The 87,210-nt window shown below is 72.1% G+C and carries 79 protein-coding genes (1 of these 79 cut by a window edge); 34 read left to right on the top strand and 45 right to left on the bottom strand.

Annotated elements, in window-relative coordinates:
• The 3 genes in view from AAC134_RS03275 to AAC134_RS03285 are tightly spaced (at most 12 nt apart) and all read right to left on the bottom strand, a layout consistent with a single transcriptional unit that may run on beyond the window.
• Positions 1–144, bottom strand: the 5' end (the start) of a protein-coding gene (locus tag AAC134_RS03275; protein ID WP_339947614.1) for a MaoC family dehydratase. The gene continues 327 nt to the left of window position 1, outside the view; 144 of the gene's 471 nt are visible here — the first part of the coding sequence; the start codon lies at positions 142–144; its stop codon lies beyond the left edge, outside the window.
• Between the two features lie 12 nt (positions 145–156).
• A complete protein-coding gene (locus AAC134_RS03280; protein WP_339947615.1) occupies positions 157–489 on the bottom strand; it encodes a hypothetical protein in 333 nt (110 codons plus the stop codon).
• Positions 486–1,868, bottom strand: a complete 1,383-nt coding sequence (locus AAC134_RS03285) for an acyclic terpene utilization AtuA family protein (protein WP_339947616.1) — start codon at positions 1,866–1,868, stop codon at positions 486–488. Before AAC134_RS03285 ends, AAC134_RS03280 begins: the two co-directional genes overlap by 4 nt.
• A 365-nt stretch (positions 1,869–2,233) precedes the next feature.
• Between AAC134_RS03285 and AAC134_RS03290 the strand changes: the two genes are divergently transcribed.
• The 5 genes from AAC134_RS03290 (at position 2,234) to AAC134_RS03310 (ending at position 6,620) form a co-directional block, all read left to right on the top strand.
• The gene (locus AAC134_RS03290; protein WP_339947617.1) at positions 2,234–3,415 is read left to right on the top strand and encodes an acyl-CoA dehydrogenase family protein; all 1,182 of its coding nucleotides are present in this window, start codon (positions 2,234–2,236) and stop codon (positions 3,413–3,415) included.
• Positions 3,415–4,530, top strand: a complete 1,116-nt coding sequence (locus AAC134_RS03295) for an acyl-CoA dehydrogenase (RefSeq protein WP_339947618.1) — start codon at positions 3,415–3,417, stop codon at positions 4,528–4,530. The genes AAC134_RS03290 and AAC134_RS03295 overlap by 1 nt, the downstream gene beginning before the upstream one ends.
• Positions 4,531–4,805: 275 nt before the next feature.
• The gene (locus AAC134_RS03300; protein ID WP_339947619.1) at positions 4,806–5,018 is read left to right on the top strand and encodes a hypothetical protein; all 213 of its coding nucleotides are present in this window, start codon (positions 4,806–4,808) and stop codon (positions 5,016–5,018) included.
• 143 nt (positions 5,019–5,161) lie between these two features.
• Complete coding sequence (locus AAC134_RS03305) at positions 5,162–6,097, top strand: PAS domain-containing protein (RefSeq protein WP_339947620.1); 936 nt, start codon at positions 5,162–5,164, stop codon at positions 6,095–6,097.
• A gap of 28 nt (positions 6,098–6,125) precedes the next feature.
• Positions 6,126–6,620 carry a hypothetical protein gene (locus tag AAC134_RS03310; RefSeq protein ID WP_339947621.1) on the top strand — a complete coding sequence of 165 codons (495 nt, stop codon included), beginning with the start codon at positions 6,126–6,128 and terminating at the stop codon, positions 6,618–6,620.
• Positions 6,621–6,636: 16 nt separating this feature from the next.
• Here AAC134_RS03310 and AAC134_RS03315 read toward each other — a convergent pair whose 3' ends face one another.
• The 9 genes from AAC134_RS03315 to AAC134_RS03355 form a co-directional block, all read right to left on the bottom strand.
• A complete protein-coding gene (locus AAC134_RS03315) occupies positions 6,637–7,080 on the bottom strand; it encodes a DUF3830 family protein (RefSeq protein WP_339947622.1) in 444 nt (147 codons plus the stop codon).
• Positions 7,081–7,119: 39 nt separating this feature from the next.
• Entirely contained in the window at positions 7,120–8,346 is a 1,227-nt protein-coding gene (locus tag AAC134_RS03320) for an amidohydrolase family protein (RefSeq protein ID WP_339947623.1), read from the bottom strand.
• Positions 8,347–8,362: 16 nt separating this feature from the next.
• The gene (locus AAC134_RS03325; protein ID WP_339947624.1) at positions 8,363–8,968 is read right to left on the bottom strand and encodes a hypothetical protein; all 606 of its coding nucleotides are present in this window, start codon (positions 8,966–8,968) and stop codon (positions 8,363–8,365) included.
• Positions 8,969–8,971: 3 nt separating this feature from the next.
• Positions 8,972–10,120 (bottom strand): iron-containing alcohol dehydrogenase, encoded by a 1,149-nt coding sequence (locus tag AAC134_RS03330; protein ID WP_339947625.1) that lies wholly within the window; start codon positions 10,118–10,120, stop codon positions 8,972–8,974.
• Positions 10,121–10,122: 2 nt separating this feature from the next.
• Positions 10,123–11,502, bottom strand: coding sequence for an aldehyde dehydrogenase family protein (locus tag AAC134_RS03335; protein WP_339947626.1), 1,380 nt, complete (start codon positions 11,500–11,502; stop codon positions 10,123–10,125).
• Positions 11,503–11,788: 286 nt separating this feature from the next.
• Complete coding sequence (locus AAC134_RS03340) at positions 11,789–13,153, bottom strand: glutamine synthetase family protein (RefSeq protein ID WP_339947627.1); 1,365 nt, start codon at positions 13,151–13,153, stop codon at positions 11,789–11,791.
• 63 nt (positions 13,154–13,216) lie between these two features.
• On the bottom strand, positions 13,217–14,254 hold the full coding sequence (locus tag AAC134_RS03345) for a TRAP transporter substrate-binding protein (protein ID WP_339947628.1): 1,038 nt from the start codon (positions 14,252–14,254) through the stop codon (positions 13,217–13,219).
• Positions 14,255–14,310: 56 nt separating this feature from the next.
• Complete coding sequence (locus AAC134_RS03350) at positions 14,311–15,636, bottom strand: TRAP transporter large permease subunit (protein WP_339947629.1); 1,326 nt, start codon at positions 15,634–15,636, stop codon at positions 14,311–14,313.
• Positions 15,633–16,187 (bottom strand): TRAP transporter small permease subunit, encoded by a 555-nt coding sequence (locus AAC134_RS03355; protein WP_339947630.1) that lies wholly within the window; start codon positions 16,185–16,187, stop codon positions 15,633–15,635. The genes AAC134_RS03350 and AAC134_RS03355 overlap by 4 nt, the downstream gene beginning before the upstream one ends.
• A gap of 204 nt (positions 16,188–16,391) precedes the next feature.
• On the opposite strand from AAC134_RS03355, the gene AAC134_RS03360 reads away from it, so the two are divergent.
• Positions 16,392–17,255: a VPLPA-CTERM sorting domain-containing protein gene (locus AAC134_RS03360; RefSeq protein ID WP_339947631.1), complete on the top strand. Its 864-nt coding sequence runs from the start codon at positions 16,392–16,394 to the stop codon at positions 17,253–17,255.
• A gap of 92 nt (positions 17,256–17,347) precedes the next feature.
• On the opposite strand, the gene AAC134_RS03365 is transcribed toward AAC134_RS03360, so the two are convergent.
• The 3 genes from AAC134_RS03365 to AAC134_RS03375 all read right to left on the bottom strand — a co-directional run bounded on the left by AAC134_RS03365 (position 17,348) and on the right by AAC134_RS03375 (position 21,785).
• Positions 17,348–18,193, bottom strand: coding sequence for an ion transporter (locus AAC134_RS03365; RefSeq protein ID WP_339947632.1), 846 nt, complete (start codon positions 18,191–18,193; stop codon positions 17,348–17,350).
• Between the two features lie 202 nt (positions 18,194–18,395).
• Complete coding sequence (locus AAC134_RS03370; RefSeq protein WP_339947633.1) at positions 18,396–20,357, bottom strand: TRAP transporter fused permease subunit; 1,962 nt, start codon at positions 20,355–20,357, stop codon at positions 18,396–18,398.
• 279 nt (positions 20,358–20,636) lie between these two features.
• Complete coding sequence (locus tag AAC134_RS03375; RefSeq protein WP_339947634.1) at positions 20,637–21,785, bottom strand: TAXI family TRAP transporter solute-binding subunit; 1,149 nt, start codon at positions 21,783–21,785, stop codon at positions 20,637–20,639.
• Between the two features lie 320 nt (positions 21,786–22,105).
• Here AAC134_RS03375 and AAC134_RS03380 point away from each other — a divergent pair, with 320 nt between their 5' ends.
• Both AAC134_RS03380 and AAC134_RS03385 read left to right on the top strand, forming a co-directional pair.
• Positions 22,106–22,264 carry a hypothetical protein gene (locus tag AAC134_RS03380; RefSeq protein WP_339947635.1) on the top strand — a complete coding sequence of 53 codons (159 nt, stop codon included), beginning with the start codon at positions 22,106–22,108 and terminating at the stop codon, positions 22,262–22,264.
• Between the two features lie 107 nt (positions 22,265–22,371).
• Positions 22,372–22,500, top strand: a complete 129-nt coding sequence (locus AAC134_RS03385) for a hemin uptake protein HemP (protein ID WP_339947700.1) — start codon at positions 22,372–22,374, stop codon at positions 22,498–22,500.
• 105 nt (positions 22,501–22,605) lie between these two features.
• On the opposite strand, the gene AAC134_RS03390 is transcribed toward AAC134_RS03385, so the two are convergent.
• Positions 22,606–23,388 carry a GntR family transcriptional regulator gene (locus tag AAC134_RS03390; protein ID WP_339947636.1) on the bottom strand — a complete coding sequence of 261 codons (783 nt, stop codon included), beginning with the start codon at positions 23,386–23,388 and terminating at the stop codon, positions 22,606–22,608.
• Between the two features lie 346 nt (positions 23,389–23,734).
• Here AAC134_RS03390 and AAC134_RS03395 point away from each other — a divergent pair, with 346 nt between their 5' ends.
• From AAC134_RS03395 to AAC134_RS03425, 7 genes are all read left to right on the top strand, one after another.
• Positions 23,735–24,724: an ABC transporter ATP-binding protein gene (locus tag AAC134_RS03395; RefSeq protein ID WP_339947637.1), complete on the top strand. Its 990-nt coding sequence runs from the start codon at positions 23,735–23,737 to the stop codon at positions 24,722–24,724.
• 80 nt (positions 24,725–24,804) lie between these two features.
• Complete coding sequence (locus AAC134_RS03400) at positions 24,805–26,097, top strand: PotD/PotF family extracellular solute-binding protein (RefSeq protein WP_339947638.1); 1,293 nt, start codon at positions 24,805–24,807, stop codon at positions 26,095–26,097.
• 139 nt (positions 26,098–26,236) lie between these two features.
• Positions 26,237–27,151 carry an ABC transporter permease gene (locus AAC134_RS03405; RefSeq protein WP_339947639.1) on the top strand — a complete coding sequence of 305 codons (915 nt, stop codon included), beginning with the start codon at positions 26,237–26,239 and terminating at the stop codon, positions 27,149–27,151.
• Positions 27,152–27,154: 3 nt separating this feature from the next.
• Positions 27,155–27,997, top strand: coding sequence for an ABC transporter permease (locus AAC134_RS03410; RefSeq protein ID WP_339947640.1), 843 nt, complete (start codon positions 27,155–27,157; stop codon positions 27,995–27,997).
• Between the two features lie 5 nt (positions 27,998–28,002).
• On the top strand, positions 28,003–28,686 hold the full coding sequence (locus AAC134_RS03415; RefSeq protein WP_339947641.1) for an aspartate/glutamate racemase family protein: 684 nt from the start codon (positions 28,003–28,005) through the stop codon (positions 28,684–28,686).
• Positions 28,687–28,845: 159 nt separating this feature from the next.
• Positions 28,846–29,730 carry a GNAT family N-acetyltransferase gene (locus tag AAC134_RS03420; protein ID WP_339947642.1) on the top strand — a complete coding sequence of 295 codons (885 nt, stop codon included), beginning with the start codon at positions 28,846–28,848 and terminating at the stop codon, positions 29,728–29,730.
• Between the two features lie 85 nt (positions 29,731–29,815).
• Positions 29,816–30,634: a helix-turn-helix domain-containing protein gene (locus AAC134_RS03425; protein WP_339947643.1), complete on the top strand. Its 819-nt coding sequence runs from the start codon at positions 29,816–29,818 to the stop codon at positions 30,632–30,634.
• A gap of 40 nt (positions 30,635–30,674) precedes the next feature.
• Here AAC134_RS03425 and AAC134_RS03430 read toward each other — a convergent pair whose 3' ends face one another.
• Positions 30,675–31,058, bottom strand: coding sequence for a hypothetical protein (locus AAC134_RS03430; protein ID WP_339947644.1), 384 nt, complete (start codon positions 31,056–31,058; stop codon positions 30,675–30,677).
• Positions 31,059–31,200: 142 nt separating this feature from the next.
• Positions 31,201–32,295 (bottom strand): matrixin family metalloprotease, encoded by a 1,095-nt coding sequence (locus tag AAC134_RS03435; RefSeq protein ID WP_339947645.1) that lies wholly within the window; start codon positions 32,293–32,295, stop codon positions 31,201–31,203.
• 125 nt (positions 32,296–32,420) lie between these two features.
• Between AAC134_RS03435 and AAC134_RS03440 the strand changes: the two genes are divergently transcribed.
• Positions 32,421–33,173, top strand: a complete 753-nt coding sequence (locus AAC134_RS03440; RefSeq protein ID WP_339947646.1) for an SDR family oxidoreductase — start codon at positions 32,421–32,423, stop codon at positions 33,171–33,173.
• 90 nt (positions 33,174–33,263) lie between these two features.
• Here AAC134_RS03440 and AAC134_RS03445 read toward each other — a convergent pair whose 3' ends face one another.
• From AAC134_RS03445 to AAC134_RS03460, 4 genes are all read right to left on the bottom strand, one after another.
• A complete protein-coding gene (locus tag AAC134_RS03445; protein WP_339947647.1) occupies positions 33,264–33,944 on the bottom strand; it encodes a class II aldolase/adducin family protein in 681 nt (226 codons plus the stop codon).
• A gap of 318 nt (positions 33,945–34,262) precedes the next feature.
• On the bottom strand, positions 34,263–35,759 hold the full coding sequence (gene glpD / locus AAC134_RS03450) for a glycerol-3-phosphate dehydrogenase (protein ID WP_339947701.1): 1,497 nt from the start codon (positions 35,757–35,759) through the stop codon (positions 34,263–34,265).
• Between the two features lie 262 nt (positions 35,760–36,021).
• On the bottom strand, positions 36,022–36,531 hold the full coding sequence (locus AAC134_RS03455; protein ID WP_339947648.1) for a histidine phosphatase family protein: 510 nt from the start codon (positions 36,529–36,531) through the stop codon (positions 36,022–36,024).
• A 15-nt stretch (positions 36,532–36,546) separates the two neighbouring features.
• Positions 36,547–37,365, bottom strand: a complete 819-nt coding sequence (locus AAC134_RS03460) for an adenosylcobinamide-GDP ribazoletransferase (protein WP_339947649.1) — start codon at positions 37,363–37,365, stop codon at positions 36,547–36,549.
• A gap of 232 nt (positions 37,366–37,597) precedes the next feature.
• On the opposite strand from AAC134_RS03460, the gene AAC134_RS03465 reads away from it, so the two are divergent.
• From AAC134_RS03465 to AAC134_RS03475, 3 genes are all read left to right on the top strand, one after another.
• Entirely contained in the window at positions 37,598–38,191 is a 594-nt protein-coding gene (locus AAC134_RS03465; RefSeq protein WP_339947650.1) for a pyridoxamine 5'-phosphate oxidase family protein, read from the top strand.
• A gap of 8 nt (positions 38,192–38,199) precedes the next feature.
• Entirely contained in the window at positions 38,200–39,327 is a 1,128-nt protein-coding gene (locus AAC134_RS03470) for a cobalt-precorrin-5B (C(1))-methyltransferase (RefSeq protein WP_339947651.1), read from the top strand.
• A 159-nt stretch (positions 39,328–39,486) separates the two neighbouring features.
• Positions 39,487–40,266 (top strand): precorrin-6A/cobalt-precorrin-6A reductase, encoded by a 780-nt coding sequence (locus AAC134_RS03475; protein WP_339947652.1) that lies wholly within the window; start codon positions 39,487–39,489, stop codon positions 40,264–40,266.
• A 61-nt stretch (positions 40,267–40,327) separates the two neighbouring features.
• Here the strand turns inward: AAC134_RS03475 and AAC134_RS03480 are convergent, their stop codons facing one another.
• The 6 genes from AAC134_RS03480 to AAC134_RS03505 form a co-directional block, all read right to left on the bottom strand.
• On the bottom strand, positions 40,328–40,606 hold the full coding sequence (locus AAC134_RS03480; protein WP_339947653.1) for an HPr family phosphocarrier protein: 279 nt from the start codon (positions 40,604–40,606) through the stop codon (positions 40,328–40,330).
• A 4-nt stretch (positions 40,607–40,610) separates the two neighbouring features.
• Positions 40,611–41,024, bottom strand: a complete 414-nt coding sequence (locus tag AAC134_RS03485) for a PTS fructose transporter subunit IIA (RefSeq protein WP_339947654.1) — start codon at positions 41,022–41,024, stop codon at positions 40,611–40,613.
• Positions 41,025–41,250: 226 nt separating this feature from the next.
• On the bottom strand, positions 41,251–42,198 hold the full coding sequence (gene rapZ, locus AAC134_RS03490; RefSeq protein ID WP_339947655.1) for an RNase adapter RapZ: 948 nt from the start codon (positions 42,196–42,198) through the stop codon (positions 41,251–41,253).
• Positions 42,199–42,524: 326 nt separating this feature from the next.
• Positions 42,525–43,349 (bottom strand): HPr kinase/phosphatase C-terminal domain-containing protein, encoded by an 825-nt coding sequence (locus tag AAC134_RS03495; RefSeq protein WP_339947656.1) that lies wholly within the window; start codon positions 43,347–43,349, stop codon positions 42,525–42,527.
• Complete coding sequence (locus AAC134_RS03500; RefSeq protein ID WP_339947657.1) at positions 43,346–44,974, bottom strand: sensor histidine kinase; 1,629 nt, start codon at positions 44,972–44,974, stop codon at positions 43,346–43,348. Before AAC134_RS03500 ends, AAC134_RS03495 begins: the two co-directional genes overlap by 4 nt.
• A gap of 364 nt (positions 44,975–45,338) precedes the next feature.
• Entirely contained in the window at positions 45,339–46,040 is a 702-nt protein-coding gene (locus tag AAC134_RS03505) for a response regulator transcription factor (RefSeq protein WP_092857550.1), read from the bottom strand.
• A 396-nt stretch (positions 46,041–46,436) separates the two neighbouring features.
• Between AAC134_RS03505 and AAC134_RS03510 the strand changes: the two genes are divergently transcribed.
• Positions 46,437–48,044, top strand: coding sequence for a phosphoenolpyruvate carboxykinase (locus AAC134_RS03510; protein WP_339947702.1), 1,608 nt, complete (start codon positions 46,437–46,439; stop codon positions 48,042–48,044).
• 393 nt (positions 48,045–48,437) lie between these two features.
• Here AAC134_RS03510 and AAC134_RS03515 read toward each other — a convergent pair whose 3' ends face one another.
• Positions 48,438–49,058 (bottom strand): alpha-ketoglutarate-dependent dioxygenase AlkB, encoded by a 621-nt coding sequence (locus tag AAC134_RS03515; protein ID WP_339947658.1) that lies wholly within the window; start codon positions 49,056–49,058, stop codon positions 48,438–48,440.
• A gap of 60 nt (positions 49,059–49,118) precedes the next feature.
• Positions 49,119–49,616 carry a hypothetical protein gene (locus AAC134_RS03520; RefSeq protein WP_339947659.1) on the bottom strand — a complete coding sequence of 166 codons (498 nt, stop codon included), beginning with the start codon at positions 49,614–49,616 and terminating at the stop codon, positions 49,119–49,121.
• Between the two features lie 62 nt (positions 49,617–49,678).
• Between AAC134_RS03520 and AAC134_RS03525 the strand changes: the two genes are divergently transcribed.
• From AAC134_RS03525 to AAC134_RS03545, 5 genes are all read left to right on the top strand, one after another.
• Complete coding sequence (locus tag AAC134_RS03525) at positions 49,679–51,022, top strand: hypothetical protein (protein WP_339947660.1); 1,344 nt, start codon at positions 49,679–49,681, stop codon at positions 51,020–51,022.
• Between the two features lie 244 nt (positions 51,023–51,266).
• Positions 51,267–53,195 (top strand): molecular chaperone DnaK, encoded by a 1,929-nt coding sequence (gene dnaK, locus AAC134_RS03530; protein ID WP_339947661.1) that lies wholly within the window; start codon positions 51,267–51,269, stop codon positions 53,193–53,195.
• A gap of 211 nt (positions 53,196–53,406) precedes the next feature.
• Positions 53,407–54,564 carry a molecular chaperone DnaJ gene (gene dnaJ / locus AAC134_RS03535; protein ID WP_339947662.1) on the top strand — a complete coding sequence of 386 codons (1,158 nt, stop codon included), beginning with the start codon at positions 53,407–53,409 and terminating at the stop codon, positions 54,562–54,564.
• Positions 54,565–54,723: 159 nt separating this feature from the next.
• Positions 54,724–55,815: an SIMPL domain-containing protein gene (locus tag AAC134_RS03540; protein ID WP_339947663.1), complete on the top strand. Its 1,092-nt coding sequence runs from the start codon at positions 54,724–54,726 to the stop codon at positions 55,813–55,815.
• 1,644 nt (positions 55,816–57,459) lie between these two features.
• The gene (locus AAC134_RS03545) at positions 57,460–58,797 is read left to right on the top strand and encodes a capsular biosynthesis protein (protein ID WP_339947664.1); all 1,338 of its coding nucleotides are present in this window, start codon (positions 57,460–57,462) and stop codon (positions 58,795–58,797) included.
• 197 nt (positions 58,798–58,994) lie between these two features.
• Here the strand turns inward: AAC134_RS03545 and AAC134_RS03550 are convergent, their stop codons facing one another.
• Together AAC134_RS03550 and AAC134_RS03555 are read right to left on the bottom strand one after the other, a co-directional pair.
• The gene (locus tag AAC134_RS03550; RefSeq protein WP_339947665.1) at positions 58,995–60,206 is read right to left on the bottom strand and encodes a polysaccharide biosynthesis/export family protein; all 1,212 of its coding nucleotides are present in this window, start codon (positions 60,204–60,206) and stop codon (positions 58,995–58,997) included.
• 167 nt (positions 60,207–60,373) lie between these two features.
• Positions 60,374–60,787, bottom strand: a complete 414-nt coding sequence (locus tag AAC134_RS03555; RefSeq protein WP_339947666.1) for a hypothetical protein — start codon at positions 60,785–60,787, stop codon at positions 60,374–60,376.
• Between the two features lie 339 nt (positions 60,788–61,126).
• Between AAC134_RS03555 and AAC134_RS03560 the strand changes: the two genes are divergently transcribed.
• The 3 genes from AAC134_RS03560 to AAC134_RS03570 are packed head-to-tail and all read left to right on the top strand — an operon-like array spanning position 61,127 to position 64,334.
• The gene (locus AAC134_RS03560; protein WP_339947667.1) at positions 61,127–61,930 is read left to right on the top strand and encodes an ABC transporter permease; all 804 of its coding nucleotides are present in this window, start codon (positions 61,127–61,129) and stop codon (positions 61,928–61,930) included.
• On the top strand, positions 61,927–62,694 hold the full coding sequence (locus AAC134_RS03565) for an ABC transporter ATP-binding protein (RefSeq protein WP_339947668.1): 768 nt from the start codon (positions 61,927–61,929) through the stop codon (positions 62,692–62,694). The genes AAC134_RS03560 and AAC134_RS03565 overlap by 4 nt, the downstream gene beginning before the upstream one ends.
• Positions 62,695–62,696: 2 nt before the next feature.
• Positions 62,697–64,334 (top strand): hypothetical protein, encoded by a 1,638-nt coding sequence (locus AAC134_RS03570; protein ID WP_339947669.1) that lies wholly within the window; start codon positions 62,697–62,699, stop codon positions 64,332–64,334.
• 112 nt (positions 64,335–64,446) lie between these two features.
• Here AAC134_RS03570 and AAC134_RS03575 read toward each other — a convergent pair whose 3' ends face one another.
• From AAC134_RS03575 to AAC134_RS03595, 5 genes are all read right to left on the bottom strand, one after another.
• Positions 64,447–65,520, bottom strand: a complete 1,074-nt coding sequence (locus tag AAC134_RS03575) for a calcium-binding protein (RefSeq protein ID WP_339947670.1) — start codon at positions 65,518–65,520, stop codon at positions 64,447–64,449.
• Positions 65,521–65,679: 159 nt separating this feature from the next.
• Positions 65,680–66,507 (bottom strand): CpsD/CapB family tyrosine-protein kinase, encoded by an 828-nt coding sequence (locus AAC134_RS03580; protein ID WP_339947671.1) that lies wholly within the window; start codon positions 66,505–66,507, stop codon positions 65,680–65,682.
• Positions 66,508–66,589: 82 nt separating this feature from the next.
• Positions 66,590–68,203 (bottom strand): hypothetical protein, encoded by a 1,614-nt coding sequence (locus AAC134_RS03585; RefSeq protein WP_339947672.1) that lies wholly within the window; start codon positions 68,201–68,203, stop codon positions 66,590–66,592.
• Between the two features lie 31 nt (positions 68,204–68,234).
• Entirely contained in the window at positions 68,235–69,284 is a 1,050-nt protein-coding gene (locus AAC134_RS03590) for an AAA family ATPase (RefSeq protein WP_339947673.1), read from the bottom strand.
• 78 nt (positions 69,285–69,362) lie between these two features.
• A complete protein-coding gene (locus AAC134_RS03595) occupies positions 69,363–71,840 on the bottom strand; it encodes a tetratricopeptide repeat protein (protein WP_339947674.1) in 2,478 nt (825 codons plus the stop codon).
• Positions 71,841–72,276: 436 nt separating this feature from the next.
• Here AAC134_RS03595 and AAC134_RS03600 point away from each other — a divergent pair, with 436 nt between their 5' ends.
• Positions 72,277–73,452 carry a M10 family metallopeptidase C-terminal domain-containing protein gene (locus AAC134_RS03600; protein WP_339947675.1) on the top strand — a complete coding sequence of 392 codons (1,176 nt, stop codon included), beginning with the start codon at positions 72,277–72,279 and terminating at the stop codon, positions 73,450–73,452.
• Positions 73,453–73,522: 70 nt separating this feature from the next.
• On the opposite strand, the gene AAC134_RS03605 is transcribed toward AAC134_RS03600, so the two are convergent.
• From AAC134_RS03605 to AAC134_RS03620, 4 genes are all read right to left on the bottom strand, one after another.
• Positions 73,523–74,500 carry an NrtA/SsuA/CpmA family ABC transporter substrate-binding protein gene (locus AAC134_RS03605; RefSeq protein ID WP_339947676.1) on the bottom strand — a complete coding sequence of 326 codons (978 nt, stop codon included), beginning with the start codon at positions 74,498–74,500 and terminating at the stop codon, positions 73,523–73,525.
• Positions 74,501–74,558: 58 nt separating this feature from the next.
• The gene (locus tag AAC134_RS03610) at positions 74,559–75,374 is read right to left on the bottom strand and encodes an ABC transporter ATP-binding protein (protein ID WP_339947677.1); all 816 of its coding nucleotides are present in this window, start codon (positions 75,372–75,374) and stop codon (positions 74,559–74,561) included.
• Positions 75,374–76,141 carry an ABC transporter permease gene (locus AAC134_RS03615; protein WP_339947678.1) on the bottom strand — a complete coding sequence of 256 codons (768 nt, stop codon included), beginning with the start codon at positions 76,139–76,141 and terminating at the stop codon, positions 75,374–75,376. The genes AAC134_RS03610 and AAC134_RS03615 overlap by 1 nt, the downstream gene beginning before the upstream one ends.
• Positions 76,142–76,326: 185 nt before the next feature.
• The gene (locus AAC134_RS03620) at positions 76,327–77,457 is read right to left on the bottom strand and encodes an aryl-sulfate sulfotransferase (RefSeq protein WP_339947679.1); all 1,131 of its coding nucleotides are present in this window, start codon (positions 77,455–77,457) and stop codon (positions 76,327–76,329) included.
• 184 nt (positions 77,458–77,641) lie between these two features.
• On the opposite strand from AAC134_RS03620, the gene AAC134_RS03625 reads away from it, so the two are divergent.
• The 3 genes from AAC134_RS03625 (at position 77,642) to AAC134_RS03635 (ending at position 81,457) form a co-directional block, all read left to right on the top strand.
• Positions 77,642–78,658, top strand: coding sequence for a substrate-binding domain-containing protein (locus tag AAC134_RS03625; protein WP_339947680.1), 1,017 nt, complete (start codon positions 77,642–77,644; stop codon positions 78,656–78,658).
• Positions 78,659–78,997: 339 nt separating this feature from the next.
• Positions 78,998–80,563, top strand: coding sequence for an acyl-CoA synthetase (locus AAC134_RS03630; protein WP_339947681.1), 1,566 nt, complete (start codon positions 78,998–79,000; stop codon positions 80,561–80,563).
• Positions 80,564–80,767: 204 nt separating this feature from the next.
• On the top strand, positions 80,768–81,457 hold the full coding sequence (locus AAC134_RS03635) for a DUF4336 domain-containing protein (RefSeq protein WP_339947682.1): 690 nt from the start codon (positions 80,768–80,770) through the stop codon (positions 81,455–81,457).
• Between the two features lie 55 nt (positions 81,458–81,512).
• On the opposite strand, the gene AAC134_RS03640 is transcribed toward AAC134_RS03635, so the two are convergent.
• The 3 genes from AAC134_RS03640 to AAC134_RS03650 form a co-directional block, all read right to left on the bottom strand.
• Positions 81,513–82,091, bottom strand: a complete 579-nt coding sequence (locus tag AAC134_RS03640; protein ID WP_339947683.1) for an NAD(P)H-dependent oxidoreductase — start codon at positions 82,089–82,091, stop codon at positions 81,513–81,515.
• A 127-nt stretch (positions 82,092–82,218) separates the two neighbouring features.
• On the bottom strand, positions 82,219–83,031 hold the full coding sequence (locus tag AAC134_RS03645; RefSeq protein WP_339947684.1) for an enoyl-CoA hydratase/isomerase family protein: 813 nt from the start codon (positions 83,029–83,031) through the stop codon (positions 82,219–82,221).
• A gap of 54 nt (positions 83,032–83,085) precedes the next feature.
• Entirely contained in the window at positions 83,086–83,970 is an 885-nt protein-coding gene (locus AAC134_RS03650; protein WP_339947685.1) for an IclR family transcriptional regulator, read from the bottom strand.
• 279 nt (positions 83,971–84,249) lie between these two features.
• Between AAC134_RS03650 and AAC134_RS03655 the strand changes: the two genes are divergently transcribed.
• Complete coding sequence (locus AAC134_RS03655; RefSeq protein WP_339947686.1) at positions 84,250–85,407, top strand: acyl-CoA dehydrogenase family protein; 1,158 nt, start codon at positions 84,250–84,252, stop codon at positions 85,405–85,407.
• Positions 85,404–86,444, top strand: coding sequence for an acyl-CoA dehydrogenase family protein (locus AAC134_RS03660; RefSeq protein WP_339947687.1), 1,041 nt, complete (start codon positions 85,404–85,406; stop codon positions 86,442–86,444). Before AAC134_RS03655 ends, AAC134_RS03660 begins: the two co-directional genes overlap by 4 nt.
• A 133-nt stretch (positions 86,445–86,577) precedes the next feature.
• Here the strand turns inward: AAC134_RS03660 and AAC134_RS03665 are convergent, their stop codons facing one another.
• Positions 86,578–86,979 carry a Rid family hydrolase gene (locus AAC134_RS03665; protein WP_339947688.1) on the bottom strand — a complete coding sequence of 134 codons (402 nt, stop codon included), beginning with the start codon at positions 86,977–86,979 and terminating at the stop codon, positions 86,578–86,580.
• Between the last annotated feature and the right edge of the window lie 231 nt (positions 86,980–87,210).

Consider the following 87,210-nt stretch of genomic DNA (forward strand, 5'->3'; position numbering starts at 1 on the left):
GCAGTATTCCTCGTCCAGGTGCAGCAGCGCCGGGTTGTGGGTCATCGTCGTGAACAGGACGTTGTCCGTCTCGGTGATCGTGCGGCGGATCGGGTGGTCGAAGACCTGTCCCACCTTGAGCTCGTCGAACCAGACGCCGGGCATGGCGCTTTCCTCCTAGTTGGTTTCCGGGTGGCGGGGCAGGTCGATCTCCAGCTCCAGCAGCAGGAACGAGAACGACTTGCCGTGGGCGTCGAGGTTCAGCGAGGCGTTGACGCCCCCCTCCAGCCCGCGCTCGATGACATAGTTCAGGACATGCAGGTGCGGGATCTCGTAGCGCCGGACGGGGCCGCGGAAGAGCCGCGGAAACGCCTCCGTCAGCCGCTCCGGCGGGACCTGCGCGCGGGCCGCCTCGAAGACGGCCGCGTCGTCGCAGAACAGGGCGATCGAGGAGACGTCCCCCTTGTCCCCCGCCCGCGCCGAGGCGACCTGGTGCAGCCGGACCCTCATGCCACGATCATCCGGATCGAGGGGCGCGCCAGCTCCCGCGGCAGCAGGGCCGAGCGGGTGGCGACCGCCGGCGTCACCCGGCCCCTTGCGCCGCCGCCGCCGGCGGGGCCCGACAGCCACGCGCCCTCGACCTCCCGCGGCAGCGCCTCGGCGAGGTCGCGGTCGTGGGTGCGCAGGGCCATGCGCAGGCGCACCTCGGCGGGCTCGTAGGGCGGCGGCGCCTCGGGGTCGCGGGCGGAGCCGTGCAGCGCCGACAGCCCGATCAGGTCCGCCCGGATCGGCCCCTGGTGGCCATGGACCTCGCGCATCCGGGTCTCGATCACCTCGCCCGCCAGCTTCGCGCGGGCCAGCGCGTTGGGCCCGGCGTAGGAGATCTCGCCCTCCGACAGGAACCCGCCGTCAAAGCCGATCGTCACCTTCAGCGTCTCGGGCCGCGCCCGCCCGGAGCCGCCCGAGATCGCCACCCGGTCGCGGCCCGCCTCGGTCAGCTGCGCGCCCGAGAAATCGGCCGTCACGTCCGGGGTCAGATAGGCGGCGGGGTCGTGCACCTCATAGAGCATCTGCTCCAGAACCGTGCCCCGGCTGATCATCCCCCCGGTCCCGTCGAGCTTGCCGATCACGGCCGAGCCATCCTCCGCGACCTCGGCGAAGGGAAACCCGAGGAACGCCAGCCCCGGCACGTCCTTGCGCCCCGGGTCGGCGTAGTAGCCGCCGGTGACCTGGGTCGAGCACTCCAGCAGGTGCCCCACCAGCGTGCCGGCCCCCAGCCGCGCCCAGTCGTCCGCCGCCCAGCCGAAGGCGTGCGCCAGCGGCCCCACGGCCAGCGAGGGGTCGGCGCAGCGCCCGGTGATCACCACCTCCGCGCCCTCGGCCAGCGCCCGGGCGATGGGCTCGTGGCCCAGATAGGCGTTGGCGCCGGTCATCCGCAGGGGCACCTCGGCGAGCCGCCCCTCGCCGTCCATCAGCTCCAGGTCCGGGGTCATCAGGGCCGAGACGTCGTCCCCCTCGACCACCGCCACCCTCAGCCCCTGCAGGCCCAGCGCGCGCGCGACCTCGGCCACCGCCTCGCCGGCGGCGGCGGGATTGGCCGAGCCCATGTTGGAGACGACGCGCGTCCCCGCCTCCCGGCAGGGCCGCAGCACCGCCTCCATGCGCTTGCGCAGCCAGGGGTCGTAGCCGGCCTTCGGATCGGCCGCGCGCAGGGCGTGGGCGTTGGCCAGCGTCCGCTCCGCCAGGCATTCGAAGAACAGGAAGTCGAGGCCGCCCCGCTCGGCCAGATCGCGGGCCGGGTCGATGCGGTCGTTCGAGAAGCCGGCGCCGCAGCCGATGCGCACGCGCCGCCCGCCGGGCGCCGCCGGGGGCTGGATCGGATCGGCCATGTCTCCTCCCGCGTCTCTGTTTCCCCGATCGCTGACACGGACGCCGGCCCGCTGCAAGAAAAACGCCGCCCCGCCCCGCCCCACGGAGGCCGCCCGCCGCAGGGCGCCCCGGGCCCGACCCGGGGCCTCTCCCCCTCGCGCGCTACCGGCCCGGATCCCGCCCCCTCTGGAACCCTCTGTCTGCACCGATCCCGCGCCCCCCTTCCTCGCGCGCCGTCGACCTTTCCCCGCTCGGCACGTGAGCTTTCGAGTATCCGGTATGGCGTTTCGCCGCCCGACCGGCCTCCCGCTTCCCCTGCGCCCGCCGATGACATACCTTCGCGAATGTCACGCGCCCCCCAATCGGCGCGGAAGGGAGGAGACCCATGTTCGATCTGGAAGATTTCCGGGCCGATACGCGCGCCTGGCTGGAGGAAAACTGCCCCGCCTCGATGCGCGAGCCCATGCGCGGCGCCGACGACATCTGCTGGGGCGGCCGCAATCCCGAGTTCAAGAACGACGACCAGCGCCTGTGGCTCGAGCGGATGGCCGACCGCGGCTGGACCGCCCCCACCTGGCCCGAACAGTACGGCGGCGGCGGCCTCTCCCCCGAGCAGGCCAAGGTCCTGCGCGAGGAGATGGCCCGCATCGACGCCCGCGAGCCTCTGAAAAGCTTCGGCATTTCGATGGTCGGCCCCGCCATCATCAAATGGGGCTCCGAGGCGCTGAAGCAGGAGCACCTGCCCAAGATCTGCCGCGGCGAGATCCGCTGGTGCCAGGGCTATTCCGAACCGGGCGCGGGCTCCGACCTCGCCGGGCTGCAGACCAAGGCCGAGGACAAGGGCGACCACTACCTGATCAACGGCCAGAAGATCTGGACCTCCTACGCCCACAAGGCCGACTGGATCTTCTGCCTGGTGCGCACCTCGTGGGAGGGCAAGAAGCAGGAGGGGATCACCCTGATCCTTTTCGACATGCAGAGCCCGGGCGTCGAGGCGCGCCCGATCCGCCTGATCTCCGGCGCCTCGGTGTTCTGCGAGACCTTCTTCACCGACGTGAAGGCCGACAAGAAACAGGTGGTCGGCGAGGTCAACAAGGGCTGGACCTACGCCAAGTACATCCTGACCCATGAGCGCGAGATGGTCTCGGCCATCGGCGGCGACGCCTCCGCCGTGGACGCGCTCGGCGTGCAATCCCTCGACGCGGTGGGGACCGACGACCAGGGCCGGCTCGACGACCCGATCCTGCGCGGCGACATCGCCCGGTGGGAGATCGACCAGCTCTCGTTCCGCCTGACGCTCGAGCGGGCCCGCGACGAGGCCAAGGCCGGCGAGGGCGTGGGCCACTACTCGGCGCTCCTGAAATACGCCGGCACCGAGCTCAACAAGCGCCGGCTGGAGCTGAAGGTCGCCGCCGAAGGCATGGGCGGCCTCGCCTGGGAGGGTCAGGCCTGGAAGGGCGGGGCGCTGGCCAAGGAGTGGCTGCGCTCGAAGGCCAACTCGATCGAAGGCGGCACCTCGGAAGTGCAGCTCGGGATCCTCGCGAAAAACGTTCTGGGGATGAAGTGATGGCGACCCTCGTTCTGGACGACGAACAGAAGATGCTGCGCGAGGCGGCGATGCGCTTCATGGCCGAGAAGGCGCCGGTGGCCCAGCTGCGCGCCCTGCGCGACGGCGAGGGCGGCGCCTTCGACGCCGCCACCTGGAGCGCGATGGCCGAGATGGGCTTCCCCGGCGCCCTGATACCCGAACAGCACGGCGGCGCGGGTTTCGGCCATGTCGCCATGGGCCAGATCATGGAGGCGGGGGGGCGCACGCTGGCCGCCTCGCCCCTGTTCGCCACCGGCGTCGCGGGCGCCTGCGCCATCGGCCTCGGCGGCTCGGAGGCGCAGAAGGCCGAACTGCTGCCGAAGATCGCCTCGGGCGAGCTGCTCTGCGCGCTTGCCGTCGACGAGGGTCCGCGCCACACCGGCAAGGCCCCCGCCACGCAGGCCCGCCCCGAGGGGCAGGGCTGGGCGATCACCGGGGCCAAGGTCAACGTCGCCGACGGCGGCGTCGCCGGCCTCGTGATCGTCTCGGCCGTCACGCCCGAGGGCGCCGCGGGCCTGTTCCTGGTCGAGGCCGGGGCCAGGGGCCTCGAGGTCGAGCGGGTGGAGATGGCCGACAGCCGCGACACCGCCATCCTGCGTTTCGAGGCGACCCCCGCCGCGGCGCTGGGCGAGGTCTCGGCCGGCGGGACGACGCTGTCGCAGGTGGTGGACATCTGCAACGCGCATCTCGCCGCCGAGCTGGTCGGCATCGCCGGCAAGGCCTTCGAGGACACGCTCGCCTACGTGCAGGAGCGCAAGCAGTTCGGCGTCACCATCGCCAGCTTCCAGGCCATCCAGCACCGTGCGGCGCACCTGTTCGGGGAGATCGAGCAGGCCCGCTCGCTGGTCCTCGCCGCGCTGTCGGGGCTGGACGAGGGGGCCGAGAACCTGCCTCGTCTGATCTCGGCGGCGAAGGCCAAGGCGGCGAGCGTCGCCGATCTCGCCACGAACGAGGGCGTGCAGCTGCATGGCGGGGTGGGCATGACCGACGCCTACGACATCGGTCTGTTCATGAAGCGCGCCCGCCCCGCGGCGCAGCTGTTCGGCGACGGGCGATTCCACGCCGACCGCTTCGCCGCGCTCAGCGGCTACTGAATCCGCTCGCCAGCGCGCTAAGCTGAAGTCCGCGCGCCGGCGCGCGAGGCCCGGCCTATCGCGAGAGAAACCCCGCGCCCCGCACGCCCCGCGTGCGGGGCGTTTGCATTCGGGAAACCTCCCGGCGCGGCGGCCCGCATTCTCCAGAAATTACAAAATTTGCGCAAAATGCGCAGAAAACTATTGATACCGCGCAAACTATGTGGAAAAAGGATTTTCAGCGCTGGGGTCAGCGCAACACTTCAGCGCACTGCGCAAAGTCGGAGGGTCGAAGGATGGCACGGATCGGACTGGGGAGCGTCGTCGCGGCTTGCGCGAGCCTGGTCGCCGAGACGGCGTGGTCCTTCGAGGCGAAGTTCATCAAGGTTGAGTCTGGGGCCAACCTCCTGTCAGCATGGGAAATTTCGCCCACCTTGACGATGTTCTTCGCGACGGTGGCCGGGGTCGGCGCCGCTTCGATCTGCGCAACGCTCTTCGCGGGCCGCTGAGACGCAGGCGCCGCTGCGGCACGGGGAACAGGCCGCGGCGGCGCTTGTAAATTGCGCATTTTAAGGTAGTGTTCAGAAATCATCAGATCAGCGGAGGCCCGCCGGATGTCCGGCGACTGCGCCCTGCTGGGAGAAACGCGCGTATGCCACACAGAGGTCTCAAGGACTCAGCATTCGAGCGTCTCAGGCTGGACCGGACGATCACCGCCGCCGAGGCGACCCGAAATTTCGGACGCCTGCAGGAGGAGGTGGCCGCCGGCCCGATCACCCTGACCCACCACGGTCGGGCGCGGATGATCCTGCTCTCGCCCGAACAGTTCGGATCGCTGGGCGGGGGCGAGGCCGGCGAGGCGGGCGCCGCCGCCGCGCCCGGGCTCGACGGCCTCTCGTTCGCGCTCGACGAGATGGAGGAGGGGTTCATCGCGCTCGACCGCGAGGACCGCTTCGCCGCGGTCAACCGGGTGGCCGAGTTCTACTTCGGCCGCGCCCGCGACGACCTTCTGGGCCGCACCTGGCACGAGGCGCTGCCCGCGCTCGGCCGCAGCGCCATGGCCGAGATCATCGACAGCGTGCGCGCCCAGGGACGGCCGCGCCGGATGGCATGGGATTCGCTGATCCGCGACGGCCGGCGGCTGGAGCTGAACATCTTCCCGATTCCCAACGATCGCGGCTGGGTCGGCGTGGTCTTCGCCAACGTCGGCGAGGTCGAGCGTCTGGCCCGCGACGCCGCCGTCGCGCAGGGGGTGATCGACGTGCTGCTCTCGGCCATGCCCGGCGCGGCGGTGGCGGTGGTGGACTCGGCCGGCGAGGTCGTCGACTGGCGCGGCGCCGCGGCCGAGCTGTTCGGCTGGAGCGCCGAGGAGATGCTGGGCGAGCCGATGGAGCGGATGACCCCGGGGACCGAGCTCGACCAGGGCCGCCTCTGGGCCCATTTCGCCGAGGCGCGCCGCAAGGGCTCGGCCGACGTGACCGGCCCGCGCCTGACCCGCGCCGGCCGCACGCTCGAGATCGCCTGCCAGACCACCTGGCTGGCCGCGCAGGACGTCTTCGTCTGCGTCATGCGGCGCGAGGCGGCGTGAACGCGCGCCCCCCGCGCGGTCCCGCCCCGTGAGCGTCGAGATCCACGAGGTTGCGGGCCTCGCCCCCGGCCGCCTGTTCATCGCGCCCGCCCCCGCCGGCGGCCGGGCGCTGGTCTCGGCGTTGCGGGGGATGCGCGGGGCGGGGGTCGACCTGCTGGTTTCGATGCTGCCGCCCGAGGAGGCGGCGCGCCTCGGGCTTCAGGACGCGGCGCGCGCCTGCGCCGCGGTCGGGCTCGCCTTCCGCGGCTTCCCGATCCGCGACTTCGGCCTGCCGGGCCCCGCCCTGTTCGCCGCGCTCGTCGAGGAACTGGCCGCAGAGGTCGCGGCGGGCCGCGGCGTGGCGGTGCATTGCCGGGCGGGGATCGGCCGCTCGGGCATGGCGGTCGCCTGCGTGGCGGCGCGGTTCCTGGGCTCGGCGGAGGCCGGGGTCGCGGCCGTGACGCGCGCGCGGGGCATGGAGATCCCCGACACGCCCGCCCAGCGCGCCTTCATCGACGAGGTGGTCGCCGCGATGGACGGCTGAGGCCGCCGCCGTCCTTTCAGTCGGCGTGGGTCGCGCCCTCGGCCAGCTCGATCTTCAGGGTCTGCGCGCCTTTCCACAGGGTCATCGGCCCCAGCTCGGCCAGCTTGTCGAGCCCGCTGACGATGGTCGCGAACGGGTTCCCCGCCAGCTGCCCGGCCTTGGAGGCGAAACAGCAGGGGCCGTAGGCGAGCAGGATCTCGGTCTCCGACACCTTGCCCTTGCCGCCGGGGAACAGCAGGAACTGGCCCGGCGCGGGGTGCGAGGTCGCGTCCTCGTAGGGCACGCCCATGTCGAGGTCGCCCAGCGGCGCCCAGATCGCCTCGCCCGACCAGCGCACGTGGATCGCCTGGCCGTCGAAGGGCAGCGCCTCCTTGATCTTCGCGCAGGTGACCGGGCACTGCGCCTCGTTGAGCACGCCGAGGAAGCGGAACGGGCCGGCGGTGATGGCGAGGGACGTCATGGGGTTCCTCCGAAGGACGGGGACCGGCGCGCGGGGGCGTCAGGGTCGGTGCAGGGTGGGCAGGGCGCGCGTGAGGGTGCGCCGGCCGGCGCGATAGACGGCGAGCGGGGGCGACAGCTCGGCAACGGCGGCCTCGGGGCTGGGGGCGTCGAGGATCACCACATCGGCGGCCAGGCCCGGGGCAAGACCGTAGTCGGACAGGTTCATCAGCGCGGCGGGCTGATCGGTGACCATCGACAGGCAGGCGCGGAACGCCTCGGCCGAGCCGAGCTGGGCGGCGTTGGCGTAAAGGTTCGCCATGCGCAGCAGACTGCCGTCGCCGAACGGCGTGAACGGGTTCAGCACGTTGTTGGTGGCGAGCGAACAGCGGCAGCCCTGCGCGTGGAAGGCGTGCGCGGGGGCCACGCCGCGCGGGATCAGGCGGTCATGCTCGCGCCCCATCAGGAACAGGTCGGTGGAGGGCAGCACCGTCAGCGCCACGCCCACGTCTGCCATGCGCCGGGCCCAGGCCAGAGCCTCGGAGGGCGGCAGGGCCGAGAGGGCGGAGACGTGGCCGACCGCCACCCGGCCGCCCCAGCGGCGGGCCTCGGTCACCCGGCAGATCTCGCCCAGGTCCATGCGCGCGGGGTCGAGGTGGAAGTCGAGGTGGAAGTCGACGTCGAGGTCGAAGCGCTGCGCCAGGTCGAAGATGCGCGCGATCTGGGCGTGGGGGTCCACGTCGGTGTAGGGGCAGCCGCCGATCACCTCGGCGCCGGCCTCGCAGGCCTCGACCAGCAGCGGGTCGGTCCCGGGGTCGTTGGTCAGCCCCTCCTGCGGGAACACGCAGATCTGCAGGTCGATCGCCCAGGCGTAGTCGCGCTTGAGGGCCTGCACCGCGCGAAAGCCGCGCAGGCCGATGCGGGGGTCGGCCTCGACATGGGTGCGCATCCGGGTCGTGCCGTGGGCGATGCATTTTTCCAGCGTGCGCGCGCCGCGGGCGTAGACGTCTTCCTCGGTCCAGGAGGGCTTGGCCGCCGAGACCGCGGCGATGGCCGAGGGCAGGTCGGGCGCGCCCGACACCCGATCCAGCAGGCAGGACTTGTCGAGATGCACGTGGCTCTCGACAAAGCCGGGCAGGGCGAGGCGCCCGCCGAAGCTCTCGGAGGGCGCCTCGGCCGCGATGTTGGGGGCGATCTCGGCGATGCGGCCGGCGCGGATGGCGATGTCCACCACCCGCTCCGGCGCCTCGGGCAGGCGCAGGTCGCGCAGGACCAGGTCGAGGGTCATGCGCGGCCGCCTTCGATCATTCCTCGGGCGCCTCGGCTTCCCAGACCTTGGTCGCGATCTTGCGGAACTCGGCCGGGGGCAGGCGGGGCTTGTCGCCGGCGGCGGCCTTCACCGCGGCGCGGTCGGCCTCGAACACCGTCTGGGCGCGGTAGCGGGCGTCGAGCACCACCAGCGCCATCGCATCCCACTCGGCCTTGTCGGGGCCGAGCCGCAGCGGGCCCTTGATCTCGCCCTTGGCGCCGCGCACGCGCAGCTTCAGGCGGCGGCCGGCTGAATCGGTGGCATCGAAGCTCGACTTCGGCTCGGCGAGCGTCAGGCCCAGGATGCGGACGGCCTCGGCCACGCCCAGCCCTTCGGCCGCGCCCAGCGGGCGGCCGGTGGCCTTGCGAAACGCGAGCGCGGCCATGCGCGCCTGCTTCAGCGCGCCGGCGAGGCCCATCTTGCCGCCGCCGCCTCCGTTGCCGTTGCCGGCATTGCCGCCGGCCTTGCCCTTGCCGCCGCCGCCGCCGCCGCCCTGGCCACCGCCACCGCCACCGCGGCCCTGAACGCCACCGCCGCCGCCGCCGCCGCGATTCTTGCCGCCGGCCTGTCCGCCGCCGCCCTTCTTGAGTGCGAGCGCCATCTGTTACATCGCCTTCCTGTAGAGATCCGCGAGCGTGCCCGCGTCGACCGGAACCGGGTTCCCCCCGCAGGAGGGATCCTCGGCCGCCTCGGCCGCCAGCGTCTCGATGTCGGGGTTCTCGACGCCCAGCGCAACCAGGGTCGGCGGAACGCCCAGCTTTTCGCGGAAGGCGAGCAGCGCCTCCATGAAGCCGTCAAACCCTCCGGGGATCCCGAGGTAGGCGGCCAGCGCCTCGATCCGGGCCTCGACCGCGGGGCGGTTGAATTCCAGAACCGCCGGCAGGAACACGGCGTTGGTCATGCCGTGGTGGGTGTTGTGATGCGCCCCGATGGGGTGGCTGAGCGAGTGCACCGCCCCCAGCCCCTTCTGGAAGGCCGTGGCGCCCATCGCCGCCGCGCTCATCATGTGGGCGCGCGCCTCGAGGTTTCCGGGCTCGGCGACGGCGGTCGCGAGGTTCTCCCACACCAGCCGCAGGCCTTCGAGCGCGATGCCCTGGCTCATCGGGTGGTAGTGGGGGGAGCAATAAGCCTCGAGGCAATGGGCGAAGGCGTCCATGCCGGTGCCCACCGTGATCGCGCGGGGCATGCCGACCGTCAGTTCGGGATCGCAGATCACCACCGAGGGCAGCAGGCGGGGGTGGAAGATGATCTTCTTCTGATGGGTGGCCGAGTTGGTCAGCACGCCCGCGCGCCCGACCTCGGATCCCGTGCCCGCGGTGGTGGGGACCGCCACGATGGGCGCGATGGCCGCGGCGTCGGCGCGGGTCCACCAGTCGTCGATGTCCTCGAGGTCCCACACCGGGATCGCCTGGCGGGCCATCAGCGCGATCAGCTTGCCCAGATCGAGGCCCGATCCGCCGCCGAAGGCGATCACCCCGTCGTGCCCGCCCTCGTTGAAGGCGTCGATGCCGGCCTCGAGGTTATCTTCGTTGGGGTTGGGGTCGACCTCGGCGAAGATCGCGCGGCCGAGCCCCGCCGCCTCCATCAGGTCCAGCGCCTGCGCGGTGATCGGCAGGGGCGCAAGGCCCCGGTCGGTGACCAGCAGCGGCCGCGCGATGCCCGCGGCGGCGCAGGCCTCGGCCAGTTCGGAAATCCGCCCCGCGCCGAAGCGGATGGCGGTGGGATAGCTCCAGTTGGCTCTCGGCGCGGCCATGGTCAGCCCTTCTTCAGGTGGTAGGATTTCGGCCGGGTCAGGTTGTGATAGCCGATGACCGACAGCGCTCCGCCCCGGCCGGTGGTCTTGCAGCCGGTCCAGCACAGCGCCGGGTCGAGGTAGTCGCAGCGGTTCATGAAGACCGTGCCCGTCTCGATCCCCGCCCCGATCTGGGCGGCGGCGTCGGCGTCCCGGGTCCACAGCGAGGCGGTCAGCCCATAGGGGCTGTCGTTCATCAGCCGCAGCGCCTCGGCGTCGTGGCGCACGGGCATGATGCCGACGACCGGGCCGAAGCTCTCCTCGCGCATCACCGACATCGAGTGGTCGACGTTCACCAGGATCTGCGGGGCCAGGTAGGCCCCCCCGTCGTCCCTGAAGCTCTTGGGGTTGATCAGCGGGCGGGCGCCGGCGGCGATGGCCTCGGCCGTCTGCTCGCGCACCACGCGGGCGAACCGCTCATGCGCCATGGGGCCGTGGGTGGTCCCGGCCTCGAGCGGGTTGCCCAGCACGTAGTCGTTGACGATCTCGACCGCCTTCTCGACGAAGGCGTCGAACAGCTTCTCGTGCACGTAGATCCGCTCGATCCCGCAGCAGCACTGGCCCGAGTTGAACATGGCGCCGTCGATCAGCCCCTCGGCGGCGGCCTCGACGTCGGCGTCGTGGCGCACATAGCCGGGGTCCTTGCCGCCAAGCTCGAGGCCCAGGGGGGTGAAGGTGCCCGCGGCGGCCCGCTCGATGGCCCGGCCGCCGGCGACCGAGCCGGTGAAGTTCACGTAGTCGAAGGCGCGCTCGGACAGCAGCCGCTCGGTCGTGGGGTGGTCGAGGAAAACGTTCTGGAACAGCTGCGCGGGGATGCCGGCCGAGGTGAAGGCCCGGACCATGCGCTCGCCGGCCAGCAGCGTCTGGGTGGCGTGCTTGAGGATCACCGCGTTGCCCGCGATCAGGGCGGGGGCGACGGTGTTGATCGCGGTCAGATAGGGATAGTTCCACGGCGCGACGACGAAGACCACACCGTGCGGCTCGCGCAGGATGCGGCGCTCGAAGGCGGCGGAGTTCTCGGCCACGATGGGGGCCAGCGCCTCCTGGGCGAGACCGGCCATGCCGCCCGCGCGTTCCTTCACCCCGCCCATCTCGCCGCCGTAGCGGACCGGGCGGCCCATCATCCGGGCGAGCTCGGGGACCATCTCGTCGGACATGGCGTCGAGGGCGGCGACGCCGGCTTCGACCAGGGCCACGCGCTCGATCAGCGGGCGGGCGGCCCATTCGGCCTGGGCGGCGCGGGCATGGGCGATCGCCTCGAAGGCCGCCTCGCGGGTGGCGACGGGACGCTCGGCGAAGATCGAGCCGTCGATGGGCGAAACGCACGTGAGAACCTGGGTCATCGACCTCCCCTCGATGGACGCGCCCGAGCGGGGCGGGCGCCGGAACCCTGACGCGCGGGGCGCCGGTTTTGCAAGGCGATCCTGCCTTGCGCTCGATGCATGGCGGCCCCGCCTGCAAGGGGCGGCGCAACGCGCGTCGCCGGCGCGGGACGTAGCAGGCCGCGCGCCGCCTGCCGCGGGCGGCGTCCGCCACGGGCGACCCCGCCCGGCCGCCGCGGCGGGCAGGCGGCCCGCCACCGGCGCGCGCGTCGCGCCGCGGCTTCCGACACGGGCGACAGGCGCGCGCTCAGGCGCGCTCGAAGCCGCGTTTCAGCTCCCAGTCGGTCACGCGGCGGTCCATCTCCATCTGCTCGATATGGGCGGCGTGCAGGTAGTGCTCGACCACCTCCTCGCCGAAGGCCGCGCGCAGGAAGTCCGAGCCGCGCACGATCTCCATCGCCTCGCGCAGGGTGGCCGGGATCTCGGGCGTGGCCTCGGACTGGTAGGCGTCGCCGCGGTGCTCGGGAGGCAGTTCCAGCCCCCGCTCGACCCCGTCGAGCCCCGCCGCGATCATCGCCGCGATCGCCATGTAGGGGTTCAGGTCCGCGCCCCCGATCCGGCACTCCATCCGCACGGCCTTCGTTCCCTCGCCCACCACGCGGAAGCCGGCGGTGCGGTTGTCCATCGACCAGCAGATCTTGGTCGGCGCGAAGGTGCCCGCCACGAAGCGCTTGTAGGAGTTGATGTAGGGCGCAAGAAACAGCGTCATCTCGGCGGCATGCGCGAGCTGCCCCGCGAGGAAGGATTTCATCAGCTCCGACATGCCCCGCGGGTCGGCGGGGTCGTGGAACAGCGGCGCCCCGTCGGGCCCGGCCAGCGACATGTGCACGTGGGAGGAGTTGCCGGCGTGGTCGTAGCTCCACTTGGCCATGAAGCTGACGGACTTGCCCTTCGCCCAGGCGATCTCCTTGATCCCGTTCTTCAGGATCGCGTGCCGGTCGGCCATGGTCAGCGCCTCGGCATAGCGGACGTTGATCTCCTCCTGGCCCGCGTCGGCCTCGCCCTTCGAGTTCTCGATGGGGATGTCGGCGGCGTTCATGCCGGTGCGGATCGCGCGCATCACATCCTCTTCCTTGGTGGTCTGGAAGATGTGGTAGTCGGCGTTGTAGGCGCTGATCGTGCGCATCCCCAGATGCGCCTTGGCCTGCGCCTCCTCGTAGCTTTCGCGGAACAGGAAGAACTCCAGCTCGGTCGCGGCGTTGGCGCTCCAGCCCTTCGCGGCCAGCTTCTCCACCTGCGCGCGCAGCACGTTGCGCGGCGCGTGGGGGACGGGGTCGCGGTGGTGGTCGAGCACGTCGCACATCACCAGCGCCGTGGCCTCCAGCCACGGGATCCGGCGCAGGGTGTCGAGGTCGGGCTTCATGATGTAGTCGCCATACCCCTTCTCCCACGAGGTCGCGGCGAAGCCCTGCACCGTCTCCATCTCCATGTCGGTGGCCTGGAGGTAGTTGCAGGCGTGGGTCTCCTCGACCGCGCCCTCGAGGAAGAACTCGGCCTGGAAGCGCTTGCCCATCAGGCGGCCCTGCATGTCGACCTGCACCGCGAGCACGGTGTCGATGTCGCCGGCCTCGACGGCGGCGCGCAGCTCTTCCAGGGTCAGTTTTCCGGGCATCGGTCGCCTCTTTCAGGGTCTTGGCAGCGGGAAGGGGGCCGCGGGACGGCCCCCTCCGGGGGATCAGCCCAGGCCGTAGGGGGGGCCGGCGGCGTCGATCACCTCGTTATACTCGCGCAGGATGCTGACGACGCGCGAGGCGCGGTCCGAGATCTGGCTCTTCTCGTCCCAGAAGGTCTTGGCGGCCTCGGTGACCTGCTTCCACTCCTCGGCGGGGATCTCGGTCAGCTCCAGCTTCTCGCCCGAGGCGCGCAGCTTCGCCTCGCCGCCCCAGTACCACTGGGTGCGGTAGAAATGGCCCATGTCGATGCACGACATCACCAGCTGCTGCAGCTCCGGGGTCAGGGCGCCCCAGCTGTCGGGGTTCACGTAGAACGACCCGATCCACGCCCCGCAGATGTTGTTGAGCAGGAAGTAGTCGGTCACGTCCGCCCAGCCGACGGTGTAGTCCTCGGTGATGCCGGACCACGCCATGCCGTCGAGCTCGCCGGTCTGCACCGCGACCTCGGCGTCCTCGTAGGGGATCGAGACCGGCACCACGCCGAACTGCGCCAGGAACTCGCCCGCCGTGGGGAAGGTGTAGAGCTTCAGCCCCGACAGGTCGGCCAGCGAGGTGACCTTCTTCTTGGTGTTGAAGTGGCACGGATCCTGGCCGGCCGCGGACAGCCATTTGACCCCGACCTCGTCATAGGCCTCGGTCCAGATGTCGGCGAGCCCGTACTGCTTGAACAGCACCGGCACGTCCATGATCTGCTTGGTGGCCATCGGGAAATAACCGCCGAAGACCGAGATATCCACGGGCGCGGCCATCGAGTCGTCGTCCGAGTGCACCCCGTCGATCACCCCGTTCTGCAGCGCGCGGAACAGCTCGCCCGTCGGCACGATCTGGTCGGCGTAGAACAGCTCGATCTCCAGCGCCCCGCCGGCGGCGGCGTTGATCGCGTCGATGATCGGCTTGGTGACATGCTCGCCGAGCGCGGCGCCCGCGTAGGTCTGGAACCGCCACTTGATCGGGCTCTGCGCCTTCACGATCGAGGGGGCGGCCAGCGCGCCGACGCCCGCAAGGCCCGCGCCCTTCAGGAACTGTCTTCTCTGGTTCATGGTCTCACCTCTCTGCTGATGGAACCGCCCGTTGGCCGGGCGCGTCTGCTTCGATCTCAGTTGCCGTACACAAGCCCCGGCAGCCACAGCGCGATCTGCGGGAAGGCCATGACCAGGACCAGCGCCAGCACCATCACCCCCACGAAGGGGATGACCGAGCGGTAGATGTCGGTGATCCCGATCTCGGGCGGCGCCATGGCGCGCATCAGGAACAGGTTGTAGCCGAACGGCGGGGTCATGTAGGCGACCTGACAGGTGATGGTGTAGAGCACCCCATACCACACCAGGTCGAAGCCCAGCGCCTTGACCAGCGGCACGAACAGCGGCGCCACGATCACCAGCATGGCGGTGTCGTCGAGGAACGTGCCCAGGATCAGGTAGGTCAGCTGCATCAGGATCAGGATCTCCCACGGACCCAGCCCCAGCTTCTCGGTGAACAGGGACTCGAGCGCCCGCACCGCGCCCAGCCCGTCGAAGACGGCGCCGAAGCACAGGGCGGCCAGGATGATCCACATGAACATGCACGAGATGCCCAGCGTCTTGCGCGCCGTCGCCTCGAGCACGCGGAAGCTCAGCCGCCCCTTGAACAGCGCGGCGAGCGTGGCGGCCACCGCCCCCACGGCCGAGGACTCCACCAGGCTCGTGTAGCCCATCACGAACAGGCCGGTCATCGAGAAGAAGATCAGCAGCGGCCAGACGCCCGCGCGCAGCGAGCGCAGCTTGTCCCCCCAGGTGATCTGCGCCCGCTCGGCCGCGGGCAGGACCGGCCCCAGCGAGGGCTGCAGGCGGCAGCGGATCACGATGTAGGCGATGAACATCGAGGCCATCATCAGCCCCGGGATCGCGCCGGCCAGCCACAGCTGCCCCACCGGCGCGCGCGCGATCATGCCATAGAGCACCAGCACCACCGAGGGCGGCACCAGGATCCCCAGGCTCGACCCCGCCTGGATCACGCCCGTCACCATGATCTTGTCATAGCCCCGCCGGAGCAGCTCGGGCATGGCGATGGTCGCCCCGATGGCCATGCCCGCCACCGACAGCCCGTTCATCGCCGAGATCGCCACCATCAGCAGGATCGTCCCGACCGCGAGCCCCCCGCGCAGGCCCCCCGACCAGATGTGGAACATCTCGTAGAGGTCGTCGGCGATGCCGCTCTCGGACATCATGTAGCCCATGTAGATGAACAGCGGCAGCGTCAGCAGCGGATACCAGCGCATCAGCTTCATCGCCGAGGAGAACGCCAGCTCGAACCCCCCGCCGCCCCACATCAGCACGGCGGCGGCGACGGCAACCGCGCCGATGGCGCCGAACACCCGCTGGCCGGTGATCAGCATCACCATCATCGAGGCGAACATCATCAGGGCGATGGCTTCGTAGCTCATTGCGCGCCCTCGCCGACATGGTCGCGCGCCGGGTCGAGGGCCGAGGGCAGCGGCGTCCCCCGCGCCTCGGCGATGTTGCGGATCAACTGGGCGATCGCCTGCAGCGCCATCAGCGCGATGGCCACGCACATCACCACCTTGATGGGCCACATGTAGGGCCGCCAGAGGGAGCGGGCGCGTTCCCCGAACTCGATGGAATAGATCGTGGAGGAGATGCCGCCTGCGAGCAGGAAGCCCAGGTAGAAGATCAGGAACAGCACGGTGACGGAATCCACCGCCGCCCGGGTGCGCGGCGACCAGCGGCTGTAGGCGAGGTCCATGCGCACGTGGTCGCCGGTCTGCATCGAATAGGGGCCGCCCAGCAGGTAGTAGGCGACCATCAGGAACTGCGCGGCTTCCAGCGTCCAGATCGAGGGGGTGAAGGCGGCCTTCGAGATCGCCGACCAGAACAGCACCCCGATCAGCGCGAAGATGCCCCACATGGCCGCGCGGCCCACCGCGCGGTTGATCCGGTCGATCCAGCGCACGTAGGCGCGGGCGATGGGCGGCATGATCTCCCCTCGGCGTCGGCCCCTCGTCGGCGGGCGTGGTGCGGCGCACAAGCCCCGACTATGAGAGCGGGGATTTCATTGGTCCACCCTCAATTTACGCGCACGTCGCCGGCGCGTGACTCGTTGGCCCTCATCCCCAGTTCATGTCTGGTGACGTCGGGGACGCCGCCCCTCCGGGCGGCGCAGCAAGACGGGGAGCGTGGGATGCGCTGCTTCATGTTGGGGGCGGCCGCGGCCGAGACGATGGCCTCGACGATGGCCTCCGGGGCCGGAGCGACAAGCCTGGACCTTGTGGCCAGCTACGGCCTTGCGGATCAGCTGTCGCAGAGCAACACCAATTTCCACCCGCAGGGCCTGGGCTACGACGCGGCGACCGGGCAGCTTCTGTTCGCCCAGCAGTCGGCCGGCGCCCTCTATTTCACCGACCTCGAGGGGGTGGTCCAGGGATCGCGGAGCGTCGCCTTCAATCACGTCACCTCGGTCGCCGCCGACGCGTCGAGCTACTACTTCAGCGACTACAGCGCGAACTCGGACGGCCTTGACGTCTACGCCCTGTCCAAGAGCGGCGGCGCGGCGGCGCCGCTCTCGACCGAGATCGCGGCCTACGGCGGCTATCCGATCGACGTTCGCGACGGCAAGCTCTACCGGACCGATGCCAGCGCCGGCTACGGCTGGGGCGATCTCGGCCAGCTTCGGATCTCGTCGCTGCTGTCGCCCGATACGATCGACGCGGTCGTGACGCTGGAGACGACCTTCGGGATCGGCGACATCGCCGTCGACCTCGATCGCAACGCGCTCTGGGCGCTGGACTATTCCGAGACGGCCTCGATCCGGCAGTTCGACCTGACCTCGGGCCTGCAGCTTGCGGCATTCGATCTGGGGCTCGACGGGCTCACCGCGGGGCTGACCTATGCCGACAACCGGCTCTACTACTACGACTGGACGTCGCCGAGCGGCAGCACGCTGAGCGTCTACGCCCTAGACGCCGCGTCGGTTCCGTTGCCGGCCTCGGGCCTGCTGCTGGCCGCGGGGCTGGGCGCGGTCGGCTGGATGCGCCGCCACGCCTGACGGCGCAGGGCGCGGATAACGCGAAACGGCCCGCGCCTCGGCGCGGGCCGTTTGCGGTTGAGCCGCGTGTGGGAGCCGGCCTCGCGCGCCGTTCAGGCCTCGCCGGTCTGGCGGGCGCGCAGCTCGGCGCGCATCTCGGCCACCTCGGCGCGCAGCGCGCGCAACTCGGCCAGCGTCTCGGCCGCGGCGCCGTGGGGGGCGGGAGAGTCGGCGTTCGCGGCCGCGGCCTCGTCCTCGGCCTCATGGTGGGTCTGCATGGCGTCGACCATGATGCCCACAAAGAGGTTCAGCACCGCGAACGAGGTGATCAGGATGAAGGGCACGAAGAACGCCCAGGCGTAGGGGAACGCCTCCATCACCGGGCGCACGATGCCCATCGACCAGCTCTCCAGCGTCATCACTTGGAACAGGGTGTAGGCGCTCTCGCCCAGGGTCTCGAACCACTCGGGGAAGACCATTCCGAACAGCTTGGTGGCCATGACGGCGAAGACGTAGAAGATCAGGCTCATCAGCAGCACGACCGAGCCCATGCCCGGGATCGCGCGCAACAGCCCCGTCACCACCCGGCGCATCGAGGGCACGGCCGAGACCAGCCGCAGCACCCGCAGGATGCGGAAGGCGCGCAGGATCGACAACGGGCCCGAGGCCGGGATCAGCGCCACGCCCACCACAACCAGATCGAAGACCCGCCAGGGATCGCGGAAGAAGCCCAGCCGGCGCACGTAGAAGCGCAGCGCCAGCTCGGCCACGAACACCGCCAGGATGGCGCGGTCGATCGCCACCAGCAGCGGTCCGACCGCGTCCATGGCGCGGGGCGAGGTCTCGAGCCCCAGGATGATGGCGTTGATCACGATCAGCGTGACGATCACCCGCTCGAAGGCGGGGGCCTCGACAAGGTCCTGCAGGCGGTCTCGCAGGGGGGCGCGCGGGGCGGACATGGCGGCGGTCTCCGGGTCGGTCGCGGGCGGCGGGTCGCGGGCGACAGGCGTCCCCGATCTAGGGGCGTCGGCCCGCCATGACCATGTGTCCCCGCGGTCGCAGTTCTGGTTCACGCAAAAACACGCCCCGCGCCGAGGTCGGCGCGGGGCGTGTCGGGGGGCGCCTCCGGCCCGGACCGCAGGGCCCGGGCGAGGCGCGGCCTCAGGCGACGTAGGGCGCGGCGCGCGATCCGGTGGCCCGGGCCACGATCAGCGGCAGGATCGCCAGCGCCACCCCGAGCCCGTTGAGCGTCCAGCGGTCGAGCCCAAGCTCCCCGTCGCCGGGCATCGCCAGCGCCAGGCCCGCGAAGAACAGCATCACCCTGAGCCCCATTCCCTTGAGGTCCGAGCCGAGGTCGCCCAGCAGGCTGACATGCCCCTGCAGCGCGGCCGAGATGAACGCCACCCCGGTCAGCGCCGTGGTCAGGGTCACGATCACCTCCCAGGCCGGCGCCTCGCCCACCAGCGCGGGGTTCAGCACGAAGAAGAACGGCGCGAGGTAGATCACGCCGCCGAGCTTCATCGCCTCGAACCCCGAGCGCATCGGCCCGGCGCCCGCGATGGTGGCCGCCGCGAAGGCCCCCAGCGCGACAGGGGGCGTGATGTAGGAGACCATGCCCCAGTAGAGGATGAACAGATGCACCGCGATCTCGTTCAGCCCGGCCTGGGTCAGCGCCGGCGCCAGCACCACCGCGAGGAAGATGTAGCAGGCCGTCACCGTCATCCCCATGCCGAAGATGAAGGCGGTGATCGCCCCCATCGCCAGCAGCGCCAGCGTCGAGTCGCCGGCCAGGAACACCAGCTCGTTGACCAGCGTGCCGGCAAGGCCCGTGGCCGAGAACGCGCCCACGATCAGCCCCACGCCCAGCAGCACCGAGGTCAGCTCGGCCAGCGCCCGGCCGATGCCCACGACGAGGTCGCCGAAGCTCTTGAAGGTGAAGCGCTGGCGCTTGATCAGCTGGTTGATCACCAGCAGCAGGGCGATCGAGTAGAAGGGAGCCAGCGTCTCCTGGCGCAGGGCGAGCATGAAGAAGATCAGCACCGCGAACACGGCGATATAGGGCCAGCCGTCGGCGAAGGTGGCGCGCAGGGTCGGGGCCTCGCCCGGGGCCAGGCCCTTCAGCCCGCGCCGCGCGGCATAGGCGTCGATCTGCATGAACAGGCCGAAGTAGAACAGCAGCGACGGGATCGCCGCGGCGATGGCGATGTCGACGTAGGGCCGGCTGAGGAACGAGGCCATCACGAAGGCCGTGGCCCCCATCACCGGGGGCATCAGCACGCCCCCGGTCGAGGCGCAGGCCTCGGTCGCGGCGGCGTAGCGGGCCGAGAAGCCGGTGCGCTTCATCGCCGGGATCGACACCGCCCCCGTGGTCAGCACGTTCGAGATCACCGAGCCCGACATCGAGCCCATGAACCCGCTCGCGAAGATCGCGACCTTGGCCGCGCCCCCCCGGAAGCCGCCGACCAGCGCCAGCGCCAGATCGTTGAAGAACTTGCCCCCGCCCGTGTGCTGGAGCACCGCGCCAAAGACGATGAAGCCGATCACCAGGCTGCCGAAGGCCCCCATCGGGATCCCGAAGGAGCTTTCCGACGAGATCATGTGATAGGGGGCCAGGTCCCAGAACGGCGAGGCGTAGCCGTTCAGCGGGTCGGGCATCACGTCGGCGACCGTGGGATAGAGCGAGAACGCCAGCACGATCAGGAACAGGACCAGCCCGCCCGCCCGCCGCGTCCCCTCGAGGATCAGCAGGTAGAAGACGATCGAGACCCAGCGCGCCGTGTCGGGGGCGGCGTATTCCCAGCCCTGCTCGAGGCTCGCGTTGGCGGTGGCCGCCATGTAGCCGCCGGTGGCGAAGGCGATCAGGGTCAGCGCCCAGTCGATCGCGCCCGCGCCCGTGTCGCGCCGCAGCGGGAACACCAGGAAGGCCAGCCCCAGGAAGGCCGCCCCCAGGATATACAGATACGCCCCCTGGATCAGCACGATCCCGAACGCCTGGATGTTGAAAAGCTGGTGGATCGCCAGCGCCACGCCGGCAAGCGTGATGGCTATGGCCAGCGCGCGGGCGGGGGCGGGCAGGGGCGCGGGAGCGGTCCCGGCGATCTCGCGACGTTCGGCCTCGTCCATCTTCGGCGGGGTCCTTCAGGCTGGAACGGTGTGGGATCGCGGTCGGACTCAGGGCCGGGACGCGACGGTCTGTGAGGGCGGAGGGCGCCGCGGGCGGGGTTCGCATCGTCGGTCTGCCGCGCCGCCTGCGCCCGACCGCGCGAGGCCCCGGCTGAGGGCCGGGGCGCGCGTCGCGAGACGGGCGGGCGCGCTCGCCGTCCCCGGCCGCGGCGGCCCAGGGCGCATGCGGCTGGCGACGGCGAGGCGGAGCGGGGGCCGGCGGCCGGCCCCCGCGCGCGATCAGAAGACGACCGGCAGGCCCGCGTCGGTCAGCGCCTTGCGGCGGGCGTCGCCCCAGGCGGCTTCCCAGTCATCGGGGGACTCGCCCTCGAGCGCGGTCCACGCGTCCTGCAGGACCTTCTGACGCTCGATCAGGGCGTCGTTGTGGGCCTGGGCCGCGTCGGTCCACTTGCCGGCTTCCTTGAAGTAGCGGATGGCGCCGTCGTGGTAGGGGACCACCCACTCGAAGTTCTGGTACTCCATCGCCCAGCCGTCGATGCCCGGGGCCTTGCCCGCGTAGGCGTCGTAGAGCTCGAACATCGCCTTGGTCTGGTTGTAGACGAGGTCCTCGTCCTGGTCGGCGTAGGCGATCAGCACCGGGTAGGGATAGGCGGCCGAGGGGATGCCCCCTTCGGTGGTCGCGGCGACCGCGCCCTTGGTGGCCACGACCGGCTGGAAGTAGGGGGCGATCGACAGCATCCGGTCGAGGCCTTCCTTGTTCTCGGGGTCGATCTCGGGCCACATCAGGCCGCGCGGGGAGGCCTCCATCTGGAAGGCCGAGCCCGAGGTCATGATCGCGTAGGCCGCGTCCACGTCGCCGTTGACCATGCCGTTCCAGCTGTCGCCGTAGCCGCCGAACTCGACCACCTCGACGTCGTCCCAGGTCAGGCCGCCATAGGCGAGGTAGGCCTCCATGTTGACGTTCAGCGCGGGCGCGCCCTTCACGTAGGCCACCCGCTTGCCTTTCAGGTCGGCGTAGGTCTCGACGCCCGCGTCCTTGGCCACGCCCACCGCCAGCGCCGCCTCGCCGGAGTTGTTCATCGATACCAGGCGCACCGACTGCGGGCCCCAGCGCTCGGTTCCGAACTCGAACACGCCCTCCTGGAGCATGTAGATGCCCACGCCCATCGCCGAGAACGGCGCCTTGCGCTGGCGCACCGGCTCCATGCGGGCGATGTCGTTCTTGCCGGGCAGGATGCGCAGGTTGGTCCCGGTGGCGTCCTGCATGGCCGCCCCGATGGCCACCGCCTGGGCATAGCCCGAGGAGCCGGTGTCGTAGGCCGTCCAGACCAGCTGGTCGGGCAGCTGCAGTTCTGCGGCGGTGGCGGGGATGGCGGCGAGCGCAGCGGCGGCGACGCCCGCGGCGCAGAGCGCGCGAAGGTGCTTCATGGATTCCTCCCGGTTTGCGGTCCGGCCGCGTTGGTCGCAGCCTTGGCGTTCGATTTGCGGCGTCAACCTTGAGGCAAACCCGCAGGCAGTCAAGGTGACGGGCGCGGCGCCTGACCGGATTCCCCGCGCGTCGGCGCAGGGCGGGGGCGAAAGCGTGAATTCCGGGGCGCGCACGGCGACGTTGCGGCGCCGCAATCCTGACCACGATGATCGGGATTGACGAATCCGACTGTTTCGCTCAGAAAATAGGAAGACGCCGGCGGAGAGGGGAATGGCCCCGTCAAATCGGCGTCGGAGACGACTTGGAGCGGAGCGAACGCATGCTGCAGTCCTTGTTCAGGCGATCCCTCGCCACGGGGGGAACCCTCCGCCCGACGGCCGAGCGGACCGAGGCCTGGACGGCGCTGCTGGCCGGCGATCTCGCCCCGCTCGACATCAGTGTTGAACGCTGGCTCGACCGGCTTGAGGAGGCGAGATGAGCTATCTCCGACCGATTTCCGAACCTGGCTCCCCCGCCGCCGCGGCGCAGGACGCGCAGGCTCGCGCGCAGTCCTCGGGCGCCGATCGCGCCCGCCGCGAGGCGGAGCTGAAATCGCCCCCGATGCACGACGCCCGGGCGCTGACCGACGGCGGCTCCGAGGCGCGCATCGTGCTCGACGGCGCGGTCTACACGCTGCGGGTGACCCGGCTGAAAAAGCTGATCCTGACGAAGTAAGATTGCCCGGCGGCGTCGACGCCGCGGGCCGAGGGGCAGACCGCAAGGGGGCGCCAGGCGCCCCCTTCGCATGTCCGCGGGGCGCCTGAGGTCGGGCGGGCCGGGTCAGGAGTTCCGGGCGGGCCGGGTCAGGGCCTGGGCCAGCGACATCGGCGCGCTCGGCCGCTCGTCGAGGTCGAGGCCAGAGCGCAGGTCGACGATGTGCCCGCGCATGATCTCGGCCGCGGCCTCGCCGTCATGGGTCTCGAGCGCCTCGAGCAGGGCGGAGTGGGCGTGGCTCTCGCAGGTGGCGTCGGCCCGCCGCCAGTAGAGCGCGATGATCAGCGACGAGCGCGCCACCAGCGCGCGCACGATCCCCGCCAGCACCTGCTGGTCGGCGATGTCGCAGATCCGGACGTGAAAATCCCCAGACAGCGCCAGCGAGCGTCCCTTGTCGTCGGCCGCGACCGTGGCGTGCTCATGAGCCAGGTGCGCGCGCAGGGCGGCGCATTGCGCAGGCGTGGCGACCTCGGCGGCCAGGCGCGCGACGCGCGGCTCGATCAGGGCGCGGGCTTCGAAGACTTCGTTCGCCTCGCGCCGCGTGGGGCGGGCGACGAAGGCGCCGCGGTTGCGCTCGATGGTGGCGAGGCCGGAATGGGCCAGCGCGTGCAGCGCCTGGCGGGCGACGGTGCGCGAGGCGCCGAACAGCTCGCCGACCTCGTCCTCCGAGAGCTTGGCGCCGGGTGCGATCCGATGCTCGATGATCGCGGCGTGCAGGCGCGCGCAGATGTCGAGCGCCCGCCCCGGGGGCAGGGAGAACAGCCGCCCGGCTTCTTCGCCGGGGGTGGGCGCGTCCTGCGCCGCGAGGGCGGCGTCGTCCAGGCCGGGGCTGTCTTCGCCGAGGGTCATCCGTGCGTCCTGCGGGTTGCGTCGCCAGATCGATATCGCAAGCCGAACGGCGACGCAAAGCCGTCGGATCGGATACGTTACACTATGACATGGATACGAAAGCGATAAGCATCGTGTTCAATATGCCCATGGATGCGGCGCCGCCCTGCACAGGCGCCCGCCGCTTCGGCAGTTGCGCGTCGATCGGCGGCTTCGCCGCGCCGCGCCATTGCGCCCCGGCGGCCCTGCGCAGAGGCTTCGCGGCAGGCGGCGCGAGCCTCGCGTCCCGGCGCGAAACTGGCACGCGGCTTGCTCCGCTTGACGGGGCGCGCCGGGCGAGGCGCGGCAGGGGAGGGACGGGCAGGGCATGGCCGACGACAAGACGCTGGAGCTGGTCTCCGTCACCAAGCGCTACGGGACGGCGCTGGCGGTGGACACGATTGACCTGAAGATCGAGTCCGGGGCCTATTGCTGCCTGCTGGGACCCTCAGGCTGCGGCAAGTCCACGACGCTGCGGATGATCGCGGGCCACGAGAGCATCACCGACGGCGACATCCTGCTCGGCAACCACCGCATCGGCCACCTGCCGCCGGCCAAGCGCGGCACCTCGATGATGTTCCAGAGCTATGCGCTGTTTCCACACCTGAGCATCCTCGAGAACGTGGCCTTCAGCCTGAAGATGAAGGGCGCCCCGAAGGATGATCGCGCGAAGAAGGCGCGCGAGATGCTCGACCTCGTGGACATGGGCGAGTTCGGCGAGCGGCTGCCGAGCCAGCTCTCGGGCGGCCAGCAGCAGCGCGTGGCGCTGGCGCGCAGCCTGATCACCCGGCCCCAGGCGCTGCTGCTCGATGAGCCGCTCTCGGCGCTCGACCCGTTCCTGCGGATCCGCATGCGGGGCGAGCTGAAGAAGATCCAGCGCGAGCTGGGGCTGACCTTCGTGCATGTCACCCACTCCCAGGACGAGGCGCTGGCGCTGGCCGACCTGGTGGTGGTGATGAACGCCGGGCGCATTGAGCAGGCCGCGCCTGCGCGCGAGGTGTTCGATGCGCCGCGCACCGAGTTCGTGGCCCGCTTCATCGGCGGCCACAACGTGATCAAGGACGGGCCTGCGAGCCTCGCGGTGCGCGCCGACCGCATCCGGGTGGCGCGCGCCGGCGCCGGGGTCGAGGGGCTCTCGGCGGTGGTGCGCGAGGTCGAGTATCTGGGCGCCTCGGTCTCGGTCGCGGCGGCCACGGGGGCGGCGGGCGAGATCACCGCCGTGATCCCCGACCACGCCTATTACGGCGACCCGGTGCAGGTCGGCGACGCGGTGACGCTGGCCTGGAAACCGGAAGACGCGCACCGCCTCGCGGCGTGAGCGCAGCCGCGCCGCGAACACTTCGGAGCGGTCCGCCTGGCCGCTTCGCAACAGGGAGAAGGCAAGAGGGTATGGCCGAGATGAAGAAAGTCACGACGAAGAACGGCGGCTGGAGCCGGCGCGCGGTGCTCAAGGGCGGCGCGGCGGCGGTGGGGGCCGCGGCGGGCTCTGGCGTGCTGGGCGCGCCGATGATCTGGGCGCAGGAGATCAAGGACGTCACGCTGCGCCAGTTCGGCACCGGCGTCTCGAACCTCAACGAGGTCGGACAGAAGGTGAAGGAGGATCTGGGCTTCACGCTGGAGATGACGGCGCTGGACTCCGACTCCGTCACCCAGCGCGCGGCGACGCAGCCCAACAGTTTCGACATCGCCGACATCGAGTACTGGATCTGCAAGAAGATCTGGGGCGCGGGCAACCTGCAGGCGATGGATACCTCCAGGATCGCCAACTACGACAAGATCGTGGGCATCTTCAAATCGGGCAAGCTGACCGACGACAGCGTCATCGCCCAGGGCACCGCGCCGCATACTGTGGGCTTCACCGAGGGGCCCGGCTCGACGTCGTTTGCCGACGAAGAGACCGGCTGGATGACGCTGATCCCCACGATCTACAACGCCGACACGCTGGGCATCCGCCCCGACCTGATCGGCCGGCCGATCCGGAACTGGCATGAGCTGCTGAACCCGGAGTTCGAGGGCAAGGCCTCGATCCTCGACATTTCCTCGATCGGGATCATGGACATGGCCATGGTCTGCGAGTCGATGGGCGAGATCTCCTACGGCGACAAGGGCAACATGACCCAGGAGGAGATCGACAAGACCATCGCGATCTTCATCGACGCCAAGAGGCGCGGCCAGTTCCGGGCCTTCTGGAAGAGCTTCGACGAGAGCGTGAACTTCATGGCCTCGGGCGAGGTGGTGATCCAGTCGATGTGGTCGCCCGCGATCACCGCGGTGAAGTCGAAGGGCATCCCCTGCGTCTACCAGCCGCTGGAGGAGGGGTATCGGAGCTGGGGCGGGGGCATCGGCCTGTCGAAGGCGCTCTCGGGGATCGAGCTGGAGGCGGCCTACGAGTACATCAACTGGTATCTCTCGGGCTGGGTCGGCGGCTTCCTGATGCGCCAGGGCTACTATTCGGCGGTGCCCGAGACCTCGAAGGAGTTCATGAGCGCCAACGAGTGGGGCTACTGGTTCGAGGGCAAGGAGGCGGTCGAGCCGATCGCCAACCCGTTCGGCGACGTGATGGCCCAGCCGGGCGAGGTGCGCGACGGCGGCTCGTTCTACGAGCGCATGGGCTCGGTCGCCTGCTGGAACGCGGTGATGGACGAGAACAAGTACCTGGTCCGCAAGTGGAACGAGTTCATCGCCGCCTGATGCGGCGGTCGGCGGGACGGCTCTGTTTCGCGCCTGCGGCGCGAAAGGCGCCCGCCCGCCGACCCCGGGACACGCTTCCGGCCTCCGCCTGCGTGGCGGGGGCCGGGGTTGGGGATGACCGACACGCGGGGACGCTGAGATGACCGACATGCCCGTCGAAGCCGCGCCGCCGGCCGAGAAGTCGCAGGCTTCCGAGGTGCGCGCGCTGCCCGGCTGGCTGGCGTCGTGGCTGCTGGTCAGCCCGCTGGCGCTGGTGCTGGCGGTGTTTCTGCTGATCCCCATCGCGGTGATCTGCATCGTGTCGTTCTGGGGCTATAACGAGTGGTCGTTCTTCCCCGACTTCACCCTGGAGAACTACGAGTATCTGCTGACCTCCCCGGTGACCTGGGCGACCTATCTCAACACGCTGAAATACGTGGCGCTGTCGTGGCTGTTCACCGCGGCGATCGGCTTCACGGTGGCCTATTTCCTGGCCTTCCACGTCCGCTCGACCGTGTGGCAGGTGGCGCTGTTCCTGCTGTGCACGATCCCGTTCTGGACCTCGAACATCATCCGGATGATCTCGTGGGTGCCGTTCCTGGGACGCAACGGGCTGGCCAACCAGTTCCTGCAGGGGATCGGGGTGATCGACGCGCCGCTGGAGTTCCTGCTGTTCTCGGACTTCGCGGTCGTGCTGGCCTTCGTGCACCTCTACACGCTGTTCATGGTGGTGCCGATCTTCAACTCGATGATGCGCATCGACCGGTCCCTGATCGAGGCGGCGCGGGACCAGGGGGCGTCGGGTTTCCAGATCCTGACCAACGTGATCCTGCCGCTGGCCAAGCCGGGGCTGATGATCGGCTCGATCTTCGTGGTCACGCTGGTGATGGGGGACTTCATCACCGTGCGGTTCATGAGCGGGTCGCAGTCGGCCTCCGTCGGGCGGATCATCCAGAACGAGATCGCGCTGCTGCAGTATCCGGCCGCCGCGGCCTCGGCGGTGGTGCTGCTGATCACGGTGCTGATCATGATCGCCGTGATGCTGCGGCTGGTCGACATCCGCAAGGAGCTCTGAGCCATGTCCGAGAAGCGCGGCGCGGCGTTCTATGTCCTGGCCGGGGTGTTCGCCCTGTTCGTGGCGTTCCTTTATGGGCCGATCGTGACCATCGCGATCCTCAGCTTCCAGGGGCCGCAGGGGGGGCTGACGTTCCCGATGAACGGGGTCTCGGCGCACTGGTTCTTCGACCTGTTCGAGCAGCAGGCGGTGGGGGATTTCTGGGGGGCGTTCTCGCGCAGCTTCAGGCTGGGGCTGATGGTGATGGTGGTGACGGTCGTGGTCTCGGTGATGGCGGGGCTGGCGTTCCGGCGGCGGTTCTTCGGGGCCACCTGGCTGTTCTACCTGGCGGTGACCTCGCTGATCATTCCCTCGATCCTGGTCAGCCTGGGGGTGGGGCTGATGTTCGACATCGCCGGAATCACGCCGCGGTGGTTCAGCTCGGCCTTCGGGTCGCAGCTGACCTGGACGCTGCCGTTCGGGCTGCTGATCATGTTCGCGGTGTTCAACCGGTTCGACAAGAGCTACGAGGAGGCCGCCCGCGATCTGGGCGCCACGCCCTGGCAGACGGTGCGATATGTGGTGCTGCCGATCATCGGGCCCTCGCTGATCGGGGTGGCGCTGTTCGGCTTCACGCTGAGCTATGACGAGTTCGCGCGCACGCTGATGACGGCGGGGTCGAAGAACACGCTGCCGCTGGAGATCTTCGGGATGACCACCAACGTGACCACGCCGGTGCTGTATGCGCTGGGGACGATGACGACGGTGTTCAGCTTCCTGATTATCTGCGGGGCGCTGGCGGCGGTGGCGCTGATGCGGCGACGCAAGGCGCGCGGGCCCTCGGACGCCGGCAAGGGGATGGTGTGAACGCCATGCGGCTGCTGGTCCTCAATCCGAACTCGACCGCTTCGATGACCCGCTCGATCGGGGCGGCGGCGCGGGCCGTGGCGGCGCCTGGAACCGAGATCGCGGCGCTGAACCCCGCGGGCTCGCCGCCCGCGATCCAGGGGGCGGCGGACGGCGAGGCGGCGCTGCCGCATCTGCTGGCGCTGCACCGGGCGGAGACGGCGCGGCTTGCGCCCGCCGCCGCGGTGATCGCCTGTTTCGACGACACCGGGGTGTGGGAGCTGAAGGCGAGCGCGCGCCATCCGGTGATCGGGATCGGCGAGGCGGGGATGATCGCGGCGGCGCTGCTGGGGCGGCGGTTCTCGATCGTGACCACGCTGGAGATCTCGGTGCCGGTGATCGCCGAGAACGCGGCGCGCTACGGGTTCGGCGAGCGGTGCGCGAGGGTGCGCGCCTCGGGCGTGCCGGTGCTGGCGCTGGAGGAGGACCCCGAGGCCTCGGCCCGCGCGGTGCGCGCGGAAGTGATTCGGGCCGCGGCCGAGGACGGGATCGAGGCGGTGGTTCTGGGCTGCGCGGGGATGGCGCATCTGGCCGAGGGGATGGCGGCCGACGCCGGTCTGCCGGTGATCGACGGGGTCGCGGCGGCGGTGCGCCTGGCCGAGGCGATGCATGGACTGCCGGGGATGGGGGGCGTCGTCCGCGCCGCTTGAGCAGGGGGGGGCGGGTCGACGGGCGGCTCTGTCGCGGGCAGGGCCCGCGAGGCGCCCGCCCGCCGACCCCGTCGGCGATCCGCTCGGAGCGCGCCGATTGTTTCAATTCTAGGCAGGTCGCTCTTGACAGAAATGGCGCGCGCGAGGCCTTTCGGGGTCATGCCGTCGAAGCTTTACACCCCCCCGCCCGGCCTCACGATCCGCCCCGCCGCGAAGGAGGAGTTCGCGATCGCCCTCGACTGGGCGGCGGCGGAGGGATGGAATCCGGGGCTGGACGACCTCGACGCGTTCATGGGGGCCGATCCGCGCGGCTTCTGGATGGCGTGGAAGGACGGGGCGCCGGTGTCCTGCATCTCGGTGGTGCGGTATTCGGCCGAATTCGGCTTCCTGGGCTTCTATATCGCCGCCCCGCAGGCGCGCGGGACCGGCCTCGGCCTCGCGATCTGGGAGGCGGGGATGCACTACCTGGGCGAGCGGACCGTCGGGCTCGACGGGGTGCCGGCGCAGCAGGAGAACTATCGCCGCTCGGGATTCGAATGGGTGGGGCGCAACATCCGCTTCACCGGGCCGCCGGCCGCGCTGCCCCCCGCCCCTGCCGGGATCGAGCTGCGCGCGCCGGTCCAGGGCGACCTGCCGGCGATCCTGACGCTGGACCGGACCTGTTTTGGCAGCCCGCGCGACCGGTTCGCGGCCGAGTGGATCCTGCCCGCGCCGGGCGTGCGCCGCCGCTCGCTGGTCGCGTTCCGCGAGGGCGGCGTGGCGGGCTTCGGCACGATCCGGGAGTGTCGGGACGGGTTCAAGATCGGGCCGCTGTTCGCGCCGGACCCCGAGGCGGCGCAGGCGCTGTTCGCCGGGCTGTGCGCGCTGGCGCCGGCCGGCGCCTCGGTGAACCTCGATGTGCCCGAGGGCAACGTCGCGGCGGTGGCCATGGCCGAGGCGGCGGGGCTGGTCTATTCGTTCGAGACGGCGCGGATGTACCGGGGCGAGGCGCCGGACCTGCCCATCGGCTGGACCTGGGGCGTGACCACGTTCGAGCTCGGCTGAGCGCGCCGCGACGATTACCTGGGAGGTCGTCGACGCGCGGCGCGCCCGGGCCTAGCCTGCGGATCTCGCCACCGGAGGCCGCCCCATGACCACCGCTCCCGCCATCGCCGCCGCGCCGCCCGCCATCGGGGCCAGCGTCGGCGACCACCTGCGCGCCTGGCGCCGGCGACGGCGTCTCAGCCAGCTCGCCTGCGCGCTGGAGGCCGAGATCTCGCAGCGCCACCTGTCCTTCGTCGAATCCGGGCGCGCGAAGCCCAGCCGCGAGATGCTGCTGCGCCTGGCCGACAGCCTCGAGGCGCCGCTGCGCGAGCGAAACGCCCTGCTGCTGGCGGCAGGTTTCGCGCCGGTCTACCCCGAGCGCCCGCTCGACGCCCCCGAGATGGCCGCCGCCTGTGCTGCGGTCGAGCGCATCCTGAAGGGGCACGAGCCGTTCCCGGCGCTGGCGGTCGATCGCCGCTGGACGATCCTGGCGGCCAACGCGGGCGTGCAGGCGATGCTGGCGCTGGTCGAGGACGCCTCGCTGCTCGAGGGGCCGGTGAACGCCTTGCGCGTCAGCCTGCACCCCGGGGGGCTCGCGCCGCGCATCGCCAACCTCGCGGAGTGGCGCGCCCATATCCTGGAGCGGTTGCGCGGGCAGGCGGATCTTGCGCCCGATCCGGTGCTGGATGCGCTGATCGAGGAGCTTGCCGCCTACCCGGCCCCGCGCCCCGCGCCGCGCCCCAGGCCCGATCCGCTGGCCGGGATCGCCGTGCCGCTGAAACTGGCGATGGGGGGGCGGGAGCTGTCGTTCCTGACCACCACCACGGTCTTCGGCACGGCGGCGGAGATCACGCTCTCGGAGCTGACGCTGGAGTGCTTCTTCCCTGCCGACGCCGCGACCGCCGAGGCGCTTCGCAACGCTTGAAGGTCCCCCCCGAAGGCCGCGGGCCTCCGGGGGGGCAAGGTCAGGCCGTCCGCAGGGGTCGGACGGCGGCGCGACGCTCGAGCCAGGCGAAGCCCGCCACCACGGCCGCCTGCGCCAGCACGAAGGCGATCCCGAGCGGGCTGGGCGAGGTCAGCGCCAGCAGCGCAAGGCTCGCCGCCGCCCAGGCCCAGTTGCCGACCACCACCAGCGTGACCAGCACTCGGGAGCCGGGCGTTCCCCTGGCTGCGAGCAACATCAGCGCGGCGCAGGGGAACAGCGCCAGCCCTGCGACCAGCAGCAGCGTGGGCGGCAGGCCGAACAGGGCGCCCAGCGGCCCGGCCGCAACGCTCAGCGCCAGTCCGCAGCCCAGGCCGACCAGCGCGTCGAGGCGCAGCAGGGCGCGTAGGGAAAGGGCGTCGGTCATCTCTCGTCTCCTCCTCCATTGGGGTGAGGAGACGGTGGCGCCATGGGGGAGTCGGGTCGATTACCCGCCAGGTCGTCGGGCCGGGACCCGGCCGCCGCCCCCGGCGCGGGGCCGACGACGCTGCGGCGAGCGGGGCCGAGGCTCAGACCAGAACGTCGTCGGTATCGAGGGCGCCCGTCGACACGCCCTCAAGCAGGATCCGGGCGTCGCCGTCGCGCACCAGGACGCCCTCGGCGCGGTCGCGCAGGGCAAGATCCTCGAAGCGCTCGGCGCCCGAGAGGACGCGGAGGCGATCCTCGCCGGGGGCGAAGTCGGCGACCCGGTCTCGCCGGCCGGCGGCGTTGTCGAGCACGAAGACGTCGGCGCCGGCGCCGCCGGTCAGCCGGTCCTGCCCGTCGCCGCCGCGCAGCCGGTCCTCGCCTGCGCCGCCGCGGAGCAGGTCTCGGCCGGCCTCGCCCTCGAGCCGGTCGTCGCCGCGCCGGCCCAGCAGCGCGTCGCCGCCGCGCCCGCCCTCGAGCCGGTCGCGCCCGAGCCCGCCCAGCAGCCGGTCCGACCCCAGCCCGCCGCGCAGAAGGTCCGCGCCGGCGCCCCCCAGCAGCCGGTCGCCGCCCCCGAACCCCGCAAGCAGGTCGTCGCCCCCGCCCCCGCGCAGCCGGTTCGCGCCGCCCTCGCCCGCCAGGATGTCGTCCGAGGGCCCCGCCGCCCCCTGTGCGGGGCCATAGAGCGCCGCGGCCCGCGCCACGTCGCGCAGGGTCAGGTCGGTCGCTTCGCCGGCGATGGCGTGCATCAGCGCGCCCGACCGTGAGTCGTGCCCCAGGCCCAGCGCGTGGCCGATCTCATGGGCCAGCACCGCGTAGGCGTTCTCCTGGTCGGAGCGGGCGAGGCCGGGGTCCGCGCTCCAGCTCTCGTTGAGATCGAGGCGCACGGCGGCGCGCAGCTGCTCGCCCCCCCGACGGCTGGAGAGGGTTTCGGCGAGCGTGCCGCCGGGACCGTCAAGATCGCTCCAGCCGATCTCGATCCCCGAGGGGCCCTCGCCGGCGAAGGCGAAGACGATGTCGGCGACCTGCGCCCAGGCCTCGAAGGCGCGGGCGGCGAGGGTGCGCAGGTCGGGGTCGCTCAGCGCGGCGTCGAATTCGTTGAAGCCGTTGGGCGCGGCGAAGGACCAGGTCACGGTCCCGCCGGGCGAGCCGTGGGGCAGGCCGTTCCACTTGCTGGCATGGACGTCGATGCGGGACATCGGCTCTCCCCCGGGGCGGCCGGGTTGCAATCCCCGGGCGGGCGGGCTTCTCTCGACCGCGCCTGGCCGAGCGTTAGCGGGGCCGGGCGCAGGGATCAAGAACAGGGCGGCGGGGAGACGGCGGCATGAACGAGACGCGAACGATCGTGATCACGGGCGCGGGCTCGGGGATCGGGCGGGCAACCGCGCGGAGGTTCCTGGCGGCGGGCTGGCGGGTGGCGCTGGCCGGGCGCAGGCGCGAGGCGCTGGAGGAGACGGCGGGCGAGGCCACGGCGCAGGGCCGGGCGATCTGCGTGCCCACGGACGTCTCGGATCCCGCGCAGGCGGCGGCGCTGTTCGATGCGGCGCAGGCGGCGTTCGGGCGGATCGACGTGCTGTTCAACAACGCCGGCGTGTCCACGAAGGCCGCGACCATCGACGAGACCCCGCTCGAGGACTGGTTCCGCTCGGTGAACGTGAACCTGACGGGCTCGGTCCTGTGCGCGCGGGAGGCGTTCGGGCGGATGCGGCGCCAGGATCCGCAGGGCGGGCGGATCATCAACAACGGCTCGATCGCCGCGCAGTCGCCGCGGCCGGGGACGTTTCCCTACGCCGCCACCAAGCACGCGATGACCGGGCTCACCAAGGCGCTGTCGCTGGACGGACGGCCCTTCGACATCGCCTGCTGCCAGATCGACATCGGCAACGCCGCCTCGGAGATGACCGAGGCGATGGGCAAGGGCGTGCCCCAGGCCGACGGCTCGGTGCGCCCCGAGCCGCTGATGGACGTGGCGCATGTGGCCGATGCGGTGCTGCACATGGCGAGCCTGCCGCTGAGCGCAAACATGCAGTGGCTGACGGTCATGGCCACGAAGATGCCGCTGGTCGGACGGGGCTGACGGGCCCCGAAGACGCTGCCGGTCAGGCGGGGCTGACGGACCCGAAGATGTCGCTGGCGGGGCGGTGCAGAAGACACCGCGGGGGGCGCGTCAGCCGTTCCCGTAGTTCAGGCTGCGGATCATCTCGTGCGTCTCGGCCATCTGGCGCGGGGAGAGCAGTGCAGGGCCGCCGATCTGCAGGGCAAGATGGTGCTGGCGGGCCAGCGCCTCGAGTTCGACCGCGAGCGCCATGGCCTTCTCCAGCGTCGGGCCGCAGGCGAGCATCCCGTGGTTGGCGAGAAGGCAGGCCGAGCGGCCGGCAAGCGCGGCGAGCGCGTGGTCGCTCAGCGCCTGGGTGCCGAAGGTGGCGTAGTCGGCGCAGCGCACGTCCTCGCCCCCGAACAGCGCCACCATGTAGTGCGAGGCGGGGATGCCGCGGCGGGTCATCGCCAGCGCGGTGGCGTAGGGCGAATGGGCGTGGACCACGGCGCCGACCTCGGGCCGTGCGCGCAGGATGTCGCGATGGAAGCGCCACTCTGAGGAGGGGGCGAGGGGGCCCTCAGCCTCGTCCCGGCCGCCCGAGAGGGGCATGCGGGCGATCATCGCGGGCGTCATCGCCTCATAGGGGACGCCCGAAGGGGTGATCAGCATCGCCTTGTCGCGGCGGACCGAGATGTTGCCCGACGTGCCCTGATTGAAGCCCGAGGCGTTCATGCCCCGGCAATGGTCGACGATCGACTGGCGGAGGGCGAGGTCGTCGGGTTCGGACTTCTTGCGTTTCGCGCCGGGCATGGGGGTCTCCGTGGCTCGGGGCGAAGATGGACGGGGCCGCCGCGGCTGTCCAGCCGCGAGCTTGAGGGGCGGCTGTCCAGCCGCGAGCTTGGGGGCCGGCTGTCCAGCCACGAGCTTGGGGGCCGGCTGACCGGCCGCGAGCTTGGGGGCCGGCTGACCGGCCGCGAGCTTGAGGGCCGGCTGACCGCCGCCGGCCGCGGGTCGGCTGTCCTGCGGGGAGGTCCGGGGGCGCCCTGCCGGCCGCTGCGCGGCCGTCCGCGCCCGCCCGCCGGACCTGCCGGGGGGCCTGCCGGGGGGCCTGGCGGGCAGGGGGCGGGATCAGGCGGCGATGGTCTCGGCGGCCATCCAGGCGTCGAGGGCCTCGATCTCCTCGGGCGTGAAGCGCAGACCGAGGCGGGAGCGGCGCCACAGCACGTCCTCGGCGGTGCGGGCCCATTCGTGGGTCATCAGCCAGCGGACCTCGGTCTCGGTCAGATCCCAGCCGAAGCGGGCGCCCATCGCGGCGGCGTCGGTCGCGCCGGCGAGGACCTTCCTGGCCTCGGTCCCGTACATGCGCGCGAGGCGGTTGGCCCAGCGCTGGGTCAGGAACGGGTGGGCCGCGCGAAGCTCGGCGACCAGGGCGGGGACGCCGTCGTGGGGCATGTCGCCGCCGGGCATGGGCGCGTCGTGGGTCCAGGGGCCGGTCATCTGCGGGAAGCCGGGGGAGAGCTTGTCCAGCGCCGCCTCGGCCAGCTTGCGGAAGGTGGTGATCTTGCCGCCGAAGACGTTGAGGAGCAGCGCGCCGCCCTCGTCTTCGAGTTGCAGGACATAGTCGCGGGTGGCCTGGGTCGCCGACTTGGCGCCGTCGTCGTAGAGGGGGCGCACGCCCGAGTAGGTCCAGACGACATCGTCCTTCTCGATGGGTTTGGCCAGGTACTGGGAGGCGACCTCGCGCAGGTAGTCGGCCTCTTCCTCGGAGCATTTCGCGTCGGCCGGGTCGCCCTGGTGATCGCGGTCGGTGGTGCCCACGAGGGTGAAGTCCTCCTCGTAGGGGATCGCGAAGACGATGCGGCCGTCCGAGGTCTGGAAGATGTAGGCGCGGTCGTGATCGAAGAGCTTCCGGGTCACGATGTGGGAGCCGCGGACGAGGCGGATATGGGCCGGCGCGTTGCGGCCGAGGCGATGGCGAAGGACCTCGTCCACCCAGGGGCCGGCGGCGTTGACCACGGCCTTGGCGCGGATCTCGCGGATCGCGCCGTCGAGGCCTTCGAGGCGCAGGCGCCAGGTCCCGTCCTCGCGCGAGCCGCCCACGAGGCGGGTCCGGGTCTCGATGGTCGCGCCGCGGGCGGCGGCGTCGCGGGCGTTGAGGACCACCAGGCGGGAATCCATCACCCAGCCGTCGGAATATTCGAAGCCCTTGGTGAACTCGGGCTTCAGGGGCTTGCCGACCTCGGCGCGGCGCAGGTCGAGGGTCCTGGTCGCCGGCAGGATCTTTCGGCCGCCAAGGTGGTCGTAGATGAACAGGCCAAGGCGCAGCAGCCAGGCCGGGCGCAGGCCCGGGTGATGGGGCAGCACGAAGCGCAGCGGCCAGGAGATGTGGGGCATGGCGCGGATCAGCGTCTCGCGCTCGATCAGCGCCTTCCGGACCAGGCCGAATTCATAGAACTCGAGGTATCGCAGGCCGCCGTGGAACAGCTTGGTCGAGGCCGAGGAGGTGGCCTGGGCGAGGTCGCCGGCCTCGCACATGTGGACCTTGAGGCCGCGGCCGGCGGCGTCGCGCGCGATGCCCGCGCCATTGACGCCGCCGCCGACGACGGCGAGGTCGTAAGTCGGGATCGCCCCGGGCGCAGCGGCGTGCGCGGAAGCGTCGGCGGTCGGAACGGCGTCGGTCAAGGCGGTCTCCTCGCTGGCGGGGCGGCCGTGGGTTTCAGCCAAGCATGGATGTAGGGCGGGGTAAACCGCGGACAGGGCGGGGAGTCGCCGCAGGCGGTCGTCGGGACGGCTCTCGCCGGCGCTGCGCGCCCGGCAACGCCCGCCCGCCGACCCCGCTGGGGGGAAGACCGTGGGGGGGGCAGACGGGGGGTGGCAGGCCGGGGGGTCAGGCCGGGGGGGCGGGGTCGAAGGGGGTGGCGTAGGGCACGGGGCGGGCGAAGGCGCGGGCGAAGTCCAGGGCCCGCAGGCGCATCAGGATCGCCCGGATCGGACCGGCGTGGCACAGGAGCAGCGCGTGGGGAGGCGCCTCGCCGAGCGCGGCCTCGACGCGCACGGCGAGGGCGCGGAAGGTCTCGCCGCCGGGCGGGGCGCGGCGGATCGGGTCTTCGGCCCAGGGGTCGCTCTGATCGCGGTGGATCTCGGCCCAGGGTCGGCCCTCCCAGGCGCCGAAGTCCAGCTCCTGCAGGCGCGGGTCCTCCTGCAGTGGCGCGCCGAGGGCGGCCGCGAGGCGCCGGGCGGGCTTCAGGCAGCGCGTCGCAGGGCTGGAGATCAGCGTGGAGATGGCGGGCAGGCTGGGGGCGAGGGCGTCGATCCGCGCCTCCCACCCGGGCGCGAGGCCGGGATCGTGGCGGCCGTAGCACAGGCCCGGCGGCGCGGCGGTGCGCGGGTGGCGCATGACCAGGACCACGGGTCAGGCCGCGATCAGGGCGGCGAGCGTCAGCAGGGCCGCGATCTCGGCCGCCTGCTCCATCGCGCCGAGCCCGTCGCCGGTGTACCCGCCCAGCCGCCGCACCAGCCGCCACAGCACCAGCGCTCCCGCCGCATAGGCGACCGCGAGCGCGGCCAGCCCCGCCCAGCCCGCCGCCCCCGCGCAGAGCAGGATCGCGAGAAGAACCGAGGCCGGGAACACGCCCGCCGGCGTCCCGGCCGCGACGGTTGCCGCCGCGCCCGAGGTCCGCGCATAGGCCGCAAAGCGGATCGCGGGGATCATCGCCGCCCGCCCGGCGGCATGCGCGGCGATCAGCGCGGCGAACCCCTCCAGCGGCGCCAGCGCGCTCAACGCCCCCGCGCGGGCCAACAGACTCAGTCCCAGGCCCGCCGCGCCATAGGCCCCGATGCGGCTGTCGCGCATGATCTCGAGCGCCCGCTCGCGGGTGAAGCCGCCGCCCAGCCCGTCGAGCGTGTCCGACAGCCCGTCCTCATGCAAGGCGCCGGTCAGCGCCATGCCGGCGGCCAGCGCCAGAGCGGCGGCGGCGAGCGGGGGCAGGATTGTCGCGGCCGCCGCGAAGACCGCCCCCGAGAGCGCCCCCGCCAGCGCCCCCGCCGCAGGGAACCAGCGCGCCGCCTGCGCCAGCCGGTCGGGCCCGTAACCCGCGGCCGCGGACGGGATCGGCAGCCGGGTGAGGAACTGCAGCGCATAGAGGAGGAGCGAGGCTTCTTCGCGCAGCCGCGCGAGGGCAGCCGGTCGCGGGGCGGCGTTCTGGGGATCGGGATCCTGGGGGTCGGACATGGGGCCTCCGGCGTCTGCGCCCTTCTCTAGCAGCCGCCGCGCCCCGCGCCACCCCGGCTCGGGCCCGCGCGCCCGGCGCGCGTCGCCTCGCGGCCGTGGCGGGGTCGGCGGGCGGGCGTCCCGTCCCGCGCAGCGGGGCGGCAGCGCCCGTCGACCCGCGCCGGCTGGCGCGCGGCGCGCGCCTCGCCTAGTCTCCCCAAGCCGACCCCGCGTATCGCTCAAGGATCCCGCCATGCCCTTCTACGACCCGAAGATGCGCGAGCTTCAGGACCGCTACGAAGGTCGCGCCGTGGCCGACCGCCTCGAACAGGTCCGCCGCCACGACGAATTCACCGAGGCTGACCGGGCGATGATCGCCCAGGCCCCGTTCTTCTTCCTTGCGACATATTCCGAGACCTCGGTCGACTGCTCGTTCAAGGGCGGCGCTCCGGGCTTCGTGCGCGTGACCGGTCCGAGCACGCTGGAGTTTCCCGACTACGACGGCAACCGCATGTACCGCTCGCTCGGCAACATCGCCGCCAGCGGCCGCTGCGGCCTGCTGTTCATCCGCCTCGACGGCGCGCGCTTCGACGGCTCCGCCGCGCGCATGCGCCTGTCGGGACGCGCCGAGGTCGACGACAGCCCCGAGGCGGTCGCCGGCCTCCCCGGCGCCCGCCGCCTGGTGCGCGTGACCGCCGAGCACATCTTTCCCAACTGCCCCCGCTACATCCCCACCATGGGCGCCGCCGAGCCCTCGCCCCACGCCCCTAGACCCGGCCACACGCCCCCCGAAGCGGCCTGGAAGTCGGCCGACTGGATGCGCGACCTCTTCGAGACCGAGGGCTGAGGCCGACGATGGCCGCCCCGCCCGACCGCTCCCACGCCCCGCCCGCCGACGCTCCGGCCGAGGGCGCGAGGCTGCGCACCGGCTTCACCACCGGCGCCTGCGCGACGGCGGCGGCAAAGGCGGCCTGGCGGGCGCTGCTGGGCGGCGGCTGGGTCGACCCCTCGGTCATCGTCCTGCCACGGGGCGCCACCGCGCGCTTCGCGCTCGAGGAACGCAGCCTCGCGGCCGATCACGCCGCGGCCGGTGTGCGCAAGGACGCCGGCGACGATCCCGACGTGACCCATGGCGCGCTGATCCGGGCGCGGGTGCGCCGCGGCGCGCCGGGCTCGGGCGTGCGCTTTCGCGCGGGGCCCGGCGTCGGCACGGTCACGCGGCCGGGCCTGCCGATCCCCCCCGGCGAGCCCGCCATCAACCCCGTTCCCCGCCGGATGATCGAGGAGGCCATCGCCGAGGTCTCGGCCGAGCTCGCCGAGCCGCCCGACGCGGAGGTCGAGATCTCGGTCCCCGGCGGCGAAGCGCTGGCGCTCAGGACCTGGAATCCCCGGCTCGGCATCGTCGGGGGGATATCGATCCTGGGCACCACCGGCATCGTGCGGCCCTATTCCTGCGCGGCCTGGATCGCCTCGATCCACCGCGGGGTGGACGTGGCGCGGGCGGCGGGGCTCGCCCACGTGGTCGGCGCGACCGGCGCCTCGTCGGAGGCCGCGGCCCGGGCGCGCTTCGATCTGCCCGAGCATGCCTGCCTCGACATGGGCGATTTCGCGGGCGGGCTGCTGAAATATCTCGCCCGGCACCCGGTGTCGCGGCTGACGCTGGCGGGCGGTGCGGCCAAGCTCGCCAAGCTGGGGCAGGGGGCGATGGACCTGCATTCCTCGCGCAGCCAGGTGGATTTTGCGCGGCTCGCCGATCTCGCCGCCGGCGCGGGGCTGGCGGGGGGCGGGCGGATCGCCGAGGCCAACACCGTGCTGCAGGCCCTGCAGGAGGCGGGGCCGGAGGCGCCGAGGCTGGCCGAGGCCATCGGGCGCTCGGCGGCGCGCGTGGCGCGCGCGACGCTGGGACGGGCGCCCGTGGCGGTCGACGTGCTGGTCTGCGACAGATCGGGCGCGCCGCTGGCCTTCGTCGAGGCCGCGGCTTGACCACTCCCGCGCCAGCGCCAGCGCCAGCGCCAGCGCCAGCGCCCCGGCGCCGGACGTCGCGCCCGTGGGCGGCCCCTCGCCGCCCGGCCGCGCCCCCCACCCGCCCACCCGGGCGCGCCCGGTCGGCGAGGGGCCTTGCCGGGCGCAGGGGCGCGCTCCGTGCCGACTGATCCGCCAAGACTGCTGGTGCTGGCCGGCACAGCCGAGGGGCGCGAGACGCTCGAGGCCCTTGCGCCCCTGGTCGCGGCGGGCCGCCTGCAGGCGATCGCCTCGCTCGCCGGCGCCACGCGATCTCCGCGGACGCTGCCGGTCGAGACCCGGGTCGGCGGTTTCGGCGGGGCCGAGGGCCTTGCGCGGTTCCTGCAGGCCGAGCGGATCGACGCCCTGCTCGACGCGACCCACCCGTTCGCCGCCCGGATCAGCGCCAACGCCGCCGCGGCCAGCGCCGCGGCCAGGGTGCCGCGCGCGCAACTGCGCCGCCCCGGCTGGACAGGCCCGGCCCGTCGCTTCCCCGACCTCGCCGCGGCGCTGGCCGCGGCCCCTGCCGGCGCGGTGATGCTCGCGGCCACCGGGCGCGGCTCGGCGCCGCTCCTCGCCGTGCGCCCGGACCTGACGATCCTCCTGCGCGTCGCCGAGCCCGGGCCCGAGATCCCCGGCGTCGAGACCCTGGTCGCCCGCCCCCCCCACCGGGCGGAGGCGGATCGCGCGTTGATGCTGGATCGCAGGATCACCCATCTGCTGGCCCGCGACTCAGGCGGCGCCGAGGTCGTCAAGCTGGAGGTCGCCCGCGCCCTGGGGATCGAGATCCTGCTGGCCGAACAGCCTCCCGCCCAGCCCGGCCCCGTCCTCGCCGATGCGCTTGAGGCGCTGGCCTGGGCCCACGCGACCCTGGGCCTCCCGCGCCAGCCCTCTCCCCGGTCGCGACCCGGCCCGCCCTGACGGGGTCGGCGGGCGGGCGTCCCGTCCGCGCAGCGGGCGGCAGCGCCCGTCGACCCAGCGCCTACTCGCCCTCGCCGAAGCGGCCGGAGACGAGCCTCTCCAGCGCCTCCATCAACTGCTCCGCCGCGGGGCCCGAGGTCTCGACCTCGATCTCCTCGCCCTGGGCCGCGGCGAGCATCATCAGACCCATGATCGAATCGCCCGAGACCTCCATCCCGTCGCGCCGCACGAAGGCGCGGGCGTCATGAGATTCGACCACATTCACGAACTGGGCCGACGCGCGCGCGTGCAGACCCTTGCGGTTGACGATCGCCAACCGCCGCGCCGTCGCGGCGGTCACCGGCTCAGGCCCGCATCCGGCGGCGCGCGGCGAGGATTCCGCCGGCGCTGTCGAGGTATTTCCGCGCCGCCACCAGCGCATGGTCCACCGCCTCGTCCATCGGCATCTCCCGGCATTTCGCCAGCTTCACCAGCAGGGGGAGATTGGCGCCGTAGACAACCTCGGCCCGGGAGCGCGAGAGCGCCCCCATCGCCAGGTTCGAGGGGCTGCCCCCGAACATGTCGGTGATCAGAACCACCCCGTCGCCGCAGTCGACCTCCTCGGCCGCCGCGTCGACCTCTGCCTGTCGGGCGCGCAGATCGTCCTGCGGCCAGATGCCGATCGCGCGGGCCCGCTCCAGCGGGCCGACCACGTGCTCGGCGGCCGCCAGAAGCTCCGCCGCCAGGCCGCCATGGGCCACGATCACCAGTCCGATCATGCCGCGCACCCCCGCGCGGCCGCCTTCGTCGTCATGCTTGCCTCCCGAGCGCCGCGCCCCTGACGCGGCCTTCCCCTGACGCGCCTCGCGCCGACCCTCGGCGACGCGGCGCTTCCGTTGCGCGTGACTTCTTCCGCGGCCGCCGCCGCCCATGCCTGGACCCGCATCGCGCCGCCCCCGGCGCCCGCAGAGCCCGGTTCGGCGGGCGAGAGGGCCTCTCTCGCCCTCATGCCGCCGTCCGGTCGAGTTCACGGTGGCGCACCGCCGCCGGCCAGCCGGCCGCGGCGAGGCGCGCCGCGAGGTCCTCGGCCACCGCCACCGACCGGTGACGACCGCCCGAGCACCCCAGGGCCATACAGTAATAGGCCTTACCTTCGCGTCTATAGGCCGGCAGCAGCAGCAGCGTAAGTTCGCTCACCCGCTCGACGAATGCGGCGTAGAGGGGATCGCGGCGCACATGCCCGGCCACCGCGGGGTCGCGTCCGGTCAGGGGGCGCAGGGCCTTCTCCCAGTGCGGATTGGCCAGGAACCGGCAGTCGATCACCGTGTCGGCCTCGCGCGGGGCGCCGCGCTTGAAGCTGAACGACTGGATCGACAGCGACAGGCTGCGCTGCGCCCCCGGCGCGGCCAGGGGAGCGAGGCGCGCCTTGAGGTCGTGGGGCGAAAGATCAGTGGTGTCGAGCACCAGATCCGCCCGCTCGCGCACCGGCCACAGCAGGTCCCGCTCACGCGCCAGCCCCGCCTCGGGGCTGTCGTCGGGGGCCAGCGGGTGGCGGCGGCGGGTGGTCTTGAACCGGTCGAGCAGCGCGGGATCGGCGCAGTCGAGGAAGATCATCGTCGGCGCCAGGTCCCCGCGGGCCCGCAGCGCGTCGAGCCGCGCCAGCAGCGCCGGCGCCGAGAACCCGCGCGTGCGCACATCGAGCCCCAGCGCCACCGGGCGGAGATCGCGCGGCTCGGCGCCGCTTTCGGGAAACAGCCGCTCGATGAAGCTCAGCGGCAGGTTGTCGATCGCCTCGAAGCCCATGTCCTCGAGCACGCGGATCGCGGTCGAGTTTCCGGCCCCGCTCATCCCGGTGACGAGGACAAGCGGGATCGGGGCGCGGTCCGCGCCGGCATCGCCCTCGCCGGAGGCGTCGGGGCGGTCTTGGGAATCGGAGCCGTCAGCCGGGATCATGCCGTGGGCCGTCGCGTCCTTGGATCTCGGGTCATCGGCGCCCGAGGGGGCGCCTGCCTGGTCGGCGGCGCCATGAGGGCGCCGCAGGTTCGCTGCGTGGCGAGCATGCGCCGGGCCACGCGCCGGGGCAAGGGCGTGCCGCAGTGCGGCGCCGAAAATCGCGGAATGCGGCGCCCGCGTCGCGACCCGCGGTCCCGCACGACGGCCGCGCCGGCGCGCGAACCGTGCGTTCCGCATCGCTCACGATCTCGCATGGCGTCCAGATAGGGGGGCGGGCGCCGCGGCGCCGCGAGGGTCAAGCGAAGGTGACAGGCGGTGAGCGCCGCCTACGGGGCCCGTCGCCGGCCGCCGGCCAGCAGCAGCCCGAACAGCGCCGGGGCCGAGGGCGACAGGACCAGCGGCAGCTCGACCCCCAGCAGGGCCAGGCGACGCGGCGGGGGCAGTCGCTCGGGCTCGGGGGCCGACAGGTCGACGGCCACCACCAGCCGCGCCTCGGCGAGCGGGGGCAGGGCCAGCAGGCCCACCCCGCGCGCCTCGATCAGGCCGGCCAGCGCCACGGGGGCCGAGGCGCTCAGCCCCTGCGCCCCCGCCCGCACCCGGCAACGATCGTCGGCCACCAGCCGCGCCCCGCGGGAGATCAGCTCGAGCGCCAGCGAGGATTTGCCCGAGCCGGACGGGCCCAGGATCAGCGCCGCGACGATCCCCTGCGCGCTGTCGCCGCGCGTCGCCGTCTCGACCGCGACGCAGGAGGCGTGAAGCGTGACGCACGGGTCGCCGTCCGCCCGCTCCGCGCCCCGATCCTGCAGGCGCGGTCGGGCCGCGCTCGCCTGCGCCGCGGCGGGGGAGAGGGGCAGGGGCGGCGGATCGCCGGGGCGAGGGCCGCCCGCGGGGGCGTCGGTTGGCAGGGGGGCGCCTGCGCCCGAACCAGGCGTGGCGCCTGCGGCCGGACCAGGCGTGGCGCCTGCGCCCGGACCTGGCGTGGCGCCTGCGCCGTCGAGAGGGTCGGCGCCCGAAGTCGGTCCCGCAACAGGCCGCTCGCCCAGGATCTGCGGCTGTCCCTCGCCCGGGGCGCCCGAACGGGCGGCGTCCGCCTCGGGTGTCGAGCCGGCCTCGGCCGCGCCCGCCGGGCCGGCGCCGCGGCGTCGCCTCACCCCGGAAGCTCCACCACGAAGCGGGCGCCGCGGCGGTCGTGGCCGGCGGGGCGGATGTTCTCGGCCGCGATCGCGCCGTTGTGCGCCTCGACGATCTGGCGGGAGATCGCGAGGCCAAGACCCGAGTGGTTGCCGTAGGCCTCGGTGTCGGGACGCTCGGAATAGAAGCGCTCGAACACCGACTCGAGGTTGTCGTCGGGGATGCCGGGGCCCTCGTCCTCGATCGTCACCCGGATCCGCCCGTCGCCGCCGCGGGCGGCCGCGACCCGGATCTCGGAGCCCTCGGGAGAGAAGCTCAGCGCGTTCTCGATCAGGTTGACGAAGACCTGCGCCAGCCGGCCCTCGATGCCGCGCATGCGCAGGCTCTCGTCCACCGCCTCGTCGCGGATGCGCACCGCGCGCTCCTGCGCCTTGGGCTGGGTGAACTCGACGATGGTGGTCAGGAGGTGCGACAGGTCGAACGGCTCGCGATCCTCGCGCACCAGTTCGGCGTCGAGCCGCGAGGCGTTGGAGATGTCGGTGACCAGCCGGTCCAGCCGCGAGACGTCGTGGTTCATCACCTTCATCAGCCGCAGCTTGTCGGCCTCGGTGCGCGCATAGCCCAGGGTCTCCACCGCCGAACGCAGGGAGCTGAGCGGGTTCTTGATCTCGTGGGCGACGTCGGCGGCAAAGCTCTCGGTCGCCTCGAGGCGCTGGTAGAGCGTGTCGGTCATCCGCTTCAGCGCGCCCGAGAGGTGGCCGATCTCGTCGCCGCGCGCGGACATGTCGGGCATCTCGATCCGGCGTTTGCCGCGCTCTCCGCGCTCGGCCGCGAGCGCGGCCTGGGCCAGACGTTCGATCGGGCGGCCGATGGCCTTGGCCAGCAGCACCGAGAGGACCACCGACACCGCCAGCGCCACCAGGAACACCTGCAGGATCGAGATCCGCTCCGAGCGCACGATGGCGTCGATGTCGCCGCCCTCGGTCGAGAGCACCAGCGCCCCGTGCACCTTGCGCAGGGTCTGGATGGGGACCGAGACCGAGACGATCAGCTCGCCGCGGGCGTTGACCCGCTCGCCGCGGGCCACCGCGCCGCCCAGCGCTGCGTAGACCTCCTGCATGCGGGCGACGCCGCCGAGGATTTCGGTGGCCACCGGCTCGCGCGTGTCGCCCAGCGCCATGTCGCGCAGGAAGCGGCCGGCGCCCTCGATCCAGGCCATCGGCCCCTCGGGGTCGTCGAAGCGCGAGGCGGGCAGGGCCTCGGTCTGCACGCCGCCCGAGTGGCCTGCGGCGAGATGGGTGTCGACCATCAGCCGCGCCCCGCGGTCGAAGATCTGGGCCCGCACGCGGGCGGGCTCGATCACGCGCGAGAGCACCACCTGGGCCTTCGGCGGGTCGACGCCCAGCGAGCCGTCGTCGCGCCCGGCGGATTCGGCAAGCGTGATGGCGATGATCTCGCCCTGCGTCTCCAGCGCCTGGGTGCGCAGCTCGATCAGCTTGCCGCGGAAGTCGTTGAGCGCCAGCACGCCCGCCACCAGCAGGCCGAGGCCGATCAGGTTGAACGAGACGATGCGCCGGGTCAGGCGCGAGGGGGTGCGGTGGAGGGTGTCGTCGTCGTGGCCCGAGCCGCCGGCCGGCTTGCGCACACGCGCCTTGGCCCGGGCTTCGCGCAGCTGCGCGGCCCGCGCGGCGCGGCGTTCGGCCCGGCCGGGCTTGGCCTTGCGCGCAACAGACGGGGTTTCCGGGGGCGGGGCTTTCGGGCGCGGGGCTGCGGCGGGCGGGTCGGCGCGCAGCACCTCGCCCGCGTCGGAACGGGGCGGGGCGTCGCCGCCCGATCCGTCGCCCGAACCTTCCCGGCCCGAACCTTCCCGGCCCGAACCCTCCCGGCCCGAACCCTCCCGGTCCGAACCTTCCTCGTCAGGGGCCCGCGCGGAGTCCGGCCCCTCGCCTTGCCGGCGCTGTCGGGATGACGCCCTGTCGACCCCCTCGTCGACGTCCCTCATACGCGCCTCAGACCTCCTTGTAGCGATAGCCCACGCCGTAGAGCGTCTCGATCGAGGCGAAGCTGTCGTCGACCTGGCGGAATTTCTTGCGGATGCGCTTGATGTGGCTGTCGATGGTGCGGTCGTCGACGTAGACCTGATCGTCGTAGGCCGCGTCCATCAGCTGGTCGCGGCTTTTGACGAAGCCGGGACGCTGGGCGAGGGCCTGCAGGATCAGGAATTCGGTCACCGTCAGGGTGACGGGCTCGTCGTTCCACAGGCACGAGTGGCGCAGCGGATCGAGGCTCAGCTTGCCGCGGGTGATGGCGCGGTCGGCCTCGGCGCGCTCGGCGTCGCCCTGGGCGGCGGCCTCGCGGCGGCGCAGCACGGCGCGCACCCGCTCGACCAGCAGGCGCTGGGAGAAGGGCTTGCGGACGTAGTCGTCCGCGCCCATACGCAGGCCGAGCACCTCGTCGATCTCCTCGTCCTTGGAGGTGAGGAAGATCACCGGCAGGTCGGACTGCTGGCGCAGACGGCGGAGAAGCTCCATGCCGTCCATGCGGGGCATCTTGATGTCGAGCACCGCAAGATCCGGCGGCTGCGAGGTCAGCGCCGCCAGCGCCGCGGCGCCGTCGGTATAGCAGCGCACCTCGTAGCCCTCGGCTTCCATGGCCATGGAAACCGACGTCAGGATATTGCGGTCGTCGTCAACGAGCGCGATGTTCGTCATGCTCTCTCCGTCAGTCTTTTCCGCCTGCCCCCCTGGGCGGCGGTCGGCGCCGGCGCGCGGCGGAGATTTCCGCCCTGCGGCGCCGGACGCGCCTCGGTCCACAGATGGACCGCCTATATCATTTCTCAATGTATCAGGTGCGAAAGCGGCTCCTTTGCGGCCGAACTGCGCCATTTCGCCCGCGGGCGAGGCGCTGTCGAAGTGTTGTCGATATGTTATAGCCCCGGCATCTTGGACCGCGGATCGGAATCGTGACGCGCCAGGCAAGGGGTCCGGCTGTGTGGGGCCGCCCCGAACGAAACGAGACCGGGTGTTTGCCGGCCTGCGGGCGAGCGGCGTCTTCGGACGCCGGACGCGCGACGGCTGCAGAGGAAGCGATCGAAGGAGCCCATGAGCATGGAGCGAGGCGTGTTCAATCCCGCGCGGAGCCTTGAGACCCAGGGGGTCACGGGTCTGAAGGCCGCCCACTACAACCTGCTTGAGCCTGCGCTCATGCAGGAGGCGGTGCAGCGTGGGGAGGGCGAGATCGGACGTGGCGGCGCCTTCCTCGTGTCGACCGGCAAGCACACCGGCCGTTCGCCGCAGGACAAGTTCGTCGTGCGCGAGCCCTCGGTGGAAGACACCATCTGGTGGGAAAACAACAAGCCGATGGACCCCGCCGGGTTCGCGGCGCTGAAGGCCGACATGTTCGCCCACCTCGAGGGGCGCGAGCTGTTCGTGCAGGACCTGTTCGGCGGCGCCGACCCCGCGCACCGGCTGAACGTGCGCGTGGCGACCGAGCTCGCCTGGCACAACCTGTTCATCCGCCATCTGCTGCGCCGCCCCGAGCAGTCGGAGCTCGAGAGCTTCGATCCCGAGTTCACCATCATCAACGTGCCCAGCTTCAAGGCCGATCCCGCCAAGCACGCCTGCCGCTCGGAGACGGTGATCGCGATCTCGCTGGAAGAGAAGCTGATCCTGATCGGCGGCACCTCCTATGCGGGCGAGAACAAGAAGTCGGTGTTCACGCTGCTCAACTACATCCTGCCCGGCAAGGGCGTGATGGCGATGCACTGCTCGGCCAACCACGCGATCGGCGACCCCGAGGACGCGGCCGTGTTCTTCGGCCTGTCGGGCACCGGCAAGACCACGCTCTCGGCCGACCCCTCGCGGATCCTGATCGGCGACGACGAGCACGGCTGGACCGACCAGGGCATCTTCAACTACGAGGGCGGCTGCTACGCCAAGACCATCGACCTGTCGGCCGAGGCGGAGCCCGAGATCTTCGCGACCACCTCGATGTTCTCGACGGTGATCGAGAACATGGTCTACGACCCCTACACCAAGGAACTGGACTTCCAGGACGACAGCCTGACGCCCAACATGCGTTGCGCCTATCCGCTGGACTACATCTCCAACGCCTCGGAGACGGGCCTGGGCGGCGCGCCCAGGAACGTGGTGATGCTGACCTGCGACGCCTTCGGCGTGCTGCCGCCGATCGCGCGGCTGACCCCGGCGCAGGCGATGTATCACTTCCTGTCGGGCTTCACCTCGAAGGTGGCCGGGACCGAGAAGGGCGTGACCGAGCCCTCGCCGACCTTCTCGACCTGCTTCGGCCAGCCCTTCATGCCGCGTCGCCCGGAGGTCTACGGCGCCCTCCTGCGCGACAAGATCGCCCAGCACGGCGCCACCTGCTGGCTGGTCAACACCGGCTGGACCGGCGGCGCCTACGGGACCGGCAAGCGGATGCCGATCAAGGCCACCCGCGCGCTGCTGACCGGGGCGCTCGACGGCTCGCTGAACGGGGCGGAGTTCCGCAAGGACCCGTTCTTCGGCTTCGAGGTGCCGGTGGCGGTGCCGGGCGTCGACTCGAGCCTGCTCAACCCGCGCGACACCTGGGCCGACAAGGCCGCCTACGACGCGCAGGCCGCGAAGCTGGCGAAGATGTTCGCCGAGAACTTCGCCCAGTACGACCCGTTCGTGGGCGACGAGGTCCGCGCCGCGGCCCCGGGCAAGGTGGCCTGAGCGGCGCCTCTTCAGTCGCGCGGATGACCTGCCGGCGGCCCGCGAAAGCGGGTCGCCGGTTTCCATTTCAGGGCACGGAGGCGCCCTGCGGGCGGGCCTGGCTGGCTCGCGTGCGGGATGGGGGGGCGTGGGAGGCGTAGGGCGGGAGCCTCCGGCGGGCTCCCGACTCACCCAAGAACAGGGCCGCGCCTGTCCTCCGGATCCGTCTCTCGCGGATTGATGCCTGAGCGACTCGCCCGCGGGGGTCAAGGACAAGCCGCCTTCGGCGGTCGCTTCGCGATCCCTGACCCCTGCGGGCGAGTCGCTCTGATCGGCATCAGCGAGAGACGGCTCCGGAGAACAGGCGCTTCGCGCCGGGGGTCTGGCGTCGCGCTCGGGCGCGGGGCGGGGGCGTCAGGCGCTTGTGACCACGCGCAGGGTGAGGTTGATGCGGCCGCCCTCGGGGAGAAGATCGCCGGCGCCGAAGCGGATCCGGTCGACGCCGTGGTAGGCGAGGCGGGCGGGGCCGCCCAGGATCGCCACGTCGCCGCTCTCGAGCGGGGCGGAGCGGGTGGGCGCCTTCCGCTCCGTCCCCCCGACGCGGAAGGTCGCCGGGTCGCCCAGCGAGATCGACAGGACCGGGGCCTCGAACGCGCCCTCGTCCTCGTCGCGGTGCAGGCCCATGCGCGCGCCCTCGCCATAGAAGTTCACGAGACACGAGTCGGGATCCGCGGGCCAGCCCGACAGCGCGCGCCAGACCGCCAGGATCGAGCCGGGGATCGGCGGCCAGGGACCGCCCTCGGGGTGGCGCTCGGCGTAGCGGTAGCGGCCGCGCTCGATCACCCAGCCCAGCCGACCCGCGGCGGTCATCCGCACGGTCATCGGCTTGCCCCAGGCGGTGGTGTAGCGCTGGAACGGCGCGGCGCGGGCGATGGCGCGCACCTCCTCGACCATCGCCGCCTGCGCGGCGCGGTCGAGCCAGCCCTTGCGGATGATCACGCCGTTCAGGTCGACGTCGTTGGCGGAGCAGGTCATGCGCGCAGGATCGGGGGATTCGCGGCGCGACGCCACCCGAAGCCGGCGCAGGGGCGGAGTTCAGCGCCGCGCGGCCAGGGCCGAGAGCCCGACGACCCCCGCGCAGGCGTACCACAGCAGGCCGATCAGCCCCACCGGCCCGACGGGCCGGTAGAGGACCGCGTCCACCGCATGCAGCGAGACGATCTCGGTCCCCACCAGGGTCAGCGCCGCCGCGGCGCCCAGCGCGCCGATCGCCCCCGCCGCCCCGCCGCCGCCGCGCCGCAGGCTGCGGGCGACCGCCCAGGCCGCCAGAAGCGCCAGCCCCGCCAGCGCCGCCAGCAGGATCGGCTGGATCGTCCGGCGCCCGGCATAGCCGCCCAGCGCGCGGGCCTCCTCGACGAGCCAGTCCTTCAGCCAGAAGCGCAGGTCGAAGGCCACGTCGAGCGTCAGCAGCAGACACAGCGCCGCCAGGCTCAGCCACAGACCGGGCGCGGCGCTTGACCGGCGCCAGGCCCTCGCGCAAACGAGAGCGGCGGCAAGGTAGGCCGTGAGGCCGAGCGCCTGGGTCGGGTTCATGGTGGCAAGCCATGATCGGAACCGACCGCCCTGTAAAGCCAGCGCCGAGGCCAGACCGCCCGATGACGATCCCCTGCCTGATATTCCTCGTGATCGCGGCAGGGGTCTTCGCGGCCGCGCCGGTGCGCCCGGCGATCCTGGCGGTCTATCTGGGCGGGCTGATGCTGCTGCCCATCGCCGACTACGGCGAGGCGGCGACGGCGGGCGGCTTCCCCTTCTGGATCGTCGGGCCGGCGCTGCCGACCGAGACGCTGGTCGCCAAGACCTGGATCGCGCCGCTGGCGGCGCTGATCCTCGCCACGATCCGCGACGGCCGCACGCTGGCGGCCTGGCGGCCGGGGCTCGTCGACCTGCCGATGGCGTTGTGGTGCGCGTGGCCCGCGCTGGGCGGGCTGTGGGTCGAGGCGCCCTCGCCCGCCCCGTGGCTCGCCGCGTTGCAGGTGCTGGGCTGCTGGGGGCTGCCCTGGGTGCTCGGGCGGGCCTGGTTCTCGGGCCCTCAGGCGCGGATCGTGTTGCTGCGGGGGATCGCGCTGGCCGGGGTCGCCTGCCTGCCGTTCGCGGTGCTCGAGGGGGTGCGAGGGCCGTTCCTGCACGACCTGGTCTATGGACCCCACCCGTTCCGGGCCGACGGCGCGCTGCGCTACGTCGGGTTCCGGCCGCTGGGGTTCTTCATCAACGGCAATCTCTACGGCATCTGGGTCGCGGCGGCGGCGCTGGCGGCGATCTGGTGCGCGCTCGCGCGGCAGGGCGGCCGTGGCGGGCCGCTCGTCGCCGCGCTGGCGCTGGGCGTCGCGGTGGCCTCGCAGTCGGCGGGGGCGCTGCTGCTGCTGCTGATGGCGCTGGCGCTGCTGGCGACGTGGCGCGCGCGCGGGGTGCTGCCGCTGCTGGCCGCGGGCTTTCTGGCAGCCGCGGGGCTGCTGGCGCTGCACGTTTCGGGCGTCGTGCCGGTCGAGCATATCGCCCGCAACACCGCGCTGGGCCAGACGGTGCTGGACGGGTTCCGCGCTGTCGGCCGGGGCTCGTTCCTGTGGCGGATCTCCCAGGACCTCAAGTCGCTGGCGGTGTTCGAGGGCGACCTCGCGACCGGCGTCGCGGTCTGGGACTGGTGGCGCGCGGCGGGGACGCGGCCCTGGGGGCTGCTGATGCTGATGGCCGGCCAGTATGGCCTGGTCGCCGTGGCGGCGGTGTTCGCCGGGCTGGCGGCGGTGGTCATGAGCGTCCTCGTCCGGCTGCGCGGGACCGGCGCCTGGCGGCCCGAGGCGGCGGCGCTGCCGCTGGCCGCGATCGTGCTGATGGCGCTGGGCGACGCGATGCTGAACGCCTTTTTCCTGTTTCCCGCGGTGCTCGCCGCGGGCGCCATGGCCGGCGCCGCGCGGGCGCCGCGCGCGACCGACGGCGCTTCCTGAGGCCGATTGCGCCCGCCGCGCGCCGCCTGCCTGCGTCAGGGCGCCGCTTCGCCCCCTCGGCAGCGCGCTTTCCCCCCCCTCCCTCGCTTGCAGCCCCACCTTCCCGCCCCTATATCCCGCCGGAACGTCGCGCTCCGCTTTTCGTGATCCCCTCGCGGGATCGGGGGAACGGGGCGCAGGGATCGAGGGCGGGGGCCGCTTCCGGACCCGACCCTCTCACATCGCCGAACGAAAGGACGTCGCAATGTCGAAAGTCATTGGCATCGACCTCGGGACCACGAACTCCTGCGTCTCCATCATGGACGGACAGTCCGCGCGGGTGATCGAGAACTCCGAGGGTGCGCGCACCACCCCCTCGATGGTGGGCTTCACCGAGGATGAGCGCCTCGTGGGCCAGCCGGCCAAGCGCCAGGCGGTCACCAACCCCGAGAACACGCTCTTCGCCGTCAAGCGCCTGATCGGGCGCCGCTATTCCGACCCCACCGTCGAGAAAGACAAGGGGATGGTCCCCTACAAGATCGTCGAGGGGAAGAACGGCGACGCCTGGGTCGAGGCCCGCGGCGAGAAATACTCCCCCAGCCAGGTGTCGGCCTACATCCTTCAGAAGATGAAGGAGACCGCCGAGTCCTACCTGGGCGAGACGGTCGAGAAGGCGGTGATCACGGTTCCCGCCTACTTCAACGACTCCCAGCGCCAGGCCACCAAGGATGCGGGCAAGATCGCCGGCCTCGAGGTGCTGCGCATCATCAACGAGCCGACGGCGGCCGCGCTCGCCTACGGGCTCGACAAGAAGGAAGGGCGCACGATCGCGGTCTATGACCTCGGCGGCGGCACCTTCGACATCTCGATCCTCGAGATCGACGACGGCCTGTTCGAGGTGAAGTCGACCAACGGCGACACCTTCCTGGGCGGCGAAGACTTCGACATGCGCATCGTCGAATACCTCGCCGAGGAGTTCAAGAAGCAGTCCGGCGTCGACCTGACCAAGGACCGCCTCGCCCTCCAGCGCCTCAAGGAAGCCGCCGAGAAGGCCAAGATCGAGCTGTCCTCCTCGTCCCAGACCGAGATCAACCAGCCCTTCATCTCGATGGACCCCGAGACGCGCCAGCCCCTGCACCTGGTGCTGAAGCTGAGCCGCGCGAAGCTCGAGTCCATCGTGGGCGACCTGATCGCGCGCACGCTGAAGCCCTGCGAGGCGGCCCTCAAGGACGCCGGCGTCTCCAAGTCGGAGATCGACGAGGTGGTGCTGGTCGGCGGCATGACCCGCATGCCGCGCGTCTATGACGAGGTCACCAAGTTCTTCGGCAAGGAGCCCCACAAGGGCGTGAACCCCGACGAGGTCGTGGCCATGGGCGCCGCGATCCAGGCGGGCGTGCTCCAGGGCGACGTCAAGGACGTGGTCCTGCTGGACGTGACGCCGCTGAGCCTCGGCATCGAGACCCTGGGCGGCGTCTTCACCCGGCTGATCGACCGCAACACCACGATCCCGACCAAGAAGTCCCAGACCTTCTCGACCGCCGACGACAACCAGACGGCGGTGACCATCCGGGTCTTCCAGGGCGAGCGCGAGATGGCGGCCGACAACAAGATGCTCGGCCAGTTCAACCTCGAGGACATCCCGCCCGCGCCCCGCGGCATGCCCCAGATCGAGGTCAGCTTCGACATTGACGCCAACGGCATCGTGTCGGTCGGCGCCAAGGACAAGGCGACCAACAAGGAGCAGAAGATCACGATCCAGGCCTCCGGCGGTCTGTCCGACGACGACATCGAGAAGATGGTCAAGGACGCCGAGGAGAACGCCGACGCCGACAAGCGCCGCCGCGAGCTGGTCGAGGCCAAGAACCAGGCCGAGAGCATGGTCCACGGCGCCGAGAAGAGCCTGGCCGAGCATGGCGACAAGGTCGACGACGAGACCAAGGCCGCCATCCAGACCGCCATCGACGATCTGAAGGCCGCCAACGAGGGCGACGACCTCGAGGGCATCAAGGCCAAGACCCAGGCCCTGACCGAGGCCTCGATGAAGCTGGGCGAGGCGATCTACAAGGCCTCCTCGGACGCCGAGCAGGCCGAGGCCCAGGCGGCCGCGGCCCAGGATGCGGCCAAGGACGGCGACGACGTGGTGGACGCCGAGTTCACCGAGGAGAAGAAGGACGACGATCGGAAGGCCGGCTGAGGCCTCCGGTTCGACGCGCCGACCGCGGCCCCGCCTTCGGGCGGGGTCGTTGCGTGAGGAGGAACGCGCGCGCTTGACCCGCGCCGCGTCCCGGATGACCCTTGCCCCAGACGCCTCCCGGCGGGCCGCGCGATGCGGATCCGGCGCGGGCGCGGCGGGCGCCTCGCCACGCGGACCGCGCCGGACCGGCTAGACGGGAGAGACCCCAGGAATGTCCAAACGGGATTTCTACGAGGTGCTTGGCCTGTCCAAGGGCGCCTCGGAAGACGAGATCAAGAAGGCCTATCGCAAGAAGGCCAAGGAACATCACCCCGACCGCAACCCGGACGACGCCTCGGCCGAGGCGAAGTTCAAGGAGGTCAACGAAGCCTACGACCACCTCAAGGACCCGCAGAAGAAGGCGGCCTACGATCAGTTCGGTCATGCGGCCTTCGACGGCTCGGGCGGCATGGGCGGGGGCTTCCGCCCCGGCGGCGGGCCGGGGCAGGGCGACTTCGGCTCGGCCTTCTCGGACGTGTTCGAGGATCTGTTCGGCGACTTCATGGGCGGCCAGCGCGGCGGCCCGCGGCGACGCGGCGGCGCGGCGCGGGGCTCTGACCTGCGCTACAACCTGCGCGTGACGCTCGAGGACGCCTTCAAGGGCAAGACCGAGACCATCCAGGTCCCCGGCTCGGTCCAGTGCGAGGCCTGCTCGGGCACCGGCGCCGAGGGCGGCGCCCAGCCCGCGGCCTGTCCGACCTGCTCGGGGCTGGGCAAGGTGAGGGCTCAGCAGGGCTTCTTCACCATCGAGCGGACCTGCCCGACCTGCGCGGGCCGCGGTTCGGTCGTGAAGAACCCGTGCAAGGTCTGCAACGGCGCCACCCGCGTCCAGAAGGACCGCCGCCTGAACGTCAACATCCCCGCGGGCGTCGAGACCGGCACCCGCATCCGCCTCGCCGGCGAAGGCGAGGCCGGGGTGATGGGCGGCCCCTCGGGCGACCTCTACATCTTCATCGAGGTGGGCGCGCACCCGATCTTCGAGCGGGAGGGCCCCGACCTGCACTGCCGGATCCCGGTGCCGATGACCACCGCCGCGCTCGGCGGAGAGATCGAGGCGCCGCTGATCGACGGCGGCCGCTCGCGCGTGAAGGTCCCCTCGGGCGTGCAGTCGGGCAAGCAGCTTCGCCTGCGCGAGAAGGGCATGCCGACGCTCCGCGGCGGGCGCCGCGGCGACCTCTACCTCGAGCTTGCGGTCGAGACGCCGGTGAACCTGACCGCCAAGCAGAAGGAGCTGCTCAAGGAGTTCGAGGACGCGGGCAAGGACAACTCGCCCGGCACCTCGGATTTCTTCTCCAAGGTGAAGTCCTTCTGGGACGGGATGACCGGCTGAGGCGACGGAGCCGACGCGCCCGGACGTATCAGAAAGGCCCCCGCAATGCGGGGGCCTTTCTTGCAGCGCGGCGCCACGGAAATGGCCCGATCCGGCCATGCGCCGGCGCCGCCCGGTCCCCTAGCTGCGGACCCGAGCAGACAAAAAGGAGGAGCGTCCGTGACCCCCCGTTCCCAGTCGTCCCAAGACCCGTCGTCCCCCCGCCGCGCGGCGCGTCGCGGCCGGCTTCCCTCCCCGCCCTCGACCCTGTCGATGATCGCGTTGGGGGCGCTGCTGGTCTCTTCCGTCGCGCTCTCGGTCCCGGCTTTCGCCGCCCAGCCGCTGGCCGAACCCTCCGGCAAGGCCGAGAAGCGCGAGATGCGCCGCGAGCTGCGCGAGGAATGGCTCGAGGACGCCGACGCCGCCGCGGACCGCCTGCAGACGGCGATCAAGGCCGCCGGGCGCGAGGGCGAAACGCTCGACGCCCGCATCTCCAAGGCGATGGAGGCCGACCAGGCCCTTCAGACGCAGCTCAGGCTCGCCCAGGCCGCCTCGGGCGGATCCCAGCCCGCGCGCCCTGCGCCCGAGCGTCCCGCCCGGGAGGCCCGGGCCGAGGCGCCCGAGCAGTGCCGCGGCCGGCTGGTGGTCGAGGGCGAGGGGATCGAGACCGCGACCCCCGACGTGCTGCGCGTGAGCTTTGGCGCCGACGCGCGCGCCGAAGGTCCGGGGGAGGCGCTCTCGCGCGCCTCGCAGGCGACCAAGTCGCTGCTCGACGCGGTTCTGGCGGCCGGCGTGGCGCGCGAGGACGTCTCGACCACGCAGGTCTCGCTGAACCCGGTCTACGAGCGCTCCGACCGGGCCGACCGCAACGCCCCGCCCGAGATCGTCGCCTGGGAGGCCGGGTCGAGCCTGGCGGTGACGCTCAAGGACGTTTCGGGCTTCGGGGCGCTGGCGACGGCGGCGACGGAGGCGGGGGCGACCCGGATCTCTGGCGTCAGCTTCGCGGTGTCGGACGAGAAGGACCGGCTGGAGGCCGCCCGCATGGCGGCCGTGAAAGCGGCGCTGGCGCGCGCGGATCTGCTGGCGCAGGCCGCCGGCGCCCGCGTCGGCGCGATCCTCGAGCTGAGCGAGAGCGGCATCTCGATCCCCGGCCCGCGACCGATGTTCGCGCGCGCCGCGGTCTCCGAGGCTTCGATGTCCGACATGCCCCTCGCCGAGGGGGCGCAGGAGCTGCGCGCCTCGGTCAACCTGACGGTCGAGCTCTGCCAGTGAGCCGCGCCTGACGACCGCCTGTCCGCCCACCCGGGCGGGCAGGCGCGCACGGCCCGAACCTGGCGCATCCTCCCCGCCCTCGCCCTCCGCGATCCGCCGCAGCCCCCCGCCCGCGAGCCCCACCCACCCACCCCGGCCGCGGGCGGGGGGCTGCGGCTGGCGGGGCGCCGGGAAGCGGATCCGCGACAGAGGGTCGGGAGGCGAGGCCGGGACGGGTGATGGGAAGACTTGCGTGCCGCCGGCGCCCTCGGCCACCCCTTCCCCATCGAAGTTCCCGCGCACGAGCGAGGTCCAGGCCAGCGCCTTCGCGAAGGTGTCCGCCCGGCCCGGTTCGGGCGGGCGGGGTGCGCTCCAGAACCCCGCCAGCGGCTGCGGGTCGACCAGCCCCTCGCGGTCGAAGATCGCCCGCCCCAGCACCTTCACCGGCAGGCCCTGCCGCAGCGCCGAGAGGCCCACGGTCGAGTTCACCGTCACCAGCCCCGCCGCGCGCTCCAGCATCGCCGAAAGGTCGCCGCCCTCGATCACCTCGACCCGCGCCTCGGCGCCGTGGCGCGCTGCGGTCTCGCGCAGCAGGCGCCGCCAGGGGGTGAGGCCGTTGTCGACCGGGTGTTCCTTGACCAGCAGGCGCGCCTCGGGGGGCGCATGCAGGGCGAAGCTGCGCACCACGGCCCTGGCCGTCTCGCGCAGGTCGGGGTCGGGACCATGAGCGCGGATCTGGAAATCGGTGCGCAGTTGCAGCGGGAACAGGAACAGGGGGGCGTCGCCGGCGCCCCACGCCTGCCAGACTTCCGCGGCATGGGCCCGGTCGCGCCGGGCCCGGAGCATCTTCCACAGAAAGCCGCCGTATTCGGCCAGCGGGTGCCAGGTCTGGTGGCGGCGATAACCGGGATGGGTGGCCCACGACAGCGCCAGGTTCGACAGGTTCCAGGCGATGTCCATCGCCGCGTAGTGGAGGAACGAGGATCGGTAGAGCCGCGTCTCGGCCGGCGTCTCGCCGCGGGCGGCCAGCGCCTCGATCGCGGCCCAGTCGGTGGGGAAGGGCGCGCCGGCGCCGCCGCCGTCGGGCTCGACCGTCAGCCAGTCGGGGCGCACGTAGCCAAGCTCCACATGGTGCACGCGCACGCCGAGCGCCTGGGCCCGGTCGACGGCGGGACGGTGCAGCGGACGGTTGTCGCCCAGCAGCACCAGGTCGGTGACGCCCTCGCGGGTCATGACCTCGGCGACGTGGCGGGGCCAGTCCTCGAACGCGCCGCGCCACGAGAGGCCGCCCCCCCGCCGCCAGAACAGCGCGTCGCCGGGGCAGAGATGCAGGCGCAGGACGCGAGCGCCGCGGGCCTCGAGCGCGTCGCCGAGGTGCGAGAAGAAGAACGACGAGGGGCCCTGCAGCAGCAGCGCGCACCGCTCGGCCATCGCTCGATCTCCCTCGCCCCAACGCGCCCCCGGGGGCGCCGATCCTGTCTGCGCGCCTGTCGGGCGCGCCCGCTTCCGGCCTCGTCCTGCACGCCCGCGCCACGGGGCGCAAGGCTTCGCGGGGAGGGGCGGCGCGCCGGCGGCATTGACTTGGACCCCGCCCCGGCCTAGCCCACCGCGCGGCGCGAGGACCCGACCCTGCGCCGCAGGCGCGAGGGGCAAGGGGGCCGCAGCATGGCCGCAGTCAAGGCGGGCGGACCGGACGGCCGCAGGACCCGGGCGCGGCGCGTCCTGTTCCTGCAGGGTCCGCCGACCGTGTTCTGGCGGGAGCTGGCGGGCGAGTTCGAGGCCCAGGGCCACGAGACCCGCCGTGTGAACCTGTGCACGGCCGACTGGCTGACCTGGCGACGCCGGGGCGCGGACTCCTACCGCGGCGTCTTCTCCAACTGGCGCGGCTGGCTGGGGCGCTATCTGGACGCCGAGAGGATCACCGACGTCCTCTACTACGCCGACCGGCTCCCCTATCATGTGGTCGCGGCCGAAGAGGCCGAGCGCCGCGGCATCGCCTGCCACGCGGTCGAATTCGGCTACCTGCGTCCCGACTGGCTGACGCTGGAGCGGCGGGGGATGGGGGCCTACTCGCATTTCCCCAACGATCCCCGGACCATCCGGCGCCTGGCCGAGGCCATTGTCGAGAAGCCGCCGCTGGGTACGCGCTATGCCCACTCGTTCCTGCGCGAGGCGACGGACGAGCTGCTGTTCAACCTGGTCAACGCGCTGTTCTGCTGGCCCTGGCCGTTCTTCGACATGGACAAGCGCTACCACCCGCTGACCGACTACCCCAGCTGGATCCCGCGGCTCTTGCGCGGCGACCGGCTGAAGCGGCAGGCCGAGGCGGTGGTGGCCGAATGCGTCGCGGGCGCCTGGCCCTATCACCTGTTCGCGCTGCAGATCGAGGCGGATTACCAGCTGCGCGACAACTCCCCCTACGAGACGCTGGCCCAACCCATCAACGAGGTGATCGCCTCGTTCGCCCGCCACGCGCCGGCGGGGCATCGGCTGGTGTTCAAGCTGCATCCGCTCGACAACGGGCTGGAGAACTGGCCGGGCCTGGTGCGCCGGCGGGCCGAGGCCGAGGGAGTGGGCGACCGGGTGATCGCCATCGACGGGGGGGACCTGGAGGCGCTTCTGCGCCACGCGAACGGGGCGCTGTCGGTGAACTCGACCGTGGGGCTGCACGCGATCCGGGCGGGGACGCCGACGCTGGCGCTGGGGCCGGCGGTCTACGATGTGGCGGGCCTGACCCACCAGGGGCCGCTGGCGAGCTTCTGGGCCTCGCCCGAGCCGGTGGACGCGAACCTCGCCGCCGACCTGATGAAGGTGCTGGCGGACACGATCCAGGTGAAGGGCTCGTTCTACAATCCCGCCGGGCGGGCGCTGGCGGCGCAGGAGATCGTGCGCCGCGTCGCGGCCGGAGAGGTCAACGAGCCTGGCGCCTTCGTGCCCCGCCCGCCGCGCCTGCCGGTGCGCCGCCGCGACGCGGACGTGGCCTTCGCCGCCGCCAACGGCTGATCGGCCGCTCGGACGCCGAGGTCTCTCCCGCCGCCGCGCACGGGCCCCCGACGCCCCCCCCACCCGCCCACCCGGGCGCGCCGGGACCCCGTGCGCGGCGGCGGAGGCCCGGGCGCGCGGGCGGCCCGAAAGGCGGATGGCCACGCAAAAGGGGGCCCCGCGGCCCCCTCTCGTCGTCGTCACGGCCCCTGCGGCCGTCAGTCCAGCGTGTTCAGCAGGCGCAGCGTCTGGGTGGTGGGCGAGAGCGCGTCGTCGACCACGCTCAGCACCTTGCCCGCCTGGGCCAGCTCCGAGTTGGCGGTGTAGATGATGTCGCCGTCCTCCATCGCGAAGCGCCGCGCGAGGAAGAACGAGCCCGGATCCGACAGGTCGAGCCCGTAGACGATCGGCGTCGTCGCGGCCCCCGCCTCCGGCGTGGCCGCGGGACCGGCCAGCGCCATCGCCACCTCGGGGTTCTCATAGCGGAACACGAACACCGAGCGCGGATCGGCGCGCCGGTCGTCGAGCCCGCCGGCCTCGGCGATGGCCTGGTCGAGGGTCACCACCTCGGTCGAGAAGTTGATCCGGCGCGCCCGCCCGTTGGCCCCCAGCGAGGTGAAGCTCTGCCCGATGTCGAGCGCCGCGATCACGTCGCCCGAGCGCACGCGCACGTTCTGCGCAGGCTCGCGCAGGATCCGCGCCAGGTGCGCCTCGGCTTGCACGTCGCCGCGGGTCAGACGGATCAGGGTCCGGTGCGCGGGCGTCCGCGAGCCGCCCGAGGCCGCCAGCACGTCCAGCACCCGCTCGCCCACCCCGTTCAGCTGCACCCGCCCGGCATTGCCGATCGCGTCGCCCAGCACCGTCACCGAGGACACCGGCGACTGCTGGATGGTGACGATCACCTGCGGCTCGATCGCCTTGCCCTCCAGCGCCGAGACGATGGCCGAGGCCACCGCGTCCGGCGTGCGGCCGGTGGCGCTGATCCGGCCCGCATAGGGCACGCTGATCCGCCCGTCGGGACCGATGCGCTGGTTGGGCAGGGCGGCGCCGCGGCTCTCGCTGTTCTGGGTCGAGAACAGACCGCCCTCGACCGCCTCCCAGATGGTGATGCCCACCACGTCGCCCACCCGCAGGACCTGCGCGTCCGCGGCGCCGCGGCCGGCGAGATCGGCGGGGGGCTCGGCGCGGCTTCGCTCGAGCACCTCGATCGCCGCGGGGTTCAGGATGGCGTAGGCGTAGGGCAGGACCGTCGCCCCGGGATCGGCGGCCGCCTGGCGCACCGTGTCGCCCGAGGGGCCCGAGGCCGGCGCGTAGGCGCAGCCCGCCAGGGCCGCCGCCAGCAGCGTCGCCGCCAGCGTCCGGGCCCCGCGGCGCATCCCGCCCTGAGCCGCCGACGCGCGCTCGACGCGTCCCGCTTCCGTTGCGCGCATGACGCCCTGTCTCCCGTTCCGCTCGTCCCTCGGTGCGCGCCTTCTGCCCGGCGCGCTGGCCCTCGCGTCTGTGTGCCCCGCGAAGGGCCCGCAGGCAAGGGCGCAGAGCGGGAAGCGGAGCGGCCGAGGCGCCGCCCTCGCGCGTGGGCGGCGGCGAGGAAACGGGATCAGTCGTCGCGGCGCCGGCGCATGAACAGGCCGAGCGCGGTCAGCGCCGCCCCCATCAGCCCCAGCGCGGCGGGCAGGGGGATCGGGGTCGCCTCGATCTGCGCCGGGTCCTTGGCCGAGTCCTGAGCCGAGATCATCGGCGTCCCGGCCAAGGCGGGCTCGCCGCAGCCGGGCGCATCCAGGCACGGCCAGGCGATCAGCGTGTCGTCCTGCGCCTCGCCGATCGCGGCGGGCGCATGGGACTCGGGGGGCTGCGAGGCTGCGCTCTCCCCCGGCGCGCCCGCCTGCGCGAAGTCCGGCCGGGCCAGGTCCTGCTGGCTCACGTCCTGCTGGGCAGCGAGCGCCACGCCGGCGGCCAGCGCCAGCGGCGCGCAGAGGATCAGCGGAATCGGACGGGCGCGTCGGGTCGGCACTGGAAAGCTCCTTCGTATCGCGACTCGGTCGCGAACCGGCGGCACCATGGCCCGGGGATCGTGATAGGATCGTGACGATCTGCGTGCTGCAGCGCCATAGGCTTATGCTGCATTGCGGGATGGAAGCGCAATCCCTGCGGCGCCGGCGCCACGCTCGCCCGGCCGGCGCGTCGCGCCGCGACCTTCGGGCCGTGTTGGAGCCGCGGCCTTCGGGCCGCCTCGCCAAGCCCCGCGGGGATGTGCTAACCGGAGGCTGACGACGTCGCCCGCGATGTCGGACGCCTGTCCGCCCGACGCCCGCCCGCGCGGCGAGGGCCGCCCGGACCTGCTGCTGGAGCCATGACCGCCACGAACGCCTCCGTCGCCGAATCTCCGCTGCGCGTGCACCTGCGCGTGGTGATCGCCCTGTTGCGCCGCGAGATGTCGACCAAGTACGGCCGCTCGGTCGGCGGCTATTTCTGGGCGGTGGCCGAGCCCTGCGGCATGATCTTCATCATGTCCTTCGCCTGGTCCTTCATGTCGCGCAGTCCCGACCTGGGCCAGAGCTTCGTGGTGTTCTTCGCCACCGGCTTCCTGAGCTTCAACTTCTATCGCAACACCGCCCAGGGCCTGTTCACGGTGGTGCGCAACAACTCGAGCTTGCTCAAATACCCCAACGTCAACATCTGGGACGCGATCGTCGCCCGCACGGTGCTGCAGACGCTGACCAACTGCATGGTGGCGGTGCTGATCCTGAGCCTCGCGGTGGGCTTCACCGGCGAGCGGATCTCGTTCGACTTCCCCCGCATCGCCGCCGCGCTGAGCGCGGCCACCGTGCTGGCGATGGGCGCGGGCACGCTGAACGCGGTGCTGTTCCACATCTTCCCGACCTGGGAGCGGATCTTCAAGATCCTCAACCGGCCGCTGTTCATCATCTCGGGCGTGCTCTACACGCCCGAAAGCAAGCTGATCCCGGGCCCGGCCATGGACCTGCTGGCGCTGAACCCGCTGGTGCACGTCGTCTCGGCCTTCCGCGAGGGGATCTACCCGGTCTATCACGCCCGCCTGAACCACCTGGAATACCCGCTGGCGCTGGGCCTGCTGCTGCTGTTCTTCGGCCTGCTGCTGCTGCGCCGCTTCAACGAAAGGCTGCTGGAGCGGTGATCCAGCTCGAGAACGTCTCCAAGTCCTTCCACATCAAGGGAGGCGTGAAGACCGTGCTGCACCAGCTCAGCATGACCATCCCGCGCGGGCGGTCGCTGGCGCTGCTGGGGCGCAACGGGGCGGGCAAGTCGACGCTGCTCTCGATGATCGCGGGCGCGATGAAGCCCGACACCGGGCGGATAATCCGCGGGTGCAAGGTCTCGTTCCCGCTCGGCTTCTCGGGCTCGTTCCACAAGGACATGACCGGGCGCCAGAACCTGCGCTTCGTCGCGCGCATCTATGGCGTGGACGTCGAGGAGCTGACCGACTACGTGCTCGATTTCTCCGAGCTCGGGCCCTATCTCGACCAGCCGGTGGGGGTCTATTCCTCGGGCATGAAGGCGCGGCTGGCCTTCGGCGTCTCGATGGGGATCAAGTTCGACACCTACCTGGTCGATGAGCTGACCGCGGTCGGCGACCAGAGCTTCAAGGTCAAGAGCCGGGCGGTGTTCCAGGAGAAGCTCGCCGCCTCGGACGTGATCATGGTCTCGCACTCGATGAAGCAGCTGCGCCAGTATTGCGACTGCGGGATGGTGCTGGAGAACGGGCGCGTCGAGGTCTATGACGACCTCGAAGACGCGATCTCGCGGCACATGAAGAACATGGAGCTCGGACGCGTCGGCGGCGCGGACGGCGGCGACCGCCGACAGCGCAAGCGCCGCGAGCAGGCGCGCGTGAAGGCGCGGATGAAGAAGCGCCGCGGCGCGCGGCGAGGATTGATCTGAAGATGGACCAGAACGACCGACGGCCCGGCGACGAGTCCGCGCCGAACCTGTTCACGGACCCGCTGGAGACGCAGGGCGCCGAGCGTCCCGACGGCACCGTCGAGACGCCCGAGGCCGAGCCGCCCGCCCGCCGGCGCCGCAACCAGGAAAAGCGCGCCCGACGCCTCGCGCGCAAGGCCGCCCAGGGCGGCGACACCGGCGGCAATGGCGGCGGCGGTGGCGGCGGCGGCGGCAACCGGGGCGGCGGCCGCGGCAACAAGGGCGGCGGTCGGGGCGGCGCGCCGGTCGACGATCCGCTCGACGACGATTTCGACGAGGAATACGCTCCCGCCGCGAGCGGGGGGGCGGCCTCGGGCGGCGCGGTGATGACCCAGTCCGACGCGCGCGAGGCGCGCAAGTCCGCCCGCCGCGCCCGCCGCTCCGGCGCCGGACCGGAGGTCTCCGAGCCCCGCGGCGACTCGATCATCGTCGACGTGCAGTCCGAGCAGATCGCCCGCCGCGCCCGGCGTCGGCGGATCTGGTCGCGCGTCTGGCTGTGGCTGAGCTTCCTGGTCATGGTCGCGGCCCCCTCGGGCACCGCGGGCTGGTATCTCAACACCGTCGCGGCCGACCAGTACGCCAGCCAGGTCAGCTTCGCGGTGCGCAGCCTCGAGGGCGGGCTGCCCTCGCCCCTGACCGAGTTCTTCGGCGGGGGCGCGGATTCCACCGCTGGCGACAGCGAGATGCTGTTCGAATACCTGCAGTCCCAGCCGCTGGTCGAACGGGTCCAGAACGACGTCGACCTGGTCGCGCTCTACAACCGCCCCGAGGGCGACTGGCTGTTCTCGATGGGCCAGGACCGCACCATCGAGGAGATGGTCGACTACTGGAACCGGGCCGTCACCGTCAGCTACGACACCGGCGCCGGCATCATCTATGTCGAGGCCCGCGCCTTCCGCGCAGAGGACGCGCAGGACGTCGCGACCTCGGTGCTCGAGGCGAGCTACGACCTGATCAACAGCCTCTCGACCGACGCCCGCCAGGACGCCGTGCAATACGCCGAGGCCGACCTCACGCAGGCCGAGGACCGGATCCGGCGCACCCGCCTGGCGTTGCAGGAGTTCCGATCCTCCCAGGGGACGGCCGACATCAGCTCGGACATCACCCAGCAGATGGCGCTGATCTCGCAGCTGCGCAGCGCACGCTCCCAGGCCCAAGCCGATTACGACAGCCGCAAGGACATGCTGGGCGCCGACAGCCCCACCCTGTCGGCCCTGCGCCGGCGGCTGGCCAGCCTCGACGCCCAGATCGCCGAGGAGGAGGCCCGGATCGCCGACGCGCCCTCCCTGCCGGGCGAGGTCTCGACCGCGATCCCCGGGGCCCGCCCGACGCTTGCCGAGGCCGCCGGCGAGCAGGAGCGTCTGCAGGTCGAGCTGGAACTGGCGACGAACATGTACACCGCCGCCCAGTCCTCGCTCGAGGCCGCCAAGGCCGAGGCGCGGCGCACGCAGCGCTATCTCGCCACCCACATCCAGCCGACGCTCGCCCAGGAGGCGGCCTATCCCCGCCGCATCGTCTGGACGCTGGCGGTGTTCGTGGGTCTGCTGCTGACCTGGTCGATTGCGCTGCTGGTCGTCGGCTCGATCCGCGACCGCAACTGAGGCTCCGGAACGCAGACCGGCGCGGCCCCGTCGGGGACCGCGCCGGTCGCCATGCCGGGCGGGAGCGCCTCCGCCCGGACATGAGGGGGTGGGGATGCCCTGGGGGCGGCGCTCAAACCAGGATTTCGGCCTCGCTCAATGCCTCGATGGAGATGTCGAGCCGCAGGCTGGTCGTCTCGTCGAGCGTCAGGCGCACGCCCCCGCCCGCCTCGGTCGCCAGGCTCAGCGGGTCGAAGGCCTCGCCGAAGCCGAACGCAGTCAGATCCAGCGAGTCCTCGGCCACATCGAAGTCGTGGATGCGGTCCTCGCCGTCGCCGGCGGCGAAAACGAAGCGATCCGCGCCCGCGTTCCCCCACAGGCGATCGTCGCCGGCGCCGCCGTTCAGCACGTCGTCGCCCTGGCCGCCCTTGAGCCGGTCGTTCCCCTCGCCGCCGAACAGCTGGTCGTCGCCCATGTCGCCATCCAGCCGGTCGTCGCCCGCCTCGCCCAGCAGCAGGTCGCCATCGTCCCCGCCGTCGAGCCGGTCGCGTCCCTCGCCGCCCGACAGCGTGTCCACGCCGGCGTCGCCGCGCAGCCGGTCGTCGTCCGCCCCGCCCGAGAGCGTGTCGTCGCCCTCGCCCCCGAACAGCCTGTCGCGTCCGGCCCCGCCCGCGAGGTCGTCGTCGCCCCCGCCGCCGCGGATCCGATCGTCGCCGCCGCCGCCCGCGAAGGCGTCGTCGCCGTCGTCGCCCTCGAGATCGTCGTCGCGACGCCCGCCGCGCTCGACCTCGGGCCGTTCGCCCTCTTCCTCGCCGCCGCGCGCGCCGAGATCAGCCTCGCGCAGGGCCAGGAGGCGGGAGACGTCGTCAGAGGTGGCGGGGCGCTCGGTCTCGACGCCCTCGACGTCGCGGGTCTTGTAGAGGTCGCCCTTCAACTCCTCCTCGGCCCCGTCGGGCCACGAGACCTTCAGCACGCGGAGCGTCAGCTTCCATTCGGCGCCGTCGGCCAGCAGCCGGGTCTGGATCTCGGCCCCGGCGCCGATCTCCATCAGGCGGGCGACATCGTCCCCGGTCGCCACGCGGCGCAGGTCCTCGTCGCTGGACTTGAGGCGGTAGACGCCGTCCTTCAGGCTCTCGCGCGTGCCGTCAGGGTGGCGGATGTCGATGCGGTCGGCGCTCATCCGGGCGCGGGTGACGTCTTGGCTCATCAAGCAATCCTTCGTGTCCTGGCTCGCGCTCAGTATCGGGCCAGGGGCTTTCCGAAGCGTTCGAAAGATTGGCAAACAAGCTCTGAAACGTCCGCGACGAAAACGGCCCGCGCTGGGGGCGCGGGCCGTCGGGAGTGTCGATGCGCCAGGCGCAGTCGATCACATGTAGTCGTATTCGTAGTAGGAATAGGACTCGGAGTTCAGCGCATACTTGTTCAAGATCACGCCGGCGATCGGGATCATCTCGCTGAGCTGCCGCTCGCAGTCGTCGAGGTTGCGCACCTTGGTGGTGCCGGCCGCGGCGATCAGCAGGGCGCAGTCGACATAGTTCATGAACGACATCGCATCGTCCGAGGCCAGCATCGGCGGCAGGTCGAAGATGGTCACATCGGGCTTGAGCACCCGGTCCATCTCCTTCAGCGCCTCGGCCGCGTCGGGATGCTGGAGCAGCTCGGCCGAGTGACGGAACGACTGCGAGGTCGGACCCACGGCGAGGTTGTCGCCCATGCGGATGAAGAACTCCTCCGGCCGCACGCCGCCCATCAGGTAGTCGCCCATCGACAGCTGGCTGTCGAGGCCGATGATCTTTCGCACCTGCGGCCGTTTCAGGTCGACGTCGCACAGGATGCAGCGCGTATTGCGCTGGCGCGCGAACGAAAAGGCCAGGTTGGTCGCGATCATCGTCTTGCCGCAGGACATGGTTGGCGAGGTGATCGCGATGGTCTTCCAGTTGTTGGCCTCCATCATGCGCAGGATCTTGGTGCGGAGGATGTCGAAGGGCACGTGGGCCGGATCGTCCTTGGTGAAGGTGACGATGCGGTTGCGCGTCAGCACCTCCTCGTCCGGCTCGATCTGCTGCAGGGCGAGCCAGCCCGGAGGCGTGTCGTGGCCCTCGAAGTCGGTGCGGGGCGGCGCCACGGGCTCCTCGCCCAGCGTGGCGATGCGGGCCTGCTTGGCGCGGTTGATGGCGGCCTTGATGCGTTCCATGGGTCTGGGGGCCTTTCAAAGGGACGCGACGCGGACGGCGGTCGCGCGCTCCGGCCGGGGCCGGAGCACGCAGGAGGGGGCGTCAGAGCCTCAGGCGGGACCGCACCAGGTCCATCAGGGAGTCGATCTTGGTCTTCTCGACGATCTTCGCGCCGACCAGGTCGAGCGGCATGTAGTAGGTGTGCACCAGCGCCACCGCGGTCACGATCGAGGCGACGGCGAGCACGATCACCGTCCAGCGCAGGCGGGTGCGGCGGCGCACCTCCTGGTCGGTGTAGATGTAGGGGATGACCGCCAGCGGCTGGATGTCGAGCGTCGAGATGATGTCCGAGGGCCGGCGGATCGCCCGGTTCAGGAACTCGAGCACGAACACCAGCCCGAGGCCGGCGCCGGTCCCGCCGGCGAAGCCCATCATCAGGATCTTCAGGCGGTTGGGCTTGTCGGGCGCGTCGGGCACCTGGGCCTGCTCGATCACCTCGAAGCGCTCGGCCTGCTGCTTGAGCTCCAGCTGCTCGCCGGTGGCCGAGACCGCCAGCTTGGAGCGGGCCTCGTCATACTGGCCCTGCAGGTTCTCGTAGTTCCGCTGCAGGGCGTTGAGCGCCATCTGGGTGTTGGGCGTCTCGGCGATCGAGCGCTCGAGCTCCGACTCCTGGCGCTCCAGCTCATTGAGCTCGTCGGCCATCTGGTCGAGCTGGGTGTCGATGACGTTGATGCGCTGGTTGGTCTCCTGCATCTTCTCTTCGATGAAGGAGGAAGAGGAGGTGCGCATTTCCTCCTCCTGCTTGGCGAGATCGGATTCGATCAGCGAGTCCATCGCGCGGATGCGGGTCTTCAGCGCCCGGATCTCGGGGTGGGTCTCGGACAGCACGGCGCTGCGCAGCTGCAGCTCGCGCTCGAGTTCCTCCTTGGCCCGCTCGCTGGGGGTCAGGGGGCGGGTGGCGTCGATCAGGCTGGTGGGGTCGTCCTTCAGCGCCATCAGCATCTTGCGCTGCTCGCGCATGTCCGCCATCTCGCGGTCGAGAAGCTGCATGCGCTGCTGCACCCGCTGCACCTGGTTGGAGCGGAAGTCGAGCGTCTCGGGCAGGGTGGCGCGGTTGGCGCGCTTGAACTCCACCATCTGGCTCTCGATGGCGGTCAGCTCGCCGCCCAGGCGCTGGCTCTCCTGCTCGAAGAACTCGTAGGTGTCGGCGGCGCGCGCGGTGCGCAGCTTCAGGTTGTTCTCGAGGATGCGGGTCACGTATTCGTTGGCCACGCGGGACGTGACGCTGGGGTCGCGGGCCGAGAAGGCGATCGAGAAGGTCATCGCCATGCCGCCGTCGCGCCCGCCGCCCAGCACCTCGCTGGTGAAGACCGACTGGCTGCGCATCTTGGCCACGATCTCGGTCGGGGTCAGGTCGCCCTCGGTGCGGAACACGTCGTACTGCGCCGCGATCTCGAGCAGGTTGTCGCGGGTCATCAGCCGCTGCTGGATGACGCGCAGACGCTCGGCCGCGTGGCTGCGCACGGTCGACTGCACGAGGTCGGTGGGGATCTGCTGGCTCTCGACCAGGATCCGCGCGCGCGAGGTGTAGGCCGCCGGCAGCAGCACCGCGGCCGCCGCGAAGCCCGAGAAGATCAGCACCGCCGTCAGCAGGAAGATCGGGAACCGTCGCAGCAGGATCGACAGCAGATAACGCGGATCGAGGTCGTTCAGCATGGCTCGCCCCTTGAAAGCCTTACGCGGCGGGTCATCCGTTGCGGTCCCATACGCCGTGGAACATGTTCGGGTCCTCCGGCGAGCCCTCCTCCGTCCGGGAGGGGCCGCTCGGGGAGGCGGACTCGGAAAGGCCCCAGCCGCCGGGCTCGGGGGGCCGCTGGCCCCAGCCCTCGGGCGCGGGCTCGTTCCAACCCTGGGCGCGCTGGGGCAGTCCCAGCGCGGCCTCGGCGCCGCCGCCGGTGACTGCGGCGAAGACGCCGGACTGGCGGCGATCCTCGAGCACCTCGCGCACCAGGGCGGCGTCGGCGACCGGGCGGTCCTCGGAGAAGGCGTAGACCAGCGCGTAGTCGCACAGCTGGTTGATCAGCCGCGGGATGCCGCGGCCGGCCAGGTGGATCAGGTGGCGCGCCTCGGGATCGATGATCTCGCGCTGGGCGCCGGCATGGCGCAGGCGATGCTGGATATACTCGTCCGCCTCGTCGGCGGTCAGGGCGCGCAGGTGGAACTCGGCCGCGATCCGCTGGGCGAACTGCTGGAGGACCGGCTGGCTGACCAGGTCGCGCAGCTCGGGCTGGCCCACCAGGATCAGCTGCAGCAGCTGGTCCTTGTCGGCGTTGATGTTGGAGAACATCCGCAGCTCTTCCAGCGCCAGGGGCGAGAGGTTCTGCGCCTCGTCGAAGATCAGCGCGGTGCGCCGGCCGTCGGCGTATTCCTCGATCAGGAACTCCTGGAACTGGCGGAACAGCTGCACATAGCCCAGGCCCGGCTCCACCGGCCGGTCGAGCGACATCAGCACCCAGTGCAGCAGCTCCCCCCGGTCGCCCTGCGCGTTGGAGATCAGCCCCACCGAGAAATCCTGGGGCATGTCGTCGAGCAGCTTGCGCACCAGCGTGGTCTTGCCCGAGCCGATCTCGCCCGTGATCATCGTAATCGGGGCGTGGGCGGCGATGCCGTATTCGAGCATCGTGTAGGCCTTGCGGTGCGGCGGCGCCCAATACAGGAAATCGGGGTCGGGCAGCAGCGAGAACGGCCGCTCGGTCAGGCCGAAGTGCTCATTGTAGAGGCGGGAGAGGTCACGCATCGCGCGACCCTCCGTTCAGAAGAGCCGCCGCGTCGCGGCGCCCGGCGGTCCGGGCGGTCGTCGTCGGGCGGCCGGGCGTCACTGGGTCACCCCCGGCTTGGCGGCGTCGCGCTTGCCGGCCTCGGAGTCGCGCTTGCGCAGGGCCTCGGCCTCGAGCGCGTCGATGCGCACCAGCACATCCTGGGCGCGGTCCTTCTGGGGGAAGTTCACCTGCTCCGACAGCTCGATCGCGCGCTGGATCTGCTGGCGGCCCTGGGCGAGCTGGCCGTTGGCGGCCAGCACCACGCCCAGGTGGTACTGGACCAGCGGGTTGGTGGGCAGGCCCTCGGCCGCGGCGCGCACGATCGGAAGCGCATCGGCGCTGCCGCCCGTCAGATGCAGCAGCCAGCCGTAGGTGTCCATCAGGTGCGGCTGCTTGGAGTCGCGGAACCGCTTGGCGATGTTGAACGCCCGCTCGACCTGCGCGGGGTCGTCGGCGCGGTGGTCGGCCAGCAGCGAGGCGAAGTTGTTGGCCACCACGGCGGAGTTCGGCCGCTCGCGATACAGCTCGGCGTAGATCGCGATCGCCTCGTCGAAGTCGCCGGCATACTCCTGCTGCATCGCCTGGGTCAGGCGCAGGGCGATGTCGTCGTCGTTCATCGCCACGCCCTTCTCGAGGGCGGCCGACATCTCCTCGGTGCGGCCCATCGAGTTGTAAATGCGCGCGAGGCTGGCGTAGGCGGCGGCGTTGTCGGGCTCGAGCTCGATGGCGCGCTGCAGGTCTTCCTCGGCCAGCTCCAGCTCGCCGCGGCCCGAAAGGATCGAGGCGCGCAGCACCAGGGCGGTGGTGTCGTCGGGGTTCTCGGCCAGGCGCTGGTCGAGGAACCCGACCGCGCGCTGGATGTCGCCGCCGGCCAGCAGCGCGCGCACCAGCGAGATCAGGCCCGCGTCGCCGTCGCGGCCGTCGGTCACCAGGCTCTCGAGGATGTCGGCGCTCTCGCCGAACTTGCGCTGGCCGAGCGCGGCGCCCGCCTCGATCCGGTCTGCGGCCTGGTCCTCGGGGTCCACGGCGCGCAGGCGCGCGGCGACCTGCTCGGCCGCGGTCCACTGCTGCTGACGCAGCTTGATCTGGGCCAGCGACATCAGCAGCGGGCGAAGGTCGCCCTTCCGCTTGATCGCGTCCATCAGCATGCTCTCGGCGATGTCGATCTTCTGCGCCTCGACCAGGGCCTGCACATAGCGCAGCACCACCGAGGGATCGTAGTCCGAGCGCTGCACCGCCTGGGCCATCCGCTCAAGCGCCAGCTCGCGGCTGCCGTCGCGCTCGTAGGCCGAGGCGAGCATCATCATCACCTGGACGTCGTCAGGCGCCACGTCCATCGCCACGCGCAGGTCGCGGATCGCCCGCTCGTTGTCGTCGACCACCAGATAGCGCGAGGCGCGCAGGGTCAGCGCCGCGGCGTTCTTCGGGTCGATCTGCAGCAGATCGCCCAGCAGCGCGTCGGCGGCCTCGTATTCCTCGTTGCGGATATGGATCTTGGCGCGCTCCATCGCCGCCTTGCCGCCGCCGTCGGTGCCCTTGTGCTCGGCCAGCACGCGGTCGAGCCGCTCGGCCGCCGCCGCCTCGTCGCCCTCGCGGATGTCGAGCGCGGCGATGGCGAGGTCGTATTCCACCAGCGAGTCGGGCTGCGCGGCCAGACGCACCAGCTCCTCGCGCGCCCGCGCCGGGCCGTGCGCCGAGTTCAGGAACCGCGCCACGTCGAGCGACTTCTGGAAGTCCTTGGGGTTGTTCTCGGCGATGGCGCGGTACTGGGCCTCGGCCGAGTCATACTCGTTGCGCAGCGTGTACCAGCGGGCCAGCGCCTCGCGGAAGCGGTCGGTCTTGGGGTAGTGCTCGACCAGCCGCTCGAGCTGCGGGCCGATGTCCTCGATGCGGCCCAGCTCTTCGAGCAGGCCCAGGCGGATCACGTTGAACGACAGGTCGCCCTCGTCGAGCGCCAGCCCCGCGTCGAGCACCTTGAGCGCCTCCTTGGGCTGATCCGCGTCCACGAGCCAGGCGACGCGCACCAGCCGCGCGGTGACCTGGGTGGGATCTTCCTCGAGCACCGCGTCGGCCATGGCCAGCGCTTCCTCGCGGTCGCCGCGCTTGTAGTCGATCGAGGCGCGGATGGCGCGGACGCGCACGTCATCGGGCCGATGCTCCATCGCCACCGAGACGTTGGCGTCGGCTTCGTCGAGCTGGTTGGCCACCAGCATGATCTCGGCCATGTCGATGCGCGCGTCCACGTGGTCGGGCTGCGTGCCCAGAATCGCGCGCAGCTGCCCGACGGCGCCGTTGATGTTGTTGGTCTGCTTGAAGAACTTCACCAGCTCGTAACGCGCGACGACGTTCTGGGGCTCCAGCTGGATCGCGTTGCGGAACTCGAGCTGCGCCTGGAAGGGCTTGCCTTCCTCCATCAGCGCGATGCCACTGTCGAGATGGGCCTGGGCCCGCTCCTCGGCCGAATCGCATCCGACCAGCGTGGTCCCCACGGCAGCCGCGAGCAGCACCGAGAAAGCCCTGGCACGAAGTTTCATGTCGCCTGCATCCCCAAACACGGAACCTCTCCGGTCTGCTGCCGGTCCGATTCCCCCAGAGCACGGCGCTCTCGCCTCCGTGCTTCGCACTCGCAATCCGACGACCCCGCGTTTCCCCACTGCGACGCCGCGAGTCGTCATGCCGCTCTCCCTACACCGTTTAACCTGCATTCAGCCGTAATTCCAAGCCGAACACGCTTGCAAACCGCGGCGAACCGGCACGTAAATGCTGATTCCACGGTCAATCTCTCGCGACCTCGGGCCGTGCGGGGGGCGGGCCTGGCTCGCCTGCCGCGCGTACGGGAGCCGCCGCCCTCGCCGCCGCTCGCGCGCGGCGTCTCCTCGGCGCCCGCGTCCGGCCGTTGCGGGGCGCCGCGCGGGCCGCTAGCCTCTCGCGGCGGCCGCGGGGGGGACCGGGGCGGCGTCAGGAGGCGTCATGGCGTTCGCAAGGCGGCTTTCAGCCCGACAGCTCGAGTCGCGGGTCGAGGCCCTGTCCTATCAGGGCGGTCCGCGCCCCGAAGGCGCGACCTTCGTCTATTCGTTCGAATCGAAGGCCGATCCCGAGGCGCCGTTCGCGGACAGCATCTCCCAACATCGCGGCTGGACCAAGGCGGGCAAGATCGCGGCGAAGGCGGCGATGGAGGCGTTCGAAGACGCGCTCGACATCGTCTTCCGCCCCGCCCGCAAGGGCCAGGAGGCCGACGTCAAGTTCTTCCGGGCCGACGACCTGGGCGGCGCCGGGGGGCTCGGCAGCTTCCGCTACCAGGGCGAGGACTGGGACGGCTATGTCGCCATGCGGACCGACACGGCGACCGACCACGGCCTGCTGATGCACGAGATCGGCCACGCCCTGGCCCTCAAGCATCCCGGCGACTACGGCGGCGCGCCGCGCCCCTACCTGCCGGCCCGCGAGGACACCACCGACCTGACCGTGATGTCCTACAACGACGGCCGCCACGATCCTGCGACGCTGATGCTCTACGACATCGCCGCGCTGCAGGACCGCTGGGGCGAGAACGCGCGCGCCCACCTCGGCGCCACCCGCTGGACCGCGCCCGAGCCGGGCGAGTCCGCCGCGATCTGGGACGCGGGCGGGCGCGACCGGATCGTCCACACCGGCCCCGCGGACGCGGTCATCGACCTGCGGGAGGGGGCGTTCTCCTCGCTCGGCGCGCGCGCCAACCTCTCGATCGCCTATGGCGTGACCATCGAGGCCGCGATCGGCGGGGGCGGCGACGACCGGCTGGTGGGCAATGCCGCGCGCAACACGCTCAAGGGCGGGGGCGGCGACGACGCGCTGCGCGGCGGCGGGCGCAAGGACAAGCTGGTCGGCGGAGCGGGCGAGGACCTGCTGGACGGGCAGGGGGGCGACGACCGGCTCAAGGGCGGGCCCGGCGTGGACGAGTTCCGCTATGCGCGGGGCGCGGGCGCGGACGTGATCGTCGACTTCGAGGCGGGCGAGACGGTGCGGATGGCCGGGATCAAGGCCTTCGCCAAGCTCGACATCGCCGACGAGGGCGGCGACGCCCGGGTGACCGCCAGAGGCGTCGACCTGCTGCTCAAGGACGTGGCGGCCGGGGATCTCGACGCCGGCGACTTCCAGTTCGTCTGACGCCCCCGGCAACGCGAACGGCCGCCCCGAGGGGCGGCCGTGGCGGCGCAGGCGCAGGCGCAGGCGTGCCTCAGTCGAGGGTCACCGCCTCGGCGTCGGAGGCCGCCAGCGGCGCCTCGTCGAAGGCCTGGCGCACGCTCTCGAGCGAGGGGGCCTCGGCCTTGACGATGCCCTTGCCCACGATCCAGGCGGCCTCGTCCACGATCAGCTCCAGCAGTTCGCGGTCCAGCTCGAGGCCGATCTCGACCTCCGACCAGATCGCCTCGAGCGCCGCCTTGGGCATGGCGCCCTGCAGGTTCGCGAGCACCGCGTCCTGCGCGGCCGAGGGATCGGCGGCCACGTCCTCATCGGCCTTGACCAGCGCGTGCATGAAGGCGCTGACCGCCTCGGGCCGGTCGCGCAGGGTCGCGCCGCTGGCCGACAGGATGTAGTGCGTCGTATAGCCCGGCGCCTTGAGCTCGACGTAGTCGTCGCCCAGCGCCTGCCTGGCCGCGGGGTAGAAGGTCGGGAAGGTGACCATCGCGTCGACGTCGCCCCGCGCCACCGCCGGCGCAAGGTCCGCGGGCCCGGCGTTGATCACGGTGGCCGTCACGCCGGCCCCCTCCAGCACCTTGGAGAGGTAATAGTCGACGTTGGTGCCCAGCACCGTGCCGATGTTGCGCCCCGAGAGGTCGGCGGGCGAGGCCAGCGGCCCGGCCTTTGCGTTGCCGATCACGCGCGAGCCGCGGAACCGCGCCAGATCGCCGATCACCTTGAAGTCCTGCGCGCGAAGCACGCCCACCGCGGCGGGGAACTCGGCCATGAAGGCGACGTCCACCTGGCCGCCGATCAGCGCCTCGAACCCCTCGCGGCCCGAGGGGAAGGAGACGATCTCGACGTCGACGCCGGCCTCCTCGAAGTAACCCTTGGCCAGCGCCACGTCGACCTGCGGGGTCTGGGGGTTGGGGGTCCAGGCGAAGACCAGCTTCTCGGCCGCGACGGCGGGAAGCGAGAGAGCGGGAAGCGACAGGGCGGCGGCCGCGACGGCGGCCAGGAAAGCGCGTTTCATGGTCGGTAGCTCCAGAAAGGGGACGTCGGGTCGATCAGCGGGTCATTCTGCGGGTCGTTCAGGCCGCGAGCCGGGCCGGCTCGCCGCGCAGCAGGTCCAGGATCCGGGCGCGGGCGGCGAGCTGAACCTCGTCGAACCGCGCGGCGGACCGGGGGCGCGGCTGGTCGAGGGCGAGGCTCTCGACGATCCGGCCGGGGGCGGAGGACATCACGTGGATGCGATCGGCGAGCACCAGCGCCTCGTCCACGTCATGGGTGATGAACAGCACCGTGGCCCGGTGCGCCCGCCACACCCCGGTCAGCAGGTCGTGCATCCGCGCGCGGGTCTGGGCGTCGAGCGCGCCGAAGGGCTCGTCCATCAACAGCGCCTTGGGCCCGCCCGCGAAGGTGCGCGCGATCGCCACGCGCTGCTTCATGCCGCCCGAGAGCTGGCCGGGATACTTCCGCTCCTGCCCCGCGAGGCCCACCTCGGCCAGCGCGGCGCGGGCGCGGGCCTCGAGCTCGGCCTTGGGCAGACCCAGCCGGCGCAGCGCGAACTTCACGTTGCCCAGCGCCGAGAACCAGGGGAACAGGGCGTATTGCTGGAAGATCACGCCGACCTCGGGGTCGGGGCCGGTCACCGGGCGGCCGTCGATCCGGATCTCGCCCTCCGTGGGGGCGAGGAACCCGGCCGCGGCGTTCATCAGCGTGGACTTGCCGCAGCCCGAGGGGCCGATGATCGCGGTGAAGGTCCCCGGCTCCAGCGTCAGCGTGGTGGGGGTCAGGGCCCGGGTCACGCCGCCCTTGCCCGGGAAGTCGATCGCCACGCGGTCGATCTCGACCCGACCGCGCTCGGGGGGGCGGGTCCCGGGGGCGTCTTCGGAGGTCACGGTCATCACGCCTGCTCCCAGTGCACGAGGCGCCGCGAGATGCGGTGCACGATCTGGTCCACGACCGCGCCGGCGAGGCCAAGCACGATCAGAAGGGCGAACATCCGGTCGGTGCGCACATACTGGCGCGCCTCCTGCAGCCGATAGCCGATGCCAGACGAGGCGCCGGTCAGCTCGGCCGCCACCAGGCTCAGCAGCGCCAGCGCCACCCCCAGCCGCAGCCCCGCCACGATGTGCGGGGCGGCCGCGGGGATCACCACCTGCACGAACTCCCGCAGGCGCGAGGCCCCGAGCGAGCGCGAGGCCCGGATGTAGATCTCCGGCACGTACTGCATGCCGTGATGGGTGTTGAACCACACCGTCAGGAACACCGTGTAGGCGATGACGAAGTGTTTCGAGCTTTCGCCGATGCCGAACCAGACGATGGCGACGGGCACCAGCGCGATGGCCGGGATCGGGCGCATCAGGGTCAGGAACGGCCCCAGCAGCGTCTGGAACATCGCCGTGCGCCCGGTGGCGAGCCCCAGGGTCACGCCCAGCGCGGCGCCGATGGCGAAGCCGATGGCCGCGCGGCTGAGCGAGATCGCGAGGTCCTGGGCCAGAACCCCCTGCTCGGCCATCTCGACGAAGGCCTGCACCACGGTCCAGGGGGCGGGGAACAGCGCCTCGTTCACCGAGCCCGAGGCCGAGGCCCCCGCCCAGATCGCCAGCACGAAGCCCAGGCTGACCGCAGGGCGCAGCGGCCCGGCCAGGGTGCGCCCGACCGCCGGCATCCGCGCGGCGAGGGAGGCGCGGGGCGCTTTCGCGTCCGCCCGATGGGCCGCAGCCGGGTCGCCCCGACCGGTCGCAGATGTGTCGCCCCGACCGGCCGCCGCCGGGTCGGCCCTGCGGGCCGCGTCCGGGGCGAGGTGTCGGGCCGGTTCCGCGGCAGGGGGGCGTTGATCGGTCATCCTCTCCACTAAAGCCATGGCACGTCCTTCCGATCATAGCGGTAGGCGCGAAACACGCTGTTGTGATGACCGCCGATCATCCGATCCATGCCCGGCTCGGGATAGGGGCCGAATTCGGGGATGACGAATTCCCAGACCACCTCGCCCTCGGGCGTCACCTCGAACAGGCGCCCGGTCGAGGATTCGGTGATGAAGGTGTTCCCGTTCGCCAGCCGCTGCGCGCCGCCCATGTAGGGCGAGAAGAAGCTGGGCGCGTTGGGGTCCCGGTATTCCCAGACAATCGCGTTGGTCGCCGGATCGACCTCGATCACGCGCGAGAAGTGCGAGGACACGCCCGGCCGCATCGTGCCGTTGTCGAAGACCAGCACGTTGCCGGTCTCCAGCTCGACCGGCGTATGCTGCTGGGCGAGCACGTCCTGTCCGATGACCCAGGCCACCGCCCCGGTGTCGCGACGCACCGCGATCACGCCCGAGGTGGTGCGCAGGCTCATCAGCACCAGCCCCTCGCGCGCGTCCCACAGTCCGTTGATCATCGGCCAGTGCTGCAGATCGAAGACCGGCTGGGTGGGGAAGTCCTCGGGGCGCAGATGCTCCCAGCTCCTCCACTCCCACACCGTCTCGCCGTCGCGGTTCACCTGGCGGACCACGTCGCCGTAGACCCGGGCGCCGGGCGCGCCGCCCAGGCGACGGACCGTGTCCTCGGGCAGGGGGTGGGCGGCGGTGTAGAGGATGTCGCCGTTGGCCAGCCACTGCGCGTCGTGGTGGTGGGCGGGGTCGACGTGGCGGCGGACGATCTCGCCGTCGGGCGCCACCTCCATGAAGTCGCCGCCGCGCCACAGCGGCCAGATCGGGTACAGGATCGGCCCCTCCTGGCAGGAGCCGTTGTAGCCCAGGTTCCCGTTGCCCAGCAGCACCGCATGGCGGCCGGGGCGCACCGGCAGGGTCCAGCGATGGACCTCGCGGCCCTCCTCGTCGATCAGCTTCGCCAGCCCGCCCGCGGTCTGCGGCGCATAGAGGGTCAGCCCCCCGAAGCTGCGCGCGGGATCGTTGCAGGTCAGCCCGGTCAGGCGCCTTCGGAAGGTCACCTGGTCAGGGGCCGCGCCGGATGCGACTTGCGTTATGGGGAGGGTGCGGGTCATCTGTCTCGGCCTCCAGTTGCGCGCTTGCGCGGCGGGCAAAACGATTTGTCAGGTCCAGAAAAAACGATTTTCTGGTCTGGTGTGAAGCAAAAACCGCCAGACGGCGGCATATTCCGCGTTCTGCACAAACTGTGTGCAGAGTTTGGGCGTTTGGCGAGCGGAATCTGATCGGGAACGGGTGCGCATGACTGCGAATCGGGAACGTAGGGTCACCATCCTGGATATCGCGCGGGAGTTGAACGTGGCCCCATCCACGGTGTCGAACGCTCTCTCGGGGCGCCGCTACGTGGACGCGGACCTGGCCGCCAGGGTGAAGGCCACGGCCGAGCGGCTGGGCTATCGGGCCAACCCGGTGGCGCGGCGGCTGCGCTCGGGGCGGGCCTCGGCGGTGGGGCTGTTCTCGGCGATGCCCTTCGCGGTGACCGGGGGCAGCTCCCGGCTGGGCTTCATGATGGAGATCGCGGCGACCGCCGCCGAGGAGACGATGCGCGCCGGCCTTTCCCTGATGCTGATCCCGCCGATGGAGGCCTCGCCCGCCGTCGACGACCTGCTGATCGACGGGGCGCTGCTGATCGAGCCGGCCCGCGACGACCCGTTCGCGAAGCTGATCGACGCCCGCGGCCTGCCGGTGGTGCGCATCGGCCGCCAGCCGGGGCGCGAGGACGCGCCGGCCGTCGACCTGCGCTCGGGCGAGACGGCGGCGCTGCTGCTCCACCACCTCGAGGAGACGGGCGCCCGCCGCATCGCCCTGATCACCGGCCTCGCCCGCCGCGCCAGCCACGAGGAGACCGAGGCCGAATACGCCCGCTTCGCGCAGGCCCGCGCCATGCCCCCCCTGCACCTGCGCCTCGACGAGACCGGCGGCGAGGCGCTGGGCCACGCCGAGGCGCTGCGCCTGCTGCAGGCCACCCCCGAGGTCGACGCGATCCTGGCGATGGTCGACGTGTTTGCCGCCGGCGCCTGCCGGGCGGCGCGGGAGCTGGGGCGCTCGATCCCCGGCGACCTGCGGGTGGCGACGCGCTACGACGGCCCGCGCTCGCTGGCCTCGAACCCGCCGCTGACGGCGGTGAACCTCAGCTTGCCCGAGGTGGCGCGCGAGGCGGTGAAGATGCTGATCCCGATGATCGAGAACCAGCCCGCCCCGACCCTCCTGCGCGCTCCCGACGCGCGCCTGACTGTGCGCGCCTCGACCATCGCCTGACGGCGCGCGCCTCGAGCGTCGCTCGGGCGCATCCGGCGCCGGGCCTGCTCAAGGAACTGCTCGACGCGACCGGGGCGGTCCCCCTCGGCTGACGGCGCTCCGCCTGCGCGCTCCGTCGATCCTCCGTCGATTCTCCGGCGTTCCGGCGCTGCGGTCGATCCCGCCGCCGCCCTGCCTGCAGGGGCGCGCGCCCGGTTTCCGCCTCTGCGTTTCGCACAGCGGGACTTGGCGCCGCAGCCTTCGTTTCAACGCCTCCCGGCGCGTGCACCGGGCGTTATAACAGGATAAGGAAGCCGAAAGACCTGCCGGCCGACAGGTTTCACAGGAGGAGCCAGCCAAGTGAGCGAATTCCGCGAGGACGAGAAGCATCCCGGCGTCTGGGCCGTGCGGACCCCGTCGAAGCCGGCCTTCATTCACCAGATCACCGGCGAGGCGATCACCTACGCCGAGGTCGAATCGCTCTCCAACCAGGTGGCTCACCTGGCGCGCAGCTTCGGCCTGAAGCGCGGCGACCACGCGGCCGTGTTCCTCGAGAACCGGCTCGACTACGCGCCGATCTTCTGGGGCTTCATGCGCGCGGGCCTGAAGGTCATTCCGATCCCCACCCACCTGACGCCCGAGGAGGTGGACTACCTGCTCAACGACTCGGGCGCGAAGATCCTGGTCACCTCGCAGGCCAAGCGGGCGGTGGCCGAAAAGCTGACCGGTCCCGGGCTGCTGCCGGGCGCGCGCTTCATGCTCGACGACGCGGGCGGCGGCTTCGCCTCGCTCGAGGCGGCGCTGGCGAGGCTTCCCACGCATCCGATCGCCGACCCCTCCGAGGGCTCGGAGATGCTGTATTCGTCGGGCACCACCGGCAAGCCCAAGGGCGTGCTGCGCCCGATGTCCGAGGCGCCCTTCGGCACCCCGACCAAGGGCATGGTGCTGACGATCGAGCGCTGGGGCATCGACCAGGACACCGTCTGGTTCCACCCCGCGCCGCTGTATCACGCGGCCCCCATCGGCTACGCCCTGCGGATCATGCGCTGGGGCGGCACGATGATCGTCGCGGGCAAGTTCGACCCCGAGGCGGCGCTGGCGACCATCGAGAAGCACCGCGTCACCCACTCGCAGTGGGTGCCCACCCATTTCGTGCGGATGCTGCGGCTGCCCGACGAGGTGAAGGCGAAATACGACCTCTCCTCCCTGCGCTGCGCGATCCACGCCGCCGCGCCGTGCCCCCCGCAGGTCAAGAAGGCGATGATCGACTGGTGGGGCCCGGTGATCGAGGAATACTACGCCGGCTCGGAGGCCAACGGCGTGGTCACCATCAGCTCCGAGGAATGGCTGAAGAAGCCGGGCTCGGTCGGGACCAACATCCTCGGCAAGACCCGGATCTGCGACGACGAGGGGAACGAGGTTCCGGTGGGCGTCGAGGGCACGATCTACTTCTCCGACGGGCCGAGCTTCGAATACCACAACGATCCGCAGAAGACCGCCGACAGCCGCAATGCGCAGGGCTGGACCACGCTGGGCGACGTCGGCTACCTCGACGCGGACGGCTACCTGTTCCTGACCGACCGCAAGACCTTCATGATCGTCTCGGGCGGGGTGAACATCTATCCCGCCGAGATCGAGAACCTGCTCGCCACCCACCCCAAGGTCGGCGACGTGGCGGTGATCGGCGTGCCGGACGAGGAGTTCGGCGAGTCGGTCAAGGCGGTGATCGAGCTGCCCGAGGGGATGGCCCCCTCCGAGGAGCTGGCCCGGGAGATCATCGAGTTCTGCCGCGCCAACCTCAGCCACGTGAAATGCCCCCGCACGGTCGATTTCGTCGACCGGCTGCCGCGGGCGGACAACGGCAAGCTCTACAAGCGCCAGCTGCGCGATCAGTACTGGCAGGGCCGCGACCGCCGCATCGCCTGAGGGCGAGGCGATCCGGGCCCCGCTCGCGGGCGGATGCAGGGGGCGGCCTTCGGGTCGCCCTTTCTCCGTTCAGGCGCCCCCGCCGCCAGGCCCCCGACGCAGGCCCGCGCGCCTCATCGCGCTCGCCCGGCGCCTTGCCCCGCGCGCCGGCCCTCCGATAGCCTGCCCTCGGACCGCGGGCGCCGCGGGGCAGGGGAGGCCGCGATGCTGACACCGTTCGGAACGGACCTGTGGCTGGCCGAGGGTCCGGTGGTCGAGGGCATGGCGGGGTTCCGCTTTCCCACCCGCATGGCGCTGATGCGGCTGGGGGAGGGGGGCCTCGCGGTCTGGTCGCCCGTCGCCCCGACCGAGGCGCTGCTGGCGCAGGCCGAGGCGCTGGGTCCCGTGCGCTGGCTGATCGCGCCCAACGACCTGCACCACCTGTTCCTGGGCAACTGGGCGCGGGCCTTCCCGCGGGCCCGGGTCCTTGCCGCCCCCGGCGTGCGCGAGAAGCGCCCCGAGCTGATCGTGCACGCCGTGCTGGGCGAGGATCCGGCCCCCAGCGCCTTCGAGGGCGCGCTCGACCTCGCCCCGATCCGCGGATGTCGCATCACCGCCGAGGTCGCCATCTTCCACCGCCCCAGCCGCACGGCGCTGTTCGCCGACCTGCTGCAGGCGCTGCCGAAGGGGTGGTTCCGCGGCTGGCGCGGGATCGTGGCCAGGCTCGACCTGATGCAGGAGGCCGAGCCGACCGTGCCGCGCAAGTTCCGCATGGGGTTCCGCGACCGCGCGGCGGCCCGCGCCTCGCTGGCGCCGGCGCTGGACTGGCCGGCCGAGCGGCTGGTCATCGCCCACGGCGCCCCGATGGAGACGGGCGCCGCCGCGCGCCTGCAACAGGCCTTCGCCTGGCTCTAGCGCCCTCGCCTGGCTCTCGCCCGGGCGCGCCCTCAGTCCGATTGCAGAGCCGCCCTCAGGCGGCGGCGGGGTCCGCGGCGGCGCGCGCGAAGCCCGCGACCTGACGGCCAAGCGCCTCGAGCTGGCCGCGCACCTTGGCGTCCTCGCAGTCGCCGTCCGGGCCGAACACCGGCTCGGCGGTGTTGACCGCCACGCCCAGCGGCGTGTTCCAGCCGCGCAGCGCATGCACCACGTCGCGCAGCGCGTTCATCGTGGTCACCGCGCCCTGCCAGCCGCCGCCGGTGGCCACGGCGCCCACCGCCCGCCCCTCAAGGTAGGGCCGGGCGTCGGTGCGCAGGTCCTCGATATAGTCGATGGCGTTCTTCACCAGGCCGGACATGCCGCCATGATAGCCCGGAGAGCCCAGGATCACGCCGTCGGCGCGCCGGATCGCGTCGACAAGGCGACTGGCCTCCTCGGAGCGGGTCTCGTCGTCGGGCGAATAGGGCGGCAGGTCGAGGGCGCGGCCGGCAAGGAGCACGGTCTCGCACCCCTCCGCCTCGGCGGCGTCGAGCGCGATGCGCAGCGCCTTCTCGGTCGAGGAGAAGTCGCGGAGCGTGCCGCCAAGGCCGACGATCAGGGGTTTTCGGGTCATGACGCGACCATAGGCGCGCCCCAACCGCCACGCAAGCGAGGCCCCGCCGGCAAGCGTCGCTGCGACGCAACGTCTGCGCCGCGCCGGTGGGGTGGGGGGAGGCGCCTGCGGGGCGCCTCCCGCGGGCTCAGGCGCCCTTGAAGTCGGGGCGGCGCTTGTCGAGGAAGGCGGCCACGCCCTCCTTCACGTCCTCGGTGCAGAACAGCAGCGCCTGGGTGTCGGCCTCGGCCGAGAGCATCTCGTCGAGCCCCATCGGACCCCGCCCCAGCGTCTGCTTGGAGGTGGCGACCGACAGGGGCGCCATGCGCGCGACCTCCTCGGCCATGGCCAGCGCCCTCTCGACCGCCTCGCCGGGGGCGCAGAGCTCCTCCACGATGCCCCAGTCGGCGGCGGTCTGCGCGTCGATGGTCCGCCCGGTCAGGGCCAGCAGCTTGGTGCGCCCCATGCCGATGCGCGCGGGCAGGGTCTGCAGCACGCCCAGGTCCGGCATCAGCCCCAGCTTGCCGAAGGGCAGCGAGAACTTCGCCTCGGACGAGGCCACCACCAGGTCGCACATCGCCGCGATCGAGAGGCCCGCGCCCACGGCATAGCCCTCGACCGCCGCGATCACCGGCTTGGTCCCGCCCTGCACGATCTTCACCAGCCGGTGCACGTCCTGCAGCCGCGCCCGGCCCGAGGCCGCGGTGATCCCCTTCATCGTCGAGATGTCGCCGCCCGCGCTGAAGCAGCCGCCGGCGCCGGCCAGCACCACGGCGCGCACCTCCGGATCGGCCTGCGCGTCGGCCATCGCCTGGATCAGCGCCGGGCGCAGGGCCATCGACAGCGGGTTGCGGCGCTTGGGATCGTTGATCCAGACCAGCGCCGTGGCGCCGATGCGCTGGGTCACGCAGACAGGGTCCTCGGCGCCCGGCTCGACCGGGGCCTCCATCTGATCCTTCATGGGGTCTCCTCCTTCGTCGGCCGGGTTGGCCCGGCCCGATTGCGGCAACAGGGGTCAGCGGCTGAGCATCGGCGCGATCGAGCGGCCCAGATGCACCAGCCGGGGGCCGACCTCGCCCTCCAGCTTGTCGCGGGTGGCGAGGAAGCCGGGGCCGGCGGCGTTGATCGCCATCGCCTCGGTCTTGTCGGGCGAGACCACGGGCACGGCCGCGGCGCGGATGTCGGACTGCCACTCGCCGTCGGCCACGCAGAAGCCGCGCTCGTCGACCTGGGCCTTGGCGTCGAGGATCCGGGACTTCAGATCGGGCCACTTGTCGCCGAGCTTGCGGGCCAGACGCTCGAAGATGAACTCGCGGTCGGGCTCGGCGATGCCGGCGAGGAACGCGCGCCCCAGGGCGGTGGTCGCCAGGTCCACCCGGTTGCCCACGTCCAGACGGATGGTCGAGACGGTGGCCGGGTGGCAGGCGTCCACGTAGATCATCCCCAGCCGGTCCCGCGCGCCCAGCGCGATCGACATCTCGGCGTCGTTGGCCAGCTTCTGCATCGGATCGCGCGCCACCAGCCGCACCCGCAGGCTGCTGATCACCGGATAGCCCAGCGTCAGCAGCGCCGCCGTCGGCTCGTATTTCGACAGCCGGCGGATCAGGCGCAGGTAGCCCAGTTCGGTCAGCGTGTGGGTCAGGCGGGTGATCGTGGCCTTGGGCAGGCCGGTGATCTCGGCGAGCTCGGAGTTGCCCAGCGGCGCCGGGCGGGCCGAGAACGCCCGCAGGATCTCGAGCCCCCGCGCCAGCGCCCAGACGAACTTGCGGTCATGGGCCAGTCGCTCGGACTGCTCGCCGTCCAGGTCGAGCGGCACGGCCGAGCGGGAGGAGACCGGCGCAGGGGCGATCTTTTCCTCAGGCTCTCCGGCGGGCTCTCCGGCGGCGGCGTTCCTGGACATGGGCTCTCCTCAACGTGAACTCTTCGCAGCCTTGTCCGATACGTCTGCGGTTGTCCACTTTCGCGTCGCCCGGACCGGATCGCTGATCGGGACTGCGCCGCGCTCACGCGGTCGAGAGGACCGATGGGCGGAACCCGGCGCCGCGCCCACTGGACCCCCGAAGGCTTTTGTCCGACACTGCGCGCCGACCGCCGCCCGGCCCTCGCCCCAACGAGGCGCCCGCAACGAGACGGCGCCCTTCGCCCGCGCGCCGCGCGGACGCCGAGAGAGGAGACGCTCATGTCATCGCCTTTCCGGTTCGACCCGGTGGAAATGCCCCAGGTCGAGCCACAGTTGCGCGCCGAGGTGCGCGAGTTCCTGGCCGAGTGGACGCCGAAGTTCACGCCCTGGAAGATCGGCCAGTCCTGGACCGGCTTCGACCGCGAGTTCTCGATGGCGGTCGGCGAGAAGGGCTGGATCGGCATGACCTGGCCCAAGGAATACGGCGGTCATGAACGCTCCGCCCTCGAGCGCTACGTGGTGATCGAGGAGATGCTGGCCGCCGGCGCCCCCGTCGGCGCCCACTGGATCGCCGACCGCCAGTCCGGCCCCCTGATCCTGCGGGTGGGAACCGAGACCCAGAAAACCACCTGGCTGCCCAGGATCTGCTCGGGCGAGGCGACCTTCTGCATCGGCCTTTCCGAGCCCGACTCGGGCTCCGACCTCGCCTCGGTGCGCACGCGCGCCACCCGCGACGGCGACGGCTGGCGGCTGTCGGGGCGCAAGATCTGGACCACGAACGCCCATCACTCGCAGGCGATGATCGCGCTGGTCCGCACCTCCGGCGGGCCCGACGACCGCCACAAGGGGCTCTCCCAGGTGCTGGTCGACCTGTCGCTGCCGGGGATCGAGATCCGCCGGATCGCCGACATGACCGGCGAGGCGCATTTCAACGAGGTCACCTTCGACGACGTCGAGCTGGGCCCCGACGTCCTCGTCGGCAAGGAGGGCAACGGCTGGGCCCAGGGCATGTCCGAGCTTGCCTTCGAGCGCTCCGGCCCCGACCGCTTCCTCTCGGCCTTCCCGCTGATGCCGCTGCTGGTCGACGAGATCGCCGCGAAGGGCGAGCCCGACCGTCTCGCCGCGCGCGAGATCGGGCGCACGCTCGCCGAGCTCGCCGCCCTGCGGGAGATGTCGGTGTGCACCGCCGGCATGCTCGACCGCGGCGAGGACCCGGCCCAGGAGGCCGCGGTGATCAAGGAAGTGGGCGTCACGCTCGAGCAGCGGATGCCCGAGATGGTGCGCGACCTCGCCCCCGGGGCCTTCCCCGGCGCGGTCGAGGGCGCGCTCTCCGAGATGCGGGCCTCGGTGGCGCAGCAGGCGCCGACCTTCAGCCTGCGCGGCGGCACCCGCGAAATCATGCGCGGCATCATGGCCAAGGGGATGGGTCTGCGATGAGCCTGGACACCGACACCGCGACGCTGCTCGCCGACCAGCTCGACCGGCTGTTCGCCCAGCGGGTCGACGCGAAGCTCCTGCGCAAGGTCGAGGCCGGAGAGCCCGCCGCGGCGCTGGAGGACGAGGTCGAGGCGCTGGGCCTGACGCTCGCGCTCGTGCCCGAGGAGGCCGGCGGCGCCGGTCTCGCCTGGTCCGAGATCTCGGGCGTGCTCGAGGCGCTGGGCCGGCACGCGGCCCCCTTGCCGCTGTCCGAGCGGATGGCCGCCGCCTGGGCGATGGCCGCCGCGGGGATGGAGGTCCCCGAGGACGCACCGCTCGCGACCTGGGACCGCCTGGCGCTGGCCGGCGGCAAGGTCTCGGGCGCCTGCGTGATCCCCTTCGGCAAGCCCGGGGCGCGGGTCCTGGGCACCGCCGGCGAGGGCGCGGACGCGCAGCTCGTCCTGCTGGAGATCCCGGAGGGCCGCGCGCTGCCCACCATCGGCCGCGACCCGCGTCTGGTGGTCGAGTTCGCGGCGGCGACCCCGCTCGCCTCGGCCCCTGCGCCGATGGACGGCGAGGCGCTGCCGGCGGCGCTGGCGGTGATGCGGGCGGGCCAGATCTCGGGCGCGCTCAACCACGTGCTGGCCGAGTCGATCGACTACGGCAACACCCGCGTCCAGTTCGGCCGGCCGATCGGCAAGTTCCAGGCGATCCAGCATCTGGTGGCCGAGCAGGCGGGCGAGTCGGCGGCCGCCAAGGCCGCGGTGCAGCTGGCGCTGCGGGCGATGGACGCGGCCCCCTCCTGGCAGGCCGCCGCGGTGGCCAAGATCCGCGCCAGCCTGGCCGTGGCCAAGGTCTCGGCCGTCGCCCACGCCGTCCACGGCGCCATCGGCGTGACCGAGGAGCACATGCTCCACCACGCCACCCGGCGCCTGTGGCAGTGGCGCGACGAGGCCGGCGACGAGAACGCCTGGTCCGAGCGTCTGGGCCGCGCCGCCGTCGCCGGCGGCGGCGGGGAGCTGTGGAAGACCGTGGTCGCGCTCTCGGGCGGCCGCTGAGACGACGCCCCGAACCCGAGGCCGGCCCGAACCCCGGGCCGGCCGCTCCTCGGCCCCGACAGATCGCCGGGCCCGACGCGCGCCCCGGGCCCAACGCGCGCCCCGGGCCCGACCTGGGGCCTCGCGCGGGCCCTCAGGCCACCGCCGTCATCCGCAGCTCGACCAGCGCGCCGGGCAGGGCGAGGGCTTTGACCTCGACGGCGGTCCAGGCGGGATAGGGCTCGGCGAATCTGCGCTCCAGGGCGGCCATCATCAGGGGCATCTGCGCGGGCAGCCCGCCCTCGGGCCCGGCGACGTGAAAGGACGTCAGCTCCGCCACCGCGTCCCAGTCGCGCCCCGCCTCGGCCAGCACCCGGGCCTGCAGGTCGAAGGCCGCGGCGATCTGCGCCGCCGCCCCCTCCGCCAGCTCCGGCGGGCTCAGCGAGACCAGCCCCAGCTGCCCCGACAGGTGCAGCATCCCCCCCGCCCGCACCGCCGGCGAGAACCGGTAGCTGCGGTAATGAGCCATCGTCGGCGGCGTGATTCCCTCGCGCATGGCGCAGTCTCCCTCGTGATCGTTCGCGTTGACGTCGCGGCGCGCCGGCGAACCGGCCGCGCGACCCTGCATGACGGTTGCCTCCGCCGTTGAAACCCTCTATCCGGGCGCCGGCGAAATCCATGGGTCCGCCGCGCGACCCGACGAAGTGAGGAATGACCGCGATGGCGAAGGCGAAGTTCGAGCGCAACAAGCCGCACGTGAACATCGGGACGATCGGGCACGTCGACC

It is taken from the genome of uncultured Albimonas sp., assembly GCF_963977235.1.
Classification (GTDB): domain Bacteria; phylum Pseudomonadota; class Alphaproteobacteria; order Rhodobacterales; family Rhodobacteraceae; genus Albimonas.

Excerpts from the sequence above, each read along its gene's own strand:
- AAC134_RS03665 (WP_339947688.1), bottom strand. The coding sequence starts at position 86,979 with ATGCGCGAGGGAATCACGCCGCCGACGATGGCTCATTACCGCAGCTAC.
- AAC134_RS03645 (WP_339947684.1), bottom strand. The coding sequence starts at position 83,031 with ATGAAGGATCAGATGGAGGCCCCGGTCGAGCCGGGCGCCGAGGACCCT.
- AAC134_RS03390 (WP_339947636.1), bottom strand. The coding sequence starts at position 23,388 with ATGACCCTCGGCGAAGACAGCCCCGGCCTGGACGACGCCGCCCTCGCG.
- AAC134_RS03550 (WP_339947665.1), bottom strand. The coding sequence starts at position 60,206 with ATGCGCGCAACGGAAGCGGGACGCGTCGAGCGCGCGTCGGCGGCTCAG.
- AAC134_RS03330 (WP_339947625.1), bottom strand. The coding sequence starts at position 10,120 with ATGGCCGCGCCGAGAGCCAACTGGAGCTATCCCACCGCCATCCGCTTC.
- AAC134_RS03620 (WP_339947679.1), bottom strand. The coding sequence starts at position 77,457 with ATGACCCGCACCCTCCCCATAACGCAAGTCGCATCCGGCGCGGCCCCT.
- AAC134_RS03300 (WP_339947619.1), top strand. The coding sequence starts at position 4,806 with ATGGCACGGATCGGACTGGGGAGCGTCGTCGCGGCTTGCGCGAGCCTG.
- AAC134_RS03525 (WP_339947660.1), top strand. The coding sequence starts at position 49,679 with ATGACGATCCCCTGCCTGATATTCCTCGTGATCGCGGCAGGGGTCTTC.
- AAC134_RS03340 (WP_339947627.1), bottom strand. The coding sequence starts at position 13,153 with ATGCCCGGAAAACTGACCCTGGAAGAGCTGCGCGCCGCCGTCGAGGCC.
- AAC134_RS03355 (WP_339947630.1), bottom strand. The coding sequence starts at position 16,187 with ATGCCGCCCATCGCCCGCGCCTACGTGCGCTGGATCGACCGGATCAAC.
- AAC134_RS03335 (WP_339947626.1), bottom strand. The coding sequence starts at position 11,502 with ATGACCCAGGTTCTCACGTGCGTTTCGCCCATCGACGGCTCGATCTTC.
- AAC134_RS03290 (WP_339947617.1), top strand. The coding sequence starts at position 2,234 with ATGTTCGATCTGGAAGATTTCCGGGCCGATACGCGCGCCTGGCTGGAG.
- AAC134_RS03600 (WP_339947675.1), top strand. The coding sequence starts at position 72,277 with ATGGCGTTCGCAAGGCGGCTTTCAGCCCGACAGCTCGAGTCGCGGGTC.
- AAC134_RS03320 (WP_339947623.1), bottom strand. The coding sequence starts at position 8,346 with ATGACCCTCGACCTGGTCCTGCGCGACCTGCGCCTGCCCGAGGCGCCG.
- AAC134_RS03345 (WP_339947628.1), bottom strand. The coding sequence starts at position 14,254 with ATGAACCAGAGAAGACAGTTCCTGAAGGGCGCGGGCCTTGCGGGCGTC.
- AAC134_RS03625 (WP_339947680.1), top strand. The coding sequence starts at position 77,642 with ATGACTGCGAATCGGGAACGTAGGGTCACCATCCTGGATATCGCGCGG.
- AAC134_RS03470 (WP_339947651.1), top strand. The coding sequence starts at position 38,200 with ATGGCCGCCCCGCCCGACCGCTCCCACGCCCCGCCCGCCGACGCTCCG.
- AAC134_RS03640 (WP_339947683.1), bottom strand. The coding sequence starts at position 82,091 with ATGACCCGAAAACCCCTGATCGTCGGCCTTGGCGGCACGCTCCGCGAC.
- AAC134_RS03580 (WP_339947671.1), bottom strand. The coding sequence starts at position 66,507 with ATGGAACGCATCAAGGCCGCCATCAACCGCGCCAAGCAGGCCCGCATC.
- AAC134_RS03460 (WP_339947649.1), bottom strand. The coding sequence starts at position 37,365 with ATGTCCGACCCCCAGGATCCCGATCCCCAGAACGCCGCCCCGCGACCG.
- AAC134_RS03485 (WP_339947654.1), bottom strand. The coding sequence starts at position 41,024 with ATGATCGGACTGGTGATCGTGGCCCATGGCGGCCTGGCGGCGGAGCTT.
- AAC134_RS03655 (WP_339947686.1), top strand. The coding sequence starts at position 84,250 with ATGTCATCGCCTTTCCGGTTCGACCCGGTGGAAATGCCCCAGGTCGAG.
- AAC134_RS03315 (WP_339947622.1), bottom strand. The coding sequence starts at position 7,080 with ATGACGTCCCTCGCCATCACCGCCGGCCCGTTCCGCTTCCTCGGCGTG.
- rapZ (WP_339947655.1), bottom strand. The coding sequence starts at position 42,198 with ATGATCCCGGCTGACGGCTCCGATTCCCAAGACCGCCCCGACGCCTCC.
- AAC134_RS03375 (WP_339947634.1), bottom strand. The coding sequence starts at position 21,785 with ATGAAGCACCTTCGCGCGCTCTGCGCCGCGGGCGTCGCCGCCGCTGCG.
- AAC134_RS03650 (WP_339947685.1), bottom strand. The coding sequence starts at position 83,970 with ATGTCCAGGAACGCCGCCGCCGGAGAGCCCGCCGGAGAGCCTGAGGAA.
- AAC134_RS03520 (WP_339947659.1), bottom strand. The coding sequence starts at position 49,616 with ATGAACCCGACCCAGGCGCTCGGCCTCACGGCCTACCTTGCCGCCGCT.
- AAC134_RS03285 (WP_339947616.1), bottom strand. The coding sequence starts at position 1,868 with ATGGCCGATCCGATCCAGCCCCCGGCGGCGCCCGGCGGGCGGCGCGTG.
- AAC134_RS03400 (WP_339947638.1), top strand. The coding sequence starts at position 24,805 with ATGAAGAAAGTCACGACGAAGAACGGCGGCTGGAGCCGGCGCGCGGTG.
- AAC134_RS03660 (WP_339947687.1), top strand. The coding sequence starts at position 85,404 with ATGAGCCTGGACACCGACACCGCGACGCTGCTCGCCGACCAGCTCGAC.
- AAC134_RS03415 (WP_339947641.1), top strand. The coding sequence starts at position 28,003 with ATGCGGCTGCTGGTCCTCAATCCGAACTCGACCGCTTCGATGACCCGC.
- AAC134_RS03395 (WP_339947637.1), top strand. The coding sequence starts at position 23,735 with ATGGCCGACGACAAGACGCTGGAGCTGGTCTCCGTCACCAAGCGCTAC.
- AAC134_RS03305 (WP_339947620.1), top strand. The coding sequence starts at position 5,162 with ATGCCACACAGAGGTCTCAAGGACTCAGCATTCGAGCGTCTCAGGCTG.
- dnaJ (WP_339947662.1), top strand. The coding sequence starts at position 53,407 with ATGTCCAAACGGGATTTCTACGAGGTGCTTGGCCTGTCCAAGGGCGCC.
- AAC134_RS03350 (WP_339947629.1), bottom strand. The coding sequence starts at position 15,636 with ATGAGCTACGAAGCCATCGCCCTGATGATGTTCGCCTCGATGATGGTG.
- AAC134_RS03410 (WP_339947640.1), top strand. The coding sequence starts at position 27,155 with ATGTCCGAGAAGCGCGGCGCGGCGTTCTATGTCCTGGCCGGGGTGTTC.
- AAC134_RS03545 (WP_339947664.1), top strand. The coding sequence starts at position 57,460 with ATGGCCGCAGTCAAGGCGGGCGGACCGGACGGCCGCAGGACCCGGGCG.
- AAC134_RS03435 (WP_339947645.1), bottom strand. The coding sequence starts at position 32,295 with ATGTCCCGCATCGACGTCCATGCCAGCAAGTGGAACGGCCTGCCCCAC.
- AAC134_RS03365 (WP_339947632.1), bottom strand. The coding sequence starts at position 18,193 with ATGTCCGCCCCGCGCGCCCCCCTGCGAGACCGCCTGCAGGACCTTGTC.
- AAC134_RS03585 (WP_339947672.1), bottom strand. The coding sequence starts at position 68,203 with ATGCTGAACGACCTCGATCCGCGTTATCTGCTGTCGATCCTGCTGCGA.
- dnaK (WP_339947661.1), top strand. The coding sequence starts at position 51,267 with ATGTCGAAAGTCATTGGCATCGACCTCGGGACCACGAACTCCTGCGTC.
- AAC134_RS03505 (WP_092857550.1), bottom strand. The coding sequence starts at position 46,040 with ATGACGAACATCGCGCTCGTTGACGACGACCGCAATATCCTGACGTCG.
- AAC134_RS03610 (WP_339947677.1), bottom strand. The coding sequence starts at position 75,374 with ATGACCGTGACCTCCGAAGACGCCCCCGGGACCCGCCCCCCCGAGCGC.
- AAC134_RS03560 (WP_339947667.1), top strand. The coding sequence starts at position 61,127 with ATGACCGCCACGAACGCCTCCGTCGCCGAATCTCCGCTGCGCGTGCAC.
- AAC134_RS03295 (WP_339947618.1), top strand. The coding sequence starts at position 3,415 with ATGGCGACCCTCGTTCTGGACGACGAACAGAAGATGCTGCGCGAGGCG.
- AAC134_RS03635 (WP_339947682.1), top strand. The coding sequence starts at position 80,768 with ATGCTGACACCGTTCGGAACGGACCTGTGGCTGGCCGAGGGTCCGGTG.
- AAC134_RS03405 (WP_339947639.1), top strand. The coding sequence starts at position 26,237 with ATGACCGACATGCCCGTCGAAGCCGCGCCGCCGGCCGAGAAGTCGCAG.
- AAC134_RS03465 (WP_339947650.1), top strand. The coding sequence starts at position 37,598 with ATGCCCTTCTACGACCCGAAGATGCGCGAGCTTCAGGACCGCTACGAA.
- AAC134_RS03575 (WP_339947670.1), bottom strand. The coding sequence starts at position 65,520 with ATGAGCCAAGACGTCACCCGCGCCCGGATGAGCGCCGACCGCATCGAC.
- AAC134_RS03430 (WP_339947644.1), bottom strand. The coding sequence starts at position 31,058 with ATGACCGACGCCCTTTCCCTACGCGCCCTGCTGCGCCTCGACGCGCTG.
- AAC134_RS03605 (WP_339947676.1), bottom strand. The coding sequence starts at position 74,500 with ATGAAACGCGCTTTCCTGGCCGCCGTCGCGGCCGCCGCCCTGTCGCTT.
- AAC134_RS03380 (WP_339947635.1), top strand. The coding sequence starts at position 22,106 with ATGCTGCAGTCCTTGTTCAGGCGATCCCTCGCCACGGGGGGAACCCTC.
- AAC134_RS03455 (WP_339947648.1), bottom strand. The coding sequence starts at position 36,531 with ATGCGCCACCCGCGCACCGCCGCGCCGCCGGGCCTGTGCTACGGCCGC.
- AAC134_RS03325 (WP_339947624.1), bottom strand. The coding sequence starts at position 8,968 with ATGGCGCTCGCACTCAAGAAGGGCGGCGGCGGACAGGCCGGCGGCAAG.
- AAC134_RS03360 (WP_339947631.1), top strand. The coding sequence starts at position 16,392 with ATGCGCTGCTTCATGTTGGGGGCGGCCGCGGCCGAGACGATGGCCTCG.
- AAC134_RS03570 (WP_339947669.1), top strand. The coding sequence starts at position 62,697 with ATGGACCAGAACGACCGACGGCCCGGCGACGAGTCCGCGCCGAACCTG.
- AAC134_RS03515 (WP_339947658.1), bottom strand. The coding sequence starts at position 49,058 with ATGACCTGCTCCGCCAACGACGTCGACCTGAACGGCGTGATCATCCGC.
- AAC134_RS03615 (WP_339947678.1), bottom strand. The coding sequence starts at position 76,141 with ATGCCGGCGGTCGGGCGCACCCTGGCCGGGCCGCTGCGCCCTGCGGTC.
- AAC134_RS03420 (WP_339947642.1), top strand. The coding sequence starts at position 28,846 with ATGCCGTCGAAGCTTTACACCCCCCCGCCCGGCCTCACGATCCGCCCC.
- AAC134_RS03440 (WP_339947646.1), top strand. The coding sequence starts at position 32,421 with ATGAACGAGACGCGAACGATCGTGATCACGGGCGCGGGCTCGGGGATC.
- AAC134_RS03595 (WP_339947674.1), bottom strand. The coding sequence starts at position 71,840 with ATGAAACTTCGTGCCAGGGCTTTCTCGGTGCTGCTCGCGGCTGCCGTG.
- AAC134_RS03590 (WP_339947673.1), bottom strand. The coding sequence starts at position 69,284 with ATGCGTGACCTCTCCCGCCTCTACAATGAGCACTTCGGCCTGACCGAG.
- AAC134_RS03445 (WP_339947647.1), bottom strand. The coding sequence starts at position 33,944 with ATGCCCGGCGCGAAACGCAAGAAGTCCGAACCCGACGACCTCGCCCTC.
- AAC134_RS03425 (WP_339947643.1), top strand. The coding sequence starts at position 29,816 with ATGACCACCGCTCCCGCCATCGCCGCCGCGCCGCCCGCCATCGGGGCC.
- AAC134_RS03370 (WP_339947633.1), bottom strand. The coding sequence starts at position 20,357 with ATGGACGAGGCCGAACGTCGCGAGATCGCCGGGACCGCTCCCGCGCCC.
- AAC134_RS03510 (WP_339947702.1), top strand. The coding sequence starts at position 46,437 with ATGGAGCGAGGCGTGTTCAATCCCGCGCGGAGCCTTGAGACCCAGGGG.
- AAC134_RS03280 (WP_339947615.1), bottom strand. The coding sequence starts at position 489 with ATGAGGGTCCGGCTGCACCAGGTCGCCTCGGCGCGGGCGGGGGACAAG.